The organism is Nonomuraea sp. NPDC049758 (assembly GCF_040674635.1).
In the GTDB taxonomy this organism is placed as follows: Bacteria; Actinomycetota; Actinomycetes; order Streptosporangiales; family Streptosporangiaceae; genus Nonomuraea.
The window spans coordinates 1-114,096 of record NZ_JBFAMZ010000006.1; the positions used below are offsets into that span (position 1 = coordinate 1).

Annotated in this window: 97 protein-coding genes and 1 pseudogene (1 of these 98 only partly in view); 54 read left to right on the forward strand and 44 right to left on the reverse strand. The window is 72.5% G+C overall.

Annotation, left to right across the window (positions count from 1 at the left end; translation table 11 throughout):
• Positions 1–227: pseudogene (locus AB0J46_RS16945) on the reverse strand (hypothetical protein); the annotation flags it as partial.
• A 296-nt stretch (positions 228–523) separates the two neighbouring features.
• On the opposite strand from AB0J46_RS16945, the gene AB0J46_RS16950 reads away from it, so the two are divergent.
• Together AB0J46_RS16950 and AB0J46_RS16955 are read left to right on the forward strand one after the other, a co-directional pair.
• Complete coding sequence (locus tag AB0J46_RS16950; protein ID WP_364332268.1) at positions 524–3,613, forward strand: BTAD domain-containing putative transcriptional regulator; 3,090 nt, start codon at positions 524–526, stop codon at positions 3,611–3,613.
• Between the two features lie 129 nt (positions 3,614–3,742).
• Positions 3,743–4,900 (forward strand): FAD-dependent monooxygenase, encoded by a 1,158-nt coding sequence (locus AB0J46_RS16955; protein WP_364332271.1) that lies wholly within the window; start codon positions 3,743–3,745, stop codon positions 4,898–4,900.
• Here AB0J46_RS16955 and AB0J46_RS16960 read toward each other — a convergent pair.
• From AB0J46_RS16960 to AB0J46_RS16970, 3 genes are all read right to left on the reverse strand, one after another.
• A complete protein-coding gene (locus tag AB0J46_RS16960; RefSeq protein ID WP_364332274.1) occupies positions 4,894–5,751 on the reverse strand; it encodes an SAM-dependent methyltransferase in 858 nt (285 codons plus the stop codon). The genes AB0J46_RS16955 and AB0J46_RS16960 overlap by 7 nt on opposite strands.
• 28 nt (positions 5,752–5,779) lie before the next feature.
• A complete protein-coding gene (locus AB0J46_RS16965; RefSeq protein WP_364332277.1) occupies positions 5,780–6,586 on the reverse strand; it encodes a hypothetical protein in 807 nt (268 codons plus the stop codon).
• Positions 6,587–6,709: 123 nt separating this feature from the next.
• A complete protein-coding gene (locus tag AB0J46_RS16970) occupies positions 6,710–7,669 on the reverse strand; it encodes a nitronate monooxygenase (RefSeq protein ID WP_364332280.1) in 960 nt (319 codons plus the stop codon).
• A gap of 197 nt (positions 7,670–7,866) precedes the next feature.
• Between AB0J46_RS16970 and AB0J46_RS16975 the strand changes: the two genes are divergently transcribed.
• Entirely contained in the window at positions 7,867–8,052 is a 186-nt protein-coding gene (locus AB0J46_RS16975; RefSeq protein ID WP_352320620.1) for a hypothetical protein, read from the forward strand.
• Positions 8,053–8,089: 37 nt separating this feature from the next.
• Here the strand turns inward: AB0J46_RS16975 and AB0J46_RS16980 are convergent, their stop codons facing one another.
• Positions 8,090–9,190, reverse strand: coding sequence for a serine hydrolase domain-containing protein (locus AB0J46_RS16980; protein ID WP_364332284.1), 1,101 nt, complete (start codon positions 9,188–9,190; stop codon positions 8,090–8,092).
• 106 nt (positions 9,191–9,296) lie between these two features.
• Here AB0J46_RS16980 and AB0J46_RS16985 point away from each other — a divergent pair, with 106 nt between their 5' ends.
• Entirely contained in the window at positions 9,297–9,920 is a 624-nt protein-coding gene (locus AB0J46_RS16985) for a TetR/AcrR family transcriptional regulator (protein ID WP_364332287.1), read from the forward strand.
• On the opposite strand, the gene AB0J46_RS16990 is transcribed toward AB0J46_RS16985, so the two are convergent.
• Positions 9,917–10,714: an N-acetylmuramoyl-L-alanine amidase gene (locus AB0J46_RS16990; protein ID WP_364332290.1), complete on the reverse strand. Its 798-nt coding sequence runs from the start codon at positions 10,712–10,714 to the stop codon at positions 9,917–9,919. The two genes, AB0J46_RS16985 and AB0J46_RS16990, sit on opposite strands and share 4 nt — an antisense overlap.
• Positions 10,715–10,825: 111 nt before the next feature.
• Positions 10,826–12,445, reverse strand: a complete 1,620-nt coding sequence (locus AB0J46_RS16995) for a carbamoyltransferase C-terminal domain-containing protein (RefSeq protein WP_364332293.1) — start codon at positions 12,443–12,445, stop codon at positions 10,826–10,828.
• 222 nt (positions 12,446–12,667) lie between these two features.
• Between AB0J46_RS16995 and AB0J46_RS17000 the strand changes: the two genes are divergently transcribed.
• From AB0J46_RS17000 to AB0J46_RS17015, 4 genes are all read left to right on the forward strand, one after another.
• Positions 12,668–13,165, forward strand: coding sequence for a hypothetical protein (locus AB0J46_RS17000; protein WP_364332296.1), 498 nt, complete (start codon positions 12,668–12,670; stop codon positions 13,163–13,165).
• 199 nt (positions 13,166–13,364) lie between these two features.
• Positions 13,365–13,997 carry a GPP34 family phosphoprotein gene (locus tag AB0J46_RS17005; RefSeq protein ID WP_364332299.1) on the forward strand — a complete coding sequence of 211 codons (633 nt, stop codon included), beginning with the start codon at positions 13,365–13,367 and terminating at the stop codon, positions 13,995–13,997.
• Between the two features lie 55 nt (positions 13,998–14,052).
• A complete protein-coding gene (locus tag AB0J46_RS17010) occupies positions 14,053–15,537 on the forward strand; it encodes an APC family permease (RefSeq protein WP_364332302.1) in 1,485 nt (494 codons plus the stop codon).
• Complete coding sequence (locus AB0J46_RS17015; protein ID WP_364332305.1) at positions 15,534–16,142, forward strand: GNAT family N-acetyltransferase; 609 nt, start codon at positions 15,534–15,536, stop codon at positions 16,140–16,142. The genes AB0J46_RS17010 and AB0J46_RS17015 overlap by 4 nt, the downstream gene beginning before the upstream one ends.
• Positions 16,143–16,189: 47 nt before the next feature.
• Here the strand turns inward: AB0J46_RS17015 and AB0J46_RS17020 are convergent, their stop codons facing one another.
• Positions 16,190–18,160: a hypothetical protein gene (locus AB0J46_RS17020; RefSeq protein ID WP_364332308.1), complete on the reverse strand. Its 1,971-nt coding sequence runs from the start codon at positions 18,158–18,160 to the stop codon at positions 16,190–16,192.
• A 229-nt stretch (positions 18,161–18,389) separates the two neighbouring features.
• Here AB0J46_RS17020 and AB0J46_RS17025 point away from each other — a divergent pair, with 229 nt between their 5' ends.
• Together AB0J46_RS17025 and AB0J46_RS17030 are read left to right on the forward strand one after the other, a co-directional pair.
• On the forward strand, positions 18,390–19,520 hold the full coding sequence (locus AB0J46_RS17025; RefSeq protein ID WP_364333454.1) for an alkaline phosphatase PhoX: 1,131 nt from the start codon (positions 18,390–18,392) through the stop codon (positions 19,518–19,520).
• Between the two features lie 109 nt (positions 19,521–19,629).
• The gene (locus tag AB0J46_RS17030) at positions 19,630–20,484 is read left to right on the forward strand and encodes an SGNH/GDSL hydrolase family protein (RefSeq protein ID WP_364332311.1); all 855 of its coding nucleotides are present in this window, start codon (positions 19,630–19,632) and stop codon (positions 20,482–20,484) included.
• Positions 20,485–20,535: 51 nt separating this feature from the next.
• Here AB0J46_RS17030 and AB0J46_RS17035 read toward each other — a convergent pair whose 3' ends face one another.
• A complete protein-coding gene (locus AB0J46_RS17035) occupies positions 20,536–21,741 on the reverse strand; it encodes a helix-turn-helix domain-containing protein (RefSeq protein WP_364332314.1) in 1,206 nt (401 codons plus the stop codon).
• Positions 21,742–21,961: 220 nt separating this feature from the next.
• Here AB0J46_RS17035 and AB0J46_RS17040 point away from each other — a divergent pair, with 220 nt between their 5' ends.
• The 9 genes from AB0J46_RS17040 (at position 21,962) to AB0J46_RS17080 (ending at position 33,669) form a co-directional block, all read left to right on the forward strand.
• On the forward strand, positions 21,962–24,490 hold the full coding sequence (locus AB0J46_RS17040; RefSeq protein WP_364332317.1) for a glycoside hydrolase family 9 protein: 2,529 nt from the start codon (positions 21,962–21,964) through the stop codon (positions 24,488–24,490).
• A gap of 75 nt (positions 24,491–24,565) precedes the next feature.
• Complete coding sequence (locus AB0J46_RS17045; RefSeq protein WP_364332320.1) at positions 24,566–24,889, forward strand: PadR family transcriptional regulator; 324 nt, start codon at positions 24,566–24,568, stop codon at positions 24,887–24,889.
• Positions 24,886–25,788: a hypothetical protein gene (locus tag AB0J46_RS17050; protein WP_364332323.1), complete on the forward strand. Its 903-nt coding sequence runs from the start codon at positions 24,886–24,888 to the stop codon at positions 25,786–25,788. The genes AB0J46_RS17045 and AB0J46_RS17050 overlap by 4 nt, the downstream gene beginning before the upstream one ends.
• A gap of 33 nt (positions 25,789–25,821) precedes the next feature.
• Positions 25,822–26,718 carry a hypothetical protein gene (locus AB0J46_RS17055; RefSeq protein ID WP_364332326.1) on the forward strand — a complete coding sequence of 299 codons (897 nt, stop codon included), beginning with the start codon at positions 25,822–25,824 and terminating at the stop codon, positions 26,716–26,718.
• Positions 26,719–26,725: 7 nt separating this feature from the next.
• Positions 26,726–28,492 (forward strand): peptidoglycan-binding protein, encoded by a 1,767-nt coding sequence (locus tag AB0J46_RS17060; RefSeq protein WP_364332329.1) that lies wholly within the window; start codon positions 26,726–26,728, stop codon positions 28,490–28,492.
• Positions 28,485–29,171: an ABC transporter ATP-binding protein gene (locus tag AB0J46_RS17065; protein ID WP_364332332.1), complete on the forward strand. Its 687-nt coding sequence runs from the start codon at positions 28,485–28,487 to the stop codon at positions 29,169–29,171. Before AB0J46_RS17060 ends, AB0J46_RS17065 begins: the two co-directional genes overlap by 8 nt.
• Positions 29,171–30,349 carry an ABC transporter permease gene (locus AB0J46_RS17070; RefSeq protein WP_364332335.1) on the forward strand — a complete coding sequence of 393 codons (1,179 nt, stop codon included), beginning with the start codon at positions 29,171–29,173 and terminating at the stop codon, positions 30,347–30,349. The genes AB0J46_RS17065 and AB0J46_RS17070 overlap by 1 nt, the downstream gene beginning before the upstream one ends.
• Positions 30,350–30,379: 30 nt before the next feature.
• Complete coding sequence (locus AB0J46_RS17075) at positions 30,380–31,633, forward strand: histidine kinase (RefSeq protein WP_364332337.1); 1,254 nt, start codon at positions 30,380–30,382, stop codon at positions 31,631–31,633.
• Positions 31,630–33,669 (forward strand): sensor histidine kinase, encoded by a 2,040-nt coding sequence (locus AB0J46_RS17080; protein WP_364332340.1) that lies wholly within the window; start codon positions 31,630–31,632, stop codon positions 33,667–33,669. Before AB0J46_RS17075 ends, AB0J46_RS17080 begins: the two co-directional genes overlap by 4 nt.
• Here AB0J46_RS17080 and AB0J46_RS17085 read toward each other — a convergent pair.
• Complete coding sequence (locus AB0J46_RS17085) at positions 33,666–34,310, reverse strand: hypothetical protein (protein ID WP_364332343.1); 645 nt, start codon at positions 34,308–34,310, stop codon at positions 33,666–33,668. The two genes, AB0J46_RS17080 and AB0J46_RS17085, sit on opposite strands and share 4 nt — an antisense overlap.
• Positions 34,311–34,462: 152 nt before the next feature.
• On the opposite strand from AB0J46_RS17085, the gene AB0J46_RS17090 reads away from it, so the two are divergent.
• The 6 genes from AB0J46_RS17090 to AB0J46_RS17115 are packed head-to-tail and all read left to right on the forward strand — an operon-like array spanning position 34,463 to position 41,224.
• On the forward strand, positions 34,463–36,556 hold the full coding sequence (locus tag AB0J46_RS17090; protein ID WP_364332346.1) for a sensor histidine kinase: 2,094 nt from the start codon (positions 34,463–34,465) through the stop codon (positions 36,554–36,556).
• Positions 36,557–36,585: 29 nt separating this feature from the next.
• Entirely contained in the window at positions 36,586–37,242 is a 657-nt protein-coding gene (locus AB0J46_RS17095; RefSeq protein ID WP_352320660.1) for a response regulator transcription factor, read from the forward strand.
• Positions 37,243–37,273: 31 nt separating this feature from the next.
• Positions 37,274–37,693, forward strand: a complete 420-nt coding sequence (locus AB0J46_RS17100; protein ID WP_358291763.1) for a hypothetical protein — start codon at positions 37,274–37,276, stop codon at positions 37,691–37,693.
• A 59-nt stretch (positions 37,694–37,752) separates the two neighbouring features.
• On the forward strand, positions 37,753–38,451 hold the full coding sequence (locus tag AB0J46_RS17105) for a TetR/AcrR family transcriptional regulator (RefSeq protein ID WP_364332350.1): 699 nt from the start codon (positions 37,753–37,755) through the stop codon (positions 38,449–38,451).
• On the forward strand, positions 38,448–39,806 hold the full coding sequence (locus AB0J46_RS17110; protein ID WP_364332353.1) for an MFS transporter: 1,359 nt from the start codon (positions 38,448–38,450) through the stop codon (positions 39,804–39,806). The genes AB0J46_RS17105 and AB0J46_RS17110 overlap by 4 nt, the downstream gene beginning before the upstream one ends.
• Entirely contained in the window at positions 39,803–41,224 is a 1,422-nt protein-coding gene (locus AB0J46_RS17115; protein ID WP_364332356.1) for an aspartate aminotransferase family protein, read from the forward strand. The genes AB0J46_RS17110 and AB0J46_RS17115 overlap by 4 nt, the downstream gene beginning before the upstream one ends.
• A gap of 5 nt (positions 41,225–41,229) precedes the next feature.
• On the opposite strand, the gene AB0J46_RS17120 is transcribed toward AB0J46_RS17115, so the two are convergent.
• The 3 genes from AB0J46_RS17120 to AB0J46_RS17130 all read right to left on the reverse strand — a co-directional run bounded on the left by AB0J46_RS17120 (position 41,230) and on the right by AB0J46_RS17130 (position 42,566).
• Entirely contained in the window at positions 41,230–41,448 is a 219-nt protein-coding gene (locus tag AB0J46_RS17120; protein WP_364332359.1) for a DUF397 domain-containing protein, read from the reverse strand.
• Positions 41,449–41,529: 81 nt separating this feature from the next.
• A complete protein-coding gene (locus tag AB0J46_RS17125) occupies positions 41,530–41,754 on the reverse strand; it encodes a DUF397 domain-containing protein (RefSeq protein ID WP_364332362.1) in 225 nt (74 codons plus the stop codon).
• A complete protein-coding gene (locus AB0J46_RS17130) occupies positions 41,736–42,566 on the reverse strand; it encodes a helix-turn-helix transcriptional regulator (protein WP_364332365.1) in 831 nt (276 codons plus the stop codon). The genes AB0J46_RS17125 and AB0J46_RS17130 overlap by 19 nt, the downstream gene beginning before the upstream one ends.
• Positions 42,567–42,887: 321 nt before the next feature.
• On the opposite strand from AB0J46_RS17130, the gene AB0J46_RS17135 reads away from it, so the two are divergent.
• The 3 genes from AB0J46_RS17135 (at position 42,888) to AB0J46_RS17145 (ending at position 44,431) form a co-directional block, all read left to right on the forward strand.
• Positions 42,888–43,256, forward strand: coding sequence for an ATP-binding protein (locus AB0J46_RS17135; RefSeq protein WP_364332368.1), 369 nt, complete (start codon positions 42,888–42,890; stop codon positions 43,254–43,256).
• 76 nt (positions 43,257–43,332) lie between these two features.
• A complete protein-coding gene (locus AB0J46_RS17140; protein WP_364332371.1) occupies positions 43,333–43,938 on the forward strand; it encodes a TetR/AcrR family transcriptional regulator in 606 nt (201 codons plus the stop codon).
• A gap of 4 nt (positions 43,939–43,942) precedes the next feature.
• On the forward strand, positions 43,943–44,431 hold the full coding sequence (locus AB0J46_RS17145) for a cupin domain-containing protein (RefSeq protein WP_364332374.1): 489 nt from the start codon (positions 43,943–43,945) through the stop codon (positions 44,429–44,431).
• 4 nt (positions 44,432–44,435) lie between these two features.
• Here the strand turns inward: AB0J46_RS17145 and AB0J46_RS17150 are convergent, their stop codons facing one another.
• Positions 44,436–46,403, reverse strand: coding sequence for a family 10 glycosylhydrolase (locus tag AB0J46_RS17150; protein WP_364332377.1), 1,968 nt, complete (start codon positions 46,401–46,403; stop codon positions 44,436–44,438).
• A gap of 227 nt (positions 46,404–46,630) precedes the next feature.
• On the opposite strand from AB0J46_RS17150, the gene AB0J46_RS17155 reads away from it, so the two are divergent.
• The 7 genes from AB0J46_RS17155 to AB0J46_RS17185 all read left to right on the forward strand — a co-directional run bounded on the left by AB0J46_RS17155 (position 46,631) and on the right by AB0J46_RS17185 (position 54,282).
• Positions 46,631–48,151, forward strand: a complete 1,521-nt coding sequence (locus tag AB0J46_RS17155; protein WP_364332380.1) for an N-acetylmuramoyl-L-alanine amidase — start codon at positions 46,631–46,633, stop codon at positions 48,149–48,151.
• Between the two features lie 180 nt (positions 48,152–48,331).
• On the forward strand, positions 48,332–49,339 hold the full coding sequence (locus tag AB0J46_RS17160) for a LacI family DNA-binding transcriptional regulator (protein ID WP_352358770.1): 1,008 nt from the start codon (positions 48,332–48,334) through the stop codon (positions 49,337–49,339).
• Complete coding sequence (locus tag AB0J46_RS17165; RefSeq protein ID WP_364332384.1) at positions 49,336–50,838, forward strand: sugar ABC transporter ATP-binding protein; 1,503 nt, start codon at positions 49,336–49,338, stop codon at positions 50,836–50,838. The genes AB0J46_RS17160 and AB0J46_RS17165 overlap by 4 nt, the downstream gene beginning before the upstream one ends.
• Positions 50,828–51,805 (forward strand): ABC transporter permease, encoded by a 978-nt coding sequence (locus AB0J46_RS17170; protein ID WP_352358766.1) that lies wholly within the window; start codon positions 50,828–50,830, stop codon positions 51,803–51,805. The genes AB0J46_RS17165 and AB0J46_RS17170 overlap by 11 nt, the downstream gene beginning before the upstream one ends.
• An 18-nt stretch (positions 51,806–51,823) precedes the next feature.
• Positions 51,824–52,768, forward strand: a complete 945-nt coding sequence (locus AB0J46_RS17175; RefSeq protein ID WP_358291739.1) for a substrate-binding domain-containing protein — start codon at positions 51,824–51,826, stop codon at positions 52,766–52,768.
• Positions 52,765–53,154, forward strand: coding sequence for a D-ribose pyranase (gene rbsD / locus AB0J46_RS17180; RefSeq protein ID WP_358291736.1), 390 nt, complete (start codon positions 52,765–52,767; stop codon positions 53,152–53,154). Before AB0J46_RS17175 ends, rbsD begins: the two co-directional genes overlap by 4 nt.
• A 57-nt stretch (positions 53,155–53,211) precedes the next feature.
• Positions 53,212–54,282 (forward strand): MFS transporter, encoded by a 1,071-nt coding sequence (locus tag AB0J46_RS17185; RefSeq protein WP_364332389.1) that lies wholly within the window; start codon positions 53,212–53,214, stop codon positions 54,280–54,282.
• Position 54,283: 1 nt separating this feature from the next.
• On the opposite strand, the gene AB0J46_RS17190 is transcribed toward AB0J46_RS17185, so the two are convergent.
• From AB0J46_RS17190 to AB0J46_RS17205, 4 genes are read right to left on the reverse strand one after another with little or no spacing between them, the layout of a single operon-like run.
• Positions 54,284–55,018, reverse strand: a complete 735-nt coding sequence (locus tag AB0J46_RS17190; RefSeq protein WP_364332392.1) for an SDR family oxidoreductase — start codon at positions 55,016–55,018, stop codon at positions 54,284–54,286.
• A 42-nt stretch (positions 55,019–55,060) separates the two neighbouring features.
• The gene (locus tag AB0J46_RS17195) at positions 55,061–55,639 is read right to left on the reverse strand and encodes a helix-turn-helix domain-containing protein (RefSeq protein ID WP_358291730.1); all 579 of its coding nucleotides are present in this window, start codon (positions 55,637–55,639) and stop codon (positions 55,061–55,063) included.
• 50 nt (positions 55,640–55,689) lie between these two features.
• Positions 55,690–56,067, reverse strand: a complete 378-nt coding sequence (locus AB0J46_RS17200; RefSeq protein WP_364332395.1) for a hypothetical protein — start codon at positions 56,065–56,067, stop codon at positions 55,690–55,692.
• The gene (locus AB0J46_RS17205; RefSeq protein WP_364332398.1) at positions 56,060–57,163 is read right to left on the reverse strand and encodes a glycosyltransferase family 9 protein; all 1,104 of its coding nucleotides are present in this window, start codon (positions 57,161–57,163) and stop codon (positions 56,060–56,062) included. The genes AB0J46_RS17200 and AB0J46_RS17205 overlap by 8 nt, the downstream gene beginning before the upstream one ends.
• Positions 57,164–57,362: 199 nt before the next feature.
• On the opposite strand from AB0J46_RS17205, the gene rfaE2 reads away from it, so the two are divergent.
• Positions 57,363–58,841 (forward strand): D-glycero-beta-D-manno-heptose 1-phosphate adenylyltransferase, encoded by a 1,479-nt coding sequence (rfaE2, locus tag AB0J46_RS17210; protein ID WP_364332401.1) that lies wholly within the window; start codon positions 57,363–57,365, stop codon positions 58,839–58,841.
• Here the strand turns inward: rfaE2 and AB0J46_RS17215 are convergent.
• The 6 genes from AB0J46_RS17215 to AB0J46_RS17240 all read right to left on the reverse strand — a co-directional run bounded on the left by AB0J46_RS17215 (position 58,813) and on the right by AB0J46_RS17240 (position 64,748).
• Entirely contained in the window at positions 58,813–59,607 is a 795-nt protein-coding gene (locus tag AB0J46_RS17215) for a hydrogenase maturation protease (protein ID WP_364332404.1), read from the reverse strand. The genes rfaE2 and AB0J46_RS17215 overlap by 29 nt on opposite strands.
• A gap of 1 nt (position 59,608) precedes the next feature.
• Complete coding sequence (locus tag AB0J46_RS17220; RefSeq protein WP_364332406.1) at positions 59,609–60,502, reverse strand: hypothetical protein; 894 nt, start codon at positions 60,500–60,502, stop codon at positions 59,609–59,611.
• Complete coding sequence (locus AB0J46_RS17225) at positions 60,490–60,909, reverse strand: hypothetical protein (protein WP_364332408.1); 420 nt, start codon at positions 60,907–60,909, stop codon at positions 60,490–60,492. The genes AB0J46_RS17220 and AB0J46_RS17225 overlap by 13 nt, the downstream gene beginning before the upstream one ends.
• 195 nt (positions 60,910–61,104) lie before the next feature.
• Complete coding sequence (locus AB0J46_RS17230; RefSeq protein WP_364332410.1) at positions 61,105–62,214, reverse strand: L-dopachrome tautomerase-related protein; 1,110 nt, start codon at positions 62,212–62,214, stop codon at positions 61,105–61,107.
• A 40-nt stretch (positions 62,215–62,254) separates the two neighbouring features.
• The gene (locus tag AB0J46_RS17235; RefSeq protein WP_364332413.1) at positions 62,255–63,103 is read right to left on the reverse strand and encodes an alpha/beta hydrolase; all 849 of its coding nucleotides are present in this window, start codon (positions 63,101–63,103) and stop codon (positions 62,255–62,257) included.
• A 55-nt stretch (positions 63,104–63,158) separates the two neighbouring features.
• Positions 63,159–64,748 carry an IucA/IucC family C-terminal-domain containing protein gene (locus AB0J46_RS17240; RefSeq protein WP_364332416.1) on the reverse strand — a complete coding sequence of 530 codons (1,590 nt, stop codon included), beginning with the start codon at positions 64,746–64,748 and terminating at the stop codon, positions 63,159–63,161.
• 80 nt (positions 64,749–64,828) lie between these two features.
• Between AB0J46_RS17240 and AB0J46_RS17245 the strand changes: the two genes are divergently transcribed.
• Complete coding sequence (locus AB0J46_RS17245) at positions 64,829–66,430, forward strand: IucA/IucC family protein (protein WP_364332419.1); 1,602 nt, start codon at positions 64,829–64,831, stop codon at positions 66,428–66,430.
• 104 nt (positions 66,431–66,534) lie between these two features.
• On the forward strand, positions 66,535–67,614 hold the full coding sequence (locus AB0J46_RS17250) for an STAS domain-containing protein (protein ID WP_364332422.1): 1,080 nt from the start codon (positions 66,535–66,537) through the stop codon (positions 67,612–67,614).
• Here the strand turns inward: AB0J46_RS17250 and AB0J46_RS17255 are convergent.
• The gene (locus tag AB0J46_RS17255) at positions 67,600–68,364 is read right to left on the reverse strand and encodes an SDR family oxidoreductase (RefSeq protein ID WP_364332425.1); all 765 of its coding nucleotides are present in this window, start codon (positions 68,362–68,364) and stop codon (positions 67,600–67,602) included. The two genes, AB0J46_RS17250 and AB0J46_RS17255, sit on opposite strands and share 15 nt — an antisense overlap.
• Positions 68,365–68,599: 235 nt before the next feature.
• The gene (locus tag AB0J46_RS17260) at positions 68,600–69,577 is read right to left on the reverse strand and encodes an endo alpha-1,4 polygalactosaminidase (protein WP_364332428.1); all 978 of its coding nucleotides are present in this window, start codon (positions 69,575–69,577) and stop codon (positions 68,600–68,602) included.
• Between the two features lie 160 nt (positions 69,578–69,737).
• On the opposite strand from AB0J46_RS17260, the gene AB0J46_RS17265 reads away from it, so the two are divergent.
• The 3 genes from AB0J46_RS17265 to AB0J46_RS17275 are packed head-to-tail and all read left to right on the forward strand — an operon-like array spanning position 69,738 to position 72,756.
• Positions 69,738–71,027 (forward strand): ABC transporter substrate-binding protein, encoded by a 1,290-nt coding sequence (locus tag AB0J46_RS17265; protein ID WP_364332431.1) that lies wholly within the window; start codon positions 69,738–69,740, stop codon positions 71,025–71,027.
• Complete coding sequence (locus tag AB0J46_RS17270) at positions 71,024–71,944, forward strand: sugar ABC transporter permease (protein WP_364332434.1); 921 nt, start codon at positions 71,024–71,026, stop codon at positions 71,942–71,944. The genes AB0J46_RS17265 and AB0J46_RS17270 overlap by 4 nt, the downstream gene beginning before the upstream one ends.
• Complete coding sequence (locus AB0J46_RS17275; protein ID WP_364332437.1) at positions 71,941–72,756, forward strand: carbohydrate ABC transporter permease; 816 nt, start codon at positions 71,941–71,943, stop codon at positions 72,754–72,756. Before AB0J46_RS17270 ends, AB0J46_RS17275 begins: the two co-directional genes overlap by 4 nt.
• On the opposite strand, the gene AB0J46_RS17280 is transcribed toward AB0J46_RS17275, so the two are convergent.
• From AB0J46_RS17280 to AB0J46_RS17295, 4 genes are all read right to left on the reverse strand, one after another.
• Positions 72,746–73,576 carry an SMP-30/gluconolactonase/LRE family protein gene (locus AB0J46_RS17280; protein WP_364332440.1) on the reverse strand — a complete coding sequence of 277 codons (831 nt, stop codon included), beginning with the start codon at positions 73,574–73,576 and terminating at the stop codon, positions 72,746–72,748. The two genes, AB0J46_RS17275 and AB0J46_RS17280, sit on opposite strands and share 11 nt — an antisense overlap.
• A gap of 240 nt (positions 73,577–73,816) precedes the next feature.
• Positions 73,817–74,575, reverse strand: coding sequence for an IclR family transcriptional regulator (locus AB0J46_RS17285; protein ID WP_364332443.1), 759 nt, complete (start codon positions 74,573–74,575; stop codon positions 73,817–73,819).
• Between the two features lie 142 nt (positions 74,576–74,717).
• On the reverse strand, positions 74,718–75,812 hold the full coding sequence (locus tag AB0J46_RS17290; RefSeq protein WP_364332446.1) for a sialidase family protein: 1,095 nt from the start codon (positions 75,810–75,812) through the stop codon (positions 74,718–74,720).
• A complete protein-coding gene (locus AB0J46_RS17295; RefSeq protein WP_364332449.1) occupies positions 75,809–77,191 on the reverse strand; it encodes a hypothetical protein in 1,383 nt (460 codons plus the stop codon). The genes AB0J46_RS17290 and AB0J46_RS17295 overlap by 4 nt, the downstream gene beginning before the upstream one ends.
• 163 nt (positions 77,192–77,354) lie before the next feature.
• On the opposite strand from AB0J46_RS17295, the gene AB0J46_RS17300 reads away from it, so the two are divergent.
• Positions 77,355–78,761: an NAD(P)/FAD-dependent oxidoreductase gene (locus AB0J46_RS17300; RefSeq protein ID WP_352358724.1), complete on the forward strand. Its 1,407-nt coding sequence runs from the start codon at positions 77,355–77,357 to the stop codon at positions 78,759–78,761.
• On the opposite strand, the gene AB0J46_RS17305 is transcribed toward AB0J46_RS17300, so the two are convergent.
• The 4 genes from AB0J46_RS17305 to AB0J46_RS17320 form a co-directional block, all read right to left on the reverse strand.
• Complete coding sequence (locus AB0J46_RS17305) at positions 78,749–79,120, reverse strand: STAS domain-containing protein (RefSeq protein WP_364332453.1); 372 nt, start codon at positions 79,118–79,120, stop codon at positions 78,749–78,751. The genes AB0J46_RS17300 and AB0J46_RS17305 overlap by 13 nt on opposite strands.
• Before the next feature lie 132 nt (positions 79,121–79,252).
• Positions 79,253–80,251 carry a hypothetical protein gene (locus AB0J46_RS17310; protein WP_364332456.1) on the reverse strand — a complete coding sequence of 333 codons (999 nt, stop codon included), beginning with the start codon at positions 80,249–80,251 and terminating at the stop codon, positions 79,253–79,255.
• Positions 80,248–81,417: a hypothetical protein gene (locus AB0J46_RS17315; RefSeq protein WP_364332459.1), complete on the reverse strand. Its 1,170-nt coding sequence runs from the start codon at positions 81,415–81,417 to the stop codon at positions 80,248–80,250. The genes AB0J46_RS17310 and AB0J46_RS17315 overlap by 4 nt, the downstream gene beginning before the upstream one ends.
• 106 nt (positions 81,418–81,523) lie before the next feature.
• Positions 81,524–82,819, reverse strand: coding sequence for a cytochrome P450 (locus tag AB0J46_RS17320; protein ID WP_364332462.1), 1,296 nt, complete (start codon positions 82,817–82,819; stop codon positions 81,524–81,526).
• 192 nt (positions 82,820–83,011) lie between these two features.
• Between AB0J46_RS17320 and AB0J46_RS17325 the strand changes: the two genes are divergently transcribed.
• The 5 genes from AB0J46_RS17325 (at position 83,012) to AB0J46_RS17345 (ending at position 89,431) form a co-directional block, all read left to right on the forward strand.
• Positions 83,012–85,207 (forward strand): transglycosylase domain-containing protein, encoded by a 2,196-nt coding sequence (locus AB0J46_RS17325; RefSeq protein ID WP_364332465.1) that lies wholly within the window; start codon positions 83,012–83,014, stop codon positions 85,205–85,207.
• Positions 85,208–85,435: 228 nt separating this feature from the next.
• On the forward strand, positions 85,436–86,407 hold the full coding sequence (locus AB0J46_RS17330; protein WP_364332468.1) for a LacI family DNA-binding transcriptional regulator: 972 nt from the start codon (positions 85,436–85,438) through the stop codon (positions 86,405–86,407).
• Positions 86,394–87,671 carry a serine/threonine-protein kinase gene (locus AB0J46_RS17335; protein ID WP_364332471.1) on the forward strand — a complete coding sequence of 426 codons (1,278 nt, stop codon included), beginning with the start codon at positions 86,394–86,396 and terminating at the stop codon, positions 87,669–87,671. Before AB0J46_RS17330 ends, AB0J46_RS17335 begins: the two co-directional genes overlap by 14 nt.
• Before the next feature lie 168 nt (positions 87,672–87,839).
• Positions 87,840–88,913, forward strand: coding sequence for a lytic polysaccharide monooxygenase (locus AB0J46_RS17340; RefSeq protein WP_364332474.1), 1,074 nt, complete (start codon positions 87,840–87,842; stop codon positions 88,911–88,913).
• Positions 88,910–89,431, forward strand: coding sequence for a hypothetical protein (locus AB0J46_RS17345; protein WP_364332477.1), 522 nt, complete (start codon positions 88,910–88,912; stop codon positions 89,429–89,431). The genes AB0J46_RS17340 and AB0J46_RS17345 overlap by 4 nt, the downstream gene beginning before the upstream one ends.
• Before the next feature lie 134 nt (positions 89,432–89,565).
• Here AB0J46_RS17345 and AB0J46_RS17350 read toward each other — a convergent pair whose 3' ends face one another.
• The 3 genes from AB0J46_RS17350 to AB0J46_RS17360 all read right to left on the reverse strand — a co-directional run bounded on the left by AB0J46_RS17350 (position 89,566) and on the right by AB0J46_RS17360 (position 96,672).
• A complete protein-coding gene (locus tag AB0J46_RS17350) occupies positions 89,566–91,158 on the reverse strand; it encodes a cellulase family glycosylhydrolase (protein WP_364332479.1) in 1,593 nt (530 codons plus the stop codon).
• Positions 91,159–91,234: 76 nt separating this feature from the next.
• Positions 91,235–93,715, reverse strand: coding sequence for a glycoside hydrolase family 9 protein (locus tag AB0J46_RS17355; RefSeq protein WP_364332482.1), 2,481 nt, complete (start codon positions 93,713–93,715; stop codon positions 91,235–91,237).
• 11 nt (positions 93,716–93,726) lie between these two features.
• A complete protein-coding gene (locus tag AB0J46_RS17360) occupies positions 93,727–96,672 on the reverse strand; it encodes a glycoside hydrolase family 48 protein (protein WP_364332484.1) in 2,946 nt (981 codons plus the stop codon).
• A gap of 309 nt (positions 96,673–96,981) precedes the next feature.
• On the opposite strand from AB0J46_RS17360, the gene AB0J46_RS17365 reads away from it, so the two are divergent.
• Positions 96,982–99,294: a glycoside hydrolase family 6 protein gene (locus AB0J46_RS17365; protein WP_364333457.1), complete on the forward strand. Its 2,313-nt coding sequence runs from the start codon at positions 96,982–96,984 to the stop codon at positions 99,292–99,294.
• A 150-nt stretch (positions 99,295–99,444) separates the two neighbouring features.
• Here AB0J46_RS17365 and AB0J46_RS17370 read toward each other — a convergent pair whose 3' ends face one another.
• The 5 genes from AB0J46_RS17370 to AB0J46_RS17390 form a co-directional block, all read right to left on the reverse strand.
• Positions 99,445–99,843 (reverse strand): DUF1992 domain-containing protein, encoded by a 399-nt coding sequence (locus tag AB0J46_RS17370; protein WP_364332487.1) that lies wholly within the window; start codon positions 99,841–99,843, stop codon positions 99,445–99,447.
• Positions 99,844–99,857: 14 nt separating this feature from the next.
• On the reverse strand, positions 99,858–100,757 hold the full coding sequence (folP, locus tag AB0J46_RS17375; protein ID WP_364332490.1) for a dihydropteroate synthase: 900 nt from the start codon (positions 100,755–100,757) through the stop codon (positions 99,858–99,860).
• Between the two features lie 69 nt (positions 100,758–100,826).
• Positions 100,827–101,291 (reverse strand): ATP-binding protein, encoded by a 465-nt coding sequence (locus AB0J46_RS17380; RefSeq protein ID WP_364332493.1) that lies wholly within the window; start codon positions 101,289–101,291, stop codon positions 100,827–100,829.
• A gap of 97 nt (positions 101,292–101,388) precedes the next feature.
• Positions 101,389–102,438, reverse strand: a complete 1,050-nt coding sequence (locus AB0J46_RS17385; protein ID WP_364332496.1) for an NAD-dependent epimerase/dehydratase family protein — start codon at positions 102,436–102,438, stop codon at positions 101,389–101,391.
• A 40-nt stretch (positions 102,439–102,478) separates the two neighbouring features.
• Complete coding sequence (locus AB0J46_RS17390) at positions 102,479–103,660, reverse strand: zinc-dependent alcohol dehydrogenase (RefSeq protein WP_364332499.1); 1,182 nt, start codon at positions 103,658–103,660, stop codon at positions 102,479–102,481.
• Between the two features lie 165 nt (positions 103,661–103,825).
• On the opposite strand from AB0J46_RS17390, the gene AB0J46_RS17395 reads away from it, so the two are divergent.
• The gene (locus AB0J46_RS17395) at positions 103,826–105,208 is read left to right on the forward strand and encodes a carbohydrate-binding protein (RefSeq protein ID WP_364332502.1); all 1,383 of its coding nucleotides are present in this window, start codon (positions 103,826–103,828) and stop codon (positions 105,206–105,208) included.
• Positions 105,209–105,320: 112 nt separating this feature from the next.
• Here the strand turns inward: AB0J46_RS17395 and ispG are convergent, their stop codons facing one another.
• Together ispG and AB0J46_RS17405 are read right to left on the reverse strand one after the other, a co-directional pair.
• Positions 105,321–106,424 (reverse strand): flavodoxin-dependent (E)-4-hydroxy-3-methylbut-2-enyl-diphosphate synthase, encoded by a 1,104-nt coding sequence (ispG, locus tag AB0J46_RS17400; RefSeq protein WP_364332505.1) that lies wholly within the window; start codon positions 106,422–106,424, stop codon positions 105,321–105,323.
• Complete coding sequence (locus AB0J46_RS17405; protein ID WP_364332508.1) at positions 106,412–108,160, reverse strand: 1-deoxy-D-xylulose-5-phosphate synthase; 1,749 nt, start codon at positions 108,158–108,160, stop codon at positions 106,412–106,414. Before AB0J46_RS17405 ends, ispG begins: the two co-directional genes overlap by 13 nt.
• Before the next feature lie 128 nt (positions 108,161–108,288).
• On the opposite strand from AB0J46_RS17405, the gene AB0J46_RS17410 reads away from it, so the two are divergent.
• The 5 genes in view from AB0J46_RS17410 to AB0J46_RS17430 are tightly spaced (at most 43 nt apart) and all read left to right on the forward strand, a layout consistent with a single transcriptional unit that may run on beyond the window.
• Positions 108,289–109,332 (forward strand): polyprenyl synthetase family protein, encoded by a 1,044-nt coding sequence (locus AB0J46_RS17410; protein ID WP_364332511.1) that lies wholly within the window; start codon positions 108,289–108,291, stop codon positions 109,330–109,332.
• A gap of 11 nt (positions 109,333–109,343) precedes the next feature.
• Positions 109,344–110,285: a 4-hydroxy-3-methylbut-2-enyl diphosphate reductase gene (locus AB0J46_RS17415; RefSeq protein WP_358291646.1), complete on the forward strand. Its 942-nt coding sequence runs from the start codon at positions 109,344–109,346 to the stop codon at positions 110,283–110,285.
• 27 nt (positions 110,286–110,312) lie between these two features.
• The gene (locus AB0J46_RS17420; protein WP_358291644.1) at positions 110,313–111,722 is read left to right on the forward strand and encodes a family 2B encapsulin nanocompartment shell protein; all 1,410 of its coding nucleotides are present in this window, start codon (positions 110,313–110,315) and stop codon (positions 111,720–111,722) included.
• A gap of 43 nt (positions 111,723–111,765) precedes the next feature.
• Entirely contained in the window at positions 111,766–113,136 is a 1,371-nt protein-coding gene (locus AB0J46_RS17425; RefSeq protein WP_364332515.1) for a family 2B encapsulin nanocompartment shell protein, read from the forward strand.
• Positions 113,136–114,096, forward strand: the 5' portion of a protein-coding gene (locus AB0J46_RS17430) for a terpene synthase family protein (RefSeq protein ID WP_364332518.1). Its footprint extends 1,235 nt past the window's final position; the window shows 961 of its 2,196 coding nt (coding positions 1–961); it begins with the start codon at positions 113,136–113,138; its stop codon lies beyond the right edge, outside the window. Before AB0J46_RS17425 ends, AB0J46_RS17430 begins: the two co-directional genes overlap by 1 nt.

The following is a 114,096-nucleotide window of genomic DNA, read 5'->3' on the forward strand; positions in this document are numbered from 1 at the left end:
TAGGCCTCGTCGGGGCCTCTGCTGAGGTTGTCGAGCTGGCTGGAGACCGCCCTGTCGGCGACCGCCGCGGCGAGCGAGGCGGGGTCTGCCGCCGCTCGGCTGCTGCTGGAGCCTTGTTGGGCAGGGGTGGCTCCGGGCGGGGCGGCACTCGCGGGTGACGCGGGAAGCGTCAGGGTCGCGGCCGTGGCCAGGCCGGCGACCGCCGCGAGTAAGGCTTTGGGTTTCACGCTGTGGTGCTCCTTTCGGCGGGGCTCCCTCCGGCCGTTGCCGTCTTGTGGGCGTGCGCGGGCCGCCGCGCGGTCAGGGGTGTCCTGGGTCGCGGGGCGTGAGGGGGATGTGGGGGGTGATAAAGGGTGACGGATACAGCAAGCGGACCGTTTCGCCTTGTTGCCGCCAGACGCTAAGCGCTGGTTGACTGCTCGAAAATACGTATGTTCATCGGTAGGCATACCGACATTTCTGTTACCGCTGGTCACACCCATCCACGTGCGGATAGCAGCCACGATGCTGGACAATCAGGCACGTGCAGTTCGGCATCCTGGGCCCGTTGGAGGTGCGATCGGCCGGCGGCGACCCGATCGCCGTGGGCGGTCCCCGGCCGCGTGCCCTGCTCGTCCTGCTGCTGCTGGAGGCGGGCCGGACGGTCGGCGTCGACCGGCTCATCGACGCCCAGTACGGCGAGAGCCCGCCGACCGGCGCGGCCAACGCCGTACAGGCGCAGATCTCCCGGCTGCGGCGCAACCTGCCGGCCGACCTGATCGAGTTCCACGGCGCCGGCTACCGGCTGGCGGTCCCGCCCGAGGACGTCGACGCCCACCGCTTCGAGCGGCTGGCCCGCGACGGCCGGCGGCTGCTCGCGGCGGGCCGGCACGCGGCGGCGGCGGCCGTCCTGCGGGAGTGCCTGGACCTGTGGCGCGGCCCGGCGCTCGCGGACGTGCGCGAGGCCGCCTACGCGCCCGGGCAGGCCGACCGGCTGGAGGAGCTGCGCCTCGCGGCCCGGGAGGACCTGTACGAGGCCGACCTGCACCTGCCCGAGGCCGAGCCCGCGGCGGGGCTGCGCGAGCTGGTCGCCGCCCACCCGCTGCGGGAACGCCCGCGCGCCCTGCTGATGCGCGCCCTGCACGCGGCCGGACGGCAGGCCGAGGCGCTGGCCGTCTACGACGAGGCGCGGCGGCTGCTCGCCGACGAGCTGGGCGCCGACCCCTCGCCCGAGCTGGCGGCGCTGCACCTGGCGATCCTGCGCGGCGAGCAGCGGCGCGCGCACGCCACGCGGTCGGCGCCGCCGCCGCAGCTCACCACGTTCGTCGGCCGCGAGGAGGAGCTGGCGCGCCTGGCCGCGCTGCGCGGGGCGCGGCTGGTCACGATCACCGGCCCGGGCGGCACCGGCAAGACCCGCCTGGCCGTCGAGGCCGCCACCCGCGACCAGGAGCGGCAGGCGTGCTTCGCCGACCTGTCGCCCGCGGCCGGGGAGGGACAGGTGCCGCTGCTGGTGCTGAACGCGCTCGGGTTGCGCGAGTCGGCGCTCAGCCCGGGCGTCCCCGGCCTGGCCGACCCCGTCGAGCGCCTGGTCGCCGCCCTCGCCGAGCAGGACCTGCTGCTCATCCTGGACAACTGCGAGCACGTCGTCGCCGAGGCCGCCACGCTGGCCCGCCGCCTCCTGGCCGGCTGTCCCGGCGTGCGCGTCCTGGCCACCAGCAGGGAGCCGCTGGGCATCACCGGCGAGCACCTGGTGCCGCTGCCGCCGCTGGGCACCCCGCCCCCGGGCACTCCCGCCGGGGACGCGCTCGCCTACCCGGCGATCAGGCTGTTCGCCGACCGGGCCGCCGCCGTACGGCCCGGGCTGGAGCTGGACCTCGACGCGACGCTGAGCATCTGCGCGGCGCTGGACGGCCTGCCGCTGGCCATCGAGCTGGCCGCGGCCCGGGTGCGCACGTTCCCCGTGGCGGAGATCGCCGCGCGGCTGGCCGAGCACGGCCGGTTCCGGCTGCTCTCGCGCGGCGACCGCACGGCCGCCGCCCGGCACCGGACGCTGCACGCGGTGGTGGAGTGGAGCTGGGACCTGCTGGACGCCGAGGAGCAGGTGCTGGCCAGGAGGTTCTCGGTGTTCTCCGGCGGGGCCCGGCTGGAGGCGGTCGAGCGGGTGTGCGGCGAGGACAGCGCCGTGCTGCTGGCCGATCTGGTGGACAAGTCGCTGGTGGAGACCGCCGGTGACCGCTACCGCATGCTCGACACCGTCCGGCTGTTCTGCGCCGAGCGGCTGGCCGAGGCGGGCGAGGAGGAGCGGATGCGCGCCGCGCACGCCGCCTGGCACCTGGCGCACGCCCGGCGCGCCGAACCCCACCTCTACCGTGCCGAACAGCTCGAATGGCTGGCCCGCCTGGGGGCCGACGACGCCGATCTCCAGGCCGCGCTGCGCTGGAGCGTCGAGCACGACCCGCCGGCCGCGCTGCGGCTGTTCGCCGCCCTGGCCATGTACTGGTATCTGAGCGGGCGGCGCGGCCAGGCCGTCCAGCCGGCCCGGCGGCTGCTCGACGCGATCGGCACCGAGCCGCCGGCGGGCCTGACCGACGAGTACGTGCTCGCCGTCCTGCACGCCGCCCCCGGCACCGAATCGCCGCACTGGAGGCGGGCCGCCGAGATCACGACGGACCCGGACCGGCCGGTACGGCATCCGTTCGCCGCCGCGTTGTGGGGCATGACCGCGGGGCCGCCCGAGCGCGACGTGGAACGACCGCGGCAGCGCGAGCTCGGCGGCGACCCGTGGAGCCGGGCGCTCGGCCGGCTCGGCGAAGCGCTGCTCATGCTGCTGAACGGCGGCATCGTGGCGGCCGAGCGGGAGCTGGAGGTCGTGCTGGCGGAGTTCGGCGCGCTGGGCGAGCGCTGGGGGAAGGCGCAGGGGCTCGACTGGCTGGCGGTCATCGCGGGCTGGCGCGGCGAGTGGGCGCGGGCGACGGAGCTGTGGGCGCAGGCGCTCGAACTGCTCGACGAGCTGGGGGCACTGGACGAGCTGGTGGACGTGCTGTGCCGGCGAGCCGACGCCCGGCTGCGCGCGGGCGACCTGGCCGCGGCCAGGGCCGACTGCCTGCGCGCCCGTGAGCTGGCCCGCGAGCTGGGGCGGCCCGAGCGGACGGCGGCCGTGCACGTGAGGCTGGGCGACCTGGCCAGGATCGAGGGGGATCTCGGCGAGGCCGCCGAACGGCTGCGGGACGCGCTGGCCGCCACCGCTCCGGGCTCCCCGCTGGCCGGCAGCACGGATCCGCAGGTGCTCACGGCGCTGGCCCGGCTGGCCCAGGCCAGGGGCGAGGCGGGCGAGGCCGTGGCCCGGCACCGGGAGGCGGTGGCCGTCGCGCTGCGCTCGCCGGTCGACAGCGACCTGGCCGACGCCGTCGAGGGCCTGGCCGGGGCCGCCCTGCTCGACGACCCGCCGGAACGGGCGGCGCTGCTGCTCGGCGTGGGGGTGGCGCTGCGCGGGACGGCGGTGACCGGCGACCACGACGTGGCCGCGACGGCCGCCGCCGCCACGGCCGCGCTCGGCCCGGAGCGCTTCGCCGCCCTGTACGCCCGCGGCGCCACGATGACCAGGGACGAGGCCCGGTCCACGATCCTCGCCTGACAGCCCGGGACAGCCCCTGACGGGCCGGGACGGCACCACGAAACGCGCCCTGACAGTCCGGGACGGCCGCGCCGGGGGCTGTCAGCCGGTCGTCGCCGGGCTGTCAGCGCTCCCGGCGAGGCTTGCCGCATGAGAGACGACCTGCACAACACCCACGTACTCATCTCCGGCGCCAGCATCGGCGGCCCCGCGCTGGCCCACTGCCTGGCCCGCCGCGGCTGCAACGTCACCGTCGTGGAGAAGGCGCCGGCCCTGCGCGCGGGCGGCCAGGCGGTGGACTTCAAGGGCGAGACCCACCACACCGTCCTGACCCGCATGGGCATCCTGGACGACGTGCGCCGCCTCCAGACCGGCGGCACCGACCAGTACTTCGTGGACGCCGACGGCCGCACGCTCGGGGTCCTGCCCGCCGAGTTCACCGGCGGCGACATCGAGATCCGCCGCGGCGACCTGGCCCGCCTGCTGTACGAGCGCACCGCCGCCACCTGCGAGTACGTCTTCGGCGACTCCATCACCTCGCTCACCGACACCCCGGGCGGCGTGCACGTCACCTTCGAACGCTCGGCCCCCCGCACGTTCGACCTGGTCGTGGGCGCGGACGGCATCCACTCCAACGTCCGCAGGCTGGCCTTCGGCCCCGAGTCCGAGTGCGTGGACTTCCTCGGCCACTACTACGCGCTGGTGGAGCTGGACAGCGACTTCGGCCCGCACGGCCAGATGTACAACGAGCCCGGCAGGATGGTCGCGGTCGGCGGGCCGAAGGCGCCGGCGTTCTTCGTCTTCGCCTCCGAGCGGCTCGACTACGACCGTTACGACGTCGAGCAGCAGAAGGCGATCCTGGAGCGGGCCTACGCCGGCATGGGCTGGCGCACCCCGCAGGTCCTCGACGCGGTGCGCGGCGCCAAGGACGTCTACCTCGACTCGATCAGCCGGGCGAGCATCGACCGGTACGTCGACGGCCGGGTGGCGCTGCTGGGCGACGCGGCGTACGGCAGCACGCTGGGCGGGTTCGGCAGCGGGCTGGCGCTGGTGGGGGCGTACGTGCTGGCCGAGGAGCTGGCCGCGGCGGGCGGCGACCACCGCGTGGCCTTCGCCGAGTACCAACGCCAGATGCGCCGCTACTCCAAGGTCACGAGGAGCGGCAACAACGCGGGCACTTTCCTGGCGCCCGGCTCCCCCGCCGGGATCCGCATGCGGAACTGGACCTTCAAGTTCGGCTTCCTGCTCGGCCTGATGATGAAGGTGACCGACAAGTTCGCCACCAACATCGCGCTGAAGGACTACTGAACGGGCACCCGGCCCACGCCCGCGTCGAGCCGGAGCCGGGGCGTGTCGTCCAGCGGCGGCAGGTGGTCGTCGTTCGTGAGCCGCCAGTCCTGGACGGGCACCAGGCCGGGCCCGATCAGCTCGAACCCGTCGAACAGCCGCAGCACCTCGCCGTGGCTGCGGAACGCGCCCTGGGCGGGCGAGCCGGCGGTGGCCAGGCGGAGCTGGGCGATGGCCTCCGGAGAGCTCTCGGCCATCGCGTGGGAGAGCACCAGATGGCTGCCGGGCGCCATGGGCTTCCTGAAGGCGGCGACGATGCCGGGCGGGTCCTCGGCGTCCATGACGAAGTGCAGCACGCCGACCATCAGCACGCAGACCGGCTGGTCGAAGTCGATGAGGCCGGTGACGTGCGGGTCGGCGAGTATGTCGGCGGGCCTGCGCAGGTCGCCCTGGATGCCGGCGACGCCGGGCTGGTCGGCGAGCAGCACCTGGGCGTGCAGGCGGACCATCGGGTCGTGGTCCACGTAGACCACCCGGCAGGCTGGGCTCACCTCGCGGACGGTCTGGTGGATGCTGGGCGCGGTCGGGATGCCGGTGCCGAGGTCGATGAACTGCCGCACGCCCTGGCGGGCGACGTGGCGCACGGCCTCGATCTGGAAGCGGCGGTTGGCCCTGGCGACGGCTCGGGCGTCGGGCGCGACGGCCAGCAGCCGCTCGGCGACCGCGCGGTCGACGGCGACGTTGTCCTTGCCGCCGAGCAGGTAGTCGTACACCCGGGCGGAGCTCGGCACATTCGGATCCACTCCGGGCGGAACACGTTCTAGCTCAGACATGGTGACCCATTTCCTCGCCTGCCACTGTTCGGTGGTCATACTAATCGGTAACTTACCGGAACGTGTTCTATTTGGCTGCCGCGTAACCGCAGGAGCGGAGGGCGTCGAACTCGGGGTCGAGCTCGATCCTGCTCAGCACCGTCGCGTCGATCGGACGGCGGATCGTGCCGGCCGTGGCGCAGTCGTAGAACACGTACGCGCCGGAGTCCTGGCCGAGCACCAGCCAGCGCTGCCCCTTCGACAGGAGCTTGCCCGAGTCGTCGCGCACCTCGGCCCACTGGTTGGAGAACCCGGTGAGCTGGAGCACGAGGTTGGCCTCGCCGCGGTCGTGCACCCCCTCGGCCCCCTGCGTCATCCAGCCGACGAGCACGAACCCCAGGCCCACCCCCACCAGCGCGCCGGTCAGCACGCGCATCGCGGCCCGTCCGGTGGGCCGCGCCCGCAGCAACCGGTACGGCACCAGCAGGCAGAACAGCCCGACCACCACAACCGTGATCAGCACCGGCGTGCCGGTGACGTCGAGGATGCCGAGCAGCCCCCAGTACGCGACGCCCGACAGCGCCGCGCCCACCGCGGCGGCCAGCCACGGCTGTTCCCGCCCCCGGTCGAGGACGCGTCCGGCGGCGCCGCGGGTGATCCGGTCGAGCAGCCACCAGGCGCCCACGGCCAGGCCGAGCAGCGGCAGCAGGGTGAGGAAGAGCAGCACGAGCGTCGCCACCAGGTGGCCGAAGATGCTCGCCTGGGTGAGCCCGGCCTGCTCAGGGGTGATGCCGAAGGTGTCGTAGACGCTCTCGAAGCCCAGGTAGAGCAGGGCGTACACGGCGACGGCGATCGGCACGACGACCGTGCCGATCTTCTCCATCACCTCCAGCACGCTGCCCCTGGCGGACGCGGTCCCGGGTGCCGTGGCGACGGAGGGCGCCGGGGACGCCGGGGGCGCTGGGGGGAGCGTCTGATTTGTCATGGCACAAGAGGATGCATCAGGCCAGGAGCGGCGTCATCCGCCGGGCTGGGCGAAGCGGCGCAGCAGCGCGTCCGCCTCGGCGAAACCGGCCACCACGTCGGCGGCCGTGCGCCGTTCGCGGACCATCCCGACGGCCTGGCCCGCGTAGATGCAGGCGGTGTCGAAGTCGCCGTCGCGGCGGGCGGCGGCGATCCGCGCCGCGGCGTCCTCGTCGGCCGCCAGCTCCTCCTCGTGACCGGCCCAGCGGTCGAAGAACGTGTTGCGCAGGGCCCGGCCGCCGTACTCGGCCGGCCAGTCGAGGCGCTGGGCCACGTCGAAGACGCGGCCGTAGGCGGTGTCGGTCTCGGCCGCGGCCAGCACGCGGGCCGCGGCCGCTTCCGGCAGGGCCGTCTCCGCGCAGCCCATGAACGCCGTGCCGGCCCACGCGCCCTCGGCCCCCGCCGCCAGCACGGCGGCCAGCCCGCGCGCGGTGGCGATGCCGCCCGCCGCCAGCACCGGGACGCGGATGGCCGCCAGCACGCTCTGGAGCAGCGGCAGCGTGCCGACGTCGGCACGGCCGTGGCCGCCCGCCTCGGCCCCGCGCGCCACGACCGCGTCGACACCGGCCTGCTCGGCGGCGCGGGCCTCGTCGGTGGTGCCCGCCTGCGTGACGACCGTGATGCCGGCCTGCCGCAGCTCCGCCACGTACCGCTGGTACGGCCCGAAGCTCACGGAGACGAGCCGCGGCCGGGCCGCGAGCACGGCCTCGAACTGGGCCGGGTTACCGGGCAACGCCCAGGCCATGAGCCCGATCCCGTACGGCCGCCCGCTCCCGGCGGCGACGGCGGCCTCGGCCTCGATCCAGGAGGCGGGGGCGGCGGCGGACACCCCGATCACGCCGAGCGCGCCGGCCGCGGAGACGGCGGCGGCCAGCCGGCCCGCGCCCACTCCGGCCATGGGCGCGCCCACCAGGGGCACCGTCAGCCCGAACCGCTCGGTCAACCACGTCCGCACGCCGGCCTCCTTGCACGTCGCCTGCCGTTGCCAGTCTCGCACCATGCCTCTGCGAGCATGGCGGGAGGGCGACAACGCAGGATCCGTACGAAAGTAGAGCCGGATGACCGATGCGCCGGAGGCGGCGGCTGTGCATCCTGGTGGGGACGGGTCCGGCGCGCGTGGCCTGTTGTGAACCCGAGAGGAGCCGCCAGGACATGGACAGCGCTGCGAGCCGCCCGACCGTGGTCTTGGACAACGGTGTCGTCGGCCGGATCATGCTGGCCCACCGGTCGAGGAGTGATCTCGTGCTCGTGCTCGGCATGGACGGCACCCTGCTGAGCTGCGACCTCGACGGCATCGCCTGCGTGGTCGGCGGCCGCCCCCTGTGCCGCGACGGCTGAGCTCCCGCGGAGGCGGCGACGCCCCCGCGCCCGGCGGTCAGGACCGGGCGACCAGGGCGGCCAGTTCGCCGACGGCGGCGAAGTCGTTGGTGAGGCGGTTCTTGGTGAAGGCGACGGCGGTGCCGGTCGCGGTGTCGGCCCACGCGTAGCTGCCGCCCGCCCCGCCGATGCCGAACGCCGTCGCGCTCTCCTGCGGCGAGCCGCCGGGAAGCCCGATGGTGAAGCCGAGCCCCCACGTCGAGGGCATGCCGAAGACCTCGTCCGGGCCGCTGTAGGCCACCGCGGTCGCCTCGCGCAGCCGCTCCGGCGAGATCAGCCGCACGCCGTCCACCTCGCCGAGCAGGGCGGCGTACATGCGCGCGATCGCCCTGGCCGAGGTCTTGCCGCCGGCCGGGATGTCGGCGGTCAGGTAGTCGGGCCTGCTGCCGAGGGCGGCGTCGGGCATCAGCTCCATCGGCCCGGCCCGGAACATCGGCAGGTCGGCCGGCATGTCCCCGAACGCCGACGGGTCCATCGGCTCGTCCTCCAGGCGGGCCAGGCGGTGCTGCTCCGCCGGCGGCATGCCGAAGTAGAGCTCGCGGGCCACGCCGAGCGGGCCGGAGACCTCCTCCAGCAGCACCTGCGAGATGCGCTTGCCGGTGGCCCTGCGGACGATCTCGCCGACGAGGAAGCCGAAGGTGTAGGCGTGGTAGCCCATCTTCGTGCCCGGCTCCCACCACAGCTCGGCGTTCTCCAGGGCGGCGACCATCTTGTCCCAGTCGCAGACGTCCTCGGGCGTGGTGTCGAGCGGCACGCCGGGGACGCCGGCCGTGTGGGTCAGCACGTGGCGGACGGTCACGCCGCCCTTGCCGTTCCCGGCGAACTCCGGCCACAGGTCGGCGACCGGGGTGTCGTAGTCGTACAGGCCGCGCTCGGCCAGCATGTGGGCGACCGTGGAGGTCGCGCCCTTGCCGATGGAGAAGTTGTAGAACGGGGTGTCGGAGGTGACCGGCCGGCCGGTCTCCGGGTCGGCCACGCCCGCCACCACGTCCACGATCTGCACGCCGTCGCGGTAGACGGCCACCTGCAACCCGCGCTCGGCGCCTGACTCGACCAGCTTGTCGGCGGTCTGCTGCACCTGCTGCTGAAGGTCGCTCATGAGGTCGTCACTCCTGTTCGTTTCGGGAACTGGACGGTACAGTACTCACATCAGTACGGAACTGTCCAGTACTATACGAACTCATGATCGAAAAGGTGGCGTGACGGTGACCGACGAGGACGGCCGGACGGCCCGCAAGCGCAGGCAGATCCTGGACGCGGCGCGCGCGGTGTTCCTGCGCAACGGCTACGTGGGCGCGAGCATGGACGAGGTCGCCTCGATCGCCGCGGTCTCGAAACAGACCGTCTACAAGCACTTCAGCGACAAGGAACAGCTCTTCACCACGATCATCCTCGACACCACGGCGCAGATCGAGGGCCTGGCCAAGCTGATCACCGCGTCGCTGGAGGGCGACGACGACCTGGAGAAGGGGCTGCGCAAGCTGGCCCACGAGTTCCTGGCCTCGATCATGCAGCCCGACGTGCTGCGGCTGCGACGGCTGATCATCGCCGAGGCCGACCGCTTCCCCGACCTCGGCCGCACCTGGTACGAGCAGGGCTTCGAGCGTCCGCTGGAGAGCATGTCCACGGCCTTCGGCCGCCTGGCCGGGCACGGCCTGCGTCCCATGGACGACCCGCGGCTGGCCGCCGACCACTTCGTCGGCCTGCTGCTGTGGGTCCCGGTGAACAGGGTCATGTTCGCGGGCGGCGGCGAGCACCACACCGAGGCCGAGCTCGACCGGCTCGCCGACGCCGCGGTGGAGGTCTTCCTGCGCGCCTACGGGGCCTAACCGGTCAGGAACTGCTTGAGCCCGGCGGCCAGCGAGCCGGCCATCTCCCCGCGGAACTCCCCGTCGGACATCTTGGCGGCGTCGCCCGGGTTGGCCATGTTGCCGCACTCGATGAACACCGCCGGGCGGGTGGACAGGTTGAGCCCGCCCAGGTCGGTGCGCGTCTGCAGGCCCTGCTCGCCGGTGTAGGTGGCGTACGGCATGCCGGTGCCGTCGCGGAAGGCGTTCCGCACGGCCACGCCGAGCCTTCTGGACGGCTGGATGATCGCGTCGTTGTGCCCGGCCACCAGGCCCGGCAGGATCACGTGGAAGCCGTGGCCCGCCGGCGGCGCGCCGTCGGCGTGGATGGACAGGACGGCGTCCGCCCGCGCCTTGTTGCCGATGGCCGCCCGCTCGTTGACGCAGGGGCCGACGCCGGTGTCGTCCGGCCTGGTCAGCACCACCTTGGCGCCCATGTCTTCGAGCAGCGGCTTCAGGCGGTTCGCGACGTCCCAGGTGAAGGCGTGCTCGGTGTAGCCGGCGGAGGTCTGGGTGCCGGTGGTGTTGCAGGGTTTGCGTCCGGTGATGACGTCGACCGGGCGGCTGATCTCCTTGGGATGGGAGGCGTTGCCGCCGTTGTGCCCGGGGTCGAGCACGACGACCTTCCCGGCCAGCGCGTTCCGCGTGCTCTGCGACGGCGCGGCGGAGGTCACGACCACCCCCTGGGTGGTGCGCACGGGGCCGCCGCCGCCGCAGGCCGCCGGCAGCGCGGCCAGGGCGGTCAGCAGCACCGGGACGGCTGGGTGAACGCGCATGCGACCGACGCTAACCCGCACCGGCCCACGGGCTCCGCCACCCGCTTCGGCCTGCGGGAACAATGACCTGGATTTGAGCTGCACCGGCTCTCCCGACGACGGGCGGCGGAGCTAGTCGCGGTCCCAGTTCAGGCCGGGCACCGGCGGCTCCTCGCGCTTGCGGATCAGGTACGGCGGCATGACCAGGGCGTGCAGGTTCGTCGAGAGCAGGGTGCCGATCGACTGCTCGGGCGTCTCGGTCAGCGGCTCGCCGGGGCCGTTGAGCGAGGCGTTGACCAGCACCGGGGAGCCTGTGGCCGCGTGCCACCCGGTCAGCAGGTCGTGCAGGAACGGCGTGGCCTGTTCCTCCACGGTCTGGATCCGCGCCGTGCCGTCCACGTGGGTCATGCCCGGCAGGCTCGCGCGGTGCTCGGGGCGCACGTCCACGACGCACTGCAGGAACGGGGCCGGGCGGTCGACGCCGAAGAGGCGCTCGGCGTGCTCGGCCAGCACCAGCGCGGCCAGCGGGCGGAACCACTCGCGGCCCTTGACCTCGAAGTTGACGTAGTCCTGCATGTCCGGCCTGGCCGGGTCGGCGAGCACGCTGCGGTTGCCGAGCGCGCTCGGGCCCGACTCGCTGCGGCCCTGGTGCAGGCCGACGACCCGGCCGCTCTCCAGCAGCGACACGGTCGCGCCGACGAGGTCCGCCGGCTGCTCGGCCACCAGGCCGTCCGGCAGGCTCCGCACCGCGGCGGTGATCTCGGTCTCGTCCGGGTCGGGGCCGAGGAAGTCGTCGGTCCAGCGGAAGCGGCTCTCGACGCCGAGGCATTCGATGAGCCCGTACAGGGCGCAGCCCACGGCGGTGCCGCCGTCGTGCGGGCTCGGCGGGATGAACACCTCGCGGAACGGCGACTCGCGGACGATCCGGCCGTTGGCCGTGGCGTTGAGCGCGGCGCCGCCGGCGTAGACCAGCCGGTCCAGGCCGGTCTGCCCGTGCAGCCAGGCGACCACCTGGGCCAGGGCGTTCTCGAAGACGCGCTGGCCGGCCGCGGCCAGGTCCGCCGCCCGGGAGAAGCGCTCGCCGCCGGGCTCGTAGACGTAGGCGTCACGCTGGGCGAAGGTCTCGATCCACTCCTCGGGGATGAACACCTCGTGGCCGCGTACGTCGAGGTCGGGCAGGCCGTACACGTACGCGTCGCCGAACGGGGCCAGGCCCATGACCTTGGCCTCGTTGCCCTCGCCCTCGGGCCACAGCAGCCTGGTCAGCAGGGTGTAGAAGCAGCCGAGGCCGGTCGGCCGGGCCCAGTCGCCGTCCCAGAGCTGCTTGGCCAGGCACTCGACCGGGCCGCCGCGCTCGCAGCGGTAGAAGGAGGCGACCTCCAGCATGTCGTCGTCGGTGCCCTTCGGCAGCCGGACCGGCTCGGTGAAGTCCCTGACCCGGCTGCCCTGTGCGCCGATCACCAGGCCCGCCGCCCGGTCGAACGGCGAGGGCGGGAACGCGCTGTAGAGGTGGCTGAGATGGTGGGAGACCAGGACGACCCGGGCGTCCTCCTTGAGGCTCAGCGTCTCGCGCAGCTCCTCCTCGTAGGCGTCCTTGTGCTCGATCTCGGTGTCGGCGGCGTATCCCTCGACCACGAGGTCAACGGGCTCCTTGAGCAGCGGCATCTCGGGCAGGTACACGTCCGGCAGGTCGCCCAGGCGGCCCCAGTGGTGCCTGCGCCGGGTGATGCGCTCCTTCTGCAGGCTGTACATGCCCGACTCGCCCACAGCGACAGCAACAGAACCATCCTGAGTACGATTTATGCCGACAACGATAGGAACATCCGTCATCTCTGGTGCCTCCTGGCTGTGATCACCGGCACCAGTACCCGGGCCTGGGACAAGACCATCCCTCAACCGCGTAACGGACACGTCAGCCCGCAACCGCCCGCGAACCCGGCGAACTTGTGCGCCGGGCGCGCAGTCAAACCCTGCATGACGACGAAGCACATCATCGCGACGGCGACCCTCGCGACGGGCGTCGCGCTGGCCGGGATCGCCTCCCCCGCGCTCGCCGCCCCCGCCTTCGGCCCCCAGGGATACGGCGGGATCACGCTGGGCATGAGCGCCAAGGCCGCCCAGGCCACCGGGAAGATCGTCCACAAGCCCGGCCTCGACTCCCCCGCCTGCTCCGGCTGGGACCTCAAGGCCCAGCGGACCGGCCGCGACGCGGTCGGCCTCTTCATCTCCAAGAAGCAGGGCGTGGCGATCATCTTCGCCCCGAAGGGCGCCAAGACGCCGCAGGGCATCGGCATCGGCTCGACCAACGCCCAGCTCAAGCGCGCGTACGCGAACAAGCTGCGGACGGCCGCGAGCGGCTTCCCGTACGTCGCCGTGCCGGGCAACGCCAAGGCGCACTACTACTTCCTGCTCCGCAGCGGCAAGATCTACGAGATGGGCCTGGCCCTCGACAAGCAGGACTGCGCGAACTGACGATCCGAACCCCCGGCGGCCATCGGCTGACGGGCCCGATCGGGCGGCACCGGCTTCTCCATGAAGCCGGTGTTTTTTATTTCCCGATAAATAGGGTCTAGCCCGGAGATGCGGGTTTTTGGTACAAATTGCCGCTGGCGGCTACACGCTGCTTCCTGAACCGGTCATCCACCAATTCCTATAGTGAGCGGGCCGATTTTTGCTTGCCGATGATTTCTTCTTCGTCTGCTGGGACGCGACGGGCTCGGGCAAGCCTCGGCTGCACGTCCCGGGCGTGGCGCTCGGCCTGGCCGGGGCGCTGCTCGCGGAGCTGGTGCTGGAGCAGCGGATCACCGTCGAGGGGGTCCGGCTGCGGGTGGTCGACCGGCGCCGGGTCCCGGACGAGCTGGCCGGAAAGGTGCTGACCGAAATAGGCAATTCCCCGCAGCACACCGATGTCCGGACCTGGCTGGCCTACCTCGCACAACGCTCGGTCACCGAAGTAACCAGCCGGTTGATGGGTAATGGTCTGCTCGACCGCGAATCCCCGAGGCTGCTCAAGCGTAACCAATTCCGCTATTTCTCCACCGACTTCAACCGGGCCATGTGGCCCTCCGCCCGGCTGCGGCTCGCGCTGGTGAAGTGGCAGCCGCTGACCCCGCACGACATGGCGCTGGCGGCGCTGGCCGAGGCCTGCGATCTGACCGACGTCGTCGTCGAGGACCCGGCCGACCGGCGCGGCGCCCACCAGTACCTGACCACGGTGCTGGCCGCGATGCCCCAGCCGCTCAGCGACCTCGGCCGCCAGGTGAGCGCGGCCGTCGGCGACGCCGTCCTGACCTACCGGACGTGAGCCCCGGACCGCCGGCCCGACCACACCGCACCTGAACCCCCCAGAAAGGAACGCGATGCCCTCCGCGAGATCCGGCGCCGCGCCCGACCCGATCGCCGGCGCCCTGGCCGCCGACCGGCTCGGCGCGCCCTCGGTCGTCTACTTCGTCCTGTCGGCCGCCGCGCCGCTCACCGTCGTCGCCGGTGTGATCACCACCGGCTACGCCGTCACCGGCATCACCGGGCTGCCGATCGCGTTCCTGGTCGTGGGCGCGGTGCTGGCGGTGTTCGCGGTCGGGTACGTGGCCATGGCCCGCCACATGGCCAACGCCGGCGCGTTCTACACCTACATCAGCCGGGGCCTCGGCCGTCCGGCGGGCATCGCGGCGGCCTGGGTGGCGCTGATCGCCTACAACGCGCTCCAGGTCGGCCTGTACGGCGCCTTCGGCGCGGCGGCCACCCCGCTGCTCGAACGCTGGTTCGGCGGCGCGCCGCCGTGGTGGGCCATCTCGTTGGTCGCCTGGGCGCTGGTGGGCGTACTCGGGCTGATGCGGGTGGACGTCAACGGGCGGCTGCTGGCCGTCCTGCTCACCGCCGAGGTGGCGGTCATCCTGCTGTTCGACCTGGCGGACCTGGTCAATCCGGCGCGGTCGGGGTTCTCGGCCGAGACGCTGTCGCCCGCGGCGCTGTTCGTGCCGGGGGTGGGGGCGCTGCTGGTCATCGCGACGCTCGGGTTCGTCGGGTTCGAGTCGTCGGTGGTGTTCTCGGAGGAGAGCCGGGATCCGCGGCGTACCGTGCCGCTGGCCACGTACGCGTCGGTGGCGATCATCGCAGGGCTGTACGCGTTGTCGTCGTGGGCGATGACGGTCGCCACGGGACCGGCGGACATCGTCGCCGCCGCGCGTCGCGACCAGGCCGAGACGATCTTCATCATCGCGAACCAGCACCTCGGCGGCGCGGTCGTGGACATCGCCCGGGTGCTGTTCGTCACCAGCGTGTTCGCCGCCATGATCTCCTTCCACAACACCACCGCCCGGTACTTCTTCGCGCTCGGCCGCGAGCGGGTGCTGCCCGCCTTCTTCGGCCGCACCCGGCCGCGCAGCGGCGCGCCGCGGTCGGGCTCGATCGCGCAGACCGTGCTCGGGCTGGTCGTCATCGTGGTCTACGCGGTCCTGGGGCTCGACCCGCTGGTGCAGCTCTTCTTCTACGGCGGCTCGTTCGGCGGGTTCGGGGTGCTGCTGCTGGTGTTCGTGACCTCGATCGCGATCGTCGCCTTCTTCGCCCGGCAGCCGAGCGGCGAGAGCCTCGCGCGGCGGTTCCTGGCCCCCGTGCCCGCCGCGCTGGCGCTGGCGGTGATGGTCTGGCTGGCGCTGGACAACTTCCCGACGCTGCTCGGGGTGCCCGAGGGCGATCCGCTCGCCTGGATCCTGCCGGTCGTGTACGCGGTGGCCGCCCTGTTCGGCGTGGGCTGGGCGCTGGTCCTGCGCACGGGACAGCCGAGCGTGTACTCGCTGGTGGGCATGGGCGCCAAGGCCGCCGCCACGCCGGAGGCCGTCCGTTGAGGCGCGCACAGGACGTGGCGGCGCACGACGTCCGCCGGGCGACGGCCGAGGACGCCGGCGCGGTCGCCGAGCTGATCGCGACCGCGTTCGCGCGGCTGCCCGCGGTGTCGTACCTGGTGCCCGAGCCGGCCGGGCGGCACGAGATCATGGTGGCCGACTTCCTGATCCTGGTCTCGCACGCCATCGAGCACGGCGAGGTGGACCTGCTCGACGAGGGCCGCGCGGTCGCGGTCTGGCTGACGCACACCGCCGACGCGCCGCTGCCCGAGCCGCCCGACTACGACCGCCGCCTGGCCGCCGCCACCGGCAGGTGGGCCGACCGCTTCCGGGTGCTGGACGAGCTGTTCGAACGGCACCACCCGGAGCCGCCGTACCACCACCTGGCGTTCCTGGCCGTGCACCCGGACCATCAGGGCCGGGGGCTCGGCTCGGCGCTGCTGCGCCGCCACCACGCCCTGCTGGACGGCGCGCCCGCCTACCTGGAGGCCAGCAGCGCCCGCAGCCGCGACCTGTACGCCAGGCACGGCTACCAGGCCGAGGAGCCGTTCGCGCTGCCCGACGGCGCCCTGTTCTGGCCGATGTGGCGGCCGGGCGCCACCGGATGACGCAGTGGCGGTCCGGCGTCACCGGATGACGCAGTGGCGGCCCGGCGTCACCGGGTGACGCACGGCCCCTCGCAGACGTCGGCGACCACGCCGGTCTTGAGGAACACCGACTTCTGCAGCTGGGCGGCCGGGGTCCTGCGCGGCTTCTCGTGCGGGTCCTCGCCCTGCGTGGGCGGGGTGTTGGTGAGCGGCGGCGCGGGGGCGCCGCTGTCCCACATCACCAGGGCCGAGCCGGGATGGGCCCGGCCGCGGATGCCGGGGATGCCCCAGAACGGCACGGCGTCCGGGCTGCGTCCCGGGGCGAGGGCCGGGGTCAGCAGCCGGGCGCCGACGGTGCGGGCCTCGACCTCGGCGGTGACCGTGGCCACCTGGTGGTCGCCGAAGGCCACGTGCATGAGCACCCGGTGCCGCGGTGTCCCCGGGTAGGGGCGGTCGGTCAGGTGGGCGGCGTAGCCGTCGGCCTCGCCGCGGTCCCACAACATCTGCATGAGCGCCAGGATGAGCTGCTGGTCCAGTTTGTCGGGGTAGGCCCGGTCGAAGGCGGCCTGGAAGGGGGCGGCGTCGGCGCTGCGGTTGAACAGGGTGCTGTAGTTCATGCCGGTCACGCCGAGCACGCCGCGCTCGATGTCCTTCGACAGCGCGACCAGCGCGCCGCCCAGGATGCCGCCCTGGCTGTTGCCGTCGTACACCAGGCCGTGGCGCGGGTCGATCAGCGGGCGGCCGCGGGCGGTGCGGAATGCGGGGTGGGCGGCGAAGCCGTCCGGGGCGGTCATGGCGCGGCCCAGGAACATGAAGTCGAGGAAGCCCTGCAACGTGCGGTCGGGGATCGTGCCGAACCGGGAGATGTCGGTGAAGACGGAGACGACGTTCGGGATGTCCTCGTCGGCCATGCCGATCCACTTCGTGGCGCAGAAGAGGAAGCCGTGCTCCTGCGCCATGGTCTTCACGTTCGACGCGCCCACCTCGGAGTGCCTGCCGAGCAGGCCGTGGCCGTACAGGGAGGGCCGGGCGGGGCGCTCGAAGGCGACGCGGGGGATCTCGCAGCGGAAGGGCGCCACCTGCTCGTTGCCGGGCAGGCGGGTCGGCAGGCCGTCGGGGCCGCGGTTGAGCGCCGACCCGGGCGGGCCGCCGGGCCGGTCGAGGTAGCTCGGCACGCGGAAGGTGCCCTCGACCCGGCGGGCGATCTGGGCGTCCTGCTCGGGGGTGAGGTCGGTGACCGAGGTGACCTCGAAGGCGGGCGCGCGGCCGCGCAGCGTGCGCAGGGCGTCGTCGCGCATGGCCAGCGCCGGGCCGGCCAGGCCGCGCGCACTGGCGACGGTGAAGTCCCAGGCCAGGTAGAGGCCGCGGGTGCCGATGCCGGCGCGGCGCAGCGCGGACAGCGCGGGCTGGAGGCGGCGCTGGCGGTCGTGCAGCTCGTGGTCCGGCGGCAGGGGCGGCCCGGCGACCGCGGCGAAGGCGGGGCTCGGCGGGATCGGGGCGCCGGCGGCGTCGCGGAGGTCGCGCAGGGCGACGGCGTACCGGTGGCCCTCGCTCAGGTTGCGGGCCGGGCGGACGATCAGGGCCTGGCGGTCGGCCGGCGCGTTCGCGTCGAGCTCGGCCCAGTACGGCCACCGCTCCCCCGTCACGGTGTCCAGCAGCACGACGGGCGCGTCCCGGTCCAGCGACCTGCCGATGTCGGTGATGGGCGCGGCGCCCGTCCTGGCCAGGTCGAGCCCCGGCACCCTGGCCAGCAGCATCGAGCCCGGCGAGAAGCCGTCGTTCCTGTTCCACTCGGCGGGCGCGATCGGCACGCCGGCGACCGAGACCGGCGTGGACCCGGCCGCGAAGTTCACCCGGCGGCCCGTGTCGGTGCCGCGGTCGGCGACGGTGAGCCAGTCGTTCGGGAACGGCAGCAGGCAGGCCGCCGGGTCGATCGGGTCGCAGCCGGACGGTTCGGGGACCGCCGAGGCCGGTGACGCCGGCGGGGCCGCGAGCGACGCCCAGGCCAGGGCGAGGACGGTGAGGAGACGGGGAAGCACGCGCACGGGCACCTCGGGGGCTGATCGAGGCCGGGGGTTCGGGCCATGGTGGATCGCGCCGGGGCCGCCGTCAATCGGCTTCGCGGAATGCCGCCCAGATTTGTGAGGCGTCACAGATTTGACCGTCCGGATTTACCGCCCTGTCCAGTTCACAGAAGGACGAGCAGGGCTCATCGTCATGTCTGCGAATTCAAACGACCTCGAACGACGCGAGCCACGTGGAGTGATGATGCGCCGTCGTACCTTCATCAGGACCGTCTCCGCGGCGGTCGCGTTCTCCGGGGCGATGTGGCACGACGCCGTCGCCTCCGCGGCGGGCGCGGGCGTGAGCCCGTACGGGCCGCTCGGCGCCCCGGACGCCAACGGCATGGCGCTGCCCGCCGGTTTCACCGGCCGGGTGGTGGCCAGGTCGGGCCGGGTCGTCGGCGGCACGCTGTGGCACCCCGCTCCTGACGGCGGCGCGTGCTTCGCCGACGGCTCCGGCTGGATCTACGTGTCCAACTCCGAGGTGCCGCTCGTGGGCGGGACCTCGGCGATCAGGTTCAGGGCCGACGGCTCGATCGACCGGGCGTACCGGATCCTGAGCGGCACGAACCTCAACTGCGCGGGCGGCGCGACCCCGTGGGGCACCTGGCTGTCCTGCGAGGAGATCTTCCGCGGCAAGGTCTACGAGACCGACCCGTACGGCAACCGGTCCGCCCAGCAGCGCCCCGCGATGGGCAAGTTCAAGCACGAGGCCGCGGCCTGCGACCCCGACCACAAGGTCGTCTACCTGACCGAGGACGAGGGCGACGGCTGCTTCTACCGCTTCACCCCCACCACCTGGGGCGACCTGTCCAGCGGCCGGCTCGACGTGCTCTGCGGGCTCGGCGGCGACGACGTCGAGTGGCGGCCCGTGCCCGACGCGACGCCCGGCGTCTTCGACACCCAGACCAGGCACCAGGTCTCCGCGGCCCGGCACTTCAGCGGCGGCGAGGGCTGCCACTACGCCGCCGGGATCTGCTACTTCACCGCCAAGGGCGACCGCAAGGTCTGGGCCTACGACACCGCCCGGCAGAAGGTCACCGCGGTCTACGAGGGCGGCGGCACCCTCGACGGCGTCGACAACATCACCGGCCGCCCGTCCGGCGACCTGTACGTGGCCGAGGACGGCGGCAACATGGAGATCAACATCATCACCCCCGACCGCGTGGTCGCCCCCGTCATGCGCCTGGACGGCCAGGCCAAGTCGGAGATCACCGGCCCCGCGTTCTCCCCCGACGGCACCCGGCTCTACTTCTCCTCCCAGCGCGGCACCAGCGGCGAGACCGCCGGGACCGGGGGGATCACGTACGAGGTGACCGGGCCCTTCCGCCGCTGACCAGCACGGCTTCACCCCACCGGGGCCGCTGACCGGCCCGGCCTCCGTCACCGGAGCCGCTGACCGGCACGGCCATCGCACCCCCCACCCTCCGCCGAAGGAGTCCTCCATGGTCCGACGGTTGCTCGTCCTGCTCTCCGCGACCGCCCTGGCGCTCGGCGTCGTGCCGCCCGCACACGCCGCCCAGGGCGAGGTGTACGTGGCGCTCGGCGACTCCGCCGCGTCGGGTCCCCTGGTGCCCAACCAGGTCGTGCCCGACCTCGGGTGCTGGCGTTCCGACCACAACTACGCCCACCTGACCGCCCAGGCCATCGGCGCCGCCACCTTCAGGGACGTCACCTGCTCCGGCGCCAAGACCCGCGACATGTACAACTCCCAGGGCACCGACCTCGGCAGCGTCGCGCCCCAGCTCGACGCGCTCAGCTCGGACACCACCCTGGTCACGGTGCAGATCGGCGCCAACGACGTCGGCCTGACCGGCTTCATCGAGGACTGCCTCAACCTGCTGCCCCCGCCCATCGGCGACGCCTGCAACGACGACTACGTCGTCGACGGCCAGGACTCCTGGCGGGTCAAGACCGACGCGCTGCGGCCCAAGCTGACCACGCTGGTGAGCGACATCCGCGCCCGCGCCCCGCGCGCCCGGATCTTCATGGTCGGCTACGCCACCTACGCGCCGCCGAACGGCTGCTACCCGACCGTCCCGATCATCAAGGCCGACGCCAACTACATCCGCGCCACGCTCCAGTACTTCAACCAGATGCTGGCCGAGCAGGCCGCCGCCGCGGGCGTGTCGTTCGTCGACCTGCAGACGCCGAGCGTGGGCCACGACCCGTGCAAGGCTCCCGGCGTGCGCTGGATCGAGCCGTACGTGCCGGCCTCGCCCGCCGCCCCGTTCCACCCCAACGGTCTCGGGATGCGGAACTTCGCCACCGTGGTGACCGCCGCGGTGTCCGGGGTCTGAACGCTCCGGATCACGCGACGGGAGCCGTCCCCGCCCGGGGGCGGCTCCCGGTCACTTGCGGTGCTGGCGTCTGGCGGCCAGCGCGGCGCCGATGCGTTGCAGGTGGGCCGGGTCCACGGGGTCGAGGCCGGTGAGGGTGACGGCCCTGCGCAGGCGGTAGTCGACGGTGTTGGGGTGCACGTGCAGCAGCTCGGCCGTACGGCGGCGGTCGAGGCCGGTGTCCAGGTAGACCGTGAGCGTCCTGAGCAGGTCGGGGTTGTCGAGCAGCGGATCCAGCAGCCCGGCGAGCACGGCGGTGGCCTGGCTCGGCCGGGTGAGCTGGTACTCCAGCAGCACGTCGGCCAGCCGGTAGGCGCCCGGCGGCTGCTCGAAGACCCGCACCACCTCCAGGACCTCCTCGGCCAGCTTGACCGCCTCCGGCACCCCGGGCGGCGCGGCGATCTCGGCCGCCGCCCACACCGGCACGCCGGCCGCCTTGGCCATCGCGGCGGCCGTCTCGCCGACCTCGTACCAGTCGGGGTCCTCGCCGGTGATCGGCACGAACACCAGGCCGCCCGTCGTGTCCAGCACCGACAGCACCGGCTCGGCCGCGCCCCGCTGGAGCGCCGTCCTGATCCGGTGGAGCTTGCGGCGGCCCGCGATCGACCCGCCCGGCTCGTCGCTCTCCTCGTCGGGATGCCGGCCCACGGCGAGCGCCAGCACCAGGTAACGCGGGGCCAGCCGGACCCCGGCCAGGGCCGCCCGGTCGCCGCCGAGCAGCGCGGACACGGCGGCGTGCAGCGCGTGCTGCTCGTGGCTGAGCATCCCCTCGCGCTCCTCCAGGTACGCGGTGCACACGGCGGCCGTCACCGACTCCGTGTAGAGCAGGATCAGGCGGTTGGCCGCCAGCACGTCCTCGAAGTCGGCGGGCGTGGCCGCGGCGAACAGGTGCTCCCACACCTTGCGCGCGCCCAGGTGGTAGGCGGCCAGCAGGGCCTCCAGCGGCACGCCCTCCTGGGCCCGGCGGGCCGCCGACGAGCGCAGCGGGGCCAGCTCGGCCCTGGTGGGCGGGCGGCGGTCGCGGAACATGCGGGCGATCAGCCGCAGGTTGTGCTCGGTGATGACGGTGATCTCGCCGTCGAGCTCCTCCCTCGGCAGCCGCCGGTAGAGCGGGATCTCCTCGGCGAAGCCGCGGACGAGCTGCCTGGCCAGCTTGGCGGTCTGGCGTTCGAGCAACTCGTGCGCGACGCACCCGGCCAGGGTGAGGGCAGGGACCACGTTCGAAACCCTCCCAGAACATCCGGCGCCAGTGAAGGCCCCGCCGGCGTGCGGCGGGGCCCTGCGCAGGTCAGCTTGAGCCGGACGGTGAAGCGGCCCCGGCCGTGAAAGTTTCAGGGTCTTCGGGGCCGATCGGGTGCAGCCGTTGACGGGGCAGCGGCGGGCAAGGAGGATCGGGTTCGCTCCATTGGGAGCGCTCCCAACCCCCCGAAGGACCTCCATGACCCGATGCCGGGCCGCGCTGCTGGCCCTCCTCACCATGGTCGCCCTGTCCCCCGCCGCGTCCGCCCGCGCCGCCGACGAGGGACCCGAGCAGATCGTGAACGGCACCTTCGACGCCGGCACCGCCCCCTGGTGGAGCACCGGCAACACCACCCTGACCATCGACGGCGGCAGGCTGTGCGCCGACGTCCCCGGCGGCACCGCCAACCCCTGGGACGTCATCATCGGCCAGGACGGCGTCCCGCTGGCCGCCGGCGACACCTACGCCTACAGGTTCTCGGCCTCCGCCACCCCCGCCAAGGTCGGCAAGGCCCTGATCCAGCTACCCGTGGACCCGTGGACGCAGTACCTGTCGGCCGCCCCGGAGCTGAGCGTCTCGGGCAACGACTACTCCTACACCTTCACCGCCCCGGTCTCGCTGCCGAACGCCCAGGTGGCGTTCCAGCTGGGCGGCAGCGCCGAGCCCTGGAGGTTCTGCATGGACGACGTGTCGCTGAAGGGCGGCGCCGAACCCGAGGTCTACGAGCCGGACACGGGCCCGCGCGTCCGGGTGAACATGGTCGGCTACCTGCCCTCGGGCCCGAAGAAGGCCACCCTGGTCACCGACGCCACCACGCCCCTGGACTGGCAGCTGCGGAACGCGGCACAGGAAACGGTCGCGACCGGACGTACCGCTCCCAAGGGCATGGACGCCAGCTCCGGCCAGAACGTGCACACCATCGACTTCGGCGCCTACGCCAAGCCCGGCCAGGGCTACACGCTGACCGCCGACGGCGAGACCAGCAGGCCGTTCGACATCGGCGCGGACGTGTACGACTCCCTCCCCACGGACGCGCTGAAGTTCTACTACACCCAGCGCAGCGGCATCGAGATCCTCGACAGCCTGCGCCCCGGCTACGGACGCCCGGCCGGCCACGCGGGCACGTCCCCCAACCAGGGCGACACGGACGTGCCCTGCCAGGCGGGCGGCTGCGACTACACCCTGAACGTCAAGGGCGGCTGGTACGACGCCGGCGACCACGGCAAGTACGTCGTCAACGGCGGCATCGCGGTCCACCAGCTGATGGCGGCCTACGAGCGCGACCGGGCCGCCTTCACCGACGGCCAGCTCAAGATCCCCGAGAGCGGCAACGGCGTCCCGGACGTGCTGGACGAGGCCCGCTGGGAGCAGGAGTTCATCCTGAGCATGCAGGTGCCGGACGGCAGGCCGGACGCGGGGATGGCCCATCACAAGGTGCACGACCAGAACTGGACCGGCCTGCCGCTGCTGCCGCACCTCGACCCGCAGAAGCGCGAGCTGCACCCGCCGTCCACGGCCGCGACGCTCAACCTGGCCGCGACGGCGGCGCAGGCGGCCCGGCTGTTCGCGCCCTACGACGCGGCGTTCGCGGCGCGGAACCTCAAGGCGGCGCGCAAGGCGTGGACGGCGGCGAAGGCGAACCCGGCCCGGTACGCCGACCCCGCCGACGGCGTGGGCGGCGGCGCCTACGACGACGCCGACGTGACCGACGAGTTCTACTGGGCGGCGGCCGAGCTCTACCTGACGACGGGCGAGAAGGAGTTCGCGGACTTCGTGCTGGCCTCGCCGCACCACACCGGCGACGTCTGGCGCGAGCGCGGCTTCGACTGGGGCAACACCGCCCAGCTCGGCCGGCTGGGCCTGGCGACCGTGCCCAACGCGCTGCCGGGCCGGGACAAGGTGCGGCAGTCGGTCGTCGAGGGGGCCGACAAGTACCTGGCGGTCCAGCGGGCGCACCCGTACGGGCTGCCGTACGCGCCGGCGGACTTCGACTGGGGCTCCAACAACCTGGTGCTCAACAACCTGGTCGTCCTGGCCACCGCCTACGACCTGACCGGCGAGGAGAAGTACCGGGCCGCCGTACGGGAGGGCATGGACTACCTGCTCGGCCGCAACGCGCTCAACATCTCCTACGTCACCGGCTACGGCGAGGTCTCCGCCCAGAACCAGCACAGCCGCTGGTACGCCCACCAGCTCGACCACGCGCTGCCCCACCCGCCGCGCGGCTCGCTGGCCGGCGGCCCCAACTCCGCCATCCAGGACCCGGTCGCCCAGCGGCTGCTGCGCGGCTGCAAGCCGCAGTTCTGCTACCTCGACGACATCGAGTCCTGGTCCACCAACGAGCTGACCATCAACTGGAACTCGCCGCTGGCGTGGGTCTCGGCGTTCCTGGCGGACAAGGGCGAGCGGTCCGCCTGCCGGGTGCGCTATTCGGCGCACGGCTCGTGGCCCGGCGGCTTCACCAGCCAGATCGTGATCGAGAACACCGGCCGGGAGAGCGTGAACGGCTGGACCGTGAGCTGGTCGTTCCCCGGCGGCCAGCGGATCAAGGAGGGCTGGGGGGCCGAGCTCGCCCAGTCCGGAGCGGTGGTGACGGCGCGCAGCCTCGGCTACAACGGCCGGATCAGGCCCGGCGGGTCCGTGACGTTCGGTTTCGTCGGCACGCACGACTCGGGGCCCAACCCGGCCCCGGAGGTCTTCCGCCTCAACGGCGACCGCTGCCGGTGACGCGCGACGCGGGCGGCCCTTCCGGGGGTTCGCCCGCGTTGCCCACACTCCGTTGAACGGAATACTGTCTCCCCCATGCCCAGGGGAACCTCAGAAGTCAGCGAGCCGATGTACTTCGTGCTCGCCGCGCTGCGCGCCGGCCCGCTGCACGGCCACGCGATCAGCAAGTCGGTCAAGGAGCTGTCCGGCGGCCGGGTGCAGCCCTCCGTCGGCACGCTCTACGGCATCCTGGAACGCCTCAACGAGCGGGGTGTCATCGCCGTGGACCGGGAGGAGACGGTCAACGGGCGCAACCGGCGCTACTTCCGGATCACCGACGAGGGCCAGGCGCTGGTGGAGGCGGAGGCGAGACGCATGCAGGCGGCCGCCTCGCTCGTCCTGCGGCCGTCGGCCGGATGACGGCCGTCGGGTCCGCGCGGGCCGCGTCCGCGCTCGAACGGCGTTACCGCAGGCTCCTGCTCGCCTATCCCAGGACGTACCGCGCGGCCCACGGTGACGAGCTGCTCGACGTGCTGCTCGAATCGGCCGCGCCGGGGCGGCGCGTGCCGGTGCCGCGCGAGGCGTGGGGGCTGCTCAGGGGCGGGGTGCGCAGCCGGATCGTCCACCTGGCGAGCGGCAGCCCCTGGGCGGACGGCGTGCACCTCGCCGTCACCGCCATCGCGGCGGCGAACCTGGCCGCGCTGCTGCCCTACGCCGGCACGCTGCCGCTCTGGACGCTGCTGTCGGCGCTCACATTGCTGGCGACCGCTCGCGGACGGCTGCGCACGGCGGCGGCGCTGACCCTGCTCACCGGGGCCAAGGCGGTGGCGCTGGCCGGCGGGTGGCAGCCGTTCGACACGACGCTGTTACCGGTCTATCCGACGTTCCTCCAGGTCCGGCCGTTGTTCATGGACAGCGACCCCTACCTGGTGGCGGGCACCTACGCGGTGGCGCTGGCCGGCCTGCTCGTGCTGCGGCGGGCGCCGCGCACGAGGTCGTGGTGGTGGTGGGCGGCGGTCGTCGCGGCGAGCTGGGCGGGCCCCGAGTGGATGGAGGACTCCACAAGGTTGCCGCTCAGCCTGAGCAGGCTGGTCGTGGAGGCGGTGGCGTTCGGGCTGGCGGCGGGGAGCGCCTACCTCGCCCGCGACCACCGGTGGACGCTGGCGGCGGCGATCTACCTGGCGACGACGTCGGGCGAGCTGGTGCTGCACTCCGAAGCCCTGACCCGGCAGCACCTGGCCTACTGGGGGGTGCTCGCGCTGCTGGTCGTGGGGGCCGCCTTCGCGCCCTTCCGCCAGCGGCGGCACTGCCTGGATTGACCATACTTCGTTAAACGGAGTATGGTCTCCGCCATGCTCAAGAGATCCCGCCTGGCCATCGCCATGTCGCTGTCGGCGGCCGTGCTCTGCGGCTGCGGGGGCGCCGCCGAGCCGACCGGCGGCGCCGAGACCGCCCAGCCGTCGCAGTCCGCCGCCGCCAAGGACAAGAAGCACCAGTTCGAGGCGGCCAAGGCCGACTGCATGAAGCAGAAGGGCTTCACGTACATGCCGTACGTGAAGCCCGAGGCCAAGAGCGAGGACGAGCGCAAGCGCGCCTCCGGCGACTACCAGGCGATGAAGAAATATCGCGCCAAATACGGATTCGGCGTTTTCGCCCTGCAGGTCTTTCCCGGGGAGCTGGAAGGCCCCGGCGGCAAGGACGCCCCGGACCCCAACATGAAGATCCAGGCAGACCTCTCCACCGCCCAGCTCACCGCCTACCACAAGGCCAAGGACGCCTGCGTCGTCACGGCCGCCAAGCAGGTCCTCGGCCTCACCCTGAAGTCGAACATCGACTACTTCTCCCAGATGGCGATCGCCCACAGGCGCGCGAAGGCCACCGAACTGGACGGCGACCCCGAGCTGGTCGAGCTGGCCGGCCCCATGGCCGCCTGCCTCAAGGGCAAGGGCTACTCGGTGACCGACACCAAGCCGTCGGCGCTCAACCAGCGCGGCGAGCGGGAGTTCATGCGCCGGCAGGACAAGCTGGGCCGCCGGCAGCAGAAGAACCTCCCCGAAGCCCCGAAGATGACCAAGGACACCGAGCAGTTCCACATGCCGGACCTGACCCCCGACGCCGCCAAGCCGTACCTCGTCCAGGAGGTCAAGGCGGCGCTGGACGACCTGGAGTGCGGCAAGGACTTCTACGCGGCCTACACGCCGAAGGAGACCGCCGTCCAGCGGAAGATCAACGACCGGTTCGCGTTCTGACGTCCTCATGAGATCCCCACGCAGGCTTGCGGCCGTCGTGCTCGCCGGGGTCGTGCTCGTCGCCCTGGCCGGGTGGGCGGTGAGCACCCGGCTGCGCTCGCCGGCCGACGAGGCGAGCAGGCGCGCCGCGCCCACACCGTCCCTGGTCACCGCCGCCGTCGAGCGGCGCAGGCTGGTCAGCACCGTGGTGGTCAACGGCACCCTCGAATACGGCTCGCCGCTGCCGGTCGGCCTGGCCGGGGCCGTCGGCGGCGCCTCCGAGCTGCAACGGGCCACCAGGGCGCCGCGTCCTGGCCGGATCGCCGAGGGCGGGGTGCTGATGGAGGTCAACGGCCGGCCGGTGTTCGTCCTGCGCGGGTCGGTGCCGATGCACCGCACGATCACGCCGGGCAGCGAGGGCGCCGACGTCACCCAGTTGCAGCGGGCGCTGCGCAGGCTGGGGCACCGCGCGCCGTCCACCGGCGTCTTCGACCGGGCCACGGTCGCCGCGCTCACCCGGCTCTACGCGGCCAAGGGGTACCAGGCCCAGCGGCCCACCCTCGCCGACCGGCAGACCTACGAGACGCTGCGCAAGGCCGTACGGACCGCCAAGGAGACCCTCGCGGCCGAGCAGCAGGCGCTCGACCGGGGACGTGACGTGCTGCCGCTCAAGCTCAGGCTGAAGAACGCCAGGACCGGGCTCACGGCGGCCCGCCGCGCGCTGGCCGAGGCCCGGTCCCAGGAGCTGCCGCCGGCCGACGAGGCCCGGCTGTCGGCCGCCGACTCGGCGGTGCGGGCGGCCGAGGAGCGGCTGCTGGAGGCCGAGCAGGCCCTCGCCGCCGCCCGCAACCGGCCCACGAGCGCGCCCACGGCGGCCGCCACCCCCACCGCGCCCCCCACCGGCACGCCCGCGCCCGCCGCCACGGCCGCTCCCCAGCCCACGGCCGCACCCGCCGACACGCGGCTGCTGGAGCTGCGGGTGGCCAACGCCCGCGCCGATCTGTCGGCCGCCCAGGAGGCCCGCGACCTGATCCTCAAGGAGGCCGAGCAGGCCCGCGCGGCCCGGGTCGAGCAGCTGCGCGCGGCCGTGCGCACCGCCCAGGAGACGCTGGCGACCGCCGAGCAGGCGCTGCGCCAGGCCAGGCAGCTCTCCCCCGCCCGGCTCAAGGTGACCGGCGCCCGCGCGGACGTGGCGGCGGCCGAGGAGATGCTGGCCGAGTACTCCCGCACGTACGGGGTCTCGATCCCACCCGGCGAGGTGGTGTTCCTGCCGAAGCTGCCGGCCCGCGTGCGCAAGGTGTCGGTGAAGGCCGGGCAGCGCGTCGAGGGCGAGGTCGCCACCGTGACGAGCTCGTCGTTCGCGGTCACGGCGTCGGTCGAGGCGGCGGAGTCCGAGCTGCTGCGTGCGGGCATGCCCGCGACCGTCGAGCTGGACACCGGCCGGTCGTACCCGGCCCGGCTGACCGCCGTGGGCGACAAGGCGAAGGTGCCGGGCTCAGCGGCGGCCGAAGGCGGGGCGCAGCCCGTCCTGATCACGCCGGGCCCGGCCAAGGGGCTCAAGGCCGGGACCGCGGTGACGGCGCGGATCACCGTGGGGGCGACGAAGGACCCGGTCCTGGTGGTGCCCGTGGCGGCCGTGATCACCTCGGCCGACGGCAGGGCCCGGGTCCGGGTCGAGTACGCCACCGACCGCACCAGGGACGTCGAGGTCCGCACCGGCCTGTCCGCCGACGGGAACGTCGAGGTCACCGGCGCGCTCAAGGAGGGCGACCGGGTGGTGGTCGGCGATGCCTGAGCGACGGGCCGAGCCGGTCATCGAGCTGACGGAGGTGTGCCGGCTGTACGCCGCGCAGCCGCCGGTCCGCGCGCTCGACGGCGTCTCGCTGCGGGTGGGCCGCGGCGACCACGTGGCCGTCATGGGCCCGTCCGGCTCCGGCAAGTCCACGCTGCTCAACGTGCTCGGCCTGCTCGACCGGCCCGACTCCGGCAGCTACCGCCTCGACGGAGCCGAGACCACCACGCTCCCCGACGGAGTCAGGACCAGGTTGCGCGGCGACCGGATCGGCTTCGTCTTCCAGTCCTTCCACCTGCTCGCCCACCGCACTGTGGTGGAGAACGTGATGCTCGCCGAGCTCTACACCCGGCGGCCGCGCAAGGGCAGGCGGGAGCGGGCCCTGGCGGCGCTCGACCGCGTCGGCCTCGGACACCGTACGGCGTTCGCGCCCGGCCGGCTGTCCGGGGGCGAACGTCAGCGCACGGCCATCGCCAGGGCCCTCATGGGCTCCCCGTCGCTGCTGCTGTGCGACGAGCCGACGGGCAACCTCGACAGCCGCAACACCGAGGCGGTGCTCGACCTGTTCGACGAGCTGCGGCGGCAGGGCCTGACCATCGTGGTCATCACGCACGAGCAGGAGGTCGGCGCGCGCGCCGACCGGCGGGTGCGGATCACCGACGGCGTCCTGGTGGAGGAGTGATGGACCTGCGCGACCTGGCCGGCGAGGCCGTCGCCGGCCTGCTGGCCCGGCCGCTGCGCACGGCGCTCACCACGCTCGGCACCGTGCTCGGCATCACCACCCTCGTCGTGACGCTCGGCGTGGCCGCCACCGCGGGCAACCAGGTCGTGGGCCACTTCGACGCGCTGGTGGCCACGGCCATCACCGTCGAGGTGCCCGGCACGCCGGGCGCCCACCTGGTGACCTGGGACGCGGTCGACCGGCTGACCAGGCTGCGCGGCGTGGAGTCGGCCGCCGCGCTGTCGGAGAGCGAGGACACCGCGAACCTGTCCGTGCGCTCCAACGACATCGTCGATCCGGCGCGCATCACCACGCAGTCGCTGCCCGTGGTCGCCGCGACCACCGGCCTTCCCGGAGCCCTGCGCGGCACGATGCTGCGGGGCAGGTTCTACGACGCCGGGCACGTCCGGCGCGGCGACCGGGTGGCCGTGCTCGGCGACCAGGCGGCCAGGCTGCTCGGGATCACCCGGCTCGACGGGGCGCCCGCGGTCTTCATCGGGAGCCACGCGTACACGGTGATCGGCGTGCTCGGCGGGCTGCGCCGGGAGCGCGACCTGGGCGCGGCGGTGTTCGTGCCGCCGACCGCCGGGGCCCGTTTCGGGCTGCGGACGGTCACCAGAGTGCTGGTCAACACCGGCCTGGGCGCCACCGCGCTGGTCGCGAGCCAGACGCCGGTCGCGCTCAGCCCCGGCAACGAGGACCTGCTCCAGGTGGTCGCGCCGCCCGGCCCCACCCGGGCCCGCGACGCCGCCCAGGACGACGTCAACGCGCTGTTCCTGATCCTCGGCCTGGTCTCGCTCGTCGTGGGTGCGGTCGGCATCGCCAACGTCACGCTCGTCACGGTGCTGGAACGGGTGCCCGAGATCGGGCTGCGCCGGGCGCTCGGCGCGGCGCGGCGGCACGTGGCCGCCCAGTTCCTGCTGGAGTCGACGCTGGTCGGGCTGGCCGGCGGCGTGATCGGCACGAGCCTCGGCGTGGTCGCCGTGGTCGCCGTCTCGGCCGCCAGGGAGTGGACGCCGCTCCTCGACGCGCGGCTCGCGCTGGCCGCGCCGGTGGCCGGGGCGGTGGTGGGGTTGCTGGCCGGGCTCTATCCGGCGCTGCGGGCGGCGAAGATGCAGCCGGTGGACTCTCTGCGATAGCGGTTCCGCCACTTATGATGTGCCCGACATATGGCGAAAAAAGCCCGGCGGGTGCTGCTCAGAGCGGTCAGACCGCTGCTCGTCAAGGCAGCGGTCCTGTCCGGGCTGCGCGGACGCGAGCGGACCCTGCTCCTGCTCAACCGCGCCTTGGTCTACCTCGCGCTGACCGCCGTGGTCGGCGCCGTCTACTTCGGGGTCGGCGCGCTCGACGCCCTGCTCGGCTCGTGGTCCGACCTGGTCGCCGCGCTGGCCGCGGGCGCGCTGTTCCAGCCCGTACGGCTGCGCCTGCAGAGCGCGGCGGACCGGCTGTTCCGGTGGGAGCGCGACCCGTACCGGCTGGCCGACCGGGTGAGCCGGAGCGTGCAGGAGGCCAGGGGGCCGGCCGAGGCCCTGGCGTCGGCGGCCCACGCCGTCCGGCTGGCCCTGGGGGCGCCCGGCGTCGCGGTGGAGGTCGTCCTGCCCGGCGGACGGGTGCGCAGCGTCGTCGCGGGCGAGATGGGCCCGGCCCCCTCGGTCGAACGCCTGGTCTGGCACGGCAAGTCGATGGGCTGGCTGTCGGTCAGCGGCGAGCCGCGCGACCGCGCGCTGCTGGACATGCTGGCCAGGCAGCTCGCCGAGGTCGCCCACGCCGTACGGCTCAGCGCCGACCTGCAACGCTCGCGCGAGCGCATGATGGTCACCCGCGAGGAGGAGCGCCGCGAACTCCGCCGCAACCTGCACGACGGCCTCGGGCCGGCGCTGACGAACCTGGCGATGAGCGTCGACCAGGCCCGGCTCAGCCTGGCCAGCGACCCCGGCTCGGTCGAGCCCCTGCTCAGCACGGCACGCAGGCAGATGACCGAGGCCATCGTGGACGTCCGCGACCTGGTGTACGGCCTGCGTCCGCCCGCGCTCGACGGCGCCGGGCTGGACGAGCTCGGCCTGGAGGGCGCCTTACGGCTGCTCGCCGACGCGCCCGGCCCGAGGGTGGACGTGGTGGTCTCGGGCTCGCTGGCCGACCTGCCGGCCGCGGTGGAGGTGGCGGCGTACAAGATCGCGCATGAGGCGGTGGCGAACGTGCGCCGGCACGCCCGCGCCACCACCGCCCTGATCAGGGTGGAGCGGCGCGACGGGCTCCGGCTGACGGTGTCCGACGACGGGATCGGGCTGCCCGAGCAGCGCCGTCAGGGGGCCGCCCTGATGCGCGGGCGGGCCGAGGAGGTGGGCGGCGTCTGCCGGCTGGACGTCCGCCCCGGCGGCGGCACCGAGGTCGTCGCGGAACTGCCGGTCAAGGAGCCACGATGACCCCTGCCGACCACGACGGTCCCGGTCCCGGCGCGGAGGGGCCCGGCCGCACGCGGGTGTCGCGGCGGCGGCTCGTGCTGGCGGTGGTGTGGACGGCGGCCGGTGCCTCGCTCGCGGCCGTGGTGACGGCGGCGGTGCTGGCGGCGCAGCTCGGCGGGCTGGCCGAGACGCAGGGGCTCGACCCGATCGGGCTGATGTTCCCGCTCGCCGGCGCGTTCCTGATCAGCCGGCGGCCCCGGCTGCCGGTCCCCTGGCTCATGTGGGCGACGGGCGTGGTCTGGTCGGCGTACTCGCTGCTGTTCGCGCTGACCGGCTGGATGTACTTCCACGCGCCCGGCCCGCTCCTGCCCTATGTCGCCTGGCCGGCCATCTGGCTGTGGCTGCTGCCGGTGCCCACGTTCACGGGGATCATGCCGCTGCTCTTCCCGGACGGGCGGCTGCCGTCGAGGCGCTGGCGGCCGGTGCTCTACGGCAACCTGGTGCTCATGGCCGGGCACTCGCTGCTGCTCGGCCTGTCCCCCGACCCGTCGTTCGAGCTCGGGGTGCCGGTGGGCAACCCGTTCGGGGTGGCGGCGCTGGGCCGGGTCCCCGAGGTCGTGGAGTCGTGGATCGGGATCCCGATGATCCTGCTGTGCCTGCTCGGCGTGGTCTCGCTGGGCTTCAGGTACCGGGCGGCGACGCCCGAGGTGCGCCGCCAGATCACCTGGTACTTCCACGCCATGGTGATCTTCGTCGTCTACTGGATCGCCAGCGCGGGCAATCAGGACACCTTCATCATCGCCGTACGGGTCTTCCTGGCCGCGGGCATCCCCATCGCGATCATCGCCGCCGTGCTGCGCCACCAGCTCTACGGCATCCGGCTCATCCTCAACCGCACGCTGGTGTACGGCACGCTCGCGGTCGGGGCCGGCCTCACGTACTCGGCGCTCATCTGGACGTCCAACAGCCTGGTGGACGGCTACGGCGCGGCGGCGGGGCTCGCCTCCGCGATGGTCACCGGCGCGGCCTTCCATCCCGTGCGCCTGCGCCTCCAGCGCTCGGTGGACCGGCTGTTCAACGTGGAACGCGACCCGTACCGGGCGGCCGACCTGCTCAGCCGTACCGTGCAGCGGGCCGGGGACCCGGCGGGGGCGCTGGCCGAGGCGATCTCCGTCGTGCGCACGTCGCTGGTCGCCCGCGGGGTGGGCGTGGAGGTGCCGGGCGAGCCCGCGCTGTCGTTCGTGGACGGCGAGCTGGGCGCCCGATCGCGGTCCGTCGAGCTGACCTGGCACGGCGAGCCGGTCGGGCGGCTGCGGATCGCCGGGGCGCGGCCGGGCCGCGAGCCGCTGGACGTCATGGCCAAGCACCTGGCCGAGCTGGCGCACGCCGTACGGCTGAGCACCGACCTGCGGGACTCCCACGAGCGGATCAGCGCCACCCGCGACGAGGAGCGGCGCCGGCTGGGCAGGGAGCTGCACGACGGGCTCGGCCCCACGCTGACCAGCGTGACGATGACCCTGGACGAGGCGCGGCGGCGGCTGGAGCGCGACCCCGAGTCGGTGGAGGAGCTGCTGGTCCGGGTGCGCGAGGAGATGACCAGCACGCTCATGTCGGTGCGCGAGCTGGTGGACGGCCTGCGCCCGCCGGTGCTGGACGAGCTGGGCCTGGCCGGCGCCCTGCGCGCCTTCGGCCAGGCCCCGGGCCCCCGGGTCGAGGTCACCGTGCCCGCGGCTGCCGACGGTTCCGAAGGGGTGCTCGACGGGTTGCCGGCGGCGGTGGAGACGGCCGCGTACCGGATCGCGCAGGAGGCGCTGACGAACGTGCGCCGCCACGCCCAGGCCACGTCGGTGCTGGTCACGTTACGGCGGGAGGCCGGGGAGCTGCGGGTGTCGGTCGCCGACGACGGCACCGGCCTGCCCGACGAGCCGTCGCCGGGCGTGGGGCTGACGTCGATGCGCGAGCGGGCGGCCGAGATCGGCGGCGCCTGCGCGATCGGCCCCCGGCCGGGCGGCGGCACCGAGGTGACCGCCGTCCTGCCGCTCACGCCGCCGGCCTAGGAGGTCAGGCTCGGACGCAGCGCGAGCAGCGCGCCGAGGGTGGCGTACCCGACGATCAGGTGGAAGCCGCCGATCCAGTTCGAGATCGACTCGCCGAACACCACGTACGACGGCACCGTCACCACGGCCCAGCTCTCGGCGACGAGCGGCCACCACCGCAGCGCCCCGCGCCAGCGCCCGGCGAAGGCGATCTTGATGCCGATGGCCATCATGCCCAGCATGGACACCGGCCAGAACACGTCGAGCACCTGCATCACCGGCCCGTCCTGGAGGTCGTCGGGCAGGACGCCGTGCAGCAGGGACCAGACACCGGCCAGCCCGAGCAGCACCAGCTCGACCTTGAGCATCATCCTGGCGAAGCCGGACGTGCCCGTCGCGCGGGTCCGGATCTGCACGGCGAGCAGGGCGAAGAGGCCGAGCTGGAAGAGCAGCCCGGTCAGGTCGCCGACCCGCTCGCCGAACCCCTGGGCCTGCGTGCCGTAGACGAAGATGCTGGCGGTCCAGGCGAGCGTGCCGGCGCTCAGCGCGAGGCCGAGCCTGCGGACGGCGGCCGGGGTGACGGCGGGGCCTGCGGATGGGGGCGGGGTGGCGGGCACGTCGGTGCGGGCCCTGGCCGGGGTGGTGGTGATCTTGCCGTCCACGGGAGGTCCTCTCTCCTTGCGGGGATCTTGCGGGGATGTCGTGCCTCCAGGCTTCCGGCGGGCTGCCCCGGGCCGGCAGAGCCGCCGGTCCCGCCTCCGACGGGACTCCTGTCCCGGGACATGAGGACACGGTGTCGGGTGTAATACGTCCCGTGACACAAACCGGACCTTCCGCCCTTCCGGCGGCAGCGACGTCCCCCGCCGCGGCGCGCGGGTGGTGGGCCGTCGGGGTGGCCGTGGCCGGGGTCGCCATCGCGGTCGCCACGGTGACGCTGGACGTCGCCGCCGGGGACGTGCGGTTGCCGCCGACGTCGGAGCTGGAGCCCGGGTGGCCGGCCGCGCTGACCGGGCTCGCGCAGCTCGTCCCGGGCGCGCTGCTGCTGCGCCGGCTGCCGCGGCATCCGGTGGCCTGGGTCCTGGCGGTGTTCGGGCTGCTGTGGCTGCTGGACGGGCTCACGGGAAGCTGGGCGACGTACGCCGCCTACGTCTCGCCCGGCCTGCCGGGGGCCGCGGCGGCGTACTGGTCCTACTCGCGGTTCGGGGCGTCGCTGCTGCTCGGGCTGCCGCTGCTGATCCTGCTGTTCCCGGACGGCCGGCTGCCGCCGGGGCGGGTGTGGCGGGCGTTGTCGGTGACGAGCCTCGTGCTGACCGGGCTGCTCACGGCCCTGCTGGTGACCGCGCCGACGGCGGTGATGGAGCGCTACCACGACCGGGCGATGCCGCCGGAGATCGCGCGGCTGGGCCTCGACTTCCTGTCCGTGGACCTGCCGTACGGGTTCTGGGAGCCGGCGCTGGCGCTGGCGTACGCGTCCGTCCTGGTGAGCCTGGTGGTGCCGTTCGCGTCGATGGTGCGCAGGTACGTGGTCGCCGACGCCGAGCGGCGGGCCCAGATCCGCTGGCTGATGTGGGCCGCGCTGGTGGACATGATCGTGCTCCTGCTGCCGCTGTCGTTGTCCCCGCAGATCCCGGCGGCGCTGCTGACGCTGGCCATCGCGTTCACCGCCGCGGCCGTGGTGGTGGCGGTGACCAAGTACCGCCTGTACGACATCGACCGGCTGCTGTCGGCCACCGTGGCCTACGCCCTGCTCGCCGCGCTCGTGGTGCTCGTGGACGTGGTGGTGTTCACGCTGGTGGGCAGCGTCCTCGGGGAACGGGACTCGGCCCTGGCCGCCATCGCGATCGTCGCCGTCCTGTACGCCCCGCTGCGCACCTGGCTCTGGCGGGCGGTGCGCAGGCTGGTGCGCGGCTCCAGGGACGACCCGTACGCCGCGGTCTCGACGCTGGCCGAGCGGCTGGAGCTGGCCACGGACCCGGACGAGCAGCTGCTCGCGGTGGCCACGACGCTGGCGGAGGCGTTCCGGCTGGCCTACGTGCGGGTGGAGATCGAGCGGCCGGGCGGCGAACGTTCCGTGGTGGAGCACGGGTCGCCGCGCGGGCCGTCGGTGTCGTTGCCGGTGGCCTACCGGGGCGAGACCGTGGGGCGGCTGGTGCTGTGCCGTACCGATCTGACCGAGCGGGACCAGCGGCTGCTCGGCGACCTCGTCCGTCAGGCCGCCGCCGCGGCGCGGGCCGTCGAGCTGAGCACCGACCTGCAGCGCATCCGCGCCCGGCTGGTGCTGGCCCGCGAGGAGGAGCGCCGCAGGCTCCGGCGCGACCTGCACGACGGGCTCGGCCCGAGCCTGGGCGCGGTGGCGCTGCGCATCGAGGCGGCCCGCAACCTGGCCGCCGGCGCACCCGAGCAGGCCGACCGCATCCTGGAGCAGACGGCCGCCGAGGTCGGCGGGGTGCTGGCGGACGTGCGCAGGCTGGTCCACGACCTGCGCCCGCCCGCGCTCGACGAGCTGGGCCTGCTGCGCGCGATCGAGCAGCAGGCCGGCCGGTTCCGCACCGCCGCCCTGGACGTCCGCGTCACCGGCGACGGCCCGCTGGGAGCGCAGGGCGCGCTGCCCGCGGCGGTGGAGGTGGCGGCCTACCGTATCGTGTCCGAAGCGCTGGCCAACGTGGCCAGGCACGCGGGCGCGGCCCGCTGCGACATCACGCTCACCACGCGGGAGGGGGCGCTTGAGGTGGCGGTACGCGACGACGGCTCGGGCATCGGCCCCGACGTGGCGGCGGGCGTGGGCATGCTCTCGCTGCGCGAGCGCGCGGCCGAGCTGGGCGGCGACTGCCGGGTGAGCTGCCCGTCCGGCGGCGGCACCCTGGTCCTGGCCCGGCTGCCGACGCGGGTGGAGGCCGCCGATGTCTAGCCGGAAGCCGATGCGGGTGGAGGCCGCCGATGTCTGACCAGGAGCCGATCAGGGTTCTGCTGGCCGACGACCATCCGGTCTACCGCGACGGGCTCGCGCTGCTGCTCGGCTCGATCCCGGGCATCGAGGTGGCCGGCACCGCCGCCGACGGCCCCGAGGCGGTCGAGCGCGCCGCCGACCTCCAGCCGGACGTCGTGGTGATGGACGTCCGCATGCCGGGGCTCGACGGCATCGAGGCCACCAGGCGGATCGTGGCCGACAGCCCGCACGTCGCCGTCGTCGTGCTGACCATGTCGGAGGAGGACGCCACGCTGTTCGCCGCGATGCGCGCGGGGGCCCGCGGCTACCTGCTCAAGGGCGCGGGCCAGGGCGAGATCGTCCGGGCGATCACCGCGGTCGCGCACGGCGAGGCGATCTTCGGCCCGGCGGTGGCGCTGCGCGTCGCCGAGTTCTTCCAGGGGGCCGCCGCGGCCTCCGGCGACCCGGTCTTCCCGCAGCTCACGCCACGCGAGCGGGAGATCCTGTCGCTGGTGGCGGCCGGCCGCTCGAACGCGCAGATCGCCTCGGCCCTGTTCCTGTCGCCGAAGACCGTGCGCAACAACGTCTCCAACATCTTCGCCAAGCTCCACGTCGCCGACCGCGCCGAGGCCATCGTCCGCGCCCGCGACGCGGGCCTCGGGAAGTGAGCCGTTCGGGGCTCCCGTACGTCATAGAGGTATGAAGATCTGGCGAATCGTGCTTCTGCCGGCGCTCGCGCTGGCCGTCACGGCCTCCGCGCTGCCCGCCGAGGCGGTGACCACGCAGCGGAAGGTGCTGGTCGACCTGCGCGAGGAGGGCGGCTTCGCGGGGCTGCTGAACCGCGTGACGGTCTACACCGACGGCTGCTTCCGGCTCAGCCGCCGCACCGGCCCGGTGGTGACCAAGTGCCTCACGGCCAGGGAACACCGCCAGCTGCGCGGCTATCTGAAGGAGCTGAGGATCGGCCGGTCCGAACGCCCGCCGCAGGGCGCGGACTTCCTCAAGTACACGCTGACCCACAAGGGCCACCACGCCACGCGGTACACGCTGCCCCGCACGTGGAAGCCGGTGGTGGCGCACCTGGACAAGGTCCTCGTCAAGTACTGGGCTCCGGACTGACCGTAAACCTCTCCATCAAGCGATTGACCAAGGGGCGGGACGGAACTACGGTCGGTCGTATGAGACCTGCCGACAGCGGACAGCCGGCCGTGATCCTCAAGGCGGCCACCCAGCTCTTCGCCGCGCTCGGCTACGACGGCACCTCGACGCGCCAGATCGCCGACGCGGCGGGGATGAACATCGCCACCGTCAACTACCACGTGGGCGGCAAGCGGGAGCTGTACCTCGCCGTCATGGAGCGTGCGCACCGGGCGGAGAAGGCGGCGCTGGACAAGGCGCTGGCCCATCTGCCCGGTGCCGACCCGGTCGCCTCCATCCACCGCCTGGTGGACGACTACCTCGACTTCTGCGCGGACAACCCGGAGATCCCCGCGCTGTGGATGCACCGCTGGCTCTCCGACGCGAGCGACATCACCGAGCTGGAACGCCAGTACGTCCAGCCCCTGGTCTCCGCCGTCACCGGCGCGCTGCGGCCGGCGGTCGAGGCCGGCGTGATCGACGGCACGGTCGACCTGGAGTACGCCATGTGGACGGTCATCTGGTCGATCCACGGCTTCGCCAAGGGCGGCGTGCTCGACGCCGACGGCCGCCGCAGGGGCGCGGGCGATCGGGCCGCGCTGCGCCGCTTCCGCGCCCACCTCCACCTCACCCTCCACCGTACCCTCGCCCTCCCCGGCGACCCGCGAACCCTTTCAGGCGACCCGCGAACCCCCCTGCCCGACACCCCCGAAAGCCCTCTGCCTGGCGACCCGCGATGACCGCGGCGGACATCGGCCGGCTCGGTCGCGGACGGCTGCTCGGCTACGGCGTCGGCTCGGTCGGCACCGGCGTGTTCTCCGCCGTCCCCGGCCTGCTGCTGCTCTACTACCTGACCGACATGCTCGGCGTGCCCGCCGCCGTCGCGGGCGCCGTCCTGGTCGCGCCGAAGATCTGGGACGTGCTGCTCAACCCGCTCGTCGGCGCCGCCAGCGACCGCGAGGCCGTGCGCACCGGCGGCCGGACGCGGCTGCTGGCGGTGGGCGCGGCCACGCTGCCGGTGGCGTTCGCGCTGATGTTCGCCGTGCCGGGCGGCGTCGCGGGCGGCGTCGGCGGGGCCGCGTGGTCCGGGGTGGCGTTCCTGCTGGCCGCGACCGCCTTCGCGAGTTTCCAGGTGCCGTACGTGGCGCTGCCGGCCGAGATGTCGGCGAGCCCGGCCGAGCGGACCAGGATCATGTCGTGGCGGGTGGTCTGCCTGACCGTCGGCATCCTGGTCGCGGGCGGCCTGGCCCCCACAGTGGTCGACCTGGCGGGCGGCGGGCGGCCGGGGTACGCGGTCATGGGCGTCGCGATCGGGCTGGTCATGGCCGCCACCCTGGTGGCCGCCACGCTGGGCACGCGGTGGGTGTCGTCGCGTCCGGGGCCCCGGCAGCTCGGCCCGGCGGCGGCCTTCCGGCTGGCCCGGGGCAACCGGCCGTTCTTCGCACTGCTGGCGGCGTTCGTCACGCAGGCGCTCGGGGTGGCGGTGATGCTGGCGGGCGCCCCGTACGTGGCCTCGTACCGGCTGGGCGACTACGGGCTGACCTCGGTGATGTTCGTGTGCCTGGTGGGCCCGAGCATGCTCGCCGTGCCGGCCTGGGCCCGGCTGTCCCGCGCGTACGGGACCGTACGCTGCTACCTGGTCGCCTCGGCCGGGTTCGCCGTCGTGGCGCTCGCCCTGGTCCCCGCCATCGCGGCGGGCAGCCTGGCCGCCACGCTGGCGCTGACCGCGCTGGCCGGGGTCTGCTACGCCGCGCTGCAACTGCTGCCGCTGTCGCTGCTGCCCGACACCGTGCACGCCGACGCCGCCCGTACCGGCCACGCCCAGGCCGGCGCGTTCACCGGCCTGTGGACGGCCGGCGAGACCGCCGGGCTCGCACTCGGCCCCGGCCTGTTCGCGCTGGTCCTGGCGCTGTCGGGGTTCGTCTCCGCGCCCGTGGAGTCGCCCGTCGCCCAGCCGGCCGGCGCGCTGACCGGGCTGCTGCTCGGCTTCACCGCGCTGCCCGCCCTGCTCATGCTGATCAGCCTGCCGTTCGTCGTCCGCTACGGCCGGCTCGCCCTCGACCCCGCCGTCGTCCCCGCCAAGGAGAACGTGTGACCCTCCCCCTGTCCGGAAGAACCGCCGAGGACCTGCTGTCCGAGGTGGCCAGGATGAAGCAGCACGACCTGCCGGTGCGGGGCGGGCAGGTGACCGCGTACGTCTACGACACCGGCCGGCCCGAGGTGCACGCGGCGGCGGCCCGCGCGTACGCCGAGATGCTGGAGGTCAACTGCCTGGACCCGACGGCGTTCCCGAGCATCGTCGAGATGGAGAAGCAGGTCGTGGGCGCGGTCGCCGACCTGCTCGGCGGCGGCCACGGCGTCTTCACCAGCGGCGGCACCGAGTCGATCATGCTGGCGGTCAAGGCGGCGCGGGACGCGGCCGGGCGGCCCGGCGCCAACCTCGTGCTGCCGGTGACCGCCCATCCGGCCTTCCACAAGGCGGCCCACTACCTGGGCCTGCGGGTCAAGGCCGTGCCGGTGGACCTGGAAACGTACAAGGTGCGGGTGGCGGACGTCGCGGCGGCGATCGACGAGGACACGGTCCTGGTGGTGGTCTCTGCGCCGTCGTACCCGCAGGGCGTGATCGACCCGGTCGCGGAGGTCGCCGCCGTGGCGGCCGAGGCGGGCGTGGCCTGCCACGTGGACGCCTGCGTGGGCGGCTGGCTGCTGCCGTGGCTGCGGGAGGCGGGGGCCGACGTGCCGCCGTTCGACCTGTCGGTGCCGGGGGTCACCTCGCTCTCCTGCGACCTGCACAAGTTCGGCTACGCGCCGAAGGGCGCCTCGGTGGTGCTGTTCGCCGACCCGGCGACGCGGCGCAAGGCGTACTTCGCCTCGGCCGCCTGGCCGGGTTACACGATCATCAACGCCACCGTGCAGAGCTCCAGGTCGGCCGGGCCGCTCGGCGGCGCGTGGGCCACGCTCCAGGCGCTCGGCCGGGAGGGGTACGTGGAGCTCGGCCGCGCCACCCTCAAGGCGGCGGCCCGGCTCAGGGAGGGGATCGCCGCGATCCCCGGCCTGCGGGTCCTGGGCGCGCCCGAGTCCTCGCTGGTGGCCTTCGCCGGGGACGACCTCGACGTGTTCGTGCTGGCCGACGCGGCCCGCGGGCGCGGCTGGTTCCTGCAACCACAGCTCTCCTACGCCGGGATCCCCGCGAACCTGCACGTCACGGTCACCGGCGTGACGCTGACCGGCGTGGAGGCGATGCTCGAGGTGATCGCCGACGCGGCGGAGGCGGCCCGGCTGCGCGGCCCCGCCGTGGTGCCGGACGGCCTGGTCGAGCTGATCGCCGACCTGGACCTGGACGCCCTGGACGACGCGACCTTCGCCGAACTGGCCGCCTCGGTGGGCGTGGACCTGCGTCCGGGCGCGGGCCAGCCGGGGATGGCGACGGTCAACGCCGTCCTGGACGCGCTGCCCGCCGAGACCCGGGAAGCCCTCCTGCTCCGCTTCCTGTCGGTGATGTACGCCTCCTGACGGACTCAGGACAGGTCGAACTCCCCCTTGGCGGCCCCGTCGAGGAAGGCGAGCCACTCGTCCCGGGTGAAGGCCAGAATCGGGCCTTCACCCTGATCCTTGGTGTCCCTGACAAGGACGCCGTCATCCGCCCGCCGCATCACCTCGACACAGCTTCCCCCGTTGTCGCCCGACGCCGTGGCCTTGGTCCATTCGCCCGTACGGAGACCGCTCGGCTCACTCATAGCTCTCCATCACCTCGTGGATGATCTCGCGGCTCCTGTCCACGGGATACGCCATGCCGGACAGGGCCTCCCATCGCGGAATCAGTGGTCGAACTCGCCGTCTTTCACTCCGTCGAGAAATGCGCGCCATTCGGCCGGAGCGAAACGGAGTACGGGGCCGCTTCTGTCCTTGCTGTCACGAACGGCGATAATTCCGTGGACGTTCGTCGCGACCTCGACACAATTCCCGCCGTTGCCACCGCTACGGGAACTCTTCCTCCATACCGCCTGCGACAGGTCCGCGTGGATCAGGTCTGGAGTTTCCATCGGTCTCGGGCTTCCTCAATCATTTCCAGTGACTGTCCGGGACGGTATGCCTCTGCCCGTATCCTGTCATATCTCTTCCAGATAGGCGCAACGACGTCGTAACTCGCCGAGACCTCGCCTCGGCCTGCGGAATCCACAGAGACAGCCGTGGGAGCGTCGGGCAGCTCCGCGATGATGAAGCTCGACAGCAGGCCGGCGGTACAGGGCGTCTCGAAGGGCACCAACTGCACAGTCGCGTACGGCCGATTGGCTATTTCCACCAGGTGGTCGAGCTGTGCGGCCATCACCTGCCGGGTGCCGAGAGGGCGGCGCAGGACCATCTCGTCGAGAAGAATCCACAAAGTGGGCGGCGTTTCGGCGTCAAGGATCAGCTGGCGACGCATACGGGCGTTGACGCCATCGTCCACGTCCTGATCCGAGATGCCCGCCAGGTCGCCACGGAAGACCGCCCGCGCGTAGTCCTCGGTCTGGAGCAGACCAGGGATCAGAAGCGGATCCCAGCTCCTGAGTACGGTCGCCGCCGGCTCGATCTCGTCCGTCCATCTCAGGTACCAGCCAGGGCCGGAGGGAGACGTGATGCTACGGCACAGACGGCCGAAGCGGTCGCCGGTCGCGAACACCTGATCACAGCCTGCGGCGAAGTCGGGCTTCGGCGTACGGTCCCCCTTTTCGATGTGCGCGATCAGAGAGGAGGAGCAGCCCAGGCGTTTGCCTAATGCGACTTGCGTGAGGTCGTGCTCTCTGCGGGTGCGGGCCAGCTCCTTGCCGAAGCGCTGCACAGGAGTCAGCCGTGGATCAAGATCGTTCGACATGGTCACCCCTCACCCGCTCGCCGGACGCTTGACAACAGTTGACAGAATGCCCCAACTTTTGGAGCCTTTTGGGTCTCGATTGTGGGCGGCATTCTCCTCCGACTCAAGCCTCTCCATGGGCAGACTGAATGTCAAAAGTTCCACATCGAACAAGCCCATGACACGAAGTCGACAGTGTTGTGGCACGCCTGGGGTTTTCATGACAATTCTCAAGACGGACCAACGCGACAATCCACTCATTCACGTGAGGGCGAGATGACCGTCCCTTCATCGAGAGCTCACGAGTCTCCGCATCCCCCGAACGCAGGCGTCAGGGTGTGGATGGTCGGCGAGCTCGACGACCCGGCGATGCTGCCCCGGCTGGCGCGTACCGAACTGGCGGCGTGGCTGGGGGCGGATCACCAATCCCTGGACGACCTCCGGCTGATCGCCTCGGAGCTGGTCACGAACGCGTTGCAGCACGCGGCGGCACAGTGGGTCCGGCTGTCCCTCGCCCCCGAGGCCGGGTTCTGGCGGCTGGCCGTGACCGATCCGGGCCGGAACGGCCTGGTTCCGCGTCCCCGCGTGCCGGCGGACACGGACGCGTCGGGACGCGGACTCCGGCTGGTGCACGAGCTGACCGCAGGACTGTGGGGGACCTACCAGGACAGGGCCGGGGAGCGGGTCGTGTGGGCGTTGCTGCCCCGATAGCGGAGTTTCGATACCCGGGTTGCGAAATTCCGCCCTCCAGGATTACGCTACTCAGGTAGCGAAAAGGAGGCAGGGCATGGTGGGACGGCCGCGCAGGAGTGACGTCGACGAGGGTGTGCTCAGGGCCGCCACCGAGCTGCTGCTCGCGCGCGGCTACGTCGGGCTCTCCCCCGACGAGGTCGCCGAGCGGGCCGGCATCGCCAAGACCACGCTCTACCGCCGCTGGCCGACCAAGGACCACCTGGCCCTGGCCGTCGTCAACCGGCTCCAGGACCACGACGAGATCACCGACACCGGCGACATCCGCCGCGACCTGCCCGCGTACCTGGAGAAGATCGCGGCCGGGCTCAACCGGATGCGCGCGGCCGGCCGCGCGCCCGATGACGACGACGGGTCGGCGGGCACGGTGGCCGAGCTCGTGGCCGCCGCCGCCCGCCACGCCGACGTCGGCGAGCTGGAGCGGCAGATGTACGCCCGCCGCAACACCCTGGCCCGCGCCCTGCTCGAACGGGCCAGGGACCGCGGCCAGCTACGCGCCGACCTCGACGTGGAGGCCCTGTTCGACCAGCTCGCCGGGGCCCTGTACTACCGCGTCCTGATCACCGGCTCCCCTGTCGGCCGCGCCTACGCCGAACGCCTCGTGGAGACAGCACTCCGCGGCGCCCTCTCCGAGAACGGATAACACCATGTCGCTCATCGACCCCCGCAGCACCGCCGTCATCCGCTCCGTCGACGCCGAGGTCATCGGCGGCCCGCCCAGCACGGGCCGCATGCTCCTCGACTCCAGCGCCACCGGCGGCGCCCTGAGCACCATGCGCATCACGCTCGGCGCGGGCGCCGACGGCGCCGTTCCGCACACCCACACCACCGCCTCCGAGATGTTCTACGTCCTCGACGGCCGGGCGCAGGTGCTGGCCGGCGACGAGGTGATCACGCTGGAGCAGGGCGACGTCGCCGTCGTCCCGCCCCACGTGGCCCACGCCTTCGCCGCGGCCCCGGGCGCCGAGGCCGACCTGCTGATCGTCATCACGCCGGGCGTCGAGCGGTTCGAGTACTTCCGCCTGCTGGCCCGGCTCAAGACCGGCGAGGCCACGCTCGAAGAGCTGCTGGCCTCGCAGGACCGCTTCGACAACCACTTCATCGACAGCCCCGCCTGGGCGAAGGCCCGCTCCTGAAGGGTCAGACCTTGGTGATGCGCACGGCGTCGGCGATCACGTAGCCGGTCGCCGAGGTCCACCGGCTCACCCCGACCACGTTGTACGTCCCGCCCGCCAGCGTGTACGTCCCCAGCACCCGCCAGGCCCCGCCGCCGGTGCGCTGGTCCACGTTGACCGTCTGGTTGCCGCCCGAGGCCGCCACGATGTGCGGCGCGGAGCCGTTGTAGCCCGCGTTGGCCGGGTACCAGACCTCCACCCGGTAGCTGCCCGCGCTCGGGATCGCCGCCCGGAACCAGGCCGGGTCGCTGGCCGCGACCGGGTCGGCGAAGCGGTAGTCGGCGCCGTTGGCCTGGGTGGAGTAGCTGGAGGTGCCCCAGGAGGAGGAGGCCGTGAAACCGGCGTCGGCGTTGTCGATCACGACGCTGAAGCCGCCCGTGCCGCCCGCCGACCGGCCCTCGCTCGGCGCGCTCTCCTGGTGGGTCCTGCTCAGCGCGGTCACGTAGTAGGTGGACGCGCCGCCGCCCGGGTCGGTGTAGGACTTCTGCCTGGTCGTGCCGATCAGGTTGCGGGCGTCGGCGAAGAAGCACGGATCGGCCGAGGGCGGGGTGCCGGCCACGCGGTAGACCGCGTACGCCGTGCCGGAGCCGGTCCAGGTGAGCTGGACGCCGTTCGAGCCCGCGGTGGCCGCGGTGATCGCAGGCGCGGCGGGCGCGGCCCCGGAGCCCCGGGCGGGCAGCAGGGCGGGCTTGGCGTAGTGGTCGGCGACCAGCTTGGTGATCGCCCCGATCCGGTCGGCCTTGACGTCCTTGGCGCTGAAGTACACGTCACCGGCGATCTCGGGATGTTTCCTGTTGTCGTACAGGTGGTCGCTCAGCTCGGCCGGGTCCTGCCAGGCGGCCTCCTGGCCCGCGGCGCCGGCCCGGTACGCGGCCTGCCCCACGACGAGCTGCACGCCGGTGCCGCGCACGACGTCCGACCACCACGCGGTCAGCACCTCGTAGGCGGCCGTCGAGAACCCGATGTGCCAGTAGATCTGCGGCGCCAGGTAGTCGATCCAGCCCTGCTTGACCCACTGCCGGCTGTCGGCGTAGATCGCGTCGTAGGACTGGAGGCCGGAGGTGCGCGAGCCGAGCGGGTCGGTCGAGGAGTTGCGCCAGATCCCGAACGGGCTGATCCCGAAGGACACCCACGACTTGGCGGTGTGGATGCGCTGGCCGAGCTCGCGGACGAGCAGGTTGACGTTGTCCCGCCGCCAGTCGGCGATGTTCGGGAACGCGCCGCCGTACTGGGCGTAGGCGGCCGAGTCCGGGATGGCCTGGCCGCTGACGGGATAGGGGTAGAAGTAGTCGTCGAGGTGCACGCCGTCCACGTCGTAGCGGGTGACGGCGTCCATGATCGCGTCCTCGATGAAGTCGCGTACCGCCGGGATGCCCGGGTTGTAGTAGAGCTTCCCGCCGTAGGCGAAGCGCCAGTCGGGGTGCTGCCGCGCGGGGTGCGTGGAGATCAGCTTGGTCGGGTCGTCGTTGTTGGCGACCCGGTACGGGTTGAACCAGGCGTGGAACTCCAGGTTCCGCGCGTGGGCCTCGCCGACCATGAACGCCAGCGGGTCGTAGCCGGGGTTCGTCCCCTGGGTGCCGGTCAGCCATTGCGACCACGGCTCGTACGGCGACGGCCAGAACGCGTCCGCCGTCGGCCTGACCTGCACGATCACGGCGTTCATGCGCTTGGCGACGGCCAGGTCGAGCCAGGCCCGGAACTCGGCCTGCTGGGCGGAGACGCTGAGCCCGGTACGGCTCGGCCAGTCGATGTTGGCGACCGAGGAGATCCACATCGCCCGGAGCTGCCGCTTGGGCGTCGCGGGATCGGTCGCGCAGGCTGCGGAGGCGGAGATGGGGGCTGCGGAGACGGGAGCGGAGGCCACGATGGCGACGACGACGGTGACGACTGCGGCGGTGAGCGCCGCCAGGACGGTACGCAGGAGCGCGGTCACGAAAGGAAGTTTCAGTCCCCTGATCGCAGAGCGCAATAGTTTTCAGGGGCCCAACTTTCGCGCCGCCTCCTGGACGGCGGGCGGAAAGTTTCACCTAACACGTCTGTAATGTCAATTATCGACATTGTGTCAGAGGTGACATACGTTGGGCCGCATTCGGCGGCCAAACGCGGGCCGCGGACCCGCGCCCGCGTTCCACCCGTCACCCCCCAACGAGGAGCATCCCCATGATTCTCGCCCGCACGCGATTAGCTGCCCTCGCCACGTCCGCCCTGACCGTCGCCCTGATCACCGCGGGCCAGCCCGCCGCCCAGGCCGCCCGGGAGCCCGCGCTGCCGGCCGCGTTCGCCAAGGCCGCCTCGGCCAGCGACGTACCCCGCGATCTGCTGGTCGCGCTCGCCTACGCCGAGACCCACCTCGACGACCACCAGGGCAAGCCCAGCGCCAGCGGCGGCTACGGCCTGATGCACCTGGTCAGCAACCCCACGACCCACGCGCTGGAGAAGGCCGCCCAGCTCACCAGCCTGCCGGTCGAGAAGCTGCGCTCCGACAACGCCGCCAACATCCTCGGCGGCGCCGCCCTGCTCCGCTCCTACGCCGACGAGCTCGGCCTCGACGACGCCGGCCGCAAGGACGCCGGCCGCTGGTACCAGGCCGTCGCCAAGTACGGCAACGCCTCCTCGCCGGAGATCGCCCGGCTGTACGCCGACTCGGTCTACGAGCAGCTCGGCCTCGGCATCACGGCCCGGGGCGTGACGGTCAAGCCCCAGGAGGTCACCGCCGACCGCGGCGACTACGCCAAGGCCCGCGACCTGAGCACCCAGGGCGACGTCGGCGTGCTCAGCACCGACTACGGCCCGGCCGCCTGGGTCCCGGCCAGCTCCAGCAACTACACCGCCTCCAGCCGGCCGTCGAGCTACGCGATCGACCGCGTGGTCATCCACGTGACGCAGGGCTCGTACGCCGGGACGATCTCCTGGTTCCAGAACTCGGCCGCGCAGGTCTCGGCGCACTACGTCGTGAAGTCGTCCAACGGCGCCATCACCCAGATGGTGCGCGAGAAGGACGTCGCCTGGCACGCCGGCAACTGGACGTACAACACCAGGTCGATCGGCATCGAGCACGAGGGCTACGTCAGCGAGTCCTCGTGGTTCACCGACGCCATGTACCGCGCGTCGGCGGCCCTGACCAAGGCCATCTGCGACAAGTACGGCATCCCGAAGGACCGCGCCCACATCATCGGGCACAACGAGGTTCCCGGGGCCGACCACACCGATCCGGGGCCGTACTGGAACTGGACCACGTACATGAACTACGTGACCGGCGGCGGCACGCCCTCGTGGTCCACCACGGTGGACAACGCCACCTCCGGCCAGTTCACCGCCAGCGGCAACTGGGGCACCTCCGCCTACTCCAGCCAGCGTTACGGCGCCGACTACCGCTTCTCCGACCCGGTCGCCGCCAGCGACCCCGCCTGGTACCAGGCCGCGATCCCCAGCGCGGGCACGTACAAGGTGGAGGTCTGGTACCCGTCCGATCCGGGCTACAACAGCTCGGCGCCGTACATCGTGGCGGCCTCGGGCGGCAACCAGACCGTCTACGTGGACCAGCGCTCCGGCGGCGGAGGCTGGCGCAGCATCGGCAGCTTCTCGCTGAACGCCGGCACCTACAACGTCGTCGGCGTCAGCCGGTGGACGGCCGGCACGGGCCTCGTCATCGCCGACGCGGTCCGCATCAGCAAGGTCTGACGGGCCCCGGCCCGGGCCTGGCGGTCCGGGCGCGGTCCGGGCAGGTCCGGGCAGGTCCGGAAGGCCCGAGCCATCGAAAGCCGGCTCACACCCTCTCCCCCGGGGGTGTGAGCCATTTCACTTTGCCAATCATGTAATCGATTTCATAAGCTGCCGTGTAATCGATTACACGGAGGAACGATGGCAAGGATCAAGGACGTCGCCGCGCAGGCCGGTGTCTCCGTCGCCACGGTCTCCCGCGTGCTCAACGACAACCCCTCGGTCAACGAGGAGACCCGGCGCCGAGTTTACGACGCGATGAGCGCGCTCAACTACGTGCCGAACGCCGTCGCCCGTTCCCTGCGCACCACCGCGACCAGGACGATCGGCCTGATCATCGGCGACGTCCTGAACCCGTTCTTCACCGAGCTTGCCAGGAGCGTGGAGGACGAGGCCAGGCGCGAGGGCTTCACGGTCGTCATGGGCAACGCCGACGAGCGCGCCGACCAGCAGGACCACTACGTGCGCACGCTGCTGGAGCAGCGCGTCGACGGGCTGCTGATCTGCCCGACCGCCGAGGTCACGCCGCTGGTGCAGCAGCTCGCCGAGGCCGGCCGCCCGGTGGTGTTCCTCGACCGCACGATCTCCGGGCTCGACGTGCCCTCCGTGCGTTCCGACGGCGCCGCCGCCATCGCCGAGCTGGTCCGCCACCTGCGCGAGCAGGGCCACCGGCGGATCGCCCTGGCCTCCGGCCCGGCCACCCTGTCCACCGGCCGCGAGCGCACGGCCGCCTTCGCCGCCGCGATGGCCGCCGAGGGCCTGGAGGTGCGCCCCGAGTACGTGCGCCCCGGCGACTTCCGCGAGGGCAGCGGCCGGCGCATCACCGCCGAGCTGCTCGACCTGCCCGAGCCGCCCGAGGCGATCTTCTTCGGCGACAACCTGATGACGCTCGGCGGTCTGGAGGAGATCCAGGCCAGGGGCCTGCGCATCCCCGCCGACGTGGCCGTCGCCTCCTTCGACGACGTGACCTGGTTCAAGCACACCGCCCCGCCGATCACCGCCATCGCCCAGCCGACGGCCGAGATGGGGCGCCTGGCCGTGCGGCTCGTGATCGGCCGGATCCAGAGCGGGCAGGCGGCCGACTCGCACGTCCTGCCGGCGCGCCTGGTGATTCGCCGATCATGCGAGCGGAAAGGGATCATGGAGTGACCGCGGAGATACTCAAGGCCGAGGGCCTGCGCAAGGTCTTCCCCGGCGTCGTGGCACTCGACGGCGTCGATCTGAGCCTGCGCGCCGGCGAGGTGCACGTCCTGCTCGGCGAGAACGGCGCGGGCAAGAGCACGCTGATCAAGATCCTGTCGGGCGCGTACCGGCCGGACGGCGGGCAGGTCACCGTCGACGGGCAGCCGGTGGACATCCGGTCGGCGGGCGACGCCCAGCGGCTCGGCATCGCCACCATCTACCAGGAGTTCAACCTGGTCCCCCAGCTCACCGTCGCGGAGAACCTGGCGCTCGGCCGCCCGCCGCGCCGCTTCGGGCTGGTGGACAAGAAGCGCATGGAACGGCAGGCCAAGGCGCTGCTCGACCGCGTCGGCGTGGACGTCGACCCGACGACGCCGATCTCCCGGCTCGGCATCGCCCGCATGCAGATGGTGGAGATCGCCAAGGCGCTCGCGCTCGACGCCCGCGTGCTCATCATGGACGAGCCCACCGCCGTGCTCACCTCCGGCGAGGTCGCCAAGCTGTTCACGATCGTCCGCCAGCTCCGCGACGAGGGCGTCTCGATCGTGTTCATCACCCACCACCTGGAGGAGATCGCCGAGATCGGCGACCGGGTGACCGTGCTGCGCGACGGCAGGTCCGTCACCGAGATCCCCGCGGACACCGCCCAGGACGAGCTGGTCAGGCTCATGGTGGGCCGCCCGATCGACCAGCAGTTCCCGCGGCAGGCCGCCGAACGCGGCGAGGCCCTGCTCAAGGTCTCCGGCCTCGGCCGCAGGGGCGTCTTCGACGACGTCACGTTCGAGGTGCGCGCGGGCGAGGTGGTCGGGGTCGCCGGGCTGGTCGGCGCCGGCCGCACCGAGGTCGCGCGGGCCGTCTTCGGCGCCGACCGCTACGACGCCGGCGAGGTGGTCGTCCGCGGCACCCGCCTGGCGCCCGGCGACGTGCACGCCGCCATGGAGGCCGGGCTCGGCCTGGTCCCCGAGGACCGCAAGGGCCAGGGCCTGGTGCTCGGCGCGGACGTCGCCGAGAACCTGGGCCTGGTCACCATGCGCGCCGCCACCCGCGCCGGCTTCGTCGACCGCGCCGGCCAGCGCAAGGCCGCCGGGAAGGTGGCCGAGCAGCTCGGCATCCGGATGACCGGCCTGGACCAGGAGGTCCGCACGCTGTCCGGCGGCAACCAGCAGAAGGTCGTCATCGGCAAGTGGCTGGTCGCCGACGCGGGCGTGCTCATCCTCGACGAGCCGACCCGCGGCATCGACGTCGGGGCCAAGGTCGAGATCTACCAGCTCATCAACGCGCTCACCGCCTCCGGGCACGCCGTGCTCATGATCTCCAGCGATCTGCCGGAGGTGCTCGGCATGAGCGATCGCATTCTGGTCATGGCCCGCGGCAGGCTCGTCGGCGAGCTGCCCGCGGCCGGGGCCACGCAAGACGACGTCATGGCCCTCGCGGTCACGGATGTGGAGGGTCCCCGTGCCAAGTAGCACCGTTCCGAACAAGCTCACCGGCCGCCGGTCGCCCGCCGCGGCCTGGTTCGCCGAGAACGGCGCGCTCGCCGCGCTCGTCGTGCTGGTCGTGGCGCTGTCGTTGTTGTCCTCCGACTTCCTCAGCGTGACGAACCTGCTCAACGTCGGCGTCCAGGCGGCCGTCACCGCGATCCTGGCCTTCGGGGCCACGTTCGTGATCGTCACCGGCGGCATCGACCTGTCCGTCGGCTCGGTCGCCGCGCTGTCGGCGATCGTGCTGGCCTGGACGGCCACCAGCGCCGGGCTGCCGTGGCCGGTCGCCGTCGTGGTCTCGCTGGCCGTCGGCGTCGTGTGCGGCCTGGTCAACGCCGCCCTGATCGCGTACGGCAAGCTGCCGCCGTTCATCGCCACGCTGGCCATGCTGGGCATCGCCCGCGGCCTGGCGCTGGTCATCTCGCAGGGCAGCCCGATCGCGATGCCCGACTCGGTCTCGCACCTGGGCGACACGCTCGGCGACTACCTGCCGATCCCGGTGCTGGTCATGCTGGTCATGGGCGTGATCGCGGCCGTGGTGCTCAACCGCACGTACCCGGGCCGGGCCATGTACGCCATCGGCGGCAACGAGGAGGCCGCCCGGCTGTCCGGCATCAAGGTCAACCGGCAGAAGCTCATCACGTACGCGCTGTCCGGCGTCTTCGCGGCGGTGGCCGGCATCGTCCTGGCCAGCCGGCTGGCCTCGGCCCAGCCGCAGGCCGCGGCGGGCTACGAACTGGACGCGATCGCGGCCGTCGTCATCGGCGGCGCGAGCCTGTCCGGCGGCAAGGGCAGGGCGCTCGGCACCTTCGTCGGCGCGCTCATCCTCGCCGTGCTGCGCAACGGGCTGAACCTGCTGTCCGTCTCGGCGTTCTGGCAGCAGGTCGTGATCGGCGTGGTGATCGCGCTCGCGGTCCTCGTCGACACCCTGCGGCGCAGGGGAACGAACTAGGAAAAGGAAGTAAAGATCATGCGGATTCCCGCGATTGTCATGGCCGGCGCCGCGCTCACGCTCGGCCTGGCCGCCTGCGGCTCCTCCGGCGACGGCGGTTCCGGTGGCACGTCCTCGGGGGGCGGGGACATCAAGATCGGCATGTCGGTGTCGACCCTGAACAACCCCTACTTCGTGCAGCTGCGCAGCGGCGCGGAGGCGGAGGCCAAGAAGGAGGGCGTCACGCTTACCGTCACCGACGCCCAGAACGACGCCTCCCAGCAGGTGAACCAGGTCCAGAACTTCACCAGCCAGAACATGAAGGCGATCATCGTCAACCCGGTGGACTCCGACGCGGCGGCCCCGGCGGTCAAGGCGGCGGACCGGGTCAAGATCCCGGTGATCGCGGCCGACCGCGGCGTCAACGGCGCGGAGGTGGCCCAGACCGTGGCCTCCGACAACGTGGCCGGCGGCAAGCTGGCCGCTCAGGAGCTGGCCAAGCAGCTGGGCGAGAAGGGCAGCGTGGTCGTGCTGCAGGGCACGGCGGGCACGTCCGCCTCGCGCGACCGGGGCCAGGGTTTCGCCGAGGGCATCGCCGCGTACCCGAACATCAAGGTCGTGGCCAAGCAGCCGGCCGACTTCGACCGCACCAAGGGCCTGGACGTCATGACCAACATGCTCCAGTCGAACCCCGGCATCACCGGCGTCTTCGCCGAGAACGACGAGATGGCGCTGGGCGCGATCAAGGCCCTGGGCGCCAAAGCGGGCCAGCAGGTCAAGGTCGTCGGCTTCGACGGCACCCCCGACGGCCTGAAGGCGGTGCAGGCGGGCACGCTGGCCGCCAGCGTCGCCCAGCAGCCGTCGCTGCTCGGTCAGCAGGCGGTGCAGGCCGCGGTCAAGGCCGCCAAGGGCGAGACCATCGACAAGACGGTGGCCGTGCCCGTCAAGGTGGCGACCAAGGAGAACGTCGCGGACTTCCAGTGAAACGCGCGGGGATTCTGAACGCCGAGCTGGCGGGGGCCATGGCCCGGCTCGGCCACACCGACCAGGTGCTGGTCTGTGACAGCGGGATGCCCGTGCCGCCCGGCGTGCGGGTCGTCGACCTGGCCTTCCTGCCGGGCATTCCGGCCTTCGCCGACGTGCTCGACGGGCTGCTCGCCGAGCTCGTCGTCGAGGGGGCCACGGCGGCCGAGGAGGTGCGCGCGGGCAACCCCGGCTGCGCCGAGCTGCTCGCCGCCCGGCTGCCGGGGCTGGCGTACGTGCCGCACGAGGAGCTGAAGCGGCTGTCGGCGGGGGTGCGGCTGGCCGTCCGCACCGGCGAGGCCACGCCGTACGCGAACGTGATCCTGCGGTGCGGGGTGGCGTTCTAGGGACGCCTGCCCCGGGCCACTGGGAAGCGGGCGGAGGAAGATCTACTCTGGCGCCTGGTGTGGGGGCACTTCGGCGACCGGCTCGGGCGCAAGGCGATGCTGGTCGCGTCCCTTTTGCTGATGGGCGCGGCCACGGTCGGCGTCGGGCTGCTGCCCACCTACGACCGGATCGGGGTGGCGGCCCCGATCCTGCTGCTGGTCCTGCGGCTGCTCCAGGGGCTCAGCGCCGGCGGCGAGTGGGGCGGCGCGGCGCTGCTCGCCGTCGAGCACGCCCCGCCCGGCAGGCGCGGCCGTTACGGGCTGTACTCGCAGGTGGGCGTGCCGGCCGGGCTGATCCTGGCGCAACTGGTGTACGTCGCGGTGACGGCCGGGCTGTCGGAGGCGCAGTTCGCGAGCTGGGGCTGGCGGCTGCCGTTCCTGTTCAGCGTCGTGCTGGTCGCGGTCGGGCTGTTCATCAGGCTGCGGGTGACCGAGACGCCGGTGTTCCGGGCGCTGTCCGCCGAGCAGGCCCGCAGCAGGCGGCCCGTCCTCGACGTCTTCCGTGAGCGGCCGCGGGCGCTGCTGCTCGCCTCGGCCAGCTTCGTCGCCAACACCGCGATCGGCTACGTGTTCCTCGCCTACCTCCTGTCCTACGGCACCCAGGTGCTGAAGGTGAGCAGGAACCTCATGCTGGTCGTGGTGATCATCGGCAGCCTGACCTGGCTGGCCGGGATCGTGGCCACGGCGATCTGGTCCGACCGGATCGGCCGCAAGCCGGTCTACCTGGCCGGCTCGGTGCTCCTCGTGGTCTGGGCCGTGCCGTTCTTCCTGCTGGTGGACACCAGGGTGGCGGCGCTGATGGTGGTCGCCGTGGTGGTGCTCAACGTGGGGCTCGCCGCGACGTACGGGCCGCAGTCGGCGATGTTCGCCGAGATGTTCGAGCCCCGCTACCGCTACAGCGGGGTCTCCTTCTCGTACGCGGTCGGCGCGCTGCTCGGCGGCGGGTTCGCCCCACTGGTCGCGACCGCCCTGCACGAAGCGACCGGCACGTCGTTGTCGGTGTCGGCGTACATGGCCGGGGTCGGGCTGATCAGCCTGGTGGCGGTGCTGGCCATGAAGGAGACCCGCCCGCGCGTGGCCGCCGGCTGAGTCAGGCCGTGGCGCCGCCGTCGATCACGTGGTCCTGGCCGACGACGAAGCTGGACTCCGGCGAGGACAGCCACAACGCGGCGGCGGCGATCTCCTCCGGGGTGGCGACGCGGCCGATGGGCAGGGCGTGCCGCATGCGCTCGTCGCGCTCGGCGGTCGTCTCGCCGGGACGCGTGGACATGGGCGAGTCGATGGGGCCGGGGCTGACCGCGTTGACGCGGACGCCGTCGGCGATGTGGTCGCGGGCGGCGGTGCGGGTCAGGTGGCTCACCGCGGCCTTCGAGGCGGCGTAGGCGGCGGCCCCGGGCAGTCGCCAGTGGGCGCCGAGGTTGCTGGCCACGTTGACGATCACGCCGCCGCCGTGCTCGCGCATGTAGGCGATCTCGTGCTTCATCGACAGGAACACGCCCTTGAGGTTCACCGCGAGCACGGTGTCCCAGGTGTCCTCGTCGTAGTCGGCCACCGGGGCCAGCATGCCGAAGACGCCCGCGGCGTTCAGCGCCACGTCGAGCCCGCCGTAACGGGTGACGGCGGCCTCCACCATGGCGGCGACGGAGGCCGAGTCGGTGACGTCCGCGGTGAAGCCGGTGGCCCGGCCGCCCGCCGCCTCGATCTCCTTGACCACCGCGCCGAGCCGCGCGGTGTCCCGCCCGGCGGCCAGCACGGACGCGCCCTTCCTGGCGTACGCCAGCGCGGCGGCCCGGCCCACGACCCCGGTGGCCCCGGTGACAAGCACGACTTTTCCTTCGAACACGACAAGCTCCTAGAACGATCGGTCTCAAATTTGCACGGCAATCATGGCCTGTTCGACCGCGTCGCGCAGGCGGCGCGGGTCGGGGTCGGCCCGCCCGAGCACGCGCAGGCCCTGGAGCAGCACGAGCAGGAACCTGGCCAGCGCGTAGGGGTCCTTCGACTCGGGGATCTCCCCCTGGGCGCGGGCGCGCACCAGCGCGGCGGCCAGCGCGGTCTCCAGCTCGGCCCAGCTCGCCGTCACCCGGCGGGCCAGCTCGGCGTCGCGCGAGGCGAACTCCACGGCCGTGTTGACGACCATGCAGCCGCGCCGCAGCTCGTCGGCGAGGATCTCGGCCACGTACGCGTCGAGGAAGGCGCGCACGGCCGGCACCGCGGGCCCCGGCTGGGCCAGCGGCTCGACCACGTTGCGCCGGGCCAGGTAGCGCTCCAGCGCCTTGACGTAGAGCTCCCGCTTGCCGCCGAAGGTGCCGTAGATGCTGGCCCGCGCCAGCCCCAGCCGCTCCACCAGGTCGGCCATCGAGGTCGCCTCGTAACCGCGCTCCCAGAACAGGTCGAGCGCCCGGTCGAGCGCGACCTCGGGATCGAACTCCTTGCTGCGTGCCACGCGGTGAAGCTACCACATTCAAGAACGAACGGTCTAATTTGAGAGAGCCCCTACGGTTCGCGGAACTCCGGGGCCTGGCCGTCGTCCGGCGGGTTCTGGGGCGGGTTGAGGGATTCGAGCGGCGTGTCGTCGGCGACGGCCCGCTCCGCGGCGGCGGTCTCCTCCACCGGCCGCTGCCGCGGGATGCCCAGCAGGCCCAGGCTGTCCTGCTCGCCGCGCCGCCTGATGACGTCGTTGATCGCCTCGGCCATCTCCTCCCTGGAGTAGCTGCCCTCGGGCACCTCGTTGAGATGGGCCAGCATGTCGGCGGGGATGTGCACGTGCGCGGAGACCCGCGCGTACACCTCGCGCATCGCCACCCGGTCCCGTCCCTGGAACGCCTCGTCCAGGGCTTCCTGCAGTTCGTCCAGCACGGCCTGGTCAGTCATCTCGATATCCCTTCAGTAGGTCTTCGGCCTGTTCTGTCACGTCGTCCACCGAGACGTCGGCGACCCACGTCCCGTCGTGCTCGCAGCGTTCGGCCTCCACGTCCACGCCGCTCGCGCCGCAGGTCGGGCACCGGGTGGTCCAGGAGATCAGCGGCCGGTGCGCGGTCCTGCTGAGCGGCCCGGCGTTGATGACGTTGACGCACGAGTAGACGGCGACCGTGGGCGTGCCGACGGCCGCGGCCAGGTGGCGCGGGCCGGTGTCGTTGGCGACCACCAGGGCGCAGCGCTCGTACAGGGCGGCCAGGCCGCCGAGGGTGAGCGTGCCGACGACGGGGAGCACCGGGTGCGCCCGCCCGCGCATGGCCGCGACCGTCGCCTCCACCAGGTCCTTCTCGGCCCAGCTCCCGGTCACCGCGACGGGCCGGGCCAGCCGGTCGGCCACCTCGGCGAAACGTTCGGGGGACCAGCGCCGCCGCGGGTCCGTCGCCCCCGGATGCAGCGCGACCAGCCCGGCCGGCGGCTCGCCGAACGACTCGGCCAGCTCCGCCCGGTCGCGGGCGGTGACGGCCACCAGCGGTTCGAGCCGCTCGGCGACCCCGCCGACCAGCTCGGCGACCTGGAGAAAACGCAGCGTCTCGTGCTGGAAGTAGGTGTAGGGCACCCACCGGTCCAGCTCCTCGGCGTCCGGGGAGCGCAGCCCGGCGGTCACCCGCGCCCCGAGCGAGCGCACGAACGGGTTGGAGAAGCGCCCGCCGCCGTGGATCTGCACCGCCAGGTCGAACGCCCGTTCCCGCAGCTCGGCGCGGGCTCCGCCGGGCACCGGGTAGCCGGTCTCCGACGTCGAGACCCCCGTGATCGGCGGCAGCGCCACCACGTCGTCCACCGGTCCTGGCCGCCCGGACAGGAACTCGGCGTGCCACGGCGTGCCGAGCAGGGTGAGCCGGGCGTCGGGGTAGGCCAGCTTGATCGCCTCGATGGCCGGCAGCGCGACCAGGTAGTCGCCGATCGCGTTGGCCCGCAGGACGGCGATGCTCCGCACGCCCTCGACCAGGCCGGGCCGGGCCGTCATGGGGTCCCCGGCATGTAGTCGTAGCATTCCGCGCTCCTGTCCGCGACAGTGGCCGGCAGCTCCAGGCGGCAGGCCCGCCTGGGCGGCAGCCCGGTGTCCGAAGGGCCGTACATAGCGGCCGGGCTACCCGACAGGGATGGCCCATAACTTCGGTTTCGGACGAACCTATTTGAGCTGGTCTGCGTTTGAGCTGGGCTTTTACAGGTACTCGCCCTCTATGGGCACCATGAGGGAAGAGACGGTCAGCGCGGTCGTCGTCGGCGACGTCATGCTCGACTCGTGGCTGCACGGCTCGGCCAAGCGGCTGGCCCAGGAGGCGCCGGTGCCCGTGATGAGCCTGGAGGCGGTCGAGGACGCGCCGGGCGGCGCCGGCAACACCGCGGCCAACCTGGCGGCGCTCGGGGCCCGCGTCCGGCTCGTCGGCGTCGTGGGCGACGACGCCTGCGGCGAGCAGCTCGTCCAGGCGTTGCGGCTGCTCGGCGTGGAGACGGACCTGCAGGCGGTGCCCGGGCGGCGGACCGCCCACAAGCGGCGGCTGGTCACCAGCGGCCAGCTCACCGCCCGCTACGACGAGGAGGACCTCGACGTCATCCCGCCCGAGGCCGAACGCGCGCTGCTGGCCCGCGTCTCCGCGGCCGTGGCCGGCGCGGACGTCGTCGTGGCCTGCGACTACGGCGGCGGCGTGTTCACCCCGGCGGTGCGCCGGGCGCTGGCCGGGCTGCCGCTGCTCGTGGTGGACGCGCACGCGGTCGCGCCCTGGGTCGAGTGCGCGCCGGCGGCGGTGCTGCCCAACTACGCCGAGGTGGTGGGCCTGCTCGGCGAGGTGGACGCCGCGGCCGACCGCCCGGCGTACCTGATGGCGCGCTCCGCGCAGATCCTGGCCGCCACCGGTGCCGGGATCGTGGTGACCACCCTGGACGGCGAGGGCACGCTGCTGCACCGCGCCGGCTGCCCGCCGTACCGGACCTACGCCCGGCCCGCGCCCCAGCACATGGCGACCGGCGCGGGCGACACCTACACCGCGGCCTTCTCGCTCTGGCTGGCCGCCGGCGCGACGCCGGAGGAGGCCGCCGAGGCGGGCCAGGCCGCGGCCGGCGTGGTCGTACGCCGTTCCGGCACGTCCATCTGCACCCGCTACGAGCTGCTGCGCGCCCTGCGCCGCCAGGAGGGCACCGTGCAGGCGGCCGAGCGCCTGGCCCAGCTCCTGGACGAGCACCGGCGCAGGGGCGAGCGGATCGTGTTCACCAACGGCTGCTTCGACGTGCTGCACCGGGGCCACGTCAGCTACCTGGAGCAGGCCGGCCAGCTCGGGGACGTGCTCGTGGTCGCGGTCAACAGCGACGCCAGCGTCACCCGGCTCAAGGGCCCTGGACGCCCGCTCAACCCGTGCGAGGACCGCATGTCGGTGCTGGCCGCCCTGAACGACGTGGACTACGTGACCGAGTTCGACGAGGACACCCCGGAACGCCTGCTCAGGCTCATCAGGCCGGAGATCTACGTCAAGGGCGGCGACTACACCCCGGAGATGTTGCCGGAGGCGCCGCTGGTGCGCTCGCTCGGCGGCGAGGTGCTGGTGCTCGACTACCTGCCCGACCGCTCGACGACCGCCATCATCGGCCGCATGCGCTCGGTGCCCGGCGCCCCGGACGGTGCCACGCCCGTTCCGCCGGACGGGGTCAGGCCCGTTCCGCCAGCACGTCCATGACCAGCGAGCGCACCATCCGCACCGCCTCCTCGACCGCCCCGCGCACCGGCTCGCTCAGCTCCACCAGCACGTCGTCGGTGACCAGCCGGGCCGGCTCGCAGCACAGCACGAGCACCCGCGCGGGCACCCGGCCGAGCTCGCGCGCCATGCGCAGCACCTTGACCGGGTCGAGGCCGTGGCTCTCGGCCGCGATGCCGCCGGGGCCGCCCAGGCCGGGCATGTCCGGTTCGAGCATGTCCGGTTCGAGCAGGGTGAGCGTGCCCGGCGGCTCGCCGCGCGGCGCGGCGTCCACGAGGATCGCGGCCTCGTAGTCGCGCTGGAGCGCGTAGGCCAGGTCGAGGCCGCGGCTGCCGAAGTCGAGCACGTCGGCGGGCAGGTCGTCGTCGGCCAGGCGGCGCACGACCTCGACGCCGAAGCCGTCGTCGCCGAGGAAGACGTTGCCGATCCCGGCCACCAGGACGCGCGGGCGGCAGCCCCCTCCGACCGGTTCGAGCTCCTCGGCCGAGTAGAAGAACCGGTGGCACGGCAGCCTGGACTCGCCCAGGTCGCGCAGCGGGTCGCCGGCGAGCGTGACGCCGACGTGGAAGCCGCCGACGTCGTCCCGCTCGACGCTCTCGATCACCGCGAGGCGGCCGTCGAGCGCGAGGTCGAGGATGTCGGCGCGGCTCTTCGGGCGCAGGCGCACCCGGCTGCCCGGGGCCAGCCGCACGCCGTCGACGATCGCCTCGGCCGGGGCCGGCCGTTCCGTCGGGTACCGAGTGTCCATGTCACGTCTCCCGCATGGTGCCGTGCAGGCGCATGAGCTCTTCCGGGGTGAGCGCGGCGCAGTGGTCGAGGAGCTGGTCGATCTCCGTGGCGTCGAACGTGCCGCTCTCCGGCGCGACCTTGGGATGGTCGTAGAGGATGACCGGGGCCGACAACATCGTGTGCCGGTCGCCCTCCTCGCCCACCAGCACCGGCCAGGTGCCGATGTTGTGGCAGCCCGCGGCGAGCGCGCGCAGCCCGTCGGGCGGCTCCGTCAGCGAGACGAACCGGCCGCCCGGCGAGCTCACGACCGTGTGCGCGGAGATCAGGGTGTGCTTCATGGCCTCCGCGCGCGAGTCGCCCTGCCACGGGCTGGTGTTCGCCACCCGGACGGTGAGCCGGAACAGGCCCTCGCGCAGCCGCTCGGCGAACACCTCGGCCCGGCCGCTCAGCGCCTCCCAGCCGCGCAGCAGCACGCCCTCGCCGTCGAGCCATTCGGCCCGCTGGCCCGGCGGCACGTGGATCTCCATGCCGGTCGGGCAGGCCAGCAGGTCGGCCAGGCGCAGCCCGGTCTCGGCCACCTCGCGCTCCTTGGCCTCCTCCCTGGGCAGGTGGCGGGCGCCGCCGACGGTCAGCTCGGGCACGCGGACCAGCTCGCCCTCGCGCCGCACGGCCACCTCGCAGGTGACCAGGTGCAGGAAGCGCACGTGCACGTCCACGACGTCGTCGCCGCCGGCCTCCAGCAGGCACTGGGTCTGGGTCAGCCACGGGTTGCCCTCGTGCGCCCGGCCGTAGGACTCGGGGTGCACCCCGCCGAAGTTCCAGCGCCGCCGGTCGGGCGGGACGGATTGGCGGCTGGGCCACAGCAGGTAGCCCCCGTAGAGGACGGCGCGGGCGACGCGCCTCACGTGGTCCATCTGCCGGCCCCCACGCCCGACGCCGACCGGACGATCTCGACCTGCTCGACCTCGGGGGCCGCGTCGCGCACGGCCCGGCGCACCGCGTCCGCCGAGTTCCCGTCGTCGTCCGGGAGCCGCAGGCGTACCAGGTCGCCCTCGACGGCGAGCACCTCGGCGCCGGTGCCGCGCAGCGCGTCCTCGACCCGGGTCCGCACGTCGATCGGGTGGAGGTCGTGCAGCAGCAGCAGGTGTGCGACCACGTCGTCGGCGGCCAGCCGGGCGGCCAGGTCGTCGTCGGCCGCGGCCATGATCCGCGTCAGGCCCTCGCCGTAGAGGTCGAGCAGGGCCTGGGCCAGCTCGACGGCGGGCGGTTCGGCCCCTTCGAGCAGGCTCTCGATCCTGCCGATGCGTGCGTTCAGCGACATGACGCCCCCAGGACGGTCACGCCGTCAGGAAACCAGTCGTATTTAGCGGCATTCATCGGCCTTAAGCCCCCCAAGTGGCCATTGCAGAGGTTCAGCGATGGCGTCGATCGGTATCCGATCAGTACCTCTACGTAGCGGGCATACCGCGTCGACGAAGGCGGCAAACCATGACCCAGACCATGCGCGCCCGCGGCGCTAGACCAGCCGGACCGGTCCGGCGTCGATCGGCACCCGGAACAGCGCGTACGGATACCGCCGCCGGTCCTGCCCCTCCTGGAACCTGGCCTGCCGGTGCAGCTGGTTGGCGGTCACGTACAGGTGGCCGTCGGCCACCGACAGCGTGTCCGGCCACAGCAGGCGGGCGTCGTGGACCAGGGTGTCGATCGTGCCGTCGGGCGTCCGGCGCAGCACCGCGTTGTGCTCCCAGTCGGTCAGGTAGATGTGCCCGGCGTCGTCGGCCTCCAGGCCGTCGGCCGAGCCGCCCTTGTCGCCCTCGTCCCTGACCGTCGCCGCCACTTCGTCGTCGTCCAGCGTGCGGTCGACCAGGGCGTCCGTGGACACGCTGGACCAGCGGCGGGAGAGCAGCGGGCAGTACCAGAGCCGCTCGCCGCCGGCCGGGAGCGCGATGCCGTCGGCGCCCATCAGGACGGGCGACGGCGGCCCGTCCTGCGGCCGTTCCATGAACGGCCGGCCCTCCACGACCGGCACGAAGTCCGGCGGCCGCGCCGCCTTGGTGCTCGGGTGGTCGTGCAGCCGGCGCCACGCCTGCCCGCTGGCGAGATCGACCACGATGATCCCGTTGGGCCCCTTGTCGGCGGAGTCGGTGAGGTAGGCGACCCCTTTGCGCAGGTCGAACCGCACATCGTTGAGATAGGACGTCTCCAGGGCGACACCGCGGTCGAACATGATGACCTTGACCACGGTGTCGGTCTCCAGATCCACGCAGACGAGCTTCGGCCCGCCCTTCCTGGTGGGCCGGAACATCGGGCTGCCGGTGTCGAGGATCCACAGCCGGTCCATGGGATCGACGACCACGCTCTGCACCGAGACCAGCCACTTCGACGGCTCGTCGGCCTCGGTGTTCCACTCCTGGTCGGGGTAGGGGACGGCTTTGCCGTCCCGCAGCTCGACCACGGTCGCCGGAACGTCGTCACCCCATTTGGGGAAGTTCACGAATATCCGGCCGGCACGGGAGACCGTGACGCCGGTCGGCATCGGGCCGGACTCGAAGGCGTGCACGAGTTCCAGCTTCCCGATGGGCTGATCGACCGGCTGAACGCCGTCGCGGCCGTTCCCCTTCGCCATGTTCCCCCCCGTTCCCCGATCCGCCGGGCATCTGCCCAGCTCAGGCCGGGAGAAACAGCGCCCTCTCCAGCCAGGGCCGCAGGATGGGCAGCACGTTGGCCGCCTGCATGGCCCCGGCGTGGTCGAGCCCGTCGAGCACCTCGACGTCCCAGCCCAGCGCCTCGATGGCGGCCCGTTCGCGGATCACCGGGCCGGCGATGCTGACGTGGGCGCCGCCCCACCGCTCGTCGTAGACGATCTCGTCGGCGGAGCCGACGAAGCACAGGCGGGGGCAGGACAGGCGCACCTGGCTGTCGTCGAACCCGCGCAGCGCCCGGTACAGGGTGGCGAACTGTCTGGCCTGGCCCTCGCTCAGCGTCACCTCGGTCGAGGACCAGTCGCCCGGCTCGCCCGTCCCCGTGGCCGGCGGCGTGGCGGTCTTCGGCGCGACGGCCATCCGGTACGTGGCCTCGGTGACCTTCAGCATCTCGGCGTAGGGCCCGCCGAGCGGCGGGTAGCCGCCCATGACCAGCGCCGAGAGCCGGTCGGTGCGCAGGGCGAGCTGGAGGCCGCTGAGCGCCAGCCAGGAGTAGCCGTAGTAGGCGAACCGGTCGGCCCCTGCCGCGTCGGCCACCGCCAGCATGTCGGCCGCCACGTTGTCGGGGGTGAGCGTGTCCGGCTTGGGATGGGCGAGGACGTGGCCCTCGTAGTCGAAGGCCACGACGCGGAAGCCGTCGGAGAGGCCGTCGATGAGCGAGCGGCCGAGCGCGGGGTCGGCCCCCCACTTCCGCATCTCCTCGGCCGCCTCACCCTCGATCGGCTTGGGGTTGACGGCCAGGAGCAGGACCGGGCCCGAGCCGTGGGCCTCTGTCTCGATGGTGCATCCGTCGTGCAGCGTCGCCGTGGTCACCGGTGGCCTCCGTGAATTCGATACGCCGTAAACTGTTGTCCTCGGCGAGGATAGCTTATGGCGTAAAGAGTCGCAAAGGGCTGGGCGTCGGCACGCAGCGCATGTCCGCGCCGTCCGCCTCCAGCCAGCGCAGCAGCAGGTTGGCCTTGGCGGGCACGTACGCGCCGGCGAGCAGCTCGCGCAGCTCCACGGGCCCGCCGTGGTCCTCGGCGCAGCCGGCGAACACCGATCTCGCCGCGGTCCACAGCTCGGCCCGCAGCTCCGGGTGCCGCTCGGCCACGGCTCCGGCGATCTCGCAGAGGTTGTTGACGACCAGGCAGTACAGCAGCCGTTCCCAGCCGTAGGCGGGGCTCACGACGGGCGTGCGGGCGCCGGGCAGGCTGTGGCGGTCCGCGGTCAGCTTGACGCCCTCGTGGTCGCGGAAGATCGCCTGGCCGGGCAGGCCCCGCTCGTCCACGCCGATGAGCACGTTCTGCAGGTGGCATTCGAGCACCACGCCGTGGCGGAAGTAGGCGTGCAGGACCGGCGGCACGACGTGGTCGAGGTAACGCCGCCACCACCCGAGCGCCTCGGCGGCGTCGAGGCCGTCCAGCGGGTTGCCGGGGAAGCCCTCGCTGACCCCGGCGGCCAGCAGCGCCGTCAGCCCCGGCCGCAGGTGCCCGCCCAGCCCGTCGCGGACGATCACCGCCAGCGCCTCGCCGCCGTCCCCGTCCAGCTCCAGGCTGCGGTGACCGCGGTCGCCGAGGACGGCGGGCCGCGGCCGGTGCGCGGGCAGGTCGTCGAACGCCACGCCCAGCAGGTCGTCGATCAGGCCCAGCCAGCGCAGGTCGTGCAGCCACAGACGGCGGATGTCGTTGGTGATCCGCACGTCCAGGCTGAACTTGCAGAACAGGTCCGCCTCCGGCAGGTACACCGTGCGGATCGAGGCCGTCGCCACCGCCCGCGCGGGCATGACGCCGAGGTGGCGCAGCTCCTTGAGCCCGCCCAGCAGCTCCACCTGCCAGGGGTGGGCGGGCAGCAGCGTCAGGCCGTCGGGGGCGGGCGGGCCGAGCCGGTCGAGCGCGCTCGCGTCGCCCTGCTCGACCAGCGCCTCGGCGGGCACCCCGAGCAGCGGCAGCGCGAAGCTCGCGCGCGCCTCCGGCGAGTAGGGCAGCCAGACGTCCGGGCCCGATCCGCCGCGCGCCTTGGGGGCCGGGTGGTAGCGGTGACCGGCGACGAGCGCCTGCTCCGAGCGCAGGTAAAGGTCGGCGGGCGGGGTGGTGGCGCGCTGGGCCGACAGCAGCGCGGCCATGACGTCCCTGCTCTCCATGATCTCCTTGGCCAGGGACGGGTTGGCGTGGCCGGTGCGCGTCCGCAGCTCGTCCTCGGTGAGCGCCACCAGGCCGGCCAGGGAGAGCGGGCGCGGGCCGTCGGGGGTGCGCAGGGCGGGGGCGCCGGGGTACCGTCCGGGGCGGACGTGCAGGACGTGCCCGGTCGCGGGCAGCACCCACACGTCGTCCTCGGCGGCCGCGGGTTCGGCCACCTCGCGGAGCAGGCAGTTGAGCAGGGCCGTCACCGCAAGAGCCGTGGCCCCGTCCGCGGCCTGGTGGTCGTGCGCCTCGGGTGCCGGACCGGCCGGTGGGAGGAGGCCGTCAATATATGCCATGGCGACCTGTCCTACCCTTTTGTACCGATCAGTGTCCACAGGGTTCCCACCTGGGCATGTTCCTGGATACGGGGGGGTTCATGCGGCATTCTGCGGCGCGGTTCGCGAGGGAGCTGGCCGCCGTGCGCCCGGACCTCACGCCCGGCTACGCCGCGGCCCTGCCGGGGGCGCGGGCCGCCGTCATGGGACGGCTGTGGCGGGGCCTGCTCTGCGAGCCTCTGCCCGGTCTCGCCGAGCCGGTCGCCGTGGGTGGCGACCTGTGCGTACGGCTCTCGGACGGGCGCGAGCTGACCGGACGGGCCCGGCTGCCCTACGACCTGGCCGACGAGCCGGTGCTGCGGCTGGACGGCGTCCCGTACCCGGACCCGGCCGAGCTGCTGGCGGCGCTCGGCCTGCCCGGCGCGCAGGGGCTGGTCGCCGACCTGGACAACAGCGTCGCCTCCCTGGCGTTGTCCCGGGCGGGCGCGGCCTCCCCGCTCCGGGAGCCGGGCCCCGAACGGTACGAGCAGAGCGTGGTCGACGGCCATCCCTACCATCCGGGCTGCCGCAACCGGCCTGGGGTGTCGGTGGCCGAGCAACTGGCGTACATGCCGGAGCACCGGCCCGTCGTCGCGCTCGACCTGGTCGCGGTGCCGGCCGCCGAATGCCTGGTCACCGGGCCGTGGCCGGGCTCGCTCATGGACGGCGACCGGCTGCTGCTGCCCGTCCACCCCTGGCAGACCCGGCACGTGCTGGCCGGGCTGGGGGTGCGCCCGTACGCGATCGGGGCGTTGCCGTGCCATCCGCTGATGTCCGTACGGACCCTCGCGCCCCTGGACGGCGGCCCGCATCTCAAGACGGCGTTCACCACCCGGATGACCTCCGGCGTCAGGGACATCTCCCCCGGCTCGGTACGCGACTGCGTCCCCCTGTCGGGCCTGCTCACCGCCCTGTCGGCGCGGCTCGGCGGCCGTCCGCGCATCGCCCGCTACCTGTCCGGGGCCGCGGGGGCCGTGCGCGGCGAGCACACCGCCGACCTGTCCGTCATGCTGCGCGATCCGACGCCCCGCGTGCCCGGCCACACCGTGCTGCCCGTCGCCGCCCTCACCGTCCCAGCCCAGTGGGACGCGCCGCGTGGCGAGGAGGCCGGCGAGTGGCTGGCGGCCTTCGCCGGCGTGGCGACGGCGGCGGCGCTCGGCCTGCTGGCCCTCGGGGTCGCGCTGGAGGCCCACGGCCAGAACCTGCTGGTCGTGCTGGACCGGCGGGGCCGCCCGGTCGAACTGGTCTACCGCGACCTGGCCGACGTGCGGATCAGCCCGGCCCGGCTGGCCCGCAACGGCTTCGGGACGCCGCCGGTGAGCCCCCGGCTGCTCAGCGACGACCCCGGCGTCCTGCACGCCAAGCTGTTCGGCTCGCTCGTCGGCACCACGTTCGGCAGTCTGGTCTCCCTGCTGGGAGAGGGCGACCGTGCCGCCGAGTCACGCCTGTGGGCCGTCGTGGCGCGGGCCGCGCGGCGGGCCTTCGACGCGCTCCCCGACACCGCCGACGTGCGCGCCGACCGCGCGGCTCTGTTCGGCGAGCGGATCCGGGTGAAGGCCCACCTGCTCGCCCAGCTCGCGGGCGCCCCGCCCGGCGACAGCTGGACGGCGCTGCCCAACCCCCTCACCCAGGGAGCCTCCTGGCCCCTCGCTCACGCACGGTGAGCGCCTGGCTCTTTTCCCGAAGGAGGAGGAGTATGGGGCATGCAGCCGGACCCTGCTGCGCGTCGATCTTCGATCACGCAGAGTTCAGGGAAGGAGCGAATCCGATGATGCAGCTCTCAGTACGGCTCGTGCCCGTGGGCGACACCACCCTGGTGGTCGCCCTGGCGGGCGAGCTCGACTCGACGACCAGCCCCATCCTGGCCGCCTTCCTCGACCCCCTGCCGCGCTCGCGGGTGAAACACGTGATCGTCGCGGCGGGCGACCTCTGGTTCTGCGACCTGAACGGCCTCGAACAGCTCGCGATCACCCACCGGGCCATGCAGGAGAAGGGCGGCCACCTGGCCGTCGCCGAGGCCCAGCCCGCGCTGTGCCGCCTCATCGCGCTCATGACCGAGCACGGCGGCACCGCGATCCCCCTGTTCAGCACGATGCCCGACGCCCTGGCCGGGACCGGCGTCGAGATCTACGAGCAGACCGGCCCGCCCAGGCCGGTCAGCCGCCACCTGGCCTGCTTCCGCCGGGCCCGCGACCCCCGCTCCGAGCAGCATCACGGCACCCGCCGGCTGCGGCCGCAAGAGACGCCCATCACCCCCGACCGCCAGGAGAACCTGCCGCCACCCGGCCGCTGGTCCGCGATCGTCGGCCGGCTGCGTTCGGCCAACGCCGACCTGCAACGCGCGAACGACGAGCTGCGCTCGGCCAACGCCGAGCTGCGCCACGCCAACGACGCGCTCACCGCCCGCGCCGCCGAGCTGCGCCGCGCCAACGACGCGCTGGTCGCCCGCACGGCCGAGCTCGACGAGGTCGGCCGGATCACCGCCTCGCTGGTCCACGGGCTGGGCGACGCGGCGGTGGTGCTCGACGCCGACATGCGGGTGCTCATCTGGGGGGCGGGGGCCGAGGAGTTGTGGGGGGTGCGGGCCGGGGAGGCGGTGGGCCGTCCGCTGGCCTCGCTGGGCACGGGGTTGCCGGTGGAGCGGATCGTCCCGCTCGTGCGTGACGCGCCGGCCGGGGGCGCGGCCAGGGCCGGAGCCAGGAGGGTCGCGCTCGACGTGGTCAACGGCCGGGGCCGGCCGACGCGGCTCACCGTCGAGCTGTCCCGCCTGCGTCCCGGCGACGACTCCGGGCGCGGCCTGATCATCGCCATGAAGGTGCCGCGCCCCGGCGACTCACATGATCGCTAGCTGGCCGCCGTCGATCACCAGCTCGGTGCCGTGGACGAACGCGGCGTCGTCCGAGGCGAGGAAGGCGTAGGCGGCGGCGACCTCCTCGGCTAGCCCGGCCCGGCCCAGCGGGATGTGGTCGCGTTCGTAGGCGGAGACGAAGTCGTCGGCGAGCCCCGACGAGATCGAGGCGTTCAGCGGGGTGCGGATGTAGCCGGGGCACAGGGCGTTGACCCGGATGCCGTGCCCGCCGAGCTCGACGGCCATGGTCTTGGTCAGCAGCAGCACGCCGCCCTTGGAGGCGTTGTAGTGGGCGTAGTCGGCCTCGCCGCCGAGGCCGTTGGTCGAGGACATGTTGAGTATCACGCCGCCCGTCCCCCGGTCCACCAGGTGGCGGGCGACGGTCTGGGCCATCAGGAACATGCCGCGCAGGTTCACCGAGACGATCCGGTCCCAGTGGGCGGGGGTGATCTCCAGGAACGGTTCCCGCCAGGCCGTTCCGGCGTTGTTGATCAGCACGTCCACGCCGCCCATGGCCTCGATCGCGGCCGTGACCAGCCGTGCGACGTCGTCCTCCGAGCTGACGTCGCCGGTCAGCCCGTCCAGCTCGCCGAGCGGCGCGAGCTCGGCGACGGTGCGCTCGACCTCGTCGCCGTCCAGCCCGGTGAGCACCACCCGGGAGCCCTCCTCCAGGAACCTGCGGGCGGTGGCGGCTCCGATGCCGCTGCTGCCCCCGCTGATCAGCACCCGCTTCCCGGCCAGTCCGCGCATGACGCCGTCCTTCCTCAACGTGCCGCGACGCGCAGACCTGTGGTGACCTGCCCGTTGGGTCATCAGAAAATAGCACTGATTCCGTATCCTGCACCGGCGTTCCGCTACACGGAACCAGAGGCCCATGTCGGGGATTGCGGAACTGCATTCTGTGACCACATCAGGCGGAGGTGTCACGGCCGGACGACCGTGACACCTCCGCCGTGGCCCTAGCCCGGGACGGGCAGGGTCCTTGTCACTTGCACGGCTTGTACGGCGTGTCCTTCAGCGAGTAGTCCACGGCCTTCTTGATCGCGTTGATGCCGAGCTTGGCCGCCTTGGGGCAGAAGGTCGACGGCGCCGTCTCGTACTCGACCTGGAACACCGGCTTGCCCGCCTTGACGAAGACGCTCAACTGGCCGCACTCGTCGTACTGGAAGCACTCCTCGTTGACGGCGTAGTCGAAGCTGGACACCAGCTCGGCCGCCTGGCTGAGGTCGTTCTTGAGCGCCGCGGACAGGCCCTTGCGGTGGGCCAGGTCGGCCAGCGCCTTGTTGTAGACGAGCTGGGTGGCGGGGCTGACGGTCCAGCCGGTGACCGACTTGCCCTCTTCGTGGGCGTTGACGACGTCGAACTCGACCCCGTCGAAGCCGGCCTGGGCGCACTTGTCGACCCGGGCCTCCATCATCTTCAGCAGGAAGTCCCGCTGGCCCTGGTCGTTGTTGACGTTGGCCCAGCGCTCGTTGGGGAACTCCGCGCTGAACGGCTTGCCGAGCAGGGAGTTGCCGTGGCTCTTGTGCCAGGCGACGAACTGCTGGTAGTCGGGCCGGTACTCCTCGATCGAGCCGGCGTCCACGTAGCAGACGGCCTTCGCGCCACGGGCGTGGATGGCCTTCACCGCCGCGGTGTTGAGCGTGGTGTTGTTGCCCACCACGTCGCCGTCGGCGTAGAGGTCGATGTCGAACACCGCCGGCCGGACGCAGGCGCCGCCCGACTGGGGGGCCACGCAGATGTCGACGTTGACGCCGCCGGTGGCGGCGTACTTGGCGTTGCCCTGGAGCTGGTACTGCCAGCGGCTCTGCAGCGGCGGCTGCCACGCCCCCGCCTGCGCGGCCTGCGCGGCCTGCGCCGCCTGCGCCGCCTGCGCCGTCTGGGCCGTGGCCGGTGCGGCGAGCGCCGCGAGCGGCGCGCAGCTCAGGGCCGCGACCGCGGCCAGCCGGGCTAAGAGAGTCATGGTTCGCACGTTCGCGCCCCTCATTCCGTCTAGTGGAACTCTAGTCTGCATCGTGGATGCGTGACTATACTCGCCGCACGCAGCGGGCCGCCACGCCCGCCGTGCTCTGTGGAGGGAACCCCATGGCACGACCCATTCACCACATCCGTGAGGCCGCCCGATGAGGCCCCGTACGACGCTGGTCGTCGTCGCCCTGGCTCTGGCCGCGGCGAGCTGCGGCGGCGGCGGCGGACAGGAACGGGCGGACGGCCCGGTCGAGATCACCATCTGGCACGGCCAGGAGGACACCTCGGCGAAGTCGATCGAGAAACTGGTCGCCCGGTTCAACCAGAGTCACTCCGACGTCAAGGTCAGCACCGAGTCCGGCGGCGCGACCGCAGACGGCATGCTACCCAAGATCACTGCCGCGCTCACCTCGGACGCCTACCCCGACATCGCCTACCTGTACGGCTCCTGGGCCCCCAACGTGGCCAGGAACCCCAAGACCGCCGACCTCACCTCCCAGGTCAAGGACCCGGCCGTCGGCTGGGACGACTTCTGGGCCAACGAGCGCGAGGCGGTCACCGTCCAGGGCAAGGTCATCGGCTTCCCCGCCGTCGTGGACGACATGGTGGTCCTCTACAACAAGAAGCTGCTGGCCAAGGCGGGCGTCAAGGCCCCCGGCCCCGACTGGACCTGGGACGACTTCCGCGACATCGCCAGGAAGACCACCGACGCGCAGAAGGGCGTCTTCGGCACGACCTGGGCGATCAGCGGCGGCGAGGAGGCCGTCTGGGGGCTCTGGCCGCTGTTGTGGCAGGCGGGCGGCGACATCCTCACCCCCGACCACAAGAAGTCGGCGTTCAACTCCGCGGCCGGGCAGCAGGCGCTCGGCCTGGTCCGGAGCATGGCCGTGGACGACAAGTCGGTCTATCTCGACTCCAGCCCGGCCGAGAAGGGCCAGAAGCTGTTCGAGTCCGGACGGCTGGCCATGTTCCTGTCCGGCCCCTGGGTCCTGCCCGACCTCCAGGCGGCCAAGGTCGACTACGGCGTCGCGCGGCTGCCCGGCACCAACGGCAACCACGAGACCGTCTCCGGCCCGGACAACTGGGTGGTGTTCGAGCACGACGAGCGCCGCGTCAAGGCGGCGACCACGTTCCTGAGCTGGCTGACGTCCGCGGAGCAGCAGCTCGTGTGGATGAGCGACACGGGCTCGCTGCCCATCAGGGAGTCGATCACCAAGCTGCCCGGTTACCAGGACTATCTGCAGAAATATCCGGGCATCGAGGTGATCTCCCAGAACCTGGCCAACGCCAAACGGGTCAGGCCGCCCACCACCAAGTACCCCCGCGTCTCGTCCTTCGTCGCCGAGGCCGTCGCGCAGGCGCTGCTGGGCAAGTCCGACGCCAAGACCGCCCTGGACGAGGCCGCGGCCAGGTCCGACGCGGTGCTGGCGGTGCCGGGCTCATGAGCAGCGCCGCCGTCGGCGCGCCCGCCGCCCGGCACGCCAGGAAGACCCGCGGGCTCGGCGACCACGTCGCGGGCTGGTCGTTCGCGGGCCCCGCCACGCTGATCATCCTGGGGTTCGCGCTGGTGCCGATGGCGTGGGCGCTGGCGCTGTCGTTCACCGACTCCGACCTGATGAAGACGCCCGAGAACGTCGGCCTGGACAACTACCGGGCGCTGTTCCAGGACCCGGTGTTCTTCCAGGCGGTGCGCAACACCGGGCTGCTGCTGGTGCTCTACATCCCCGCCTCGCTGGTCTTCGGCCTGGTGGTGGCGGTGCTGCTGAACAGGAAGGTGCGCGGGATCGGCTTCTACCGGACCGCCTTCCTGGTCCCGTACGTGGCCTCGGCCACCTCGGCCGGCCTGCTCATGGGCTACATCTTCGACCGCGACTTCGGCCTGATGAACGGTGTGCTCGGCCGGCTCGGCCTGCCGCTCCAGGGTTTCCTGAGCAGCCCGTCACAGGCCATGTACGTGCTCACGCTGATCTTCTTCTGGACCCGGTTCGGCTTCGCCGTGGTGATCTACCTGGCGGCCATCCAGGAGATCGACAAGGCGGTGCTGGAGGCGGCCGCCATCGACGGCGCGGGCCGGTGGGCCACGTTCCGGCACATCATCGTCCCCTCCGTACGGCCGATCACGGTCTTCCTCGCGGTGTGGGGCGTGATCGACGCGCTGCAGTTCTTCGACCTCGTCATGACCACCACCCAGGGCGGCCCGGCCAGCGCGACCGTGACCATCGTCTACTACGTCTGGCAGCTCGCCTTCCGCTACTCGGCCGCCGGGTACGGCGCGGCCGTGGCGTACACGCTGTTCGCCGGGACGCTGCTGCTGATCGTCGCGGGCCTGGTGGTCGCGCGGCGGAGAGGGGCCGTGCGATGAGGCGACGCCTGCCCAGCAAGTGGCACCTGGTGCTCGCGCCGATGTCGGTGGTGACGCTGCTGCCGTTCGTGTGGCTGCTGCTCAGCTCGGTCATGACGCAGGCCGAGCTGAACAGGTTCCCGCCGCCGATCCTGCCGGAGGGCATCGACCTCGGCGGCTACCGCACGGTCATGGAGCGCTCCGAGTTCCCCCGCTGGTTCCTCAACAGCGTGCTGGTGTCGAGCGCCATCGTGGCGGCCCAGGTCGTGCTCTGCAGCATGGCCGGGTACGCCTTCGCCCGGATCCGGTTCATCGGCTCCCGGCTGACGCTGGTCCTGATCATCGCGACCGCGCTGATCCCGTTCCAGCTCACCGTGATCCCGACGTTCCTGATGTTCAGCCAGGCCGGGCTGGTGGACACGCTCGGGGCGCTGGTCATCCCGCAGCTCAGCTCATCGGTCGGGATCTACCTGATGACGTCGTTCTTCCAGTCCTTCCCGAGGGAGCTGGAGGAGGCGGCGCGGATCGACGGGTGCTCGCGGGTCGCGCTGTTCTTCCGAGTGGTGCTGCCGGTCGCCAAGCCGGCGCTGGCGGCGCTCGCCGTGATCACGTTCATCACGGCCTGGAACGACCTCTTCTGGCCGCTGGTGGTGATCAACTCCGAGGCGAACTACACCGTGCAGGCGGGGCTGACCACGTTCCAGGGCCAGCACCGGGCCGACTGGCCCGCGATCATGGCGGGCACGGTGCTGACCACGCTGCCGGTGCTCGCCGTGTTCCTGTTCGGCCAGCGCCGGTTCGTGCAGGCGCTGACCGGGGCGGTCAAGGGGTGAGGCCGCGGTAGGGGTTGGCGGGCAGGCCGGTGTGGGGGGTGCGGCAGCGCCACAGCTCCCCGCCGGCGTCGCCGTCCCAGGCGGTGGTCACGTACAGCACGTCGAGGTCGGGGCCGCCGAAGGCGCAGCTCGTCACGTTGGCCGCGGGGACCTCCACGGTGAGGTCCGTACGCCCGTCCGGCCGGAGCCGCACGACCGCCGCGCCGCCCCACAGCGCGACCCACACGTGCCCGGCGGCGTCCACGGTCAGGCCGTCGGGGCTCGGGAGGGCGGCGAACTGCCGGCGGCCGTCGAGCGTGCCGGTCGCCGGGTCGTAGTCGAAGACGTCGATCCGGTCGGTCGCGGTGTCCACGTAGTACATCAGGCGTTCGTCGGGGCTCCAGCCGACGCCGTTCGAGATCGTGACGCCGTCCAGCACCTTGTCGCACGTACGGTCCTGGGCCAGGCGGTAGAGCGAGCCCGCGCCGGGGGTGTCGTCCTCGGCCTTGGTGCCGGCGAAGAAGCGGCCCGCGCGGTCGCAGGCGCCGTCGTTCATCCGGTTGCCCTCGGGCTCGGACGGCCGGGCGACCAGTTCGGTGCGGCCGTCCGCGTGGCGGGCGAAGCCGTCCCTGAGTGCCAGCATGAGTCCGCCGGAGGCGTGCGGCACGGCGACGCCGACCGGTTGGCCCAGCTCGATGGTCTCCCGCTCGTCGCCGGCCGGGTCGAGCCGGTGCACGTGGCCGGCGGGGATGTCGACCCACAGCAGGGTGCCCGTGGCGGCGTCCCACCTCGGGCCCTCCGCGAGGGCGGCACGGGGGACGGGGACCTTCTCCAGCTTCATGCCCATGTGTCCTTTGGTCCGTGATACGGAATGCTGTTCCGCGTTCTTTCCGACCGTAGCCGGTTGAGGTCCCCTTGGGGAGAGGGGGGAGGAGCCGGCGCCACCGCCCGATGCGGCGGCCCAGCGGGCCGGACCCTGGCGCGACAGAGTTGCGGCGCCGAAGGGCGGCGCGGGCGCGGGGGCCGCGGACAGGCGCGGAGGCGGAGGCAGGCGCGGGGGCGGCGCGGGGGCGGGTGGGGGTTAGACCTGGGCGGAGATGGCGCGGCGGAGGCCGAGGCCGACCTCTTCGAGGCGGGCGACCGACATGCGGTCCTTGATCGCGGTCACGCTCACCGCCGCCACCGGCGCGGTCTTGCCCAGGAAGACCGGCGCCGCCACGCACCGCACCCCCGGCTCGTTCTCCTCCAGGTCGAGCGCGTACCCCTGCTGCCTGACCTGGTCGAGGTGGGTGGCCAGCTTGGCGGGGTTCGTGATCGTGTTCCTGGTCCTGGCGGCCAGCGGCCCGTAGCGCTCGGCCCACGCCTTGACCGCCTCGTCCGTCGGGTACGTCCAGGCCAGCAGCGCCTTGCCCACGCCCGTGCAGTGGGCCGCGTTGCGCCCGCCGACCACCGAGGTCATGGTGATCGACCGCACCGCCTCGACCTTGTCCAGGTAGACGACCTCGCCGCCGTCGAGCATGGCCATGTGCACGGTCTCGGAGAACTCCTCGCTCAGCCGCAGCAGCAGCGGCCGGACGAGCGTGCGCAGGTCCATCGTCTCGTAGAACCGGAAGGCCGTGGCCAGCATCTCGGTGCCGAGGAAGTACGGGCCGCTCGGCTCCGGCTGGGCCGCGAAGCCCCGGTGCTTCAACGCCCCGAGCAGGCGGTGCAGCGAGCTCTTCGGCAGCCGCAGCCTGGTGGCCAGCTCGTCGAGCGTCACTCCCCTGCTGTGTCTCCCGATCTCCTGCAGGATCAGCAGGGCACGATCGACGCTCCCCACAGGGGACTGGGTCTCAGCCACTGAACTCTCCCTCGCCTGTTCCGCTGATCGGAATGCTAGCGCGTATTACGGAACACTCCGCACACGCGGTCGCACAGTGGTCGTCTCAGCGTAGTCAGCACAGCCCTGTGTCAGCACAGAGCTGTGGGAAAGGAACGGGCGGCTACGCCCGGCGGGGGTCGAGCTCGGCGACCGGGATGCGCCGGAAGGCGATGCTCTCGTACGGCCCGAAGTCGCCGGTCTCGAACAGCAGCCCCACCGTGTCGCCGTCCACCCTGACCAGGTCGGAGTAGGCGGCGGGCAGGCCCGACACGGTGTGCACCGGATGCCAGGTGACCCCGGCGTCGGTGCTCGCCCGTACCGTCATCAGGGCCCGCGCGTCGGGCGCGGCCGGGCCGGAGAACAGCAGCACGCCGGGCGGCTCGCACCACAGCACGCTGCCCTCCACCACCGGCCCCACCAGCCCGGCCTGCGGACGGAAGGGCAGGTCGAGCCGCTGCCCGCCGTCGGAGGAGCAGGCGTCGGCGCGGGTGCCCGGCGCGGCGGAGTCCGTCCTGGCGTTGACGTAGAGGCGGCCGTCGGGCAGCTCGGTCGCGGTGGTCTCGTTGACGTTGACGTAGCCGTCGGGGTCGTCGTCCACGTAGCCGATGCGCCAGGTACGGCCGCCGTCGTCGCTGAGCAGCGCGTGGCCGCCGTTGTAGCGGCCCTCGGTGCCGTCGTCCGAGCCGGACGGGGGCAGGGAGTGGTTGCCCGGCACCACGACGCGCCCGCTCCGGAGCCGGACGGCGTGCCCGGGGCCGGTGGCGTACCAGCGCCACTCGGGGCGCTTGACCTGGGCGGTGATCTCGCGCGGGGCCGGCCAGGTGATCCCGTCGTCCGCGCTGACCTGGACGAACACCCGCCGCCCTTCAGCCGCCTGCACCTGACCCCGCCTGATCCTCTCCTCGGTCGCCGACGGTCCCTGCCGGACGGTGACGAGCAGGATCCGGCCGTCGTCCAGCACCACGGGCGCGGGGTTGCCGACCGTGCCGCGGTTCGGTTCCGTGGCGACCACCTGAAGGGGACCCCACGTCAGCCCGCCGTCGACCGACCGCCTGAGCACCAGGTCGATGTGCCCCGAGTCGCCGGCGGACCCGCGCCGCCCCTCGGCGAAGGCGAGGAGCGTCCCGGCCCCGGTCACCACGACCGCCGGGATGCGGAAGGTGTGATAACCCTCGGACGCCGCCCGGTACACCACCGACGTGGGGTAAACAGTCATGCGCGAACGCTAGGCCCCGCAGGTGAACGTCTCCCGACCTCCGGCGGACGTCCCGATGCCAGCCCGGCGGCCAGGCAGGCCAGCGGGAGAGCCGGTACGACGTACCGCACGTCGTACCCGCTCAGGAAGGACGGCGCCACGACCAGCACGGCGGCGGCCACGCCGGGCAGCAGCGCGTCCGGCCGCCGCCGTACGGCCGCCACCGCGAGCGCGCCCCCGAGCAGCGCCAGGAGCACCGGGTACGGCAGGTAGCCGAAGCGCTGGTAGGCCCGCAGCCAGCCCGCGTAGGGCTCGACGATCCGGGTGTCCGCCGGCCCGCCCTCGTACGCCCCGGCGATCCGCCGTACGGACGCGCGCAGCGGGCGCTCCTCGTAGGGGAACCAGTACGGATTGGTCTTCCTGTCGGCCACCTTCCTTGCCGTGGTGCGCTCCCAGCGCAGCAGCCACCGCAGGTCGCGCCCGACGGCGGCCAGGTAGTCGCCGGGCTGGGCGAGGACTGCCTCGCGGGCGAAGCGGCCGGCCAGCGCGTTCCGGTCGCCGGGGACGGCGGCCAGGGTGGGCCCCCACATCCAGTGGGCGGGAGAGGGCCGCCCGGCCACCGGCGTCCTCGGGCAGAGGGGGGCCAGCTCGGGCTCCGGCCTGATGACCGAGCAGTCGGCGAAGGTCATCGTGCGGGCCCACAGGAACAGGCCGTCGGCCTTGGTCAGGCCGAAGGTGCCGCTGGTGGCCCACATCCAGGAGGCGTACCCGAGCAGCGGCGCCGCGCCCGCCAGGACCAGACAGAGCAGCGGGCGCGGCCCGGGACGGCGCAGCAGCAGGCAGACGGCGGCCACCGCGAGGACGGCCACCCCGATCGTGCGGGTGACGGCGGCCAGGCCGAGCAGCACGCCGCCGGCGGCCGCCGTGACCGGAGTGAGCCGGCCCGACAGCGCCAGGATCCCGGCCGTGACCAGCACGGTGAACAGCGCGTCCGCCATGATCATGTGTTCCAGCAGGATCAGGAACTCGTCGTACAGCAGCGGCGCGACGGCGGCCGTCGCGCCCCAGCCGGGCAGGCCGCGCCGCCGCAGCAGGGCGTAGACGGCCACGGCGAGCGCCAGCCCGGACGCGTGCTGCACGGCGGCCACCAGCGCCAGGCTCTTCCCGGGCCCGAGCGCGGCCAGGAAGAGCGAGTACCCGAGCGGCCGGAACGTCCCGGGCACGGGGTCGGCCGCGGCCTCCAGATAGGAGAACGAGTCCGCCCAGAACCACAGCGCGGGCCGGTACCCCGCCATCGCGAGCAGCCGCAGCGCGACGGCGGGCACCAGCGCGACCAGCAGCGCCCGATGCCGCCCCAGGGCGTTTCCGGGCAGCACGAACACAGGAGACGGCGCCGGCATGGGGAGCTCCTTCATGAGGGTGCCGAGCGGGCTCCCCCGGACGGCGCGGGCATCTACCCGGTCTCTCCGTCGCGGGCCGAAAGGGTTCACGCCCGTGGCCACCTCGGGTGGTGCGAGCAGGGCATGAAAGAGTGCGAATCGAAGACGAGTGTGGGGAGGCAGCGTGGCTGAGGAGTTCGACGTCATCGTGATCGGGGCCGGTCCGGCGGGCGAGAACGTCGTCGCGCGGGCGGTCCGCGGCGGGCTGAGCGCCGCGATCGTCGAGGAGCGGCTGGCCGGCGGCGAGTGCTCCTACTGGGCGTGCATCCCGAGCAAGGCGCTGCTGCGCCCGGTCGACCTGGCCGGCGAGGTGTCCCGGGTGCCCGGGCTCTCGCTCGGGCCGATCGACGTGGCCGCGGTGCTCGCCCGGCGCGACGAGGCGGTCTCACGCTACGACGACTCCGGGCAGGTGAGCTGGGTCGAGGGCGTGCCGGCGGAGTTCGTCCGCGGCAGGGGGCGGCTCGACGGCGAGCGGCGGGTGGTCGTCACGACCCCCGACGGCGGCGAGCGGGTGCTCACGGCCCGGCAGGCGGTCGTGCTGGCCACCGGGAGCACGGCGGCGGTCCCGCCGGTGCCGGGCATGGCCGAGGCGAAGCCGTGGACCAGCCACGAGGTCACCGCCGCGACGAAGGTGCCCGAACGCCTGGTGGTGATCGGCGGCGGCGTGGTCGCCTGCGAGATGGCGCAGGCCATGCACGGGCTCGGCGCGCGGCAGACGACCGTGCTGGTGCGCGGCGGCGGGCTGCTCGGCCGGATCGAGCCGTTCGCGGGCGAGCTGGTGGCCCGGTCGTTCGGCGAGGCGGGCATCGACGTGCGCCTGCACACCGACGTGGTCAGGGTCGAGCGGCCCGAGCCGGGCGGCAAGGTGACCGTGCACCTGTCGGAGGGTCCGCCGCTGGAGGCCGACGAGCTGCTGGTAGCCACCGGCCGCAAGGTCGCCACGCGCGGGATCGGGCTGGACACGGTCGGCCTGCCCGACGACGCGCCCGTGGAGGTCGACGACAGCATGCGGGCCACCGGCGTGCCGGGCGGCTGGCTCTACGCCGTCGGCGACGTCAACGGCCGCGCGCTGCTCACCCACATGGGCAAGTACCAGGCCAGGATCTGCGGCGACGTGATCGCGGCGCGGGCGCACGGCGACGACCTGCCCGCCATGCGCGACCTCGCCGGCGGCTTCGGCGCGCCGCAGGTGGTCTTCACCGACCCGCAGGTCTGCGCGGTCGGCCGTACGGAGGCCGAGGCCAGGAAGGCCGGCTTCCGGGTGCGCGCGGTCGAGTACGACCTCGGCTCGGTCTCGGGCGCGTACCTGCTGGGCGACGGCTACCGGGGCCGCGCCAAGGCCGTGGTGGACGAGGACAGGAAGGTGCTGCTCGGCGTCACCTTCGCCGGTCCCGGCGTCGGCGAGCTGCTGCACGCCGCCACGATCGCGGTCACCGGCGAGGTGCCGCTCGACCGGCTCTGGCACGCCGTGCCGTCGTTCCCGACCGTGAGCGAGATCTGGCTGCGGCTGCTGGAGACCTACGGGTTGTAGGCGGGCGGGACGGTGCCCACCGTCAGCTCCGCCACGGTCTCCTCGACGCTGCCGCGCAGCTCCACGTGGGAGAGCAGGTCCGTCAGCCGCAGCACCGACAGCAGGTGGTCGGACGGGCTGACCACGATGATCCGGCCGCCCGGCTCCGCCTCCATCCGCTGGATCGCCGTGGCCAGCACGCCGATGGCGGAGGAGTCGTAGAAGACCAGGTCGCCCAGGTCGAAGACGAGGACGGGTCCGGGCGACCAGTCCCACACCGTGTTGATGTGGGCGCTGAACCTGACCCGTCCCGCGTGGTCGAGCTCGCCCGTGGCGCGCATGACCGTGCACTGCTGATGCCGGGTCGTCTCGATGCTCAAACCGTTCCCGCCCACCCATGACAACTGCCCGCAGAGCGGCGTTATCACCGGTGATCACCAGTTTTCCCGCCAGAACGGCGGGCTGTCACCGGCTGTCGCAGGTCACGCGGGTCGAGGGAGCCGGAGCTCCCGCTAGTCCGAGGTGCCGGACTCCAGCGTCGGCAGGACGCCCGGCACCCGCTCGATCACCACGAGGAACGGCGAGACCGTCGGGCTCGGCAGGACGAGCTCGGTGACGTTCCCGTGGACCGTCTGCCCGAAGGGCCCGGCCACGCCGTCCCTGAGGCTGTAGACGCGCTCCACCGTGGGGGCCGCCGTGCCGAGGAGCTTCCTGGTGGCGTGCCGCAGCCAGCGCAGCTCGCTGTTGACCCGCCGCCAGGTCGCCGGGATCATGCTGGCCGCCTCCGCCTTCGTGCCCAGCCGCAGCGTGATCCGCCCGCTGGCCCCGAACGTGTCGCGCAGCACCGGGTTGACCACGAACATGCCCGACCGCAGGACGCGCACGCCCTGCCGGTTGACGTTGGCCAGGCCGCCGCCGCTGATCAGCGAGGACAGCTCGCAGCGGGAGCCGTCGAGCGTGTCGGGGTCGTAGTCGACGGCGGGCGGCTCCTCGAACACGATCTTGTTGAGCCGCAGTCCGGCCGCCCCGTCTTCCTGGACCCGGCCGGACAGGAACGTGCGCACCTCGTCGCAGACGCCGTCGCCCTCCATGATGTCCAGGGCCTCGACGCAGATCAGCCCGTCGTCCGGGATCTCCTCGGGGGTCAGGTCGAAGGCCACGCGGGCGTGCGGGTTGCGGCCGCGCAGCAGCACGCACTGGCGCAGGCGTCCCTGGGAGCGGATCTGGACGCATCGGGGCGTGGTGAAGTCGGGGCCCGTCCTGCCGGTGTGCCAGCCGCTGACCGACCGCTCGTCCATGGACAGCGACATCTGCACGCGCAGCGGCCGTCCCTGCGCGGACACCTTGAAGCCGACCAGCCCGGACGTCTCGAACCTGCCCACGATCTGGCTGCCCCGGTGCAGCCGGTCGATCACCTGCAGCGCGGGGAACCGCCCGCTGGTCACGTGGACGGGCGGGATCGCGGGCAGGATCACCGGGTCGAGCTCTGTGATGGGTCCTGTTCCGGTCATCGGGCGCTCCTCGCGGGGGTCAGTGTGGTCTTGGCCAGGTCCTGGAAGTCGAATCGGGTGAGCACGGGGTCGCGGCGCTCCCACATGCGGCGCACCGCCTCGAAGAGCGGGTCGCCGTCGGGCTCGGCGTGCCGCAGGGCGACCGCCAGGGCCCGCGGATAGTCGGGCCCGAGCTCCCAGCGCGGCAGGATCTGGGTCGGCACGTCGGCGCCGCAGCGGCGCAGCCACAACCACAGGCGGGCGCGCTCGCGCTGCTCCGGGCCGAGGATCGTCTCCGCCTTGCCGTGCACGGCGACGGCCTCGCCGAGCCGGTCGCGCAGCTCCTCCGGCGTGCGCGCGAGGTGGGTGGCCCCGCAGGCGGCGCCCTCCGACCAGCCGGCCTGGATGACGGGGACGCCAAAGGCGGGCAGGTCGCTGCCGCCGAACGTGACGGCGACGTCGGTCATGCTCCACAGGATGTTCGACGACAGCAGGCCGGAGCGCAGGCGGTCGAGGAACAGCCAGTTGGCCGACTCCTCGGCGGCCGCGTACCGCTCGGTCTCCTCGAACAGCTCGGTGTCGCGGCCCGGCATGTGGCCGAACACCGTGACCGTGGGCCGGCCGGGGTCCAGGCGCAGCCTGGAGCAGCCGTAGAGGCGGAGCTGGCGGCGTTCGGTGTCGGTGCGGACCTGGTAGCCCTCCTTGGCCCGCCAGGCCGTACGCTCGGCGCTCGGCCGGAGCGCCTCCCTGTTGGGCCAGATCTGGCGCTCGAAGAACTCCGCGACCCGGCCGGGCAGCTCCTCGCCGAAGGAGACGGGCGTCTGATCCGGGAAGAGCGCGTACGCCTGCAGCGACCCGGTGCCGTGCACGTGCACGACCGGGATGTCGGTGCGCACGCCGGGATCGATCCGGCTGGTGACCAGCGCGTCGGGCGGCCCCAGATCGGCGGCGGCCCCGAACGCCTCGGCCAGCGGCCGCCACCGCGGGTCGGTGAGCACGACCAGCCGGGCCGACAGCAGCCCGCACACGGCCTTGGCGACCATGACGGTGCGCACGACCGCCCGGACGTCCTCGTCGAACGCCTCGGCCACCACGCAACCCGTGTCGCCCGCGCTGTCCCCCCAGTACGCCCTGGCGGCCGAGACCAGTTGATCGCCCTGCTCCTCGTCGTCCACGACACGACGCATGAAACCCTCCACCAAGGCCAGGAAGAATCGCCCCGGTGAACGTTGCCAGACCCTCGCGCGCGCACCCGCGCGACAACACGCTTCTTTGCCCGGCGCTGCCCGAATCTCAGACGGCCTCGACCTGGTCGATGACGAAACGGCTGTTGGGCACGGCCGGAGCGCGCCACGACGGCATGCGCAGGTCCTGGGCCGGCACGCCGTAGGTCATCCAGCGGGTCAGCGCGGTCACCGCCAGCTTCATCAGGTCCACGGTGATCCACTCGCCCGGGCACCGGTGCCCTTCGTAGTGGTCGCCGCCGCCCTGGGGGACGAAGTCGTACTCGCCGCCGTCCCATTCGGCGAACCGTTCCGGGCGGAACTCGCCTGGGCGGTCCCACAGGCGCGGGTCGTGGTCGATGCCGTACAGGTCGAGCAGTGCCCGCCGGCCCTGCGGGAAGTGCTCGCCGTTCCAGGTGAAGGGCTTGGCCACCTTGGCGGCGACGAACGGGAAGAACGGATAGAACCGGCGCACCTCCTGGACGAAGTGCTCGACGAACTGATCGTCGCCCTCGCGGACGCGCTCGTAGTACTCCGGGTGGGCGTGCAGGGCCATGGCCGCGAACGTCACGAACCTGGCCACCGCCACCGTGGGCCGCAGCACGTTGTGCAGCTCGACGGCCGCGGTCCTGGCCGGCAGCAGGGTGCCGTCGGGGTCGCGGTAGCCCGCGATCAGGCCGGTCACCGTGCCGGCGAAGCGGCCGGGGTCGTCGCGGGCGAAGCGGATCAGGCCGGACAGCCACAGGTCGCCCTTGATCCGGGCGTACCGGCCACGCAGGTAGCGGGGGCCGAGCCCGTCGCCGCCCTCGATGGCCGCCTGGAGGGTGGCGGTGACCTCGGGCACCCGCGCGGGCGGCAGCGGCACGCCCGTCCAGTCGCAGACCGCCTGGCACAGCAGCCTGCTGACCTCCTCGTACAGGACGACCCGCGGCATGCCCTGCCAGGCGCGGATGCGCTCGCGCCAGCGCCGGCCGGCCAGCTCCGCCAGCCGGTCGCGGCCCTCCCGGCCCATCAGCGACATGAACATGGCCTTGCGCGCCCGGTGGGTCTCGCCGTCGAGGGCCTGCACGCCGTCCCTGCCGAACAGCGTCGCCTGGAGCCGCCGGGGGGCGGCGCCGTCCCGGACGAACAGCTCGGGGTCGTAGAACACCTCGGCGGCCTGCGCGCCGGTCATGCAGATGGTCGGCTGGAGCAGCAGCCGCGTCTCGAAGACGTCGGAGCCGAGCCGCCGCGCCCGGTCGCCGATGAAGCGGTACGGGTCGAGCAGCAGCGTCAGGGTGTCGTCCAGGACCGGCCTCCGGCGCGGAGCGGTGACCGGCTCACGGACCCGTGCCTGCTCGCGTGGCAACACTCGGTGAGAAGTCATGACCACGCCCTATCCCCGCAGACCCACAGGAAACGAATTCGACGGGAAACCCGGCGAACCAAATCCCGTGCTTCGGCGTCTCACCCGGGGTAGAAGCATCCACCGCCGACGCGCGCTTCGTCTTTTTACAGAGAGCAGGTCATGGGCGGGTTTAGGATGCACCCAAAAGCCGAGATGGGGAGGTTTTTCCGCATGGGTTCCCGAATGTCGAGCATCGTGCGCCTGACCGGGGCTGCGATGGCCGCGGGAGTGGTGGCCGCGGCCATCGCGTTGCCGGCGGTCGGCGGCACCGGAGCGATGTTCGTCTCGGCGTCCGAGGAACTGAACATCAAACCGGAAGACCTCAAAGAACCGCCCCTCGCCGAGAAGACGACGGTCCTCGACGCCAAGGGCAACCAGATCGCCCAGTTCTACGAGGAGTACCGCGAGAACGTCTCGCTCGACGAGGTGGCCGACATCATGAAGACGGCCATCATCTCCATCGAGGACTACCGCTTCTACGAGCACGGCGCGATCGACATCGAGGGCACCGTGCGCGCCCTCGCCAAGAACCTCAGCAGGGGCGGCATCGCCCAGGGTGGCTCCTCCATCACCCAGCAGTACGTCAAGCAGGTGCTGCTCAACTCGGCCACCACCGAGAAGGAGAAGAACGCGGCCCTCGAAGCCAGCTACGCCCGCAAGCTCAAGGAGCTGCGCTACGCGATGGCGGTCGAGGAGAAGTACAGCAAGAACGAGATCCTCGGCAAGTACCTCAACATCGCCTACTTCGGCGCCGGCGCGTACGGCGTCGAGGCGGCGGCCAAGCGGTTCTTCGGCGTGTCGGCGGCCGACCTGACGCTCAGCCAGGCGGCCACGCTGGCCGGCGCGGTCCAGGACCCCAACCGGACCGACCCCAACCTGGGCAAGGACTCGCGCGCGCAACTGCTCAACCGGCGCAACGTGGTGCTCGACCGCATGCTGGAGCTCAAGAAGATCACGCCTGAGCAGCACGAGGAGGCCAGGGCCAAGAAGCTCGGCTACAAGGGCACCCCGCTGCCCGGCGGCTGCGGCGCCAGCCAGTACCCGTACTTCTGCATGTACGTGCGCAACGAGATCCTGAGCAACCCGGCCTTCGGCAAGACCAAGAAGGCCCGCACCCAGTTCCTCAACCGGGGCGGCCTGGAGATCAAGACCACGATCGACCCGAAGATGCAGGAGGCCGCCGAGGAGGCCATCAAGAAGCACGTCTACGCCTCCGACAACCCGGTCGCCTCCGAGGCCCTGGTCAAGCCGGGCACGGGCGAGATCAAGGCCATGGCCGCCAGCCGCAAGTACGGCAACTCCAGGCGCAAGCACGAGATGTCGTACAACGTGGTGGCCGACGCGGTGCACGGCGGCGGCGTCGGCTTCCAGGCCGGCTCGACGTTCAAGACGTTCACCCTGCTCACCGCGCTCAAGCAGGGCATGAAGATCAACGACGGCTTCAACGTGGGCAGCGGCTACACCGCCCCCAACTACTGGGCGTTCAAGAACTGCAAGGGCCAGAACGTCGGCGACCCGAGCCACACCGTCACCAACGACGAGGGCGGCGGCGGCTTCAAGTCGCTGGCCACCGGCACCTGGGGCTCGGTGAACACGTTCTTCATGACGCTGGAGCAGAAGGTCGGCCTCTGCAAGGTGGTCGAGACCGCCAAGTCGCTCGGCATCAAGCGCTCCGACGGCGGCAAGCTCCAGGAGTTCGAGACGTTCACGCTCGGCATCAACGAGATGGACCCGGTGACCGTGGCCACGGCCTACGCGGCGATCGGCGCGCGCGGCAAGTACTGCCCGCCGACGGCCATCACCCAGATCACCGACCGCAACGGCAAGGTGACCGAGTACAAGCCCAAGTGCACGCAGGCGTTCGACCCCGAGGTCGCCGACGCGGCGGCGAACATCCTGTCCGGCGTCTTCACCAAGGGCACGATGCGAGGGGTCGGCGGCATCGGCCGTCCGGCGGCGGGCAAGACCGGCACCACCGACGACCAGGCCACCGCCTGGTTCGCCGGGTTCACCCCCGACCTGGCCGGCGCGGTCAGCATCGGCGACCCGCGCGGCTCGACGACCCACAAGCTGAACAGCATCACCATCGGCGGCCGGTACTACCCCTCGGTCTTCGGCGCCTCGATCCCCGGCCCGATCTGGAACGCCACCATGAAGGCCGCGCTCAAGGGCACCCCGGCGACGGCCTTCACCCCGGTCGACTCCTCCCGCTTCGGCGGTTGCGGCCAGGGCTGCGCCCCCCGCAGGCAGGAGCCCGACGACAACAGGGACCAGGGCCTCACCGACGTCAACCCCGACGGCGACTTCGGCCCCGGCCAGGGTTACCAGAACGGCGACGGTCACGGCCGCGGCCGCGGCAGGCGCTAGAGACGGACGTCCAGGGGTATCCGGCGCGTCCCGGATACCCCTAACGGATGGTCAATATGTCGTGATCGACCTGCGGCGGGAAAACCTCCGGCGGTGACCACCGCCCCCACCTGAGCAGATTCGGCGGGCGTCCGCACACCCGGACGCACCCCCTGCAAAGGCCCTATTAACAGCGGCGAAACATTGGTAACGTGGGAGCGCTCCCAGGATCTTTCCGCGAGGTGCTCCATGACCGAGCAGCCCACACTGGCACAGGTGGCGGCCGCTGCAGGGGTTTCCCCCGCGACCGCATCTCGAGTCCTCACGGGCTCGGTGCGGGTCAGTACCTCGACCCGCCGGCAAGTCTACGACGCCGTCTCCCGCATGGGCTACGTCCGACAACGCGCGCCCAGGGGCAGCGCCGCCAAGACGCTGACCGACGGCGTCACGGCGGTGATCTGCGACCATCTCCCCCGCCTGTTCTCCGAGCCCTACTACGCCAGGCTCCTGTCCGCCGCCGGAGCGTTGATCGCCGAGCACGGCACCCACCTCATGGTGACGACCGTGACGCCCACCTCGTCCACGCTGCCCGCGCTGTCGGGCGCCGTCCTCATCGTCGGCGCGCGCGAACGCCATCCGCTGGCCATCAAGCTGTCCACCGCCGGCATCCCGGTCCGCAACATCGGCCGGCCGCCCCACGACCTCAAGCTGCCCTACGCCGACGTGGACAACCTCGACGGCGGCCGGCAGGCGGCCGAGCACCTGCTGTTACAGGGCCGCAGGAACGTGGCGGCCATCGGCGGCCCGCCCTCCCTGCCCGCCGCCCGCGACCGGCTCGAAGGGCTCGTCCGCACCCTTCAGTCGGCCGGCGCCCCCGACGTGCCCGTGGCCTACGGCGACTTCACCGCGGCCTCGGGCACGCACGCCATGCAGTGGCTGTTACGCCACGCGCCCGGCCTCGACGCCGTCTTCGTCGCCTCCGACCTGATGGCGGCCGGCGCGATCCAGGCCCTGCGCCGGGCCGGCCGCAAGGTGCCCGCGGACGTCGCCGTGATCGGCTTCGACGACGCCCCCGTGGCCCGGCACACCGTCCCGGCGCTGACCACCATCCGCCAGCCCGTCGAGGAGCTCGCCACGGTCGCCACCCGCCTGCTCCTGACCGGGGCGACGGGGATCGACCCCGTCCTCCCCACGGAACTGGTCATCCGTGAGTCAGCTTGAGCCGGGGGACGTGCTGGCCCGGCGGTACCTGCTGCTGGACCCGCTGGCCCACGGCGGCATGTCGGTCATCTGGCGTGCCTTCGACCAGTCGTTGCAGCGGCTGGTCGCGGTCAAGGTGCTGACCGCCTCGCTGCACACCGACCACGGCGAACGCGTCCGGGTGCGCAGCGAGGCCCGTGCCGCGGCCCGGTTCATCCACCGGGACTCGATCGAGATCTACGACTACGGCGAGACCGTCACCGCGAAGGGCGGCGTGGCCGCGTACGTGGTGATGCCCCTGCTCGACGGCACCCCGCTGGCCGAGCGCATCGCCGAGGGGCCGCTGCCGTGGACCGAGGCGGCGACCATCGCCCTGCGGCTGGCCCGCGTGCTGATGGCCGGGCACGCCCGCGGCCTGGTCCACCGGGACGTCACCGCCGAGAACGTGCTGCTCACCGCCGACGGCCCCAAGCTGCTCGACTTCGGCATCGCGGCCTGGGCCGGCGACCCCGACGACGACCGCGGCACCCCGCCCTACGTCGCCCCCGAACGCCTCCTCGGCGCCTCCACCCACCCGGCCGTGGACGTGTACGCCCTGGGCGTGCTGCTGTTCGCCATGCTCACCGGGCGCACCCCGTACCCGGAGACGACGTGGGAAGAGATCGAGGCGGCGCGCCGGACCGATCCCCCGCCCCGGGTGACCGGCGTGCCGCACGGCGTCGCCTCGCTCTGCCAGAGCTGCCTGGCGCACCTGCCCGAGGAGCGGCCCACGGCCGAGGCGATCGTCGCCGCGCTGACGTCGGCGCTCGGCACGGCCGGGATCGCCCGGCAGGTGCGGCGTGGGCTGACGGTGGCCGGGTCTGCGCTGCTGGCGCTCACCGTGCTGCTGTGGTTCCAGCGGTCCGAGCCGGAGCCGGTGCTGTCGCCGCAGGTCACGCCATCCGTCGCGCCGTCAGTCACGCCGCCCGTCACGCCCTCCGCCGCGGCGTCGGCCTCCCGGGCGTTGCGGAGCTCGCCGGCCGGGCCGGTCACCGTCGAGCAGGCCGTGGACGGCTTCCACGACTCGCTCGAAGACGGCGAACCGTGCGACGCGACCGACGCGGACGTGGTGCTCGACCTCAAGCAGGTGCTCGACTCGCTGGTCCGCGGCCCCGCGGTCACCGGCACGGCCGAGGTGCGGCGCAAGGTCGCCGACCGGGCCAGGGAGGGCCGCCTGGCCCCCGCCTGCCGGGCGGAGCTGGAGGCCAGGCTCAAGGTGATCGACCGGGCCATGGAACCCGGCTGAGGGGTACGACGGGATCCGCACCTCGCGCGCCCGCCGGGACAGGCGCTGACCAAGATCGGCTGAAAGTTTCACACCGCGTTGTCGGGACGGCGCCGCCCATGGTTCAATGCGCTGGCCGGGCGGGCTGATCGTGGGCGTTCCTGTGTTCCCCTGCACGAAGGAATCCCCATGAAACACTTTCGAACGGCGGCGCTCACCGCCGCCCTGGTCCTGCTGTCTACGGTCCTGATCGCGCCGCCGCAGGCGCAGGCCCACGGCGTGTCCATGTTCCCCGGCGCCAGGACCTTCCTGTGCTGGCAGGACGGCCTGCGCGAGAACGGCCAGATCCAGTCCTACAACCCGGCCTGCGCGGCGGCCGTCGCCCAGAGCGGCGCGACCCCGCTCTACAACTGGTTCGCCGTGCTGCGTTCCGACGGCGCCGGGCGTACCAGCGGCTTCATCCCCGACGGCCAGCTCTGCAGCGGCGGCACCGGCGGCCCCTACGACTTCACCGCCTACAACGCCGTCCGCTCCGACTGGCCGCTGACCCACCTGACGTCGGGCGCGAGCATCCAGATGCGGCACAGCAACTGGGCTCAGCACCCCGGCACCTTCGTCTACTACGTCACCAAGAACGGCTGGAACCCCGACGGCCCGCTCAAGTGGTCGGACCTGGAGTCGTTCGGCAGCGTCACCAACCCGCCCGCCAGCGGCGGCCCCGGCGGGCTCAACTACTACTACTGGAACGCCCAGCTCCCCTCCGGCAAGACCGGGCGGCACATCATCTACACCCACTGGATCCGCTCCGACAGCAACGAGAACTTCTACAGCTGCTCCGACGTCGTCTTCGACGGCGGCAACGGCCAGGTCACCGGCGTCGGCCCCGGCGGCGGCACGCCTTCGGGCACGCCCACGTCCACCCCGACGGTCACCCCGACGGTGACCCCGCCCCCCGGCGGCTGCATCGCCACCTGGAAGGCCACCGACACCGGCTGGGCCGGTCACTTCCAGGGCGAGGTGACGGTGAAGAACACCGGCACGGCGTCACTGAACGGCTGGACGGTCAAGTGGACCTACTCCGGCGGCCAGGGCTTCGACGGCGCGCCCTGGAACGGCGTGCTGTCCGCCCAGCCGCCGAACGTCTCCGTCAAGAACGCTTCCTACAACGGTCAGCTCGCGCCGAACGCGTCCACCACGTTCGGCTTCAACGCCACCGGCTCGATCCCGAGCCCCGCACCCGCGCTGACCTGCACGAGCCCGTGACCGGACCACGTCGCGGGAAGATCGCGGCAGGCGTCGCCCTGGCCGGCCTGGCGCTGGCCGGGGCGACGCTGTTCGCCGCCCACCAGGAGTCGGCGCGGCTCGACCAGGAGCTCGCCGCCCAGGTGACGCTGATCCTCGAACGGGCCACGCCCGAGGAGCACCACGACCATGGGCACGGGTTCGGGTCGCGGGTGGTGTGCGCGGTGGAGCCGTTCGGCACGGACCCGCCGGACGCCGCCGGCCTGGCCGAGGTGCGCTGGGTCTACGCCCGGCACCTGTGCGCGATCGTCGGCGAGAGCCGCGACTGGGCGATGTCCGTCCGGGCCTCCGGGCCCATCGCCGTCCGGCTGGGCGTGCCGCCGCAGGTCAAGGTGCCCGCCGCCGGGCCCGGATATCCGGAGCGGGTCCGGGCGCTGATCCCCGCCCGCTACCACGAGGTGGCGTTCGCCGACTTCTCGGACGAGGCCGCCATCGACGCGGCCCGCGAACGCTTCTCCCACGCCCAGGACCCCCGCTGACCGCCGTGCGAGGCCGGGCCGGTGGGCGGTGCAAACGGACGCGGCCGGCTGGGGGTTCGCCGGCCGCGTCCGTCCCATCCGGGCGGGATGGTGTCGCGGGCAGGATCAGTTGATCGGCCTCACCTCCTCCTTCTCTAGCCGGCGCAGGTGTAGCCGGACGGGACGGACGTGTCGCCGTCCGGACGACCGGCCTGGACCCCGAAACCGGTGGCGGCGCCGGGCGCGAGCGTGCCGTTGTAGCTCAGGTTCCGCGCGGTCACGGTCCGCCCGCTGACCGTCACCGCCGCGTTCCAGAAGCCGGTCACGGTATGGCCCGCGGGCAGCGTGAACGTCACCGTCCAGCCGTTCCTGGCGGTCGTGCCGGTGTTGGTCACCGTGACGGGCTGCAGGACGTACCCGTTGCCCCACTGGCTCTGGACGGTCCCCACGGCCGCGCAGCCGCCGTCGCCGCCGCCGGCCAGGGTGGTGAAGGAGGCCGTGGGCGAGGCGGCCGACTGGTTGCCCGCCGCGTCCCTGGCCTTGACGTGCACCTGGTAGGCGGTCGAGGGCGACAGGCCGGTCAGGGTGATCGAGGTGGTGGCCGTCGTCCCGAGCGGGACGCCGGCCGAGGTGTAGACGTCGTAGCCGGTCACGCCCACGTTGTCGGTGGCGGCCGGCCAGGTCAGGGTGGCGCCGGACGAGGTGACGTTCGAGGCCGCCGGGGTGCCGGGGGCGCTCGGCGGGGTCGGGTCGGCGGTGCCGCCCCCGTAGACGGACGCCTGCCTGGCCGTGGCGGCGATGCCGTTGACGCCGTTGAACAGCCGCTGCCCCCACGAGGTGAGCCGGGTGACGTCGAAGCCGGTGACCTGGTCGAGGTACTCGACTCCGCCGCCGTTGCCGCTCCACGACCAGCCCAGGTAGCCGAGGCCGCGGCTCACGGCCTGGGCCATGATCGTGTCCTCGTCGGGGTCGCCGTCGGAGTGGTTGAACCCGAACTCGCCGATGACCAGCGGCAGTCCGGCCGTGCGGAACGCGTCCAGGTACGACGTGATCTCGGCGGCGGTGTCGTAGACGCCGTACATGTGCACCGAGAAGATCGTGTTCTTGTCGGGGTCGGCGGCGAGGACGGACGCGGCGTTGTCCCGCATGACGTTCTGCCAGTCCTGGCCCCAGGCGGGGGCGTCCACCATCAGCGCGTGGTGGATGCCGTTGGCGCGCAGCTTGGCGATCGCGGCCTTGGTGGCCTCGGCCCAGCCGGGCGTGGTGGCGTTGTTGCCGATCGGCTCGTTGCCGATGTTGACGACGACGTAGTCCTCCTGTCCGGCCAGGGCGCTCTTGACGCTGATCCAGTAGTCGGCGGCCTGGTCGAGCGTGTACGCGCCGCTCTGCTCGCCGTACCCGGTGGTGTCGTGGTCCTCCAGCACGCAGATGAGCTTGTTCTGCTTGCACAGGGAGACCACGCCGGCCACGTCGGAGGCGGAGTTGGCGCTCCACCGGCCGCCGCTGAGCACGACGCGCACGGTGTTGGCCTTCAACGACCTGATGTCGGCGAACGCCTTGGTCTGGGCCGGGTACCAGGTGTGGGCGTGGCTGGTGCCGCGCATCACGAACTCCTGGCCGTTGCCCTCCAGGATCTTCGTGCCGCTCACGTGGATGCCGGTGGCGGCCTGCGCCGCGGTGCCCGGCACGATCAAGGAGGCGGCCACGAGCGCGGCGGCGAGCGCCGGCGCGGTGAACAGTGATCGCATGTGCTGCCTTTCCCTGAGCCGGTGGATCCGCCCTCGCCCCTGCTCGGCAGCCGGGGCGAGGGCGGGGTCGGCGGGCTCAGGCGGGGGTGCAGGTGAGGTCGGGGGTGGACGGGGTGCCGTTGGCGATGAAGCCGAACGTGGTCGTGGCGCCGGCGGCGAGCCCGCCGTTCCACGCCTCGTTCCTGACGGACACGGACGAGCCGGTCTGGGTGAGCTTTCCGCCCCAGAGCTGGGTGATCTGGTTCGCGGACGTCCAGGCGGCCGTCCAGCCCGTGATGGCCGCGGAGCCGGCGTTCTTGACGGTCACCTCGGCCTGGTACGCGCCGCCCCAGGAGTTGGTGACCTTGAACGTGGCCGCGCAGCCGCCCTGAGGCGGGTCGGCGGTCGTGAACGACGTGCCGTCGGACGGCGTCGAGCTGTTGCCCGCCGCGTCCCTGGCCACCACCGAGACCGTGTACGCCGTCGCCGGGCTGAGCCCGCCCAGGTCGTACGAGGTGCCGGTGGCCGTGCCCGCCTTGGTGGACCCGAGGTAGACGTCGTAACCGGTCACCCCCACGTTGTCCGTGGAGGCCGTCCAGCTCAGCTTCGCCGCCGTGCCCGTGATCGCGGAGACCGCGGGCCTGCCCGGCTTGCTGGGCGCTGTCGTGTCCCGCTCCTCCGGACCCGGGGGCTCACCCCAGATCTTGGTGGCGCCGCTGTAGAGGGTGATGTTCTTCGTCTGCACCGGCGTCGCGCCCGGCGTGGCCGGGATGCCCTGGTACGACCAGTCGTCGGCCGGGTTCCAGGCGCCCGCGCTGGTGATCCTGAACTGCACCTCCCTGCGGTGCTGCGACTGCCCGGCCGGGGCGATGGCCTGCCCCGAGCAGTCGATGTTCACGTAGAGCACGCTCCCGCCGGCCGAGCCGAGCGTGGGGGCCTTGCACTGCGTGTAGGCCGACGACACGCTGATCTGCGAGGCGGTCGTCGAGCCGTCGAGGGTGAAGTAGTAGCGGAACGAGCCGTCCGACAGGACCCGGGCGGGCCAGGCCGACTGGTTGCGCACGATGGCCTTGATCTCGGTGAAGTTCGTGCCGGAGGCGTTCACGCCGGCCTCGACGAAGATCTCCGGGCCGTCCGGGGTCTCGGCGGGCGGGAAGTTCGCCGCGGGCGCTCCCCCGTACTCCTTGTAGAGCCGGGCCAGGGCGCTGGTGAAGCCGGCGTTGTAGTCGGTGGCGACCTCGTTCATGACGTAGTCGTCGCGTTTGTCGGCGTAGACGTCGTCGGGGTCGGGTGGGCCGCCGACCAGCGCGCCGTAGAGCGTGTGGCGGCTGTTGACCGGGTTGGTGATCTGGTCGGTCCACGAGCCGTGCGCCGTGCGGTGGTGCGGGTTCTTCGGCGGGTTGGCCCCGAACCCGATCAGGTACGAGGAGTTGCGTGGGTTGTCGCCGAGCGCGTAGTTGATCTGCCGGACCGCGAAGTCGTGGTAGCGGGCCTTGCGCGCCGGGTCGCTGATCGAGTCGCTGTGCACGAGCGCGACGAACGAGGTGTTGGCCGCGTACCGCAGCGACCCCCACCGGTCCAGCACGGCCTGGCCGCCCGGCGAGTACCTGACCTTGGAGCCGTTGACGCCGACCGTCCACCAGTCGAGCCAGCGGTCGGCGTCGTCCAGGTACTTCTGCTTGCCGGTGAGCTTGTGCAGCAGCACGTACGCGCCGTACGACTTGTCGTCCCAGGCGATCGTCCACTTGTACGACTTCGTCGTGGTCTGCGGTTCGTTGCCCAGGTTGTCGTAACCGGCCTCGGCCTTGGCCAGGTAGGCGGCGTCGTCCGTGGCCCGGTAGAGCCAGATCGCCCCCCAGACCAGCTCGTCGTTGTAGCCGCTCCAGGAGTTGTAGTAGCCCTGGGCGTCGCTGATGCAGTCGCTGTACTTCTTCCTGACCGTGTCGGCGAAGGAGTACAGCTGCTTGGCGTGCGTCACCAGCTTGTCGGCATATGCCGGATCGGTCGGACGGAAGACGATCGACGAGGCCGCCATCGCCGCCGCCGTCTCCCCCGCCAGGTCCGAACCGCCGCAGGACGCGTCGATCTTGTAGGCGGGCCGGTTCATCTGCATGGCCTCGGCCGGGCCCCACCAGGCGTGGTCGGTGCCGCCGTTGCCGACCTGCCCGTACAACACGTTGGCCGACGGGTGGGCCTTGACGAAGTAGTCGTTGACGAACCTCAGGTTGTTCAGCAGGTGGGTGAGCTGGCCGGAGCCCGCGTAGGCGTCGCGGTACTCCACGCCGCCCCAGGCCAGCATCGTGGCCGAGAAGGCCATCGGGAAGCCGAACTTGACGTGGTCGCCCGCGTCGTACCAGCCTCCGGTCAGGTCCAGCCCGGCGTCCTTGCCGTCGTTCAGGCCCGAGTCGCCGCGCCAGGAGACGCGGTTCCAGGCGGGCAGGTCGCCCGACTGCTGGGCCTCGTAGAACCACAGCGACTTCTGCAGCGCCTCACCGTAGGAGAAGGCGGGCGCGGCCGCGTGGGCCACCGGCCCCACCCCTGCGAGCAGGGGCAGGACCAGCGACGCCGCGGCGATCATCGCCGCCTTTCTCACGGGAAGAGCCGCCCGTACTCGGCCAGGGCCACGGCCACGTCCACCTGCGCCCAGAAGCGGTGGTAGTTGAACGTCGGCGCGGGCCCGGTGCCCTGGAGGTAGGCGTTCACCTCGGGCCAGTCGGGGTCGTTCTTGTAGAAGGACCTGATCGACATGAACGTCGAGCTGGAGTTGATCGTGTCGCCGTTCGGCATCTTGCCGGTCCAGCCCGGGGGCACGTAGACCGGGTCGTTCAGCCGCTTGTAGTCGGTCTTGGTCTCCGACACCGACACGCCCTTGGCGTCGCGGTTCTTCCACACGCCGTCCAGCAGCGCCTTGGCCATGGTCCTGGCCCCGGCGTTGTTCGCCTTGGCCGCGTAGTACATCAGGGCCTTGGCGTACGAGCCGGCCACGCCGACGTCGTTGGTGTAGTCGGCGACCGTCACGTGCAGGCCGGGGTTGGGCGGCGGCATGCCGTTCGGGTCGCTGAAGTCACCGGCGGGCTGGCCGGTCCACTTGAGCGTCGACGGCATCTGGTACGTGCCGTCCGCGTTGATCGTGGTGTTGGCCATCGCCCAGGTGACCCACTTGTCCAGCAGCGCCTTGGCGTCGGCGTTGCCCGAGGCGTAGTAGAGCTCGGCCACCCGCTCCATGGTCCACGCCTGGAACCCGAACCACTGGTTGGACGGCGGGTCGTGGTAGACGGGCTGCCAGTCGTAGGTCATGCCGTGGAACTTCGGCAGCCCGGCCGGCGGGGTGGCGTAGTGGCCCTCCCAGCTGTTGGTCGCGCCGCCCGCGATGGCGCCCTCGGCCGACTGCAGCCAGGTGTAGAACTGCAGCTGGCGGGTCAGGCTGGTGCTCCAGTCGGCCGCGCCGGTGCCGCTCTTGGGCTTCAGCTCGGCCACGTTGGCCAGCGCCCAGGCCGCGAGCGGGTTCTGGTAGCCGGAGTGGTTGTGGCTGGAGCCGATGCGCCAGGCCCAGCCGGCGCTGGTGTCGCTCGCGCCGCCCCAGGCGTAGTACCAGGACAGCAGGTAGTTGGAGGCGTCCTTGCCGGTGCCCGCGGCGCACGAGGTGCTGGTGCAGCCGGGCTTCTTGAAGTACTTGTCGTACATCGCGTACCGCAGGTAGTCGCCCATCTTGGCGGCCTTGGCGACCGACGCGGAGATCTGCGACTCCTTGCCCTGCTGCTTGGCCCACGTCTGCGCCCAGTACGCCGCCTGGACGGCCCGCGCGTCGGCGTCGGGCGCGTTGGTGTACTTCCACTGCTTGGCGTAGTTGCTGTCCTTGGTGAACAGGTCGAGGTAGCCGTTGGGGCCACCGAACTTGAACGTGTCGCAGGACGGCTGCGGGACGGTCTCGAAGACCGACTCCTCCGGGCCGCGCTGGTAGGTGTTGATGTAGGTGTTCTTGCTCGTGCCGTCGCCGCAGCGGCCGAAGCCGTAGGTGTTGTCGACGTCGAGCAGCCAGTGCATGCCGTAGACGTCACTGGTGTTGTACGCGCTCTTCAGCTCGTTGGCCAGCGGGTCGGAGCCCACGGAGACCCCGGAGTCGAGCTGCGTCGGGTACTGCTTGACGTCGTTCCACTCACCGGCGTACGTGGCCGGCTTGGCGGGGTTGTAGAAGGAGTTCGTCGGCTGGTCGGCGGTCGAGGGGATGATGTACTTCTCCATCGAGGCCCACGCGTTGTTGAACTTCGCCCAGTCGCCGGTCACCTGCCCGTAGGTCGCCTCCAGCCACAGGTAGTAGCTGTAGGCCTCGGACGTGGTCTCGTGCCCGTGGTCGGGCGCCTCGACCATGAACGTCTCCACCGAGTGGTACGGCACGCCGTCGGGCGAGAAGTACCCGTTGGCCGGGTCGTGCAGCTCGTTGTACATCTCGACGAACCGCTTGACGTACTCGTTGTCGCCGCCGAGGTCGTCGTCCGCCTCGCTGACGGCGACCTTGACCGGGGTGTAGCCGGTCGCGCTCACCGTGAACTCGGCGGTGCCGCTGGTGGTGTCGGCGTCGTCCGCCGCCGCCAGGGTGACGTTCTGGACGGTGTTCCAGTTGGCCGGGGTGAAGGTGAGCGAGCCGCCGGAGCCGACGGTCAGGTCGGCGTCGCCGCTGGTGCGGGCGGTGGTGACGGTCACGTTCGCGGTGGGCGCCTGCGAGAGCTTCACGCCGAAGCCCGCGGTGCCCTTCTCCGGCACGGAGATCGTGGTCGGGCTCACCACGAGGGCGGGCCCGGTGTTCTGCGAGACGGTGATCCCGACGGGGGCCGAGGTCGTGGTCGCGCCCCCGTTGTCGGTGGCCTTCGCGGTGATCGAGTAGCTGCCCGCGGCCACGTTCTGCCAGCTGTAGCCGTACGGCGCCGAGGTGTCGGTGCCGAGCAGCGTGGAGCCCTGGTAGAAGTCGACCTTGGAGACCGTGCCGTCGGCGTCGGCGGCGTTCGCGGCGATGGCCACGGTGGCCGGGGCGGTGAACGTCTGGCCGGCGGTGGGCGAGGTCAGCGCGACCGTGGGCGGGGTGTTGGCGCCGCCGCAGGTCACGCCGTTCACGGTGAACGAGGTCGGGCTCGGGTTGCTGCCCGTCCAGGTGCCGTTGAAGCCGAGCGTCGTCGAGGCGCCGGTGGCCAGGCTGCCGTTCCACGGCATGTTGGTGGCGGTGACGTGGGTGCCCGACTGCGCCCAGTTGGCGCTCCAGCCGGTGGGCGTGTACTTCTGGCCCGCGGTCGGGAAGTCGAAGCCGAGCGTCCACGAGGTGATCGGGTCACCGGTGTTCTTCAGGGTCAGGTTGGCGGTGAACCCGCCCTGATCTGGGCCGCTCGTCCACTGGTTGGCGGTGTACGTCACGTCGCAGGCGACGGCGGCGTGCGCGGGCAGCGCCGCGAGGGTCGTGGTCGTGCCCGCCGCGAGCACGAGCGTCGCGGCTCCGGCGAGCCGCCTCGACAGGCGGGAAAGGCGGGAAGGAGGTCTGTGTTTCAAGGGATCTCCATGGGAGTAGGGGGTGTGGGAGCGCTCCCAAGGGGGATTGTGGGTGACCGGCGGCGTATGTCAACGGATCGCCCGTCCGCCGGCCCCCGCGTTTCCTCTCACCAGGCTGCCGATGATGAAAGTTTCATCCACCTTCCGAGGCATTCGGCGAGCATGCGGCCCGGGAACGCCCGCCGCACAGCCGGCCTCATTTACAGGGCCGGGAGGGCGTCTCACTATGGGAGCGCTCCCAGCAAACTGACGTTCTGGAGATGATCGCTAGTGAGACTCCACAGCGGCCCGCGCCGATGGGCCGTGACCATGACCGCCGCGAGCGTCGCGGCCCTCGGGCTCGTCGTCGGCCAGACCACGGCCGCCAGCGCCGCGGTGAACTGCGACGTGACCTACTCCGCCAACTCGTGGACGAGCAGCCCCGGTCAGGGCGGTTTCACCGCGAACATCACGTTGAAGAACACCGGCGACCCGATCACCTCGTGGACGCTGGGCTTCGACTTCCCCGGCACCGGCCAGCAGTACACGCCAACCGGCTGGAGCGCCAACTGGGCGCAGTCGGGCACACACGTCACCGCGACCAACATGCCCTACAACGGCAGCCTGGCCACCGGCGCCTCCACCACCATGGGCTTCAACGGCACCTGGACGGGCAGCAACAACCCGCCCACCTCCTTCACCGTGAACGGCGTGACCTGCGGCGGCGTCACCCCCACCACCCCGGCGGTGGTCACCTCCGCCAGCTCGGTCGCGGTCAACGAGGGCGGCACCGCCACCTTCACCGCCAAGCTGTCCTCCGCCCCCTCCTCGAACGTCACCGTCACCACCCAGCGGACCAGCGGTGACAGCGACCTGACCGTCAGCGCGGGCGGCTCGCTCACCTTCACGCCCGCCAACTGGAACACCGCCCAGACGGTCACCCTGGCCGCCGCCCAGGACGCCGACACCACCGCGGGCACGGCGGCCTTCTCCGTCGGCGGCACCGGCGTCACCTCGGCCACCGTCAACGCGACCGAGGTGGACGACGACGCGGTCGTGGAGCAGGCCCTGCTCGTGACGCCCACGTCGGTGACCGTGCCCGAGGGCGGGACGGCGGCGTACACGGTCAAGCTGGCCGCGCAGCCGTCCGCGAACGTGACCGTCACCTCGACGGCGGGCAGCGGCGACGCCGACCTGACCGTCTCCGGCGGCGGCAGCCTCACCTTCACGACGGCCAACTGGAACACCGCCCAGACGGTCACCCTGGCCGCCGCCCAGGACGCCGACACGACCAACGGCACCCGTCCCTTCACGGTCGCCGCCACCGGCCTGACCAGCAAGACGGTCACCGCCACCGAGGCCGACGACGACGGCCAGCCGCCCACCGGCCACGTCGAGAACCCGTACGCCGGCGCCACCGGCTACGTGAACCCGCAGTGGAAGGCCAAGGCCGCGGCCGAGCCCGGCGGCGCCGCCGTCGCCAACACCTCCACCGCCGTGTGGCTGGACCGCATCGCGGCCATCGCCGGCTCCTCCTCGGCCATGGGCCTCCAGGCCCACCTGGACGAGGCCGTGGCCCAGGACGCGCTCAACGGCTCGGCCCCGCTGACCGTGCAGTTCGTCATCTACGATCTGCCCAACCGCGACTGCTCGGCGCTGGCCTCCAACGGCGAGCTGCTGATGGCCGAGAACGGTTTCAACCGCTACAAGGCCGAGTACATCGACGTGATCGCGAACATCCTGCGCGACCCCAAGTACGCCGGCCTGCGCATCGTCACGATCATCGAGCCCGACTCGCTGCCCAACCTGATCACCAACACCAACAACTTCCCGAAGTGCGCCGAGGCCAACGGGCCCGGCGGCTACGTGGACGGCGTCCGGTACGCGCTCAACAAGCTGCACGCCATCACCAACGTCTACACCTACGTGGACGCCGCCCACCACGCCTGGCTCGGTTGGGACTCGAACTTCGGCCCCGCCGTGAACCTCTTCTACAACATGGCCGCGGGCACCACGGCCGGCGTGGACAGCGTGGACGGCTTCATCGTCAACACCGCCAACTACTCCGCCACCAAGGAGCCGTACTTCACGATCAACACCCTGGTGAACGGCCAGACCGTCCGCCAGTCCAAGTGGATCGACTGGAACTACTACGTGGACGAGTCCACCTTCGCCGCGGCCCTGCGCACCGCGCTGGTCAGCAAGGGCTTCAAGTCCGGGCTCGGCATGCTGGTCGACACCTCGCGCAACGGCTGGGGCGGCACCGCCCGTCCGGGCGGCGCGAGCACCTCGACGGACGTGAACACCTTCGTCAACCAGTCACGCGTCGACCGGCGCATCCACGCCGGCAACTGGTGCAACCAGAGCGGCGCGGGCCTCGGCGCCCGGCCGACGGCCAGCCCCGAGGCCGGTTTCGACGCCTACGTCTGGATCAAGCCGCCGGGCGAGTCCGACGGCGCCAGCACCGACATCCCGAACGACGAGGGCAAGAAGTTCGACCGGATGTGCGACCCGACCTACACCGGCAACAACCTCAACGGCAACAACATGTCGGGCGCCCTCGGCGGCGCCCCGCTGTCCGGCCAGTGGTTCTCCGCCCAGTTCCAGGAGCTGGTCAGGAACGCCTACCCGCCGGTCAGCTAGCTCACCGAGCCGGCCGGGGGCTCCGGGGCCCCCGGTCTCCAGCCGAGGGGCCCGCCTGACCCGGGCCCCTCGTCCGGCGAAGGGGCCCGGGCCGGCGCCCGGGCCCCTCGACCGGCGCGACTCGACCGGCGCGACTCGTCCGGGCGCGGGTCAGCGGTTCTCGCGCCACTCCGACACGACGCGGTCGACGTCGAAGGGCATCAGGTTGAGCGGCGGCCCCGGCAGGCCCTTCCTGATCGCCTCGCGGATCTTCTCGTTGACCTCTTCGAGGATCTGCCGCACCTCGGTCTCGGACCGGGCCCCGCGGGCCTGCCGCAGCGCCTCCTCGGCCTCCCTGCGCAGCGCCAGCGTCGGGGGCAGCGGCATGGACAGCCCCTCGCTCTCCAGCTTCTGCTTGATCCACCACATCTCGTCGTGCCGCCGGTCGAGGCCGGGCAGCGGCTTGCCCGCGCCCGGCAGGTCGTCGAACTCCCCACGCTCGGCCGCCTCTCGGATCTGACGGTCGATCCAGCTCTCGAACGGCATGCCCACCGGCTTGCGGTCGGTCACGGACGCGGCTCCTCTCACGCCAGGTTGTGGCTCGGCGCGACCGGCCCGCGCCAGCCGAGCACGGCCTCGGTCATGCGCACGGACGCCACCGTCGCGGCGACGTCGTGCACCCGCAGGATCCGGGCGCCCTTGAGGATGGAGACGACGTTCGCGGCGATCGTCCCCTCCTTGCGCTCGCCCTGCGGGCGGTCGATGGTCTCGCCGATGAAGTCCTTGTTCGACAGCGCGACCAGGGTGGGATAGCCGATGGCGGCGATCTCCTCCAGTCGCCGGGTCAGCTCCAGGGAGTGGAAGGTGTTCTTGTTCAGGTCGTGGCCCGGGTCGATCATGATCCGGTCGGGGGCGATGCCCGCCTTGAGCGCGAAGGCGACCCGCTCGCGCAGGAACCCGGCGACCTCGGCGACGACGTCGTCGTAGCTCGGGCGGAAGACCCGCCGGCCGGGCCCGCCGAGGCTGTGGGTGACGACCACGCTGGCGCCGGTCTCGGCCGCGACCTCGGCCAGGCCGGGCTCGCGCAGGCCGTTGGTGTCGTTGATGACGTCGGCGCCGGCCTCGACGGCCGCCCTGGCGACCTCGGGGCGGTGGGTGTCGACCGAGATGACGGCGTCGGTCGCGGCCCTGACCTCGGCGATCACCGGGACCACCCGCTCGATCTCCTCCTCGACGCCGATCGCGGCCTGGGCGGCGCTGAAGGCGAACCCGCCGATGTCCACCCAGTCGGCGCCCTCCTCGACGGCCCGCGCGCAGGCCGCGACCGCGCGGTCGAGCTCGTACGTGCGCCCCTGGTCGTGGAAGGAGTTGGGGGTCCTGTTGACGATGGCCATGATGGCGATCTGGCGTTCGAAATCGAACTCCCGCCGCCCGATGCGGCGGACCGGAGAGATGATCTCGGGGGGATTGTTTCCGCCGCTCACGTAGTGGCCCCTTCCGTCTCCTGCCGAGCCTACCCGGGGCCGTGGCAGGGCGGTCGGGCGCGCCCGCGCTCAGACCTGGAAGCGCCCGGACGGCCCGCCGCCACCAGTGACCCGGAGCCGCTTCATGGAGCTCGGCGAGACGGACGCGTGCGGCAGGCGCATGGTGAGCCGGACCGTGGTGCCGTCCGGGCCGGTGCGGACGTCCACGACGTCGCACAACCGCCGGATCAGGTAGATGCCGCGACCGGTGTAGGAGAGGCTGGACGGCCGGACGTCACCGTCGAGGTACGCCTGCGGGATGCCCGCCCCCTGGTCCGTCGTCTCCGAGCGGATGACGCCGTCGACCGTCCACAACGTCAGGTGCCCGCGCCCGCCCGCGTGCTCCACGGCGTTGACCACGCTCTCGTGCACGGCGAGCACGAAGTCGTCGAGGCGGCCGTCGCGCAGCCCGCTGCTCTCCGCCTGCTCGGCGACCGCGCGGCGCAGCTTGGTGACGTCGTGGAGGGTGAAGACCTGGGTCAGGAGAAGGGCCATGGCGCTCCTTCGTGTCGTCACGACACACAGGCCACGCCTCTGGACCTTGCGTAGAGAACCGTCCCCTGCCCCGGCCGGGCGGTCTTACACCTCCGGATCAGGGTTGGGCGCCGACCCCCGTGGCCATCTCCTTGACCCGGCCCAGCGGGCCGCCGTCGGGGGCGAGCGGCGGGGTCTCCATGCCGGCGCCGTCGTGCAGGCCGTCCAGCAGCTCGCGCATGGCGTCCCAGGAGGAGTGCCGCGGCCGCCAGCCCAGGACGTCCCTGGCCTTGTCGGTCTTCATGACGGGGATGCGCAGGGCCAGTTCGAGCAGGCCGGGCGAGGCGGGCACCAGCCGCAGGTGCCAGCCGGCCGACATCAGCGTCCTGGCCAGCCAGGGCGTGACCGGTATCGTCCGCGTGCCGAGGAGCTTGGCCAGGTCGGCGGGGTCGAGCACGGGTTCGGCGGCCAGGTTGAAGGCCCCCGACACCGTCCTGGTCACCGCCAGCCGGTACGCCTCGGCCGCGTCGTCGGCGTGCAGCACCTGGAGCCGCAGTCCGGGCACGTCGGGCACGAACGGGATGCGGCCGGGCCGGATCAGCCGGCGCGGCAGGAACGGCCCGGCGAACAGGCGGCGCTGCTCGGTGGCCGCCGCCCGCTGGAAGATGAACCCCGGCCGCATCCGCACCACGCGGATCGCCGGGTGGTCGTGCTCGAAGACGTCGAGCACCCGCTCGACGTACGCCTTCTCCCGGCCGTACGCGGCCCCGGGCCAGCCGTGCGTGGGCCAGCTCTCGTCCACCGGCCGGTCCTTGGGGCCCGGCGAGTACGCGCCGACCGAGGAGGCGTGGACCAGCGCGGGCACCCCTGCCTCGGCCACCGCGCGGAACACCCGCATGCTGCCCAGCACGTTCGCCCGCCAGGTCACGGCCGGGTCCCTGGTGGGCTGGAACAGCCACGCGAGGTGCACGACGGCGTCGGCGCCCTCGAAGATGCGGGACAGGTCGCCGGTGGCGACGTCGGCCTGCCGCCACTCGGTGCGGTCGATGCGCCATCCCGGCAGCCGGCGGGCCACGCCCACGATCGACGTCACGTTGTCATCCGCGGCGAGCGCGCGTACGACGCTCGTGCCGACATTGCCGGTAGCCCCGACCACCACGACTCTCATGCCGCACCGCTGCCCGCGCTCCGGACGACGAAACCCCTGGTCAGGGCTGTAGCAGGATCTTTATCGCGCCGTTCGCCTTCTTCTGGAACATCTCGTACGCCTGCGGCGCCTCCTCCAGCCGCATGCGGTGGGTGGTCAGGTCCATGACGCCGAGCGGGTCGGAGTCGTCGGTGACCAGCGGCATGATCCGGTTGATCCACCGCCGCACGTGGGCCTGGCCCATCCGCAGCGTGACGCCCTTGTCGAACATGCGCAGCATCGGCATCGGGTCGGTCATGCCGCCGTAGACGCCGATGACGGAGATGACGCCGCCCCGGCGGACGGTGTCGATGGCCTGGTTGAGCGCGGCCAGCCGGTCGACGCCGGCGTGGGACATCAGCGGCGCGGCCACCACGTCGGGCAGCAGCCCGGTGAGCGTCTGGGCGATCTTGGCGGCCGGCGAGCCGTGCGCCTCCATGCCGACGGCGTCGATCACCGAGTCGGTGCCACGCCCCGAGGTGAGCTCGCGGATCGCCCCGGGCACGTCGGAGGTCTCGCTGCCGTCCACGACCTCGATGCCGTGGCGGCGGGCCATCTCCAGGCGTTCGGTGACGCCGTCCACGCCGATCACGCGGTGGCCGAGGTGGCGGGCGATGCGGGCGCACATCTGGCCGATGGGGCCGAGGCCGAAGACGGTGACGCTGCCGCCGTCCGGGATCTCGGCGTAGTCCACGGCCTGCCAGGCGGTCGGCAGCACGTCGGACAGGAACAGGAACCGCTCGTCCGGCGGGCCCTCGGGCACCTTGATCGGGCCGAACTGGGCCTCGGGCACGCGCAGGTACTCGGCCTGGCCGCCGGGCACCTGGCCGTACAGCCTGGTGTAGCCGAACAGCGCGGCGCCCATGCCCTGCTCCTTGACCTGGGTGGTCTCGCACTGCGCGTACAGCTCCAGGCCGCACATGTGGCAGTGGCCGCAGGCGATGTTGAACGGGATGACGACGCGGTCGCCGGGTTTGATGTCGGTGACGGCGGCTCCGACGGCCTCGACGACGCCCATGGGCTCGTGGCCGAGGATGTCGCCCTCGGCCATGAAGGGCCCGAGCACCTCGTACAGGTGCAGGTCGGAGCCGCAGATGCCGGAGCTGGTCACCCTGATCACCGCGTCGTTGGGCTCCTTGATGGCCGGGTCGGGGACCTCCTCGACCCGTACGTCCCGCTTGCCGTGCCAGGTGACGGCCTTCATGACGCCTCCAGATGGGATTCGGACGGCACAAATCCCGCATACCCCCACATAGAGCTCCAAACGGTTCGCCCCATAACACGGTGATAGGGGTGTTTTGACACGACCACTCCTCGTATTCGGGCTCGTACCGTGCAGACACCCCCCTGTACGCGAGGAGACGTGCACATGCTCCCCAGGAAGACCGTGACGGCGGGCATCGCGATCGCCGTCACCATGATCAGCGTCCCGGCCCTGGCCTTCGCGGCGAAGGGCGCCACGGCCCAGGACGAGACCCCCTACTCCATCGCCCGCAGCAACGCCGAAGCCGTCGCCGACCCCCCGCAGGGCCTGGTCGACGCCATGAGCCGGGACCTCGGCATCACCGGCCGGCAGGCCGAGGCCCGCCTGGTCAACGAGGCCGCCGCGGCCGGGCTCGAACCCACCCTGCGCGCCCAGTTAGGCGCCTCCTACGCCGGCTCCTGGGTGACCGGCCCCACCTCCACCCCGATCACCGCCACCACCGACCCGGCGCAGGTGGCCGCCATCGCCAAGGCCGGTGTGCAGGCCCGCGTGGTGACCCGCTCGCTGAGCAGCCTCGACGGGGCCAAGGCCAGGCTGGACGCCGCGTCGGCCAAGGCCCCGAAGACCGCCCCCGTCTGGTACGTGGACGTCGTCAACAACACCGTCGTCGTCCTCAGCTCCAACCCCGCCAAGGCCGCCGCCTGGGTGAAGGCCAGCGGCGCGGACGCCTCCGCCGTCCAGGTCGTGCGCTCGGCCGAGAAGCCGGCGCTGTTCTACGACGTCCGCGGCGGCGACGCCTACTACATCGGCTCCGGCACCCGCTGCTCGGTCGGCTTCTCGGTGACCAAGGCCGGCTCGCAGGGCGGCTTCGTCAGCGCCGGCCACTGCGGCACCGCCGGGTCCAGCACGTCCGGCTCCAACCGGGTCGCCATGGGCACGTTCCGCGGCTCGTCCTTCCCGGGCAACGACTACTCCTGGGTCGAGGTCAACGGCCAGTGGACCCCGACCGGCGTGGTGTACGGCTACAGCGCCGGCATCCTGCCCGTCCGCGGCTCGACCGTGGCCCAGGTGGGCTCGGCCGTCTGCCGCGCCGGATCGACCACCGGCTACCACTGCGGCTCGGTCCAGCAGCTCAACGCCAGCGTCACCTACCAGGAGGGCACCGTCTCCGGCGTGACGCGGACCAACGTCTGCGCCGAGCCCGGCGACTCCGGCGGCTCGTTCATCTCCGGCGACCAGGCCCAGGGCGTGACGTCGGGCGGCTCGGGCAACTGCAGCTCCGGCGGCACGACGTACTTCCAGCCGGTCAACGAGATCCTGTCCGCCTACGGCCTGACCCTCGCCACCCAGGGCGGCGGCCCCGGCCCGACCAGCACGCCGACCGTCACCCCGACCAACAACCCGGGCGGCACGTGGGCCGCGGGCACGGCGTACGCGGCCGGCGCGACGGTGACGTACGGCGGCTCGACCTACCGCTGCCTCCAGGGGCACACCGCCCAGCCCGGCTGGGAGCCGCCGAACGTGCCGGCCCTCTGGCAGCGCGTCTGACCCCCTAGACGTCCAGGGCGGAGATACCCCCTCACGACCTGGACCGCGCGGCCGGGCGATGTCCCACTCCTCCGTCAGGGACATCGCCCGGCCCATGCGCTTCCGGCGACCGTCAGGACGCGTCCGCGGCCAGCCGCAGGGCCTCCTCGACCAGCGTCTCCACGATCCGCGACTCGGGGACGGTGCGGACCACCTCGCCCCTGACGAAGATCTGCCCCTTGCCGTTGCCCGAGGCCACCCCCAGGTCCGCCTCCCTGGCCTCGCCCGGCCCGTTGACCACGCAGCCCATCACCGCCACCCGCAGCGGATGGGGGAACCCGTCGAGCGCCGCGGTGACCCGCTCGGCCAGCCCGTACACATCCACCTGGGCCCGCCCGCACGACGGGCAGGAGACGATCTCCAGCCTGCGCCGCCGCAGCCCCAGCGACTCCAGGATCCCGATCCCGACCTTGACCTCCTCCACCGGCGGCGCCGACAGCGAGACGCGGATCGTGTCGCCGATGCCGTCGTCGAGCAGGATCCCGAACGCCACCGCCGACTTGATCGTGCCCTGCATGAGCGGCCCGGCCTCGGTGACGCCGAGGTGCAGCGGGTAGTCGCAGCTGCGGGCCAGCATCCGATAGGCCGCCGTCATCACCTGCGGGTCGTGGTGCTTGACGGAGAGCTTGATGTCGCGGAAGCCGTGCTCCTCGAACAGCGAGCACTCCCACAACGCCGACTCCACCAGCGCGCCCGGCGTGGCTTTCCCGTGCTTGGCCAGCAGCCGGGGGTCGAGCGAACCGGCGTTCACCCCGATGCGGATCGACACCCCCGCGCCGGACGCGGCCCGCGCGATCTCGCCCACCTTGTCGTCGAACTTCTTGATGTTCCCGGGATTGACCCGGACCGCCGCGCACCCCGCCTCGATGGCGGCGAAGACGTACCGCGGCTGGAAGTGGATGTCGGCGACGACCGGAATCTGCGACTTGCGCGCGATCTCCGCCAGCGCGTCGGCGTCGTCCTGGGTCGGCACCGCGACGCGGACGATCTGGCAGCCCGCCGCCGTCAGCTCGGCGATCTGCTGCAACGTGGCGTCGACGTCGGCCGTCACCGTCGTCGTCATCGACTGCACCGAGACGGGCGCGTCGCCCCCCACCGGCACGGACCCCACCATGACCTGCCTGGATGCCCTGCGCGCCCGATGTCGCACCGGCAGTCCGAGATCTACAGCGGCCACCTGTCCAGCTCCCTTCGAACGGTGTGCGCGATGCCCTGGCCGGTGAGCCCGGCCTCGGCGAGCAACCCGGCCCGGCTCCCGTGCGCGACGAACTCGCGCGGCAGGCCGAGGTTGACGATGTGCTGCCGGGGCCCGCACTCCTGCCGGAGCAGGGCGCCGGCCCCGCAGGCGGCCAGGCCGTCCTCGACGGTCACCACCAGCCGGGCGGCCCCGGCCGGCCCGCGCAGACCGGCCGGGACCGGGATCACCCAGCGGGGGTCGACCACGGTCACGCCTATCCCGGCGGCCGACAACATGGCCGCCGCGCCCAGGCACGGCCCGGCCATCGGCCCGACCGCCACCAGCAGCACGTCGGGGCCGCCCGCGAAGAGCACGTCGACGTCGCCGAGCCGCCCCACGCGCGGTAGCTCGGGACCGGCGGCCGCCTTGGGGAAACGCAGCGCGGTGGGCCCGGGATGCTCGACCGCCTCCTCCAGCAGCTCGCACAGCCGGCGGGCGTCGCGCGGCGCGGCCACCCGCATGCCGGGCACCATGGCCAGCGCCGCCAGGTCCCACATGCCGTGGTGGCTGGGCCCGTCGGGGCCGGTGAGCCCGGCCCGGTCGAGCACGAGCGTCACCGGCAGCCGGTGCAGGGCGACGTCCATCAGCACCTGGTCGAGGGCGCGCCCGAGGAACGTCGCGTAGACGGCGACCACGGGGTGCAGGCCCGCCATGGCCATGCCCGCCGCCGAGGCCAGCGCCTGCTGCTCGGCGATGCCGACGTCGAACATGCGGCCGGGGAAGCGCCGCCCGAAGCAGGCCAGCCCGGTCGGCCCCGGCATCGCGGCGGTGACGGCCACCAGGTCGTCGCGGCGCTCGCCGAGCACGCACAGGTGGCGGGCGAACGCGTCGGTCCAGGTGGCGGCGCCGGCCGCGAGGGGACGGCCGGTGGCCGGGTCGGTGGCCGGGATCGCGTGCAGGTGCTCGTCGTGGTCGCGCTCGGCCGGGTCGTAGCCGCGGCCCTTGCGGGTGACGCAGTGGACCACGACGGGGGCGCGCAGCTCGTGGGCGGCGTGCAGCGCCGCTTCGAGCGCGGCGATGTCGTGGCCGTCGACCGGGCCCAGGTAGCGCAGGCCGAGCTGCTCGAAGACGGTCACGTCGGCGGCCGTGCGCAGGCGGGCGAGGTGGTCGGCGATGCCGCCGTGGGTGGGGGCGTAGGAGCGGCCGTTGTCGTTGAGCACGACGACGACCGGCCGGTGGCGGGCGGCGCCCAGGTTGTTGAGCGCCTCCCAGGCCGGCCCGCCGGTGAGCGCGCCGTCGCCGACCACGGCGACCACCGCCCGGCCGGCGTCGCCGGTCAGCAGGCGCGCCTTGGCCAGCCCGTCGGCGTAGGCGAGCGCGGTGGAGGCGTGGGAGTTGTCGACGTGGTCGTGCACGGACTCCTCCCGGCTCGGGTAGCCGCTGAGGCCGCCGCGGCAGCGCAGGGCGTCGAAGGAGTCGCGCCGCCCGGTCAGGATCTTGTGGACGTACGCCTGGTGCCCGGTGTCGAAGACGATGGCGTCGCCGGGCGAGTCGAAGACGCGGTGGAGGGCGATCGTGAGCTCGACGACGCCGAGATTGGAGCCGAGGTGCCCGCCGCGGGCGCTCACCTTCTCGACCAGGAAGTCGCGGATCTCGCGGGCGAGGCCGGGCAGCAGCTCGGCGGGCAGGGCGCGCAGGTCTTGGGGAGTGGAAACGTACGGCAACAGGGTCGTCATGACATCCCCTGACGGTGTTGCGATGAGCCAAAAGAATAGTTGAAAGGCCCAAGACACTTTACACGCTCTGTATTCAAGTAGTAACTATTGGTAGTGCGTCCCGACCAGAAGGAGCCGAGCGGATGCCGGTGAGCTTCACTCAGCACTACCTCGGATCGCGGATCGAGCGACGCCTCGCCGACTTCCTTGAGACATGGCGTTCGCCCGTCTCCGATCCCGACGTGCAGACGGCCTACCGGCTGCTGACCGAGTTCATCCTCGGCGGCGGCAAACGCATCCGCCCCCTGCTGTGCTACTGGGGCTGGCGGGGCGCGGGCGGCGCCGACTGCGAGGAGATCGTCAGCGCCGCGGCGGCCCTGGAGCTGTGCCACGCCGGGCTGCTCATCCACGACGACATCATGGACGGCAGCGAGCTGCGCCGGGGCCGGGCGACCATCCACCGCAACCTCGCCGACCTCCACGACGGCCCGTCCGCGGAGGCGTTCGGGCACGCGGGCGGCATCCTGCTCGGCACGCTCAGCCTGGCCTGGTCCGACACCCTGCTGTCGTCGTGCGGCGTCGAGCCCGTCCGCCTGCGGGCCGCACACCACCTCTTCGACGCCATGCGCACCGAGGTCATCAGCGGCCAGTACCTCGACATCCTCGCCCAGCTCCGCGCCGGCGCGAGCGTGACGGAGGCGCTCACGGTGATCCGCTACAAGACGGCCAAGTACACCGTCGAGCGGCCGTTGCAGATCGGCGGCGCCCTGGCCGGCGCCTCACCCGAGCTGCTCGACGCCTTCTCCCGGTTCGGCGTGCCGCTCGGCGAGGCGTTCCAGCTGCGCGACGACGTGCTGGGCACGTTCGGGTCGGCGGCCGAGACCGGCAAGTCCGCGCTCGACGACCTGCGCGAGGGCAAGCACACGGTGCTGATCGCGCACGCCATGGCGCACGCCTCGCCGGCGCAGCTCGGCTACCTGCGCGCCTGGCACGGCAACCCGGCGCTCACCGAGGAGCAGGCCGCCGGGCTGCGCACCATCCTCATCGACACCGGCGCGCTCGACCAGGTCGAGTCGATGATCGACGAACGCGTGGGCGAGGCCACGGCCGCCCTGGCCCGGGCGCCGATCGGGCCCGAGGCGGGCGGCGCGCTGTCCGTCCTGGCCGACCAGCTCGCGCACCGTACCAAGTAGGGGGCTCTCCGATGGGACGCGTACTGCTCGCGGCCCCGCGCGGTTACTGCGCGGGCGTCGAACGGGCCATCTTCTCCGTGGAGGAGGCGCTGCGGCGCTTCGGGCCACCGGTCTACGTGCGCAAACAGATCGTGCACAACACGTTCGTGGTGGCCGACCTCACCGAGCGCGGGGCGGTCTTCGTCGACGAACTCGACGAGGTGCCGGACGGCGCGCTGGTGATCTTCTCGGCCCACGGCGTCTCCCCCGCGGTCCGGCAGGAGGCCGGGGGCCGCGGCCTGCGCACGATCGACGCCACCTGCCCCCTGGTCACCAAGGTGCACAAGGAGGCGGTGCGGCTGGCCGAGGCCGGCCACGAGATCGTGCTCATCGGCCACGCCGAGCACGAGGAGGTCGAGGGCACCCTCGGCGAGGCGCCCGGCCGCATCCACGTCGTCGATCCGGCCAGGCCCCACGAGGTCACCGCGAGCGGCGCGGCGCGCATGACCTGGCTGTCGCAGACCACCCTCTCGGTCGACGAGACCATGGGCGCCGTCGCCGAGCTGCGCGACCGTTTCCCCCAGCTGGCCGACCCGCCGAGCGACGACATCTGCTACGCCAGCCAGAACCGCCAGGAGGCGATCACCCGCATCGCCCCCCGCTGCGACCTGGTCATCGTCGTCGGCTCGGCCAACTCCTCCAACTCCCGGCGGCTGGTCGAGGTCGCGCTGCACGCCGGCGCCCCCGCCGCCCACCTGGTCGACCGCGCCGCCGACGCCGACCCGCGATGGCTCGGCGGCGTCGGCACGGTCGGGGTCAGCTCCGGCGCGTCCGTACCCGACGTGCTGGTCGAGGACCTGCTCGGCTGGCTCGCCGGCCACGGCTACACCGACGTGGAGCCCGTGACCGTGACCGAGGAGACGCTCACCTTCTCCCTCCCCCTGGAACTCCGTTCCTCCCGCAACCCCGGCTAGACCCCACACCGAGATTGGCGGTGCACCATGACAGAAACCACCGACTCCAGCGCGCCCTTGAACGGCAACGGGCAGCTCAGCCTCAGTACCGAGGCCGCCAAACAGCTCGCGACCACCACCAAGACGCCCCCGCAGATGCAGGAGATCACCTCCAGGTGGCTGCTGCGGCTGCTGCCGTGGGTGCAGTGCTCCGGTGGCGTGTTCCGGGTCAACAGGCGCCTGACCTACACGCTCGGCGACGGGCGCATCACGTTCTCCACGACCGGCTCCGACGTGCGGGTCATCCCGGCCGAGCTGACCGAGCTGCCCATGCTGCGCGGCTTCGACGACATGGAGGTGCTCGAAGCGCTGGCCGACCGCTTCCAGCAGCGCGAGATCGAGCCGGGCGAGGCCATCGTGAGGGAGGACGACCCGGCCGACCAGCTCGTGCTGATCGCCCACGGCCGGGTCGGCAAGGTCGGGCAGGGCGCCTACGGCGACGAGCAGAACCTCGGTGTCCTGGCCGACGGCGACCACCTCGGCGAGCAGGCGCTGACCGGCGGCGGCACGTACGACTTCACCGCCACGGCCAAGACGCACACCACCGTGCTCACCCTGTCCAGGCAGACCTTCGAGCAGCTGGCCGAGCAGTCCCCGTCGCTGCGCGAGCACATCCAGAGCCGGCAGGCGGCCGGCGACCACGCCCAGAACGCCTACGGCGAGGCCGCGATCGACATGTCCTCCGGCCACTCCGGCGAGGTCGCGCTGCCCGGCACGTTCGTGGACTACGAGCAGTCCCCCCGCGAGTACGAGCTGAGCGTCGCCCAGACCGTCCTGCGGGTGCACAGCCGGGTCTCCGACCTGTACAACCAGCCGATGAGCCAGCTCGACCAGCAGCTCCGCCTCACCATCGAGGCCCTGCGCGAGCGCCAGGAGCACGAGCTGATCAACAACCGGGAGTTCGGCCTGCTGCACAACGCCGACTTCAGCCAGCGCATCCGCACCCGTTCCGGCCCGCCCACGCCCGACGACCTCGACGACCTGCTGGCCGTGGTCTGGAAGGAGCCGGCCTTCTTCCTCGCGCACCCGCAGGCCATCGCCGCGTTCGGCAGGGAGTGCAGCAAGCGCGGCCTCTACCCGCAGGCCAGCGAGGTCAACGGCCACCGCATCCCGGCCTGGCGCGGCGTGCCGATCTTCCCGTGCAGCAAGATCCCGGTCACCGGCAAGCGCACCACGTCGTTCCTGCTCATGCGGACGGGCCAGGAGAACCAGGGCGTCGTCGGCCTGCACCAGACCGGCATCCCCGACGAGTACCAGCCCAGCCTGTCGGTGCGCTTCATGAACATCAACGAGAAGGCGATCATCTCCTACCTGGTCAGCGCCTACTACTCGGCCGCCGTCCTGGTGCCCGACGCGCTCGGCGTCCTGGAGGACGTCGAGCTCGGCAGGAACGGCTAGCAGCCCCTTCGTCCGTCCGGTCCAAGAATTGGTGGTGTTTGTGTTGACGGAGTCGGATCAGCGGCTGAGCCTGGATACCGCCGCGGCGCGGAAACTCGCCACGACGACCAAGACGCCTCCGCAGATGCAGGAGATCTCCTCCCGCTGGTTGCTGCGGATGCTTCCGTGGGTGGACACCGCCGGCACCTATCGGGTGAACCGTCGGCTCACCTACATGGTCGGCGGTGGCCGGGTGAGCTTCTCGCGCACCGGCGCCCGGGTGCGGGTGGCGCCGCCGAGCCTGACCGAGCTGCCGCCGCTGCACGGGCTCGACGACGACCGCCTGCTCGACACCCTCGCGGGGCTGTTCGAGCAGCGGGAGTACGCCCGCGGCGACACGATCGCGCGGGCCGGACGGCCGGCTGACGAGATCATCCTGGTCACCGACGGCCGGGTCACCCGGTTCCAGCCGGGCGACTACGGCAACCGCCTGGTGCTCGGCACGCTCGGCGAGGGCGACCACGCCGGGACCGAGCCGCCGGGCGAGCGGGCCGTACGGCACGACACGCTGGAGGCCGCCACCAGGTGCACGGTGCTGGCCCTGCCGTGGGAGGAGCTGCGCGCGCTGGCCGAGAGCACGCCCGCCCTGCGCGACCGGCTCGACCGTCACCGCGCCCGGCGGGCGGTCCCCCAGACCAAGCACGGCGAGGCGGCCATCGAGCTGTCGGCCGGCCACCGGGGCGAGCACACGCTGCCGGGCACGTTCGTGGACTACGACCCGGGCCCGCGCGAGTACGAGCTGAGCGTCTCGCAGACCGTGCTGCGCGTGCACACCCGGGTCGCGGACCTCTTCAGCGACCCGATGGACCAGACCGAGCAGCAGCTCAGGCTCACCGTCCAGGCGGTGCGCGAGTCGCAGGAGCGCGAGCTGGTCAACAACCGTGACTTCGGCCTGCTGCACAACGTCGACCCGAGCCAGCGCATCCGCACGCTGACCGGTCCGCCCACCCCCGACGACCTGGACGACCTGGTCAGCCGGCGCAAGAAGTCGCGGTTCTTCCTGGCCCATCCGAGGGCCATCGCGGCCTTCGGCCGGCAGTGCAGCGCGCGGGGCGTCTATCCCGACACCGCCGAGATCGAGGGCGTGCCCGTGCAGTCGTGGCGGGGGGTGCCCATCCTGCCGTGCGACAAGATCCCGATCAGCCGGGCGGGCACCACCTCGATCCTGTGCATGCGCACCGGCGAGAAGGACCAGGGCGTCGTGGGCCTGTTCCAGACCGGCGTGCCCGACGAGCGGGAGCCGGGGCTCAGCGTGAAGCTCACCGGCATCGACCGGAAGGCCGTCATGTCGTACCTGGTCAGCGCCTACTACTCGTGCGCGGTGCTGGTGCCCGACGCGCTCGGGGTGCTGGAGGACGTGGAGGTCGCGAGCTGATGGCTCAGCCGTTCGAACTGCCCGACTTCTACATGCCGTACCCGGCGCGGCTCAACCCGCATCTGGAGGAGGCCCGTACGCACTCCAAGCTGTGGGCGCGCGAGATGGGCATGCTGGAGGGATCGGGCGTCTGGGAGGAGGCCGACCTCGACGGCCACGACTACTCCCTGATGTGCGCCTACACCCACCCCGACTGCGACGGCGCCGAGCTGTGCCTGATCACCGACTGGTACGTCTGGGTGTTCTTCTTCGACGACCACTTCCTCGACGTCTTCAAGCGCTCCGGCGACATCCAGGGCGGCAAGCGGCACCTCGACCGGCTTCCCCGGTTCATGCCGATGGGCGCCGATCTGTCCATGCCGGAGCCGGTCAACCCGGTCGAGGCGGGCCTGGCGGACCTGTGGCTGCGCACGGTGCCGGGCATGTCGGCCGACTGGCGGCGGCGGTTCGCCGAGAGCACCCGCCACCTGCTCAACGAGTCGATCTGGGAGCTGTCCAACATCAACGAGGGCCGGATCGCCAACCCGGTCGAGTACATCGAGATGCGCCGCAAGGTGGGCGGCGCGCCCTGGTCGGCGGGGCTGGTCGAGCACGCGGTGCGGGCCGAGATCCCCGCCCGGCTGGCCGGCACCAGGCCGCTGCGGGTGCTGAAGGACAGCTTCTCCGACGCCGTGCACCTGCGCAACGACCTGTTCTCCTACGAGCGCGAGGTCAGGGACGAGGGCGAGCTGAGCAACGGCGTGCTGGTGCTGGAGACGTTCCTCGGGTGCACGACGCAGGAGGCCGCCGACGCCGTCAACGACCTGCTCACCTCGCGCATGCAGCAGTTCGAGCACACCGCGCTGGGCGAGCTGGGCCCGCTCTTCGTCGAGCACGCCGTCGATCCGCTGTCGGCGATGGGCGTGCTGGCCTACGTCAAGGGGCTGCAGGACTGGCAGTCCGGCGGGCACGAGTGGCACC

Excerpts from the sequence above, each read along its gene's own strand:
- AB0J46_RS16955 (WP_364332271.1), top strand. The coding sequence starts at position 3,743 with ATGAGAGACGACCTGCACAACACCCACGTACTCATCTCCGGCGCCAGC.
- AB0J46_RS16960 (WP_364332274.1), bottom strand. The coding sequence starts at position 5,751 with ATGACCACCGAACAGTGGCAGGCGAGGAAATGGGTCACCATGTCTGAG.
- AB0J46_RS16975 (WP_352320620.1), top strand. The coding sequence starts at position 7,867 with ATGGACAGCGCTGCGAGCCGCCCGACCGTGGTCTTGGACAACGGTGTC.
- AB0J46_RS16980 (WP_364332284.1), bottom strand. The coding sequence starts at position 9,190 with ATGAGCGACCTTCAGCAGCAGGTGCAGCAGACCGCCGACAAGCTGGTC.
- AB0J46_RS16990 (WP_364332290.1), bottom strand. The coding sequence starts at position 10,714 with ATGCGCGTTCACCCAGCCGTCCCGGTGCTGCTGACCGCCCTGGCCGCG.
- AB0J46_RS16995 (WP_364332293.1), bottom strand. The coding sequence starts at position 12,445 with ATGTACAGCCTGCAGAAGGAGCGCATCACCCGGCGCAGGCACCACTGG.
- AB0J46_RS17000 (WP_364332296.1), top strand. The coding sequence starts at position 12,668 with ATGACGACGAAGCACATCATCGCGACGGCGACCCTCGCGACGGGCGTC.
- AB0J46_RS17010 (WP_364332302.1), top strand. The coding sequence starts at position 14,053 with ATGCCCTCCGCGAGATCCGGCGCCGCGCCCGACCCGATCGCCGGCGCC.
- AB0J46_RS17025 (WP_364333454.1), top strand. The coding sequence starts at position 18,390 with ATGCGCCGTCGTACCTTCATCAGGACCGTCTCCGCGGCGGTCGCGTTC.
- AB0J46_RS17030 (WP_364332311.1), top strand. The coding sequence starts at position 19,630 with ATGGTCCGACGGTTGCTCGTCCTGCTCTCCGCGACCGCCCTGGCGCTC.
- AB0J46_RS17040 (WP_364332317.1), top strand. The coding sequence starts at position 21,962 with ATGACCCGATGCCGGGCCGCGCTGCTGGCCCTCCTCACCATGGTCGCC.
- AB0J46_RS17045 (WP_364332320.1), top strand. The coding sequence starts at position 24,566 with ATGCCCAGGGGAACCTCAGAAGTCAGCGAGCCGATGTACTTCGTGCTC.
- AB0J46_RS17050 (WP_364332323.1), top strand. The coding sequence starts at position 24,886 with ATGACGGCCGTCGGGTCCGCGCGGGCCGCGTCCGCGCTCGAACGGCGT.
- AB0J46_RS17055 (WP_364332326.1), top strand. The coding sequence starts at position 25,822 with ATGCTCAAGAGATCCCGCCTGGCCATCGCCATGTCGCTGTCGGCGGCC.
- AB0J46_RS17060 (WP_364332329.1), top strand. The coding sequence starts at position 26,726 with ATGAGATCCCCACGCAGGCTTGCGGCCGTCGTGCTCGCCGGGGTCGTG.
- AB0J46_RS17065 (WP_364332332.1), top strand. The coding sequence starts at position 28,485 with ATGCCTGAGCGACGGGCCGAGCCGGTCATCGAGCTGACGGAGGTGTGC.
- AB0J46_RS17070 (WP_364332335.1), top strand. The coding sequence starts at position 29,171 with ATGGACCTGCGCGACCTGGCCGGCGAGGCCGTCGCCGGCCTGCTGGCC.
- AB0J46_RS17075 (WP_364332337.1), top strand. The coding sequence starts at position 30,380 with ATGGCGAAAAAAGCCCGGCGGGTGCTGCTCAGAGCGGTCAGACCGCTG.
- AB0J46_RS17080 (WP_364332340.1), top strand. The coding sequence starts at position 31,630 with ATGACCCCTGCCGACCACGACGGTCCCGGTCCCGGCGCGGAGGGGCCC.
- AB0J46_RS17095 (WP_352320660.1), top strand. The coding sequence starts at position 36,586 with ATGTCTGACCAGGAGCCGATCAGGGTTCTGCTGGCCGACGACCATCCG.
- AB0J46_RS17100 (WP_358291763.1), top strand. The coding sequence starts at position 37,274 with ATGAAGATCTGGCGAATCGTGCTTCTGCCGGCGCTCGCGCTGGCCGTC.
- AB0J46_RS17105 (WP_364332350.1), top strand. The coding sequence starts at position 37,753 with ATGAGACCTGCCGACAGCGGACAGCCGGCCGTGATCCTCAAGGCGGCC.
- AB0J46_RS17110 (WP_364332353.1), top strand. The coding sequence starts at position 38,448 with ATGACCGCGGCGGACATCGGCCGGCTCGGTCGCGGACGGCTGCTCGGC.
- AB0J46_RS17120 (WP_364332359.1), bottom strand. The coding sequence starts at position 41,448 with ATGAGTGAGCCGAGCGGTCTCCGTACGGGCGAATGGACCAAGGCCACG.
- AB0J46_RS17125 (WP_364332362.1), bottom strand. The coding sequence starts at position 41,754 with ATGGAAACTCCAGACCTGATCCACGCGGACCTGTCGCAGGCGGTATGG.
- AB0J46_RS17130 (WP_364332365.1), bottom strand. The coding sequence starts at position 42,566 with ATGTCGAACGATCTTGATCCACGGCTGACTCCTGTGCAGCGCTTCGGC.
- AB0J46_RS17135 (WP_364332368.1), top strand. The coding sequence starts at position 42,888 with ATGGTCGGCGAGCTCGACGACCCGGCGATGCTGCCCCGGCTGGCGCGT.
- AB0J46_RS17140 (WP_364332371.1), top strand. The coding sequence starts at position 43,333 with ATGGTGGGACGGCCGCGCAGGAGTGACGTCGACGAGGGTGTGCTCAGG.
- AB0J46_RS17145 (WP_364332374.1), top strand. The coding sequence starts at position 43,943 with ATGTCGCTCATCGACCCCCGCAGCACCGCCGTCATCCGCTCCGTCGAC.
- AB0J46_RS17155 (WP_364332380.1), top strand. The coding sequence starts at position 46,631 with ATGATTCTCGCCCGCACGCGATTAGCTGCCCTCGCCACGTCCGCCCTG.
- AB0J46_RS17160 (WP_352358770.1), top strand. The coding sequence starts at position 48,332 with ATGGCAAGGATCAAGGACGTCGCCGCGCAGGCCGGTGTCTCCGTCGCC.
- AB0J46_RS17175 (WP_358291739.1), top strand. The coding sequence starts at position 51,824 with ATGCGGATTCCCGCGATTGTCATGGCCGGCGCCGCGCTCACGCTCGGC.
- AB0J46_RS17200 (WP_364332395.1), bottom strand. The coding sequence starts at position 56,067 with ATGACTGACCAGGCCGTGCTGGACGAACTGCAGGAAGCCCTGGACGAG.
- AB0J46_RS17205 (WP_364332398.1), bottom strand. The coding sequence starts at position 57,163 with ATGCTACGACTACATGCCGGGGACCCCATGACGGCCCGGCCCGGCCTG.
- rfaE2 (WP_364332401.1), top strand. The coding sequence starts at position 57,363 with ATGAGGGAAGAGACGGTCAGCGCGGTCGTCGTCGGCGACGTCATGCTC.
- AB0J46_RS17215 (WP_364332404.1), bottom strand. The coding sequence starts at position 59,607 with ATGGACACTCGGTACCCGACGGAACGGCCGGCCCCGGCCGAGGCGATC.
- AB0J46_RS17220 (WP_364332406.1), bottom strand. The coding sequence starts at position 60,502 with ATGGACCACGTGAGGCGCGTCGCCCGCGCCGTCCTCTACGGGGGCTAC.
- AB0J46_RS17225 (WP_364332408.1), bottom strand. The coding sequence starts at position 60,909 with ATGTCGCTGAACGCACGCATCGGCAGGATCGAGAGCCTGCTCGAAGGG.
- AB0J46_RS17230 (WP_364332410.1), bottom strand. The coding sequence starts at position 62,214 with ATGGCGAAGGGGAACGGCCGCGACGGCGTTCAGCCGGTCGATCAGCCC.
- AB0J46_RS17240 (WP_364332416.1), bottom strand. The coding sequence starts at position 64,748 with ATGGCATATATTGACGGCCTCCTCCCACCGGCCGGTCCGGCACCCGAG.
- AB0J46_RS17245 (WP_364332419.1), top strand. The coding sequence starts at position 64,829 with ATGCGGCATTCTGCGGCGCGGTTCGCGAGGGAGCTGGCCGCCGTGCGC.
- AB0J46_RS17250 (WP_364332422.1), top strand. The coding sequence starts at position 66,535 with ATGATGCAGCTCTCAGTACGGCTCGTGCCCGTGGGCGACACCACCCTG.
- AB0J46_RS17255 (WP_364332425.1), bottom strand. The coding sequence starts at position 68,364 with ATGCGCGGACTGGCCGGGAAGCGGGTGCTGATCAGCGGGGGCAGCAGC.
- AB0J46_RS17260 (WP_364332428.1), bottom strand. The coding sequence starts at position 69,577 with ATGACTCTCTTAGCCCGGCTGGCCGCGGTCGCGGCCCTGAGCTGCGCG.
- AB0J46_RS17265 (WP_364332431.1), top strand. The coding sequence starts at position 69,738 with ATGAGGCCCCGTACGACGCTGGTCGTCGTCGCCCTGGCTCTGGCCGCG.
- AB0J46_RS17270 (WP_364332434.1), top strand. The coding sequence starts at position 71,024 with ATGAGCAGCGCCGCCGTCGGCGCGCCCGCCGCCCGGCACGCCAGGAAG.
- AB0J46_RS17275 (WP_364332437.1), top strand. The coding sequence starts at position 71,941 with ATGAGGCGACGCCTGCCCAGCAAGTGGCACCTGGTGCTCGCGCCGATG.
- AB0J46_RS17280 (WP_364332440.1), bottom strand. The coding sequence starts at position 73,576 with ATGAAGCTGGAGAAGGTCCCCGTCCCCCGTGCCGCCCTCGCGGAGGGC.
- AB0J46_RS17290 (WP_364332446.1), bottom strand. The coding sequence starts at position 75,812 with ATGACTGTTTACCCCACGTCGGTGGTGTACCGGGCGGCGTCCGAGGGT.
- AB0J46_RS17295 (WP_364332449.1), bottom strand. The coding sequence starts at position 77,191 with ATGCCGGCGCCGTCTCCTGTGTTCGTGCTGCCCGGAAACGCCCTGGGG.
- AB0J46_RS17310 (WP_364332456.1), bottom strand. The coding sequence starts at position 80,251 with ATGACCGGAACAGGACCCATCACAGAGCTCGACCCGGTGATCCTGCCC.
- AB0J46_RS17315 (WP_364332459.1), bottom strand. The coding sequence starts at position 81,417 with ATGCGTCGTGTCGTGGACGACGAGGAGCAGGGCGATCAACTGGTCTCG.
- AB0J46_RS17320 (WP_364332462.1), bottom strand. The coding sequence starts at position 82,819 with ATGACTTCTCACCGAGTGTTGCCACGCGAGCAGGCACGGGTCCGTGAG.
- AB0J46_RS17325 (WP_364332465.1), top strand. The coding sequence starts at position 83,012 with ATGGGTTCCCGAATGTCGAGCATCGTGCGCCTGACCGGGGCTGCGATG.
- AB0J46_RS17330 (WP_364332468.1), top strand. The coding sequence starts at position 85,436 with ATGACCGAGCAGCCCACACTGGCACAGGTGGCGGCCGCTGCAGGGGTT.
- AB0J46_RS17340 (WP_364332474.1), top strand. The coding sequence starts at position 87,840 with ATGAAACACTTTCGAACGGCGGCGCTCACCGCCGCCCTGGTCCTGCTG.
- AB0J46_RS17350 (WP_364332479.1), bottom strand. The coding sequence starts at position 91,158 with ATGCGATCACTGTTCACCGCGCCGGCGCTCGCCGCCGCGCTCGTGGCC.
- AB0J46_RS17355 (WP_364332482.1), bottom strand. The coding sequence starts at position 93,715 with ATGATCGCCGCGGCGTCGCTGGTCCTGCCCCTGCTCGCAGGGGTGGGG.
- AB0J46_RS17365 (WP_364333457.1), top strand. The coding sequence starts at position 96,982 with ATGACCGCCGCGAGCGTCGCGGCCCTCGGGCTCGTCGTCGGCCAGACC.
- AB0J46_RS17380 (WP_364332493.1), bottom strand. The coding sequence starts at position 101,291 with ATGGCCCTTCTCCTGACCCAGGTCTTCACCCTCCACGACGTCACCAAG.
- AB0J46_RS17385 (WP_364332496.1), bottom strand. The coding sequence starts at position 102,438 with ATGAGAGTCGTGGTGGTCGGGGCTACCGGCAATGTCGGCACGAGCGTC.
- AB0J46_RS17390 (WP_364332499.1), bottom strand. The coding sequence starts at position 103,660 with ATGAAGGCCGTCACCTGGCACGGCAAGCGGGACGTACGGGTCGAGGAG.
- AB0J46_RS17395 (WP_364332502.1), top strand. The coding sequence starts at position 103,826 with ATGCTCCCCAGGAAGACCGTGACGGCGGGCATCGCGATCGCCGTCACC.
- AB0J46_RS17405 (WP_364332508.1), bottom strand. The coding sequence starts at position 108,160 with ATGACGACCCTGTTGCCGTACGTTTCCACTCCCCAAGACCTGCGCGCC.
- AB0J46_RS17415 (WP_358291646.1), top strand. The coding sequence starts at position 109,344 with ATGGGACGCGTACTGCTCGCGGCCCCGCGCGGTTACTGCGCGGGCGTC.
- AB0J46_RS17420 (WP_358291644.1), top strand. The coding sequence starts at position 110,313 with ATGACAGAAACCACCGACTCCAGCGCGCCCTTGAACGGCAACGGGCAG.